Raw genomic sequence first — 112,420 nt, 5'->3', positions numbered from 1 at the left:
GCCAGGGCCTGGAACAGTTTCTGACCCTGCGCCAGGAACACGAGCTGCTAGCGTGGACGCGCCGCCACAGCAGTTGCCCCAACGCCATGGTGGACCGCATCACCCCGCGACCGCCGCCGGAACTGGCGGAACGGGTGGCCGTCGCCACCGGCTGGCGCGACCCTTGCGCGATCACCGCCGAATCCTTCACCCAGTGGGTGATAGAGGATCGCTTCGCCGCCGGCCGCCCGGCGCTGGAGCGCGTCGGCGCGCAGCTGGTGGCCGACGTCCAACCCTATGAGGAAGCCAAGATCCGCATCCTCAACGCCAGCCACAGCGGCATCGCCTGGGCCGGCAGCCTGCTTGGCCTGGACTTCATCCATCAGGGGGCGGCGGACCCGGACATCCGGCGGCTGGCTTACGACTACGTCAGCCAGGATGTAATCCCCTGCCTTAGCCCCAGCCCGCTGGATCTGGCCGGCTACCGCGACAGCGTACTGGAGCGCTTCGGCAATCCGGCGCTGTGCGACAGCAATCAGCGCGTGGCGGCGGACGGCTACGCCAAGCTGCCCGGCTTCATTGCGCCCACGCTGCGGGAATCCATCGCCGCCGGCCGCAGGCCGGACGCCTGCGCCATGCTGCCGGCGCTGTTCCTACGCTTTTTGCAACGCTGGCGCGCCGGCCGGCTGGCTTACGCCTACCAGGACGGCAGCATGGACATCGCCGCCTGCCATCGCATGTTGGCGGCCGCCGACCCGGTGGCCGCCTTCTGCGCGGACCCAGGGCTATGGGGCCCCTTGGCCGGCGCCCCGGCGTTGGCCGCGCCCTTGCGCGCAGCGCTGGCGCGGGTGGACAGCTGGCTGGAAAGCCGCGGACGGGGATAGACTGCGCGAGAGCGCCGCCACCCGGCCGTCCGCTACTCCATCCAAGGACAAAACCATGTATCTAGGCATTGATCTGGGCACGTCGGAAATCAAGGCCGTGCTGCTGGACGGCGACAACCGCCCGCTCGCCAGCGCCGGCGCGGCGCTGGACGTCTCGCGGCCGCGGCCGGGCTGGGCCGAACAAGACCCGGAAGATTGGTGGCGCGCCGCCTGCGCGGCGGTCGCCAAGCTGCGCGAACAGGCGCCGGCCGCGCTGGCCGCCACCCGCGCCGTGGGCCTGTCCGGCCAGATGCACGGCGCGGTGCTGCTAGACAACCGGGACCGGGTTCTGCGGCCGGCTATCTTGTGGAACGACCTGCGCAGCGTGGCCGAGTGCGCCGAGCTGACCGCCGCCGCGCCGAGGCTCCACGCCGTCGCCGGCAACCTGGCCATGCCGGGTTTCACCGCGCCCAAGTTGCGCTGGCTGGCGCGGCATGAACCGGACGCCTTCCGCGCCGTCGCCACCGTGCTACTGCCCAAGGACTATCTGCGCCTGCGCCTGTGCGGCGACAAGATCACCGACACCTCGGACGCCTCCGGCACCTTGTGGCTGGACGTGGGCCGCCGCGACTGGTCCGACGAGTTGCTGGAGGCCGGCGGACTTTCGCGTCGTCAGATGCCGCGGCTGGTGGAAGGACTGGCTTCGGCCGGGAGGCTGAGCCAGGCAGCCGCGACCGCCTGGGGCATCGCTCAGCCGCCTCTGATCGCCGGCGGCGCCGGGGATGGCGCGGCCAGCGCCGTCGGCATCGGCGCGATCGCCCCGGGCGACGGCTTCCTGTCTCTGGGCACCTCTGGGGTGATCTTCGTCGTCGACGATCGTTTCCGCCCCAACCCGGCGCAGGCGCTGCACGCCTTCTGCCACGCGCTGCCCCTTCGCTGGAGCCTGATGAGCGTGATGCTGTCCGCCGCCAGCTGCCTGCGCTGGTTCTGCCGCCTGGCCAGCGTGGACGAGGCCACTCTGCTGACGGAAATAGAGCGGCTGAGCCCGGCGGAGCAAGCCGCCGCGCCGGTATTCCTGCCCTATTTGTCCGGCGAGCGCACACCGCACAACGACCCCTTCGCCCCCGGCGCCTTTTGGGGCCTGAGCCAGGCACACTGCCGCGCCGCGCTGGGCTACGCGGTGCTGGAGGGCGTCGCCTTCGGCATGGCGGACGGGCTGGACGCGCTGCGCGCCGCCGGCGCCGCTCCGCGAGCCTTGTCCCTGGTGGGCGGCGGCGCGCGCAGCCCGTTCTGGGCGCAATTGCTGGCCGACGCGCTGAACACCGAGATTCTCACCCATCAGGGCGGCGAAGCCTGTGCTGCGCTGGGCGCGGCTCGCCTGGGCTGGCTGGCGGACGGCGGCGACCTCGGCGCCGTCTGCGTCAAACCGTCGCCGCGAGCGCTCCACGCCCCGGACCCCGCCCGGCTTCAGGCCTTGCAAGCTCGTCTGCGTCACTTTCGCGCGCTCTACCAGGCGCGCCCCCCCTCACTTGCGGAGACCCCCATATGATTCTGTGCTGCGGCGAAGCCCTGTACGATTTTTTCCTGGAACCCGGCGCGGCGGAATGGCCGCAACTGAACTACCGCGCCGTGCCCGGCGGTTCGCCGTTCAATGTGGCTCGGGGCCTGGCGCGGCTGGGCCGGCACTCGGCCCTGCTGACGCCCTTGTCAAACGATTATCTGGGCGCACAGCTGCGGCGGCTGTTGGAACAGGAGGGAGTGGACAGCCGCTATCTGCTGCCGCGCGATCTGCCCACCACGCTGGCGATGGTGGGCGTGGACGAAGGCGGCCAGCCGCAGTACGGCTTTTATGGCGAGCGCGCGCCGGAGGCCAGCCTACGTCCTGAAGAACTGCCGACGCTGGAAGACGAAATCGCCGCCGTGCACTTCGGCTCCTACGCCTTGGTGAGCCGCCCCGGCAGCGAGGCGTTGCAAGCGCTGGCGGCACGCGAAAGCGGCCGGCGTCTGATCTCGCTGGACCCCAATCTGCGGCTGAACGTGGAGCCGGAACGAGCGCGCTGGCGGCAATGCCTGGACATCCATCGCCGCCACGCCCATCTGATCAAGGTGAGCGTCGAGGATCTGACCCTGCTGTATCCGGGGCAGGAGGTCGAAGCCTGCGCCCGCCGCTGGCTCGCCCCGCCATGCCAGTTGCTGCTGCTCACCCGCGGCGAACAAGGCGTTCGCGTCTTCAGCCGCCGTCACGGCGAATGGGAACATCCAGCCGCCGCCGTTCAGGTTGTGGACACCGTGGGCGCCGGCGATAGCTTCCAGGCCGCGCTGCTGTGCCGGCTGGCCGAGCTGGACCGGCTGAGCCCGGACGGGCTGGCGGCGCTGAGCCGGGCGGAAACCGAGGATCTGGTCCGCTTCGCAACGCGCGCAGCAGCCCTGACCTGCGCGCGGCGAGGGCCGGACCTGCCGCGACGGGAACAACTGACGGACTAAGAACCTGTTTACGATCTCGAGAGCAAGGGCGAGACAAGGCGAAAACGGCTGAAAAAGCAAAGTGCACACACGGGGCATGAGCATTTCGAGGACGTTTTCAACGCCGTACCGCCAACGCTCAGCAGATTTTGAGCAGGCTCTGAGGCGCCGCCTACTCGCAGCCGCCCTCTTTCCGCAACCAATCGAACATACGCGCCATCGCCTCGCTGCGCAGAGCGTCCCGCGGCCGGGACAACCACCATTGCGCGCCCGGCTGGCGCGGGTAGCCGGCCAGTTCGCGCAGCCGGCCTTCTGCCAGCGCTTCTTCCAAGGCCATCGACGGCAGGCAGGCGATGCCGTGGCCGCGCAAGGCCGCGTCCAGCGCCAACTGCGGCGCGTCGTAGGCGGCGGCGATGCCGAAGCGCGGCAGCATGGACTGCATCGCGGCGGCGGCCGCCTCCGGCATGCTGGCTTTTTCCAGGCAGATCAAGCGCGTCAGTTGCGGATGACGCTCGGCCGGCAGCGCCGCCAGCCGTTCCGCCAAGGCCGGCGCGGCGACAAAACGCCAGTCCTCGCGCAGCCAGGCCGCGTCTTCCCAGCCGGCCATCGCCAGCGGCTGCCGGCCGATGACGATGTCGACGTCGATCTCATCGGCCTGACCCGGTTCTTCATCCGTGGACAGCAGCGGCACGATGTCGGGGTGGGCTGCGCGCAGGCGGTCCAGGCGCCCCTGCAGCCAGCCGTGCAGCAAAAAAGCCGGCCCCACCAGCACCACCAGGCCCGGATCGGTGTACACCGCGATGCGGTCCAGCCCGCGCCGCAGCGTGTCCAGCGCGCGTCGCACGCTCTGCTGCAGCATTTCGCCGGCAAAGGTGAGTTCGATGCCGCGGCCCACGCGCTGGAACAAGGGCTGACCGACAAAGGCTTCCAACTGTTGAATCTGGTGACTGACCGCGGACTGCGACAGGTGCAGCGCCTCGGCGGCGCGGGAGACGCTGCCCAGGCGCGCGGCGGCTTCGAAACCGGTCAGCAGCCGCAGCGACGGCAGGCGGCCAAGCTCGCCGGTTGCCTGGTCTTCCCACTCGCCCGCCTTAGGCCCGCCGCTGTTACTGCCTCTATCCATCCGGATATGTCCTCTTGGTTTCCGGCCTGGGCCGGCGTGGCGGCGATATTGCCTTCTACGCCGCCCGATTAGAACATGTTTACGATCCCGCGAGCTGAGAACCTGCTCAACATCCCACAAGCAAGAAGAAGGCGCAGCGGCTGAGAAAGCGGAATGTACAGGCGGTGCATGAGCATTGTGAGCTCGTTTTCAACGCCGTATCGCCAACGCGCGCCAGCGTGTAAACGGGTTCTCAGGCCGGCTGCTGCTGGGTGGCGCAATGAATGCCGCCGCCGCCGGCTGCGATGCCGTCGATGTTCAACTGCACCACTTCGCGCTGCGGAAACAACTCGCGCAGCGCCGCCCGCGCGTTGCGGTCCGCCTTGGCGTCGCCGAACTCCGGCGCAATCACCGCGCCGTTGCAGACATAGAAATTGATGTAGCCGGCCGCCATCTCATGCCCCTCGTACTCGGGCCGCACCCGCTCGGGCCCCGGCAAGACCACCACCTCCAGCTTACGGCCGCGCGCGTCCCGCGCCTGACGCAGCAAGGCCAGGTGGCGACGGGTCACAGCGTAATCGTAGGACTGCGGATCCGTGTCCAAGCCGGCCACCACCACGCCGGGGCGGACGAAACGGGCGTAGAAATCGGTATGACCGTCGGTGATGTCGCGGCCGGCGATGCCGGGCAGCCAGATTACCTTGTCCACGCCCAGCAGCCGGCGCAGTTCGCGCTCGCACCGCGCCTTGTTCCAGCCGGGGTTGCGGTTGGGGTTGAGCACGCAGCTTTCCGTGATGATGGCGGTTCCCTCGCCGTCCACTTCAATGCCGCCGCCCTCCAGCACCAACGAGGTCCTCACGGCCGGCGCCCCGCTCTTGGCCGCCACCGCGGCGGCCACTTTGGCGTCCCGACGGTGCGCCTGCTTGCCGCCCCAGCCGTTGAAGTTGAAATCCACCGCCGCCGGCGCCCCGCCTTCGCCCTTGACGAAGACCGGGCCGCTGTCGCGTATCCACAAATCGTCCAGCGGTTGCTCCAGCAGCTCCACCTTGGGGCCGCACAGCTTGGCCGCCAGTTCCATGTCCTCGGCGCGCGCCAGCATGCGCACCGGCTCGTGGGCGGCGATGGCCTGAGCCACCCGCGCCAGATCGCGCCGCACCACCGGCAGCAAGTCATCGCCCCACACCTCCAGGCTGGGACCAAAGGCCATCCAGGTGGCCGCGTGGCGTTCGCCCTCGTCCGGCATGCGGTAGCCGGGCGCGCTCGGCGCGCCGCTCCAGCCGCGGGCGGCCAGCAGGCTCCCCGCCGTCAACAGGCTAGCGCCCAGGAAGTGTCGTCTCGTACTCATCGCCGCGTCTCCAAGACCGGTTTCCAGCCACATGGCTGCGGTCAGCATTGTGCAAGTGGACATACATTTGAAAAAGCGATGAATTTTGCGGAAACCTATCTATTTCTATCATGTATTTGTCTCCGCCGCGCGCTGGCGACGGGAATGACATAAGCTGAAAACGAACGACCGGAGGGACCGTCATGCGTCTCGCGCTTTGCCTTCTCATCACCGCCATTGCGGCCCAGGCCTTCCCCGCTTGGGCGCAAGACCCCGAGCTGGTGATGGGCTACCGCACCAATGAGCGGCGTCCCTATATCGAGGACGAGAGCGACGACGGCATCTATAAAACCCTGTACAGCCGCGCCTGCCAGCGCATCGGCTGCACGCTGAAAGTGGTGCGTCTGCCAAAGAAGCGGGTGTTGCAAGCGCTGGCGCAGGGCGAGGTGGACTTCTACCCCGGCTACACCTACAACGCGGAGCGCGAACCAATCGTCCTGTTTGTGGCCAACGGCCTGCGTGAGCGCCATGTCATCATTACCCGCGCCAAACACGCGCCCGTACGCGGCTACGCCGATCTGGACAATAATGTTGAGTTGCGCAGCCTGGGCAACCCGGACCTGCTTCCCCCTCCCTGGCAAGCGCGCACCAAGGTGCTGCAAGTGCCGGAGCTGGATGTCGAACGCGCCTTCCGCCTGATCAGCGCCGGCAAGGCGGATTTCTACATCTATGACGAACTCACGCTGCGCTTCTACTGGGAACGGCTGCGGCCGGCCGGGCTGACGCTGCACCCGTCGCTGGAGCCCTGGCAGGCAATGCATATGGGCTTTTCCAAGCATTCGCGCTTTTACCGGGCGCTGCCCAACCCGGATTACCGCGCCGACCAGCCGCTAAGCCCGGATAACTACCCGCAACGGCTGGACCCGGCCTCTCTGGCCGGCAAGCTGAGCACGGCCTTGCAGGCGATGAAGCAGTCCGGCGAAACCGAACGCATCGTCGAGCATTTTCTCCAGACGCCGGCCCGTTGAATAGAGGCCGCCGGCTCCCGCCCGCATAAACAAAACCCCTGAAGCCGCCATGCGGCGCGTCAGGGGTCCATTAAGGCGTTTTCAATGCCGATCGCCAAGAGCCTGTTCAAGTCTCGCGAGCAAGGGCGAGACAAGGCGAAAACGGCTGAGAAAGCGGAATGTACATAGGGTACATGAGCATTTCGAAGCGGTACTCACCGTGTCACGCCTCACGCAGCGCAGCAGATCGTAAACAGGTTCTAGGGCGTAACCCGCATATACGGCGTAGTGTTCAACGTCGCGGTAATGGAACAGCCGCCGGACAACTTGGCCGCATCCAGGCCGATCACGGTTTCGCTGCCGTTGTCGGCCACGCTGCCCACAATCTTGGTGGGACCGCACAGGCCGCCGGCGATCGGCGATTTCACATTCACCGACACATTATCCAAAGTCAGTTGAGTCGCGGTGTCCACGTGACCGGTCCACGGCGAGGCGACCGAGGCGGTGGGCTTGATCAGCTTGCACAGCGCGCCGCCGCTGAACGAGGCGCTGGTGATGGCCACATTGCCGTAACCGTCCACGGTGCCGCTGAACACCGCCTTGCAATCCAGATCAATGCCCAGCTTGCCCACCTTGGCCGGCCCCACCGCGGAAAACGGCATGGCCGCGCCGCCGGGGCCCGGCGGGGTGATGGTGACGGCGAAGGCGGAAACGGCGACCAGGCTGAGTGCAGCGGCGGCGAGACAATGGGAAAAGCTCATGACGGCTCCTTGCTTGAGAAGGTTGATTCATGCCAATTGGCAAGAAGCCCATAAATTAAAATGCCATTTAAATTAATCGTTTGATTTTCATCAAGCCGCCGTCCGTCGGCTGCCTGACCTATAGGCTGATGAACAAGCGCCAGCTGTCGGCGCCAAAATCCGGTCGCTCAAAGGCAAACAGGCTTCCAGAGCGGAACCTGTTCAAAGTCTCGCAGCAAGAGCGAGACAAGGCGAAAACAGCTGAAAAGGCGGAGTGTACACTCGGTACATGAGCATTTTGAAGGTGTACTCACCGAGCCACGTTTCACGACGCGTAGCAGATCGTAAACAGGTTCTCAGAGCCTGTTCACGATCTCGCGAGCAAAAGCGAGACAAGGCGAAAACGAGCGAAAAAGCGGAATGTACACGTGGTACATGAGCATTTTGAGCTTGTTTTTAACGCCGTATCGCCGCAGCGCAGCAGATCGTGAACAGGTTCTCAGGGAATCATCACCGTGAACTGACCAGGCGAGTTGATCTTGATCACCCCGCCCCAGTTGCACATCAGCATGCTGTTGCTGTCCAGCGCCGGCATATTGCCAATCAGCACCGTGGGCGCACCCGGCGTCCACGGCGCGGCGGTGACCGGGATGCAGGGCATGGGCGTCAGCACGCCCATGGCGGCGGCGGTGGCGGCCGCCACCATTGGGTTGGCCGGGCTTTGACACATGCCGAAGGGCATGACGTTGAGCATGGGCACATGGTCCATGATATTGGCGGCCGGCACGCCGCCGGCCATCACCCGGTTGGCGGGCAACACCATCAGGCTGTTGGGGGCGACGCCGAAGCTGCATTGCAGCATCGCGCCCATGCACACTTGCGGACATCCCATGCGCGTTTCCTCACTCCGGCGGGCCAATACATGACATCGTCACGCCAAAGCGAGCCATCGTCAAGCGCGGCCGCGCCAGCCCTGGCCGCGCCGGGTCAAGACTCGCTCCAGCCCCAGCAACAACAACGACACCCCGGCCGAGCTCAGCGCGATCAGCGTGGCCATCGCCGCCGCCGCCGCGGTGTCGCCGGCGTCGTCCATGGTGACGATGGCCACCGCGGCCAGGCTATTGTCCGGACTGGCGATGAAGATCAGCGCCGACAACGTGGTCATCGCGGACACGAACAGATAGCGCATCACGTCCAGCAGCGCCGGCAGGCACACCGGCAGCGTCACCCGCCGCAACGTCACCCAGAACGGCACTTTGAGCGAGGCGGCCACCGCTTCGAACTCGCCGTCCAGTTGCTTGAGCGCGGTGCTCATGGTCAGGTGGCCGGTGGTGTAGAAGTGGGCGATAGTGCAGGCGGCCATCAAGGTCATGCCGCCGTAGAGCCCATGCAGCGGATTGTCCGGATGGTTGAAGAAGAACACATAGCCCAGACCCAGCACCAGGCCGGGCACCGCCATCGGCAGCATGGCGAAAAAGCGCAACAGCGCGCGGCCCAGCGGCGCGGCCGGCAGCTTCTCGCAGGCGTAGGCGCCGGCGAACACCAGCAGGCTGCCCGCGCCGGCGGTGATGCAAGCCAGCTTCAAACTATTGAAATAAGCGCTCCAGCCGCCGCCGTCCACACTGTCGAACTGGTAGTGCGCCAGCGTCAGGCTTAAGTCGTAAGGCCAGTATTTGATGAAGGAAGCCACGACGCCCACGCCCAGCAAGGCCAACAGCGGCACCGAGATCATCGCCAACAACAGCCCGGCGGCCGCGTCGCGCCATGGCCCGCGCCCCGGCGAAAACGGCACCGCGCGCGCCCCCAGCGCCGCCTGCTGGCGGCGCGCCATGCGCCGCTCGATAAAGAAGGAAAACACCGCCGGCAGCAGCAGCATCAGCCCCACCACCGCGCCGCGCGGGAAGTGTTGCTGGCCCACCACCTGTTTGAAGGCTTCCACCGCCAGCACGTTGTAGTCGCCGCCCACCACCTTGGGTACGCCGAAATCGGTGATCACCAGGGTGAATACCACCAGGCCCGCCGAGGCCAGGCCATAGCGCGCGCCCGGCAGGGTGATGGTGAGGAAACGACGCAGCGCGCCCGCGCCCAGCGCGCGGCCGGCCTCGTACAAACGCGCGTCCGAGGCCGACAACGCGGTCAGCAGGATCAGCAGCGCATGCGGAAAGGTATAGAAAGCCTCGCCCAGCACCACGCCCCAAAAGCCGTAGACGCTGCCGCCGTCCAGCCAGGATTTGAGCAGGCCCTGGTTGCCGAACAAATACACCAGCGAGATGGCCGGCATCAGCGACGGCGCCAAGAGCGGCGACAAGGCGATCTGGCGGAACACCCCGCGGCCCCAAACGCGGCTGCGGCTCAGCCCCCAGGCAAAGGCGAAGGCCAGCGGCAACACCAGCGCGGTGACGGTCAGCGCCAGCCACAGGCTGTGCCGCGCGGCGCGCATCAGGCCGGGGCTGTCCAATACCTGAGCGAAATTGGCCAGGCCGACAAAGCCGCCGTCCATGTCCAATACCGATTTGCCGAAGATGAACAGCAGCGGCAGGCCAAGCGCCAAAGCCAGCAGCGCCGTCAGCGTCCACACCAGCGCGGCGGCGGCCCGGCGCTCGCCGCAGGCCGGCGCGGCGCGCCAGCCGTTCAGCGCGCGGCTCAGCATGCGCCCTCCCCGGCATAGGCGCGCAGCAGCGCGGCCGGCAACTCCACCGGCACCACCTCGCCCGGCGTCAGCGGCTGGCGCTGCAGCATGGACGGACAGATTTCCGCTTGCAACGCCAGGCCGGGCATGGCTTCCGGCTGCAGCCGCAGCCGGGTCATCGCGCCGCCGAAGCTGATGTCGGCCACCCGCGCCAGCAAGGTGTTGGGCGCGCCGTCCCAGCGAGCCTTGACGATGATGTCTTCCGGCCGCAGGAACAGGGTCAGCGCCTCGCTCTGCGGCAAGGGCGCGTCCAAGCGCAGCAGGCAGTTGCCGACGGCGGCCTCGTGGCCGTCCAGCCGCCGCGCCGGCAGCCAGTTGGCGGCGCCGACGAATTCCGCGACGAAGCGGCTGGCGGGACGGCGGTAGATCTCGGCCGGCGTGCCGATCTGCTCGATGCCGCCTGCGTTCATCACCACCACCCGGTCCGCGATGGCCAGCGCCTCGGCCTGGTCGTGGGTCACCATCAGCGTGGTGACGCCCAAGCGTTTTTGCAGGCCCTTGAGTTCGTCGCGCAGCTTGTCGCGCACCCGCGCGTCCAGCGCGGACAGCGGCTCGTCCAGCAGCAGCAGGCCGGGCGAGGTGGCCAGCGCGCGCGCCAGCGCCACGCGTTGCTGCTGGCCGCCGGACAGCTGGGCGGGGTATTTTTCCTCGGCGCCGGGCAAGCCCACCAGGTCGAGCAGCTCCCGCACGCGGCGGGCGTGGCGCGCGCCGCCGCCGCGCGGCTTGAGGCCGTAAGCGATGTTGTCCGCGACATTGAGATTGGGGAACAAGGCGTAGCTCTGGAACACGATGCCGTAGTCGCGGCGGGCCGGCGGTTCGCGAGTGATGTCGCGCTCCAGCAAATGGACGCTGCCGGCGTCCGGCTGGTCCAGCCCGGCGATCAGGCGCAACAAGGTGGTCTTGCCGCAGCCGGACGGGCCCAGCAGGCAGACAAATTCACCCTTGCGGATGGACAAGGACACCTCGTCCAAGGCGGTGAAGCCGCCAAAACGGCGGCTGAGGCCGCGGACGGACAGGTGTTCGGACAAGCCGTCCAAACTATCGGCCGGTTTCATGCGCAACTCCAGGGTGTCTTGAAATGAAACGACGCCGCCCGGCGGGCGGCGTAATGGCGGGAACCGGCTCAGCTCTTGGGCTCGGCCTTGCTTTCATAGCGGCGCGACCATTCGCGCAGGATGGCCTCGCGCTGTTTGGCGGCCCAGGCGAAGTTGTTCTTGCTCAGGCGCTGGGCGTGGTCGGCGGGGATGAAGGGGTTGGGTTTGGCCACGCCGGGCATGGCCAGCACCGCATAGTTCTTTTCATACAAACGCATCGCCGGCAGGCTGACCGAGAAGTCCGCCAGCTTCTGCGCGGCGGCCAGCTTCTTGCTGCCCTTGATGATGGCGGTGGCCTCCAGATCCCAACCCAGGCCTTCCTTCGGGTAAATCAGGTCGATGGGCGCGCCCTTCTCTTTCAGCTGGGCGCCTCGGTATTCGAAGGAGATGCCTATCGGATACTCGCCGGCGGCGGCCATCTTGCACGGTTTGGAGCCGGAGTGGACGTACTGCGCCATATTGACGTGCAGCTTGTCCATATAATCCCAGCCCTTTTTTTCGCCCATCATCTGCAACCAGGCGGACACGTCCAGATAGCCGGTGCCGGAGGACGCCGGGTGCGGCATCACGATCTGGCCCTTGTAAACCGGCTTGGCGAGGTCGGCCCAGCTCTCGGGTTTGGGCAGGTTTTTCTTGGCCGCTTCCACGGTGTTGAAACAGATGGTGGCGGCCCACACATTCATGCCGGTCCATTTGGGCGGCTTGGCCTTGTCGACGAATTGCGGGCTCAGCTTGTCCACGCCCTTGGGCGCGTAAGGCTGCAGCATGCCCTGCTGGTCCAGAACCATCAGGCTGGTGGCGGCCAGGCCCCATACCGCGTCGGCTTGGGGATTGTTTTTCTCGGACAGCAGTTTGGCGGTGATGATGCCGGTGGATTCGCGCACGAAGCGGATTTCGATGTCCGGGTTGGCCTTTTCGAAAGCCTCCTTGTACTCCTTGACCTGATCCGCCTCCAGCGCGGTGTACACGGTCAGGGTGGTGGCGGCCTGCGCCAGAGGGGCCGTCAGGCCGGACAGGGCCAGGCCGGCGGCCAAGGCAATCAGCTGTTTCATCGACATCGCTCCAATGGGTTTAGACGTATAGACCTCATGGCCCATGCGCCGTCCTTCAATCAGCCGCCACCTTACGACGCGCCGATGACAGCGCGGTGACGGCCGGGTGAAGCTTGTCTTGCGCGGCTGGATGTCTTCCCGCCGGAGAGCGGCCTACCAGGCCAGCGGCCCTTTCTCGCCGTTGGCGTGCTCACCGTAATACAGCGAGGGCAATAGCCGCGCCAGGCAGCTGAACTCGTTGTAGCAGTGGCGCATCAATTCCAGGCCCAGGCGTTCCGGCACCGGTTCGCCGACGCCGTCGGCCGCGCCCAGCAGAAAGCGGCTGCGCAGCACCGCGCCATGGGCGGTGTCCCGCGTCAGGTGCACCATCTCGCCGTCCAGCGGGTCGCCGTCGGCGCTGAGGCGAGGCTCCTCTCCAAAGGCAATGCGCGCGCACACCGCGGCCGAGACGTCGCCGCGCGCCAGCGCTGCGCTGAGCCGGCCGGCCCCGAAGAAGGTTTCCGGCGGGTGAAATTTCAACACCGCCGGCACCGGCGGGACCTCGCCCAACGCCTCCACCGCGCGCACGGTGGCGCCCACATAGCCGCGGCCGGTGGAGCGGCGTCCATCCCAACTCCGCAGTTCCACATGGTCGTGCGGATGCCACCAGCGGATGTGCTGGGTGGAATCAAAGAAAGTAAACCACCAATCGAACATGCGGCCTGCGCAGCCGGGCAACTCGGTTCGCGCGGCCACCAGCAGCCGGCCATCGTCCAGGCGGCGCACGCCGGTTTCCAGCATGAGCGGGCCGGGCTGCAACAGCTCGTCGTAAGATGTTTCATAGAGAGAATTCACAGTACACTCCTTGGCGTGAAGAATGACAGGGCGGGATGCGCGGCTTCCATTAATTTGGAAACGCATCACGTTTCCATAATGAGGAAGCCATATCCAGATGTCAAGCCAGGATCAAGAGCCGCGCGCACGCGGCCGCCCCGCCATGCCGGAACGGGAGTTGCGTCAACAGGTGCTGGACGCCGCCACCGAACTCTTGCTGAGCCAGGGTTATCAGGCCGCCACCATGGCGGCGGTGGCGCAGCGGGCGGGCGTGGCCAAGAAAACGGTGTACCGCTTCGCCGACAACAGCGAGCAATTGCTGGGCGCGGTCATTCACGGCTGGACCGACGCCTTCGTCGCGCCGATGAGCGAGCCGCTGACGGCCTCCGCCCACCTGCCCCAGGCGCTGGAGGCCTTGCTGAACACAGTGGCGGCCAAGGTGCTGACGCGTGAGGCGGTGGGGCTGTTCCGCCTGCTGATAGGGGACTTTCCCGGCCGCGAACAGGCGCTGGCGCAATACGCGGAACACGGCGTGCAACGCTGCGCCGCGCTCTTGGCCGGCTGGTTGGAACGCCAGGCGGAACAAGGCCTGATCCACTGCCCGCAACCGGCGCAAACCGCCGAACTGCTGCTGGCGATGACGATAGCCGAGCCGCTGCGCCAAATGGCCTTGGGCCTGATCCCGCCGCTGCCGGACCACGATCCCGGCGAACGCATCCACGCCGCGGTGGCGCTGTGCTGCGCCGGGCTGCTGCCGCGCTGAGCCGTCCCGCCGGGCCTTGGGCATACAAGGCACAAAACCTTGACTAAACTATCTGGAAGACAACTCTGTTTGCCGCCATGAGCCTGCGCCGCGTCCTTGATAGCATCGTTACCCGCTTGCTGCTGCTGGCGCTGGGCATCGTGGTCACCGGCACGGTGGCGCGCTACTACGCGGTCAGCCAGTTTCTGCGCGAAGACTTGAGCAAGGTGGTGCAAAACCAGCAGATGGCGCTGGCCAGCTATGTCGCTCGCGACGTGGACTTCAAGATTCAGCAGCGTCAGGCGTTGCTGCGCCGGCTGGCCGCCGAACTTCCCCTGGATCTGCTGCAACGCCCGGCCGAACTGCAAGCCTGGCTGCGCCTGCATTGCGACTTCCAATGTCCGTTCTCGCAAGGCCTCTACGTAGTGACGCCGGATGGCCGCGCCGTTGCCGACTACCCGCAGATGCCGGGCCGCGCCGGCCGAAACTTTTCCGACCGCGACTACATCCGCATCGCGCTGTCCAGCCCGCCCAATCTTGACCGCACCGCCATCGGCCGGCCCATCGTCGGCCGCGTCAGCAAAAAACCGGTGCTGCCGATGGCCGCGGCCCTGCCCTGGCGCCACGGACAGCCGCAAGGCGCGCTGGCCGGCGTCACCGCGCTGGCCGCGCCGGGCTTTCTGGACTTGCTGCTGGCCTCACGCATCGGCGGGCCGAACAGCGGCTTCTTGCTGATCTCTCCGCAAGACCAGATGTTCATCGCCTCCTCCCAGCCTGACATGGTGCTCAAGCCCACGCCGCCGACAGGCATCAACCCCCTGCACGACCGGGCGATGGCCGGCTTTCGTGGCGTCGGCATCACCGTCAACGCCCAAGGGGACGAGGAAGTGTCCGCCATCGCCTCCGTGCCCAGCACCGGCTGGTTCGTGGTGGCCCGGCTGCCCAGCAGCGAGGCCTTCGCCACCGTGGACCGGGTGCAAACCTTTTTACTGAAAAACGCGGCGCTCGCCATTCTGGTGTTCGCCCTGGCCGCGGGCGCGGGCCTGTACCTGCTGTTCCGCCCGCTGTTCCGCGCCGCCAGCCACGCGGACCGCATGACCCGCGGCGAGTTGCCGCTGGAGCCGCTGCCGGTCAAGCGCAACGATGAAGTGGGACATTTGCTGGCCGCCTTCAACCGGCTCTTGAGCAAACTGAACCAACACCAGGCGGAGTTGGCCCGCATGGCCCACCACGACGCCCTGACCGGCCTGCCCAATCGCGCGCTGCTGGCGGACCGCCTGAACATGGCGCTGGCCCGCGCCCAGCGCAAGAAAGGCAAGCTGGGCCTGCTGTTTCTGGACCTGGACGGCTTCAAGCAGATCAACGACAACTACGGCCACAAGGCCGGCGACAAGGTGCTGTGGCAGGCGGCGCAGCGCCTGAGCGGCATCGTGCGCCAGACCGACACCCTGGCGCGCATCGGCGGCGACGAGTTCGTGCTGTTGATCGGCGATCTGGGCGAGGACGCCGAGGAGGTGGCGCGCATCGTAGCGACCAAGTGCATAGAGACGATGCAGACGCCGTTCGACATCGGCGGCGAACAGCGCCTGCTGGGCATTTCCGTCGGCATCGCGCTGGGCAACGGCGAGAGCAGCCCGGACAGCCTGTTGCAGGCGGCCGACCAAGCCATGTACCGGGCCAAGAAATCCGGCCTTAGCGGCTGCGAAAGCATCACGCTGTAAGAGCCTGTTTACGATCTGCCGCGCTTCGTGATGCGCCCCACGGTGAGTACCGCTTCGAAATGCTCACCACGCGCACATTCCGCTTTCACAGCCGTTTTCGCCTTGTCTCGCTCTTGCTCGCGAGACTTTGAACAGGCTCTAAGCATGCGGCGGCCCTGCCAGGCCGCCGCCGCTGTCTACACTATCTCGGGAATAGGCTCGATATAAGCCACCCGCTCGTTATTGTGCAGCACTTCCACCGCCGTATACTTGGGCGCGCCCGGCGGCAACACCCGGTCGTAGCGGGCGTTCGCCACCGCCAGCACCTGCGGCCACATGCCGGGCTTCTGCACCAGGTGCAAATCCAGCATCAGGATGGCCGGGTTGATGCCCTGCGGCTCGCGCATGGTCAGCACCGCTTCCACGCCGGGGTTGGCCACCACCACATCGCCCGCCACATGCAAACTCTTGGGGTGGCCCGGCATCGCGTTCAGCCAGGCATGCCAGTTTCTCGATTGCAAAGCCATGTCCATTACTCCTGCCAATGGCGGGACGACCATTGCATGCGCACCGCTCAGAACCTATTTACGATCTGCTTCGCGTCGGCGATACAGCGTTGAAAACCACTTCGAAATGCTCATGTACCACCTGTACATTCCGCTTTCTCAGCGGTTTTCGCCTTGTCTCGCCTTAGCTCGCGAAATCGTAAACACGTTCTCCGGCGTCCCGCCAGCCGGAAGCGGCGCGCGGCTCGCCGCCACGCTGCCGGCGAGCTGCCCCGGTTATAGCAAGCGGCCGCGGCCTCGCCAGCCCGGTTTTCCAGACATTAAGGACAGTACCGGTCCAAATCCTTGCTCAGCAAACGCAGCAGCCGTTCTCCGGCCTCGGCCAGTTCGCCATCGTTGCGCAACACCGCCGCGCCCGGCGGCGGCGTCAGCGCGGCGGCCTCTTCCAGCCGCTGAGCCACGCGTTCGGCGGACTCGCGGCCGCGTCCGGCCAGCCGAGCTGCCAGCGCCTCCGAACTGGCGACGATCCATACCGGCCTCAGGCCGGGAAAACGCCGCGCCGCCAGCGGCAAGGCCGAACGCGAACCGTTAACCACCACGTCCAGGCCCTGATCCAGCCACAGCGCCACCTCCATCCCCAGGCCGTAAGCCAGGCCGTGCCGCCGCCAGCTCAAGGCGAAACAGCCGCTGCGCTCGCGCTGTTCGAACTCCTCCAGGCTCAAGGCCACGTGGTTCTCGCCGCCGGCGTCCGCCGGCCGTGTGATGTAGCGGTGAGCGAACACCAGCCGGCCAGAAGGCGGCAGCCGCGCCCGCGCGTAGGCCAGCAGGCTGTCCTTGCCGGCGCCGGATGGGCCAATCACATACCACAGCGCGCCGGGTTCAGGCTTCATAACGCGCCGCCTGGCCGTCAAAGCCGCAATGCGCCAGGTAGCGGAAGGGCTCCCCCGCCGCCGCTTCGACGAATACCGCCACGCCATCCACCCTTGCGCGGGCGAAAGCGGCGAAGTGCCGGCGCGCCGCCTGCTCCAGCGCCCGCCCCTCCGCGCTGTCCGGCGTCAGCCGGCCGCTCAGCGTCAGGTGAAAGCGGTATTGTTCGAACACATAGGGATAGCCCCAGCGCCGCTGCAGCTGTTCTTGACGCGCGTCCAGGCCGCCGCGCGTCTTCCACGGCGATTCGCGATCAGCCAGCGCTTCCAGCTCAATCACGCAAGCGGCGGCCAGTTCGGCCAGATCCGGCGGCGGCGCCATCGGCCGCAGCGCCAAAAAATCCGCCAGCCAGGCCACTTCCAAACTCAGCTCAAAGGGCTGGAAACGGCGCGCCAAAGCGGCTGTCCGCGCCAACAGCGCCGCTTGGTCCACCCCGGCGCGCAGGGAAAACGGCGCTTTCAAAGTGGCATGCCAGCCGTAACGAGCCGGGACCGCGGTCAGCTCCGCCCAGGCTTCGGCGTCCAGGCCCGGCGCGTGCGGCGGCAACACTTGCAGGCCGCTGTGCGCATCCTGTCCCAGCCAGCCGCTGCCGGCGCGCCAGAAGGCGCTGTCCGGCCTCGGGGCATAATACAGCGCGTAACGCATCAAAGATCCTCCATCACCAACTGCACCAAATCACCGTTGAAACAGGTGATCCCGTACTGCACCGGCCGCCCCTGGGTGTCCACGTTCAAGGACTTCACGTGCAATACCGGGCGGTTTTTGGGCAGGCCCAGGTAGTCCACCGTCTCGCTGTCCGGCAGCCGCGCGCTGACGCGGGTGAAGCGCCGGGTGTAATCGTCCACGCCGAAATGCGCCAGCGCGCGCGTCACGGAGCGCTCTCTTCGGTAGATCTCCGGCAAGCCGGGGAAGCGCGCCGCCGGGAAGAACAGCGTCGCCCAATCCACCACCCGCAGCTCCACCCGGCTCAGGGTTTTGATGCGCAACAGCGGCTCGCCCACCGCCACTTGCAGCAGCTCGGCCAGCTCCGCGTTGGCCGGCACCGTGTCGCTGGCCAGGACGTCGATATCCGAACTCAAATTCTGGCTGGCCATGTTTTGGGAAAAGCGGGTGCGCTTGCTGATCGCGTAATCAATCGCGTTGTCCTGAACGAAGGTGCCGCGGCCCTGCTCCACCCGCAGCAAGCCGCGCTCCACCAAGGTGGCCACCGCTCGCCGTATGGTGTGGCGGTTGACGCGAAAGCGCTGAGCCAATTGCAACTCGGTGGCCAATTGCTCGCCGGCGCGGATCGCCCCGCTGGCGATCTCCTCCGCCAGGCTGTTTTCTATCTGCCGCCAAACGGCGACGCCGGAACCGCGTTCAATCATCGTTCAAATCCTTTCTCCCCCCGAGGCGGCCTAGGTCTAGCCCCGCCACCAAACCGTCACAAAACCTTCATCGCCGCATGCTGTTTGCGCTTTGTCGCCGGCCATTATCATGGATACGTCTATACGTTTATATGAATTTTTATTGAAACCGCACAGGGGAATACCCGATATGGAAACCTCGACCAGACAAAACTGGCTCAGCGTGCTGGCCCACACTCCGCCGCCGCGGCTGCGCCGGCTGCTAAGCCCGCAACTGCCGCCGGCGCCGCAAGTGGAATGGCTGCGCCGCGCTGAAACCGGGCTCGTCATGCTACAGGCCCGCGCCGGCGGCGGCGGCGCCCGCTTCAATCTGGGCGAAGCCAGCGTCAGCCGCGCCAGTTGCCGGATAGCAGGCTGCCTGGGCCACGGTTGGGCGCTGGGCAGCAACGGCGAACACGCCGAGTTGATCGCCCAGGCCGACGCCTTGCTGCAGGATCCGGCGCGCCAAGACCAGCTGCTGGCGTTATGGATCGCGCCCTTGCGCGCCGAACGCGCCGCGCGCCGCGACCACGCCGCGCGCGAAGCCGCCGCCAGCAAGGTGGAGTTTTTCACCCTGGTCAGGGGGAAATGAGATGCGCGCCGCCTTCGCCGATCCGGTCCACGACAGCCAGCGCTGCTTCCGCGCCGCGCTGGCCGCGCTGGCCGAACCCTTGCTGCCGCAAACGCTGCCGGCCTTGCCGCCGGAGCTGCCCGGCCTGATGCCGGCCACCGCCGCCCTGCTCTACACCCTGCTGGACCAGGATGTCGGCGTCTGGCTGCCGCCGCTGCCGGCTGACACCCTGGCCAGCCTGCGCTTCCATACCGGCCTGCGCCTGGCCGCCGCGCCGGAACAAGCCGACTTTGTGGTGCTGCCGCTGGGCGCGCCGCTGCCGCCGCTGGCCGCGCTCAAGGCCGGCGAGCCCGAATACCCGGACCGGTCCGCCACCGTGCTGCTGGAAACCGCCGGCTTCAACGCCGAGCAAGTGGAAGCCGGCGGACCGGGCTTCGCCGCGCCGCGCCGTTTCGGCATAGACGGCGCGCCGGACGGTTTCTGGCGGCAATGGCGGGACAATCACGCCCGCTTCCCGCTGGGCGTGGACATCTTGCTGATCAGCGGCGAGCGCGTGGCCGGCCTGCCGCGCAGCACCCGCGTCAAGGAGGGTTGATATGTACGTAGCCGTCAAAGGCGGAGAAACCGCCATCGCCCGCTCCTGGGACCTGCTGGCCGCCAAGCGCCGCGGCGACGCGGCGACGCCGGAGCTGAGCCTGGCCCAGATCCGCGGCCAATTGCGGCTGGCGCTGGCCAGAGTCATGCAGGAAGGCTCACTGTACGACGAGGAGCTGGCGGCGCTGGCGCTGAAACAAGCGGCCGGCGACTGCGTGGAAGCCGTGTTCCTGCTGCGCGCCTTCCGCACCACCCTGCCGCGCTTCGCCGCCAGCCGTCCACTGGACACCGCGGCGATGCGGGTGCGCCGCCGCGTGTCCGGCACCTTCAAAGACGTGCCCGGCGGCCAGGTGCTGGGCCCCACCGCCGATTACACTCAGCGGCTGCTGGACTTCGATCTGGCCCAGGCCAGCGAACCGCCCGCTCCTGCTCTGTCTGACTTGCCGCTGCCGGAACGGCTGCCCTGCGTGCTGGACGCCCTGGCGCAAGAAGGCTTGATAGAGCCGGAAACGCCGCCGCCGGGCGACCCGGAGCCCGTCGACCTGACCCGAGAGCCCTTGCTGTTCCCCGCCGGCCGCGCCGCCCGGCTGCAAAACCTGGCGCGCGGCGACGAAGGCTGGCTGCTGGGCCTGGCTTACTCCACCCAGCGCGGCTACGCCGAAAGCCATCCCTTCGCCGGCGAAATCCGCATGGGCGAAGTCAGCGTCTTGGTCTGCCCGGAGGAACTGGGCTTCGACATCGACATCGGCGAAATCACTCTGACCGAATGCCAGATGATCAACCAGTTCGCCGGCAGCCGCAGCGCGCCGCCGCAATTCACCCGCGGCTACGGTCTGAGCTTCGGCGAAGCCGAGCGCAAGGCGATGGCGATGGCGCTGGTGGACCGCAGCCTGCGTGCCGCCGAGCTGGGCGAGCCCGCGCACGCGCCGGCTCAGCAGCCGGAATTCGCGCTGTGCCACAGCGACAACGTCGAAGCGTCCGGCTTCGTCCAGCACCTCAAGCTGCCGCATTACGTCGACTTCCAGGCCGAGCTGTCGCTGATCCGCCAACTTCGCAGCGAACACGCCGCCAAGGAGCAACAAGCATGAACACCGCCGCGCCATGGGCGTACAACTTCGGCTTCCTCGATGAAAACACCAAGCGCATGCTGCGCCGGGCCCTGCTCAAAGCCGTGGCCGTGCCCGGCTGCCAAGTGCCCTTCGGCGGCCGCGAAATGCCGCTGCCCTACGGCTGGGGCACCGGCGGCATTCAAGTGACCGCCTGCGTGATCGGCCGCGACGACGTGCTCAAGGTCATAGACCAGGGCGCCGACGACACCACGAACGCGGTCAACATCCGCCGCTTCTTCGCCCGCGTCGCCGGCGTGGCCACCACCACCCGCACCGCCGAGGCCAGCCTGATCCAGACCCGTCACCGCATTCCGGAAACCCCGCTGCGCGCCGGCCAGATCATGGTGTTCCAAGTGCCGGAACCGGAACCGCTGCGCACGCTGGAGGCCAGCGAACAGGAAACCCGAAAGCTGCACGCCCATCAGGATTACGGCCTGATGCACGTCAAGCTGTACGAGGACATCGCCCGCTACGGCCACATCGCCGCCAGCTACGACTACCCGGTCATGGTCAACGGCCGCTACCTGGCCTCGCCATCGCCGATCCCCAAGTTCGACAACCCCAAGCTGGACAAAAGCCCGGCCCTGATGCTGTTTGGCGCCGGCCGTGAAAAACGGCTGTACGCGATCCCGCCTCACACCCAAGTGGAAAGCTTGGCTTTCGACGATCACCCCTTCCAGACGCAAAGCTGGGAACAAGCCTGCGCGCTGTGCGGCGCACGCGACAGCTACCTGGACGAAATCATCACCGACGACGCCGGCGCGCGCCAATACGTCTGCTCCGACAGCGATCACTGCCGGCAACGCCGCGACACACAGGACAATCCGCAATGACCCCGCCCCTCCTCAGCGTCCGCGGCCTCGGCAAGGACTACGGCAACGGCAACGGCTGCTTCAACGTGGACTTCGACCTCTACGCCGGCGAAGTGCTCTGCGTGGTCGGAGAATCCGGCTCCGGCAAATCCACGCTGCTGGCCGCGCTGGCCGGCAAGCTGGCCGCCGACGCCGGCAGCGCGCGCTTTCGCGAACGCGACGGCCGCGAACACGAACTCACCGCCATCGCCGAATCCGAGCGCCGCCGGCTGGCGCGCAGCGAATGGGGCTTCGTGTCCCAACACGCCCGCGACGGCCTGCGCATGAACGTCTCCGCCGGCGCCAATATCGGCGAGCGGCTAATGGCCCTGGGCCAGCGCCACTACGGCCAACTGCGCCAAACCGCCGGCGACTGGCTGGAGCGGGTGGAAATCGGCCGCGCGCGCTTGGACGACCCGCCCAGCGCCTTCTCCGGCGGCATGCAGCAGCGGCTGCAGATCGCCCGCAGCCTGGCCACCCATCCGCGGCTGGTGTTCATGGACGAACCCACCGGCGGCCTGGACGTCTCGGTGCAAGCCCGTTTCCTGGACCTGACCCGAAGACTGGTGCGCGACAGCGGCATCGCCGTCATCATGGTCACCCACGACCTGGCAGTGGCCCGGCTGCTGGCGCAGCGCACGCTGGTGATGCAAGGCGGCCGCGTAGTGGAAGCCGGCCTCACCGATCAAATTCTGGACGACCCGCAGCATCCGTACACCCAGCTGCTGGTATCCTCCATCCTGCAGGCCTGAAGCCATGAACGTATTGATAGACGCAAGGCAAATCAGCAAAACTTTCACCCTGCACCAGCAAGGCGGCCTGACGCTGCCGGTGCTCGACCAAGTCTCGCTGCAAGCGGCCGCCGGCGAATGCGTGGCGCTGGCCGGCCCTTCCGGCGCCGGCAAGAGCACGCTGCTCAAGGCGCTGTACGCCAATTATCTGGTTGAGCGCGGCAGCATCCGCATCCGCCATCGCGGAAACTGGCTGGACATGGCCGCCGCGCTGCCGCACGAGATCGCCGACGCCCGCCGCCACACCCTGGGCTACGTCAGCCAGTTCCTGCGCGCCATTCCGCGGGTGCCGGCGCTGGACATCGTCGCCGAACCGTTGTGCGAATGGGGCGTGGACGCCAACGAGGCGCGGCGCGAGGCAGGCGCTTTGCTGGCGCGGCTAAACATCCCGGAGCGGCTGTGGCGGTTGCCGCCGGCCACCTTCTCCGGCGGCGAACAACAGCGGGTCAATATCGCGCGCGGCATGATCGCGCCGCGGCCCATCCTGCTGCTGGACGAGCCCACCGCCTCTCTGGACGCGGCCAATCGCGCGGTGGTCGTCGACTTGATGCGCGAAGCGCTGGCGCGCGGCGCGGCGCTGGTGGGCATCTTCCACGACGAGGCCACCCGCGACGCCGTCGCCCACCGCGTGTTTGAAGTACCGCTGGCAAACAAACCGGAAGCCTTAGCATGAAACGGATCTTGAACAACGCCAGGCTGATCCTGGCCGACGACATTCTTGAGCGCGGCGCGCTGGAGATCGACAACGGCGTCATCGTCGCCATCCACTCGCGGCCGCTGAGCGCGCCGCCGCCGCATAGCGAGGACCTGAACGGCGACGACCTGTTGCCGGGTTTGGTGGAAGTGCATACCGACAATCTGGAGAAACACCTGATGCCGCGCAACGGCGTGCTGTGGCCCACCCTGCCGGCCGTGGTCGCCCACGACGCGCAATGCGTGGCCGCCGGCATCACCACAGTGCTGGACGCCCTGTCGGTGGGCGATCTGGAAGGCGACAGCGTACGGCTGGACACCCTGCAAAGCGCCTTCGAGGCGATAGACGCCGGCATGCGCCAGCGCGTATTCCGCGCCGAGCATCTGTTCCACTTGCGCTGCGAACTGGCCTATCCCCAATTGCTGGACGCTCTGTCGCCCTTGATCGGCCACCCGGCGGTGCGCCTGGTGTCCTTGATGGACCATACCCCCGGCCAGCGCCAATACCGCGACTTGGCGCAATACAAGAAGTACTACGCCAAGAAAAACGTCAGCTGGAACGACGACACCTTCCTCGCCGCGGTGGAACAGCGCAAACTCAAGCAGCGGCAATACGCCGGCCGTCACCGCCAGGCGGTGGTGGAGCTGGCCCGCGCCCGCGGCGTCGCGCTGGCCAGCCACGACGACACCGAACTCAGTCATATCGACGAGGCGGTGCGCGACGGCGTGGCCATGTCCGAATTTCCCACCACCTTGGCCGCCGCCCGCGCCGCGCGCGACCAAGGACTGATGACGGTGATGGGAGCGCCCAATATCGTCCGCGGCGGCTCCCACTCCGGCAACGTCGCCGCCTTGGAGCTGGCCGGCCACGGCCTGCTGGACATCCTGTCCTCCGACTACGTGCCCGCCAGCCTGCTGCACGCCGCCTATCTGCTGGGCCGCCAGCCGGGCTGGAATCTGCACCGCGCAATAGCCACCATCACGCGCAACCCGGCGCGAGCGGTGGGCCTGGCGGACCGCGGCGCCGTCGCCGTAGGCCAGCGCGCGGATCTGGTTCAGGCGCGCGAACGGGACGGCATCCCGCTGGTGCGCCAGGTATGGAGCGCCGGCCAACGCGTATTCTGAGAACCTGTTCAAAGTCTGCTGCGCTTCGGCGATACGGCGTTGAAAACACCCTCAAAATGCTCATGTACCCTCTGTACACTCCGCTTTTTCGGCCGTTTTCGCCTTGTCTCGCTCTTGCTCGCGAGACGTTGAATAGGCTCTGAGAATCTTCAAAGTCTGCCGTGCGTCGGAGATACGGCGTTGAACAGGCTCTGAGAACCGGTTTACGATCCGCTGCGCTAGGCGACGCCGCCTTGCTCTGGCCGGATTCTCCTCACGCCAAAAGGGCCGCGTTATCACAACGCGGCCCTATTTCATTTCAATCCGAAAATGTCTACTTACACCCGCTCCGGCAAGGCGAGAAGAAACCCGCGCCTGACTTTGCTGCCACAAACCAGGCGCAGGCGCTCACTCGCGCCGCAACGGCGCATTCAACGCTTTCTCCTTGCCAATATGCAAGAGCAGCATCAACACGCCAATGCCCAGCGCTTTCATTCCGCACCAGAACAAAGCAATGCTAAATACCCGATAACATACAAAGCCGATCAGCGACACTGTTGATTTCCCAATCCAAAAATACACGCCACTACTGACCAAAAATCAAATTGAAAAGGATTCTGATTTTACCGCCCAATAAATATCTAATCGCTCTTTACGCGTCAGATACACTTTACCGCCCACACCGCCGCCTTTGTAATGCGAAGCTGCATATTCTCAAGGCGCGATATAGACCTGGCACCACCGCGCCCATGGCGCTGGTTTTTCTGATCAGGTTTTCTATATACACCGTCAAGCTCTCCAGATCTTGCCGCCAAATCATCTGCCGCTCTCGGGCCAACCCCTCCAATACCTTTTCATTTCTCGCTATTAACATGGCTACTTGCCTCCCAAAAACATGAGCGGCCAGCTTAACCCCATTGATACTAAATGTCTTTATCTTAATCAGTACAATTTATTATCAGCCATTAGAAATGATTATCGTTATAGCGGTCCTGAAAGAACCGGAAATGTCCAATACAGTCCCAAGCACAGGGCCGGAACAGCCTCAGCAATCATTATCATTCCTTACCACCCCTGGCAAAAAGCTTAATTCTCAAGCCTTGCGCCCCCACCCATCCAAACTGCATGCTATGATCTGCACTCTGTTCCGTGGGCACGAAATCCGATTTCGTCAGCCTAAATGTATTGAATAACGACACCACATTAATCAGCATGCAATATAAAAACAAAGACCACGACAACGCCGGCGCTCCGCTAATGGAGCAACTCGCCAACAGCGCGAAACTCTCCGCTCTGATCCTATGCCTGGACCAGGCCCAATTGCTGAGCGAGCAACTGTTAAACGAACTTAACAGCAGAGATAAAAGAATTAACGCGATAGAGCAAGAGCTGCTTCTGGCGCAACAAGAAATCAAACAGCTTAAATCCACTCATTAAAAAAAAGGCGGCGCTGGCTCAACAAGCCGGCTCCGCCATTTCACTGCCCCGTCTATTCCATCCAATCCTAGTTAGATAGCGCCCGCCTATCTTCATTGACGGTTTTCTGCCCCAGATTTTCAAACACTGCGCTCGCCGGATTGACCAATACGGACCTTTTCCGCCCCGCTACCGCGCCGGAGCGCTGTAATCGGGACGCTACAATTCCGTAGTCATCGCCCCCTACTCTGGCCTTTTGCCAAATTCATGGTTTTCGTTGCGAACAGGCCACGTCGAATACGCATGACTCCCCGGCGCCGCCATCCCGGCGGCAATGCCCAACAGGCCTGAGTTCCAGCAGATTTCGCCGCGCGCCCGCGCCTGCGCCCCATGCGGCGGCAGCGGCCATCCTCTTGAAAAGAAGCGGATTTTGTTGGAAAATATTTCACGTCAAACCAAGAGCGCCCCTGGCGCTCTTGTCATTTCCGCTTACCTTTCGGCTCCCCCGCAGCACCACTTGGCAAGGCCAGCTTGGCAGTTGGGTATTGCTATCTATAATCGATTTAGAGCAAATTACCTATGGGGTAATTTAAAATATCGCCGACCCCGCATTGGCCGTAATATCAAATTTTCCAATACCGGCCTTCGCGTGGACAGAAAGATTATAAAAATGAGATTCCATATTGAAGACAAAGTCGTCTTCGACCCTGATGAAGGCAGCCTGCTGCCCTGGGATCAAGACAAGATCATCTTGAAGTACAACGAAGCGTTGCTGCTCAAGCTCTTGCTCTCCGGGCTGTTCGAAAAAAACGAGCTGATTGAAAACGTATGGGGGAAAACCATCGTCACAGACTCCAGCTACCACAAGCTGGTGTTCGATCTGCGCGCACAACTTGAGAAAAGCGGGCTGGACCCCAAGATCATCAAGACCATTCCAAGACGCGGCTGCCAATTCGTCGGCGCCTTCGTCCTGCTGGAACCGCAGGCGGACGCCGATAGCCCATCGCCGGCGACGGAAGCCGGCCCGCAGGAGACCCGCCCCGCGCCCGCGCCACAACGACGCAAAGCCCGCTGGCGTTTGCCGGCCCGCATTGATCGCCGCCAGGCGCTGGCCGCGCTGGCCATCATCGCCCTAGGCCTGCTGCTGGGCTGGCATGCCTCTTGGTGGATTCCGCAAATGAATATTCATAAAATGCGCGACGGCGCGCGCAGCCTGTTCGTGGTGGGCAATGTCTACCGCGACGCGCCCAAGCTGCCGGAAAGCGGCGGCGACGCCTTCTACATCAAAAGCGGCAAGTGCACGGCGAGCTATCTGTGCGACAAGAAATACGGGAGCGATCTCAATTGCAAAAACAAAATCGTTTTCTGATCGCTCTCGGATTGTTTCTGGTCGCGCTCTACCTGGGCTATGCCAGCCGCAACTACATCATGGACAGCCGCACCATCTGCACCGCTCGCATCTCCGAGCTGCGCTTCCCGCGCCACAGCGGCGAAGTCGCCACCACCAGCGGCTTCATCGACCTGGACATGAAGAACGAGACCATCCACTTCTTCCTGCATTCGCCCACCGGCGATTACATCAACCGCCTGCTGCAGTTCAAAACCAGCTACGGGTGGAACGGAGAAGCCAACGCGGTCACCATCGTTAAAAAGACCAAGTCGCCGTCCGAATACGGCAGCCTAGCCAGCGAGTACCACATTTTCGACATCGGCACCCGCCACCTGATCAATATGGTGCCGGTCACCAACCATGTCACCCAAGTCAATTTCGACTCGATCAGCTTTTTCTGCGAAAACCAGGAAATTCTCTAAAGAGCCTGTTTACGACCTCGCGAGCGAGGGCGAGACAAGGCGAAAACCACGGAGAAAGCGGAATGGTCATGTGGTACATGAGCATTTCGAAACGGTACTCACCGTGTCACGTCTCACGAAGCGCAGCGGATCGTAAACAGGCTCTCACGGCAAACCAGGCCTCAACCCGGCGGGGTCGGCACCACCGGCCCGCCGGGTCTTGAGCCTGTCTGTCAGAAATAGGCCATCGCGTAAGTCATCGCCCCCACCAGGCTGCAGAAGATCAGGCTGTGCTTGAGGGTAAAGCGGAACAGGTCCGCCTCCTTGCCCACCAAGCCCACCGCCGCGCAGGCCACGGCGATGGATTGCGGCGAAATCATCTTGCCGGTGACGCCGCCAGTGGTGTTGGCCGCCACCAGCAGGATGTCGGACACGCCCAATTGATGCGCGGTGGAAGCCTGCAAGGCCGAGAACAAGGCATTGGACGAGGTGTCGGAGCCGGTCAGGAACACCCCCAGCCATCCAAGGAAAGGCGAGAAGAAAGGAAAGGCCTTTCCGGTATTGGCCAGGCACAGCGCCAACGTGCTGGACATGCCGGAATAATTGGCGACGAAAGCGAAGGCCAGCACCATGCCGATGGACAAGATGGGCCGCCTCAGTTCGGCCAGGGTTTCACCGAAGGCGGCGACAGCCTGCGCCGGCCGGAAACGCAGCAGCACAATGGACAGCAATGCCGCGACGAAGATAGCGGTGCCCACCGCCGACAGCAGGTCCAGCTTGTACAGCGCCTCGTAAGGCTTGTCCACGGCCACGATCGGCGCGGTCTTGATCACCAGATTATCCAGATGCGGCACGTGGAACTTCAACACCCAATGCTCCAGCGCGCCCCCCTTGGCGAACAGCGCCTTGAACGGCTTCAGGCTCCACAAGGTCACTAGCGCGGTCAGGATCAGGAACGGCCCCCAAGCGCGGGCGATCCGTCCCAGACTAAAGCCGGAAGCCTGGCGCGGGCTGGGCGCGCGGCGGCCGGCGAAGGTGAAGATCTCGCGCGGCTGCCATACTTTCAGGAACAGCGTCAGGCACACCAGGCTCACCAGCGCCGAAGTGATGTCCGGCAGTTCCGGCCCAATGTAATTGGAGGTGAAATACTGGGTGACGGCGAAAGAGCCCCCCGCCACCAGCACCGCCGGCCAGGTTTGGCGCACACCCTTGAGGCCGTCCATCATCATCACCAGCCAGAACGGCACCAGCACCGACAAGAAGGGCAACTGATGGCCGGCCTTGGCGCCGATGGCGAAAGGGTCCAGCCCGGTCACCTGGCCGGCCACGATAATGGGGATGCCCATCGCGCCGAAAGCCACTGGCGCGGTATTGGCGATCAGACACAGGCCAGCCGCGTACAAGGGATTAAAGCCCAGCCCCACCAGCAACGCGGCGGTAATGGCCACCGGCGCGCCAAAGCCGGCGGCGCCCTCCAGAAAGGCGCCGAAGGAAAAGCCCACCAGCAGCATCTGCAGACGCTGATCCTCGGTCACCGACAACACCGAGGCGCGGATGATGTCGAACTGCCCGGTCTTGACGGTGATCTTGTACAGAAACACCGCGGCGATGATGATCCAGGCGATGGGCCACAGGCCGTAGGCGAAGCCGAAACCGGCGGCGGCCAACGCCATGTCCGCCGGCATGCCGTAGAACAGCGTGGCCACCAGCAAGGCCAGCAGCACGGTCAGGCTGCCGGCGACATGGCCCTTGAGCCGGAACACCGCCAGCGCCAGGAAAAAGAAAATAATCGGCAGTGCCGCCATCAGCGCCGACAGCGCCATGCCGCCGGACGGAAAGTAGTTTTGGGTCCAGACCATGATGTCTCCTCTGTAGTCTCTCCTTCTCCTTGCGCGCACGGGACGCCGCGCGGCGGCGGGCTAGCCGCGGCCGTGTGGACGGAATGCGCTCAGGGAAGGATGTTTACGGGCGTTTCAACTCGGAGCCGGCCGTCCTCCCGGACGGCGGCGCCAACGATGCGGCCTTCATAGCGGGCCGCTTTTTGGGGTGGTGCAAAAATCCAGCAGCGCCTCGATACTGCGGTACTCGAAGCCGGCGTGTTCGCTCAGGCCGATCTGACAGGTTCGGCTCATCGACACGCCGTGGCGGCAGCCGGGGGGCAAGGCCGGCGGCAAGCGCCGCAAGCTGTGCGCGTTCAGTTCCGGCACGGTGAAGCCCTTGTCTCCGGCAAAGCCACAACAGGCGATGTCCGGCACCGTCAGCCGCTCGGCGCAAAGGCCGGCCAGCCGCGTGAGCGCCTCCGCCGCGCCCATCTCGGCGGCGCTGCAGGGAATGTGCAGCGCCAACTGCTCCAGCTTGCGCGTCACCGCCAGCCGCGGCGCGACGAAAGCCTCCAGAAATCGGGCCGCGTCGAACAGCCGAAGCCTAGCGTCCAGCCGGCCTTGACGTTGGGCGGACAGGATGCGCGCCGCGCACGGCCCGTTGTCCAGATACACCGGATGCCGGCCGTCTTCGCTGGCCGTCAGCAGCGCCCGGTTCAAGGCGTTCTGGCTGATGTCAAGCGCCTCGGCGGCATTGGACGAGGCGAAAGGCTGGCCGCAGCACAGGCCGTCGTGGCCGGGCGGATAGCGGGGGTTGAAGCCGGCGCGGCGCAACAGCGCCAAGGTGGGCGCGGCCGCGTTGCCGCCGGCGGCGTCGACGGCCAGCGTTCGGTTGACGCAGCTGAGAAAAAGCACCACCGGCTCGCCGTCGCCGCCAACGGCGGCGGGCAGACGGCCGGCCGGACGCGGCAAGTGCGCCGGAATCAGGGGAATCACCTTATGGCGGCGGCGCAGCCGCTGGCTGATGCGATGCAGCCGCTCCGGACCGAATAGATGCGCCAGCCTCAGGCCGGCGCGAACGGCGGCGGCGGCTCCGCCGATGTGGCGGGCTGCAAAGCGGGCGGCGCGGGGCCGCGGCGACGGGCCTTGCAGCCGTTTCATCAGTTCGCCGGTATTGATGCCCACCGGGCAGCGCGTGGCGCACATGCCGGTGGCGGCGCAGGTATCGATGGCGCGGTAGCGGAAATCGGCGCGCAGCGCGGCCAACTCTTCCCCCGCGTCGCCGTCGCGGTTCAACTGCTGGATGCGTCGCCAGGCGACGATGCGCTGGCGCGGGCTCAGCGTCAGCCCATGCGACGGGCAGGCCGCCTCGCAAAAGCCGCACTCGATGCAGCGGTCGACGATGGGATCGGCCGCCGGCAGGGGTTTGAGGTTTTCCAGGTGCAGCCGGTCGTTGTCGGTGATGATCACGCCGGGATTGAGCAGGCCGTCCGGATCGAACAAGGCCTTGATGCGGCACATGATGTTCCAGGCGGCGTCGCCCCATTCCTGACGCACAAAGGGCGCGACATTGCGGCCGGTGCCGTGCTCGGCTTTCAACGAGCCGTCGTATTCGCCGGCCACCAGCGCGCTCACGTCCTGCATGAAGGCGTCGTAGCGCGCCACCTCGCGCTCATTGTCGAAGCTGGGCGCGAACACGAAATGCAGATTGCCGTCCAGCGCGTGGCCGAACAACAGCGCCTCGTGATAGCCGTGGCGGTCGAACAAGGCGGTCAGCCTGGCCACGCCGTCGGCCAGCAGCGGAATCGGAAAAGCCACATCCTCGATCACCACGGTGCTGCCCAGCGGCCGCACCGCGCCCACCGCCGGGAACAAGCCCTTGCGCAAGGCCCAATAGCTGTCGCATACCGCGGCCTCGCGGCTGAAGCCGCTGGACAAGCGCGGCGCGAAACCGGCCAGCAAACCCTCTATCTCCGCGCAATGGCGCTCCAGTTCCGCCTCGGAACCGGCCCGCGCCTCAATCAACAGACAAGCCTCGTCCGGGCCAAACGGCCGCGCCAGAAAATCTGGCAGCCCCGGCTTGCCGTGCAAGGCGCGCAGGCTGCGGCTGTCTATCAGTTCCACCGCCGCCACGCCGTGGGCGGCCGCGGCCGCGCTCAGCGCCGACACCGCGCGGCAACAGGGCTCCAGCGCGTCGAATAGCAGCAAAGCCGAAGCTTTGTGCGGATGTTCCACCACGCTGTGGAAGGTGATTTCGCTGATAAAGCCCAGCGTGCCCTCGGAGCCGATCAACACATGGCTGAGCATGTCCACCGGGTCGTCGAAATCCAGCAAGGCGTTGATGCCGTAGCCGGTGGTGTTCTTCAGCCGGTATTTGCGGCGCACGCGCTCGGCCAGCGCCTCGTCGGCGCGCAGTTCGGCGGCCAGGCCGGACAAGCCGGCCAGCAGCGCGGCGTGGGACTGGCGAAAAGCCGCCACGCTGGCGGCGTCGCCGGTGTCCAGCACGGCGCCGTCCAACAACAACAAACGCATCGCCGCCAAGGTGTGATAACTGTTGTCGCGGGTGCCGCAACACATGCCGCTGGAGTTGTTGGCGGCGATGCCGCCGATCTTGGCGCTGTTGATCGACGCCGGGTCCGGGCCGATCTTGCGGCCGTAAGGCGCCAGCAAGGCGTTGGCGTGGCTGCCTATCATCGCCGGCCCCAGCCGGATGCGCGCGCCCCCGTCCAGCACCTGGCCGTGGTTGAAGCCGTCGCCCAGCAAGACCAGCACCGAATCGCTGACCGCCTGGCCGGACAAGCTGGTGCCGGCGGCGCGGAAAGTCAGCGCCACCCGGTGGCGGCGCGCCAGCGCGAGGATGGCCGCCACTTCCGACTCGCAGTCGACGCGGGCGACGATTTGCGGCCGCAGCCGGTAGAAGCTGGCATCGGTGCCGTAAGCCAGCGTGGACAGCGGATCGGTGTGGATGCGCGCCGCCGGCATGATTTGAAGCAGATCCCGATGGAAAGCCTGATGCGCTGGACTCATGCTCATGGCCGCTCCCCGCCGCCGCGACGCGCTTCGCGTTCGCGCACCAGCTCGTGCAGGGTCTTGGGCGCCGGCGTCAGCGGCGCGTGGTTTTGGGTCCAGCCCAGTTGACCGCCAAGCGCGAGCTTGCGCAGCCGGGTGGCCCCCCAGCCAAACCAGCGGTATAGCCGCGGCGAGGCATGGACCTGCCGCCAGCCCTTCCAGGCCAGCCGCTCCGCCGCGCTCGCCGCCGCGCCCTGGCCGCGCAAGGGATGGCTGACCGCCTCGTCGGCCGGACGCTGGCTTTCTTCGCGCAGCCGCATCAGCATCTCGGGAATGGGAATCTTCACCGGGCAGACTTCGCCGCAAGCGCCGCACAGGCTGGAAGCCGTGGGCAGGTCTCGGGTGTTTTCCAGGCCCAGCAGGTGCGGCGAAATGATCTCGCCTATCGGCCCCGGATAAGTGGTGCCGTAAGCGTGGCCGCCGATGCGGGCGTAGACCGGGCAATGGTTCATGCAAGCGCCGCAGCGTATGCATTGCAGAGTCTTGCGCAACTGCGCGTCGGCGTAGGCCTGGCTGCGGCCGTTGTCCAGCAGCACCAGGTGCACCTCGCGCGGGCCGTCTTTTTCGCCGGCGCGGCGCGGCCCGCTGATCATATTGAAATAGGTGGTGATGGGCTGGCCGATGGCGGAACGGGTCAGCAGGCTGTACAAGGGCGGCACGTCGGCCAGCTTCTCCACTACTTTCTCTATGCCGGTGATGGCGATGTGCAAGTCCGGCACCGTGGTGCACATGCGGCCGTTGCCTTCGTTCTCCACCAGGCACAAGGTGCCGGTTTCCGCCACCGCGAAATTGACGCCGGACAGGCCCACGTCGGCGTCCAGATAATGCCGGCGCAGCGCGCCGCGGCCTATCTGGATCAACTCGTCCACGTCCTCGGTGTACGGCGTGTCCGGCAACTTGTCGTGGAATAAGCGCGCGATGTCGGCCTTGGTCTTGTGTATCGCCGGCATGATGATGTGGGTGGGCTTTTCTCCGGCCAGCTGCACGATGTACTCGCCCATATCGCTTTCCACCGCGGTAACGCCGCGCGCTCCCAGATAATGGTTGAGTTCAATCTCCTCGCTGACCATGGACTTGCCCTTGACCATCAAGCGGCCGGAACGCGCCTCTACCAAACCGTGGATGATGCGGTTGGCCTCGTCGGCGGTCTCGGCCCAGTGCACTTGCACGCCGTTGGCGCTCAGCCGCGCCTCCAGTTGCTCCAGCAAGTCCGGCAAGCGCGACAGGCAGCGCTGACGGATGGCCTCACCCAAGGCGCGCAAGGCGTCCAGCTCCGCCGGGTCGTCAAAGGCCGACAAGCGCTTGGCCATCAGAAAATCCATCGCCCCGCGCAGGCTGTGGCGCAGCTCGCCGTCGGCCAGCGCCGCGCGCGCCTGCTGCTTGAATTGGCGCGATGGATAGAGTTCGATCTTGTGCTCGCTCATGGCCGGGCCTCCTCCTGCTCCAGCTGCGCCGGATCGATGTGCTCGGGCAATTGCGCCAGCACCAGCAGTTCGCGCGGCCCATGCGCGCCGTAGGCCAGTGTCAGTTGGATGTCCGCGGTCTTGGACGGCCCGGAAATCAGCAAAGCGTTGGCGGGCATGCCGTCCTGCCAGTTTTCAACGCGCATCGCGCTGTAGAAGTCAGGGTAGAGCGTGGCGGTGTCGAACAAGACAATGTGCAGCGGCGGCACCAGGCTCATGGTCCGCGGCTCCTGCGCGTCCGGCCACAGCACCAGCGTGCCGGTGGCGGCGATGCCGCAACGCGCCGTGGTGAACGCGGCCTCGATCTCGAATAACTCGGCCTTCCAGCCATCCACCTCGCGGTCGAAGAAACGTAAAGCCGGCGGCGTCGGCAAGTGTTGCAGTGCCGCCTCGGCGCGGCGGCCGTGCGCGGTGTCGGACAGCAGCAAGGACGCCGGACGCCGCTGCGCGATCCATACCGCCAAGCGGGTGTGCCAATCGTCGGCGCGCACCCACAACACTTCGGTCTTCACCGCCCGCATCGCCTGCGCCCAGCCCCGCAAAGCGGCCAGGCTGTGCTGCGGCGGCGCAAAGCGCCGGAAATGCGCGTCCAGCTCCGGCCGCGGCAGTTCTTGGCGCGGCGCGGCGCGCAGCTTGGCCAGGATGGCGTCGCGGGCGCTCATGCCTTGCCTCCCACGCGCTCCAACAGAAAACTGGCCAGGTGCCGGCCTTGAAACGCCCTGCCCTCCTTGGCCAGCTTGCCGTTGATATTGAGCAGGCAGCCGCCGTCCGCGGTGATGAACTCCACCGCGCCGCTGTCCTGCAAGGCGGCGGCCTTGTCCGCCACCATCGCCCCGGCGATATCCGGGTGCTTGATCGAAAACGTGCCGCCAAAACCACAGCACTCGGACTCATGGTCGTGCGTCACCCTCTCGACATTGGCCAGACGCTCCAGCAAGGCCCAACAGGACAGGTGCACATTCATCTCGCGGCGGGCGGAACAGGAAGTATGCACCGCCACCTTCACCTTCGGCCCCAGATCCTCAGGCCGCCAGTCCAGGCGGTTGAGCAGGAAGTCGCTGAACTCCACCACCCGCGCGGCCACCGCGCAGGCCCGCGCCTCGTCCGGCTGGCCGGCGAACAGCTTGGGCCAATGGTGCTTGATCATGCCGCCGCAGGAACCGGAGGGCACCACGATGGGCCAATCCTCGGCAAAGCAGTCCAGCTGCGCCCTCGCCACCGCCAGCGCTTCCGCCGGGTGGCCGCTGGTATAAGCCGGCTGGCCGCAACAGCTCTGACGCTGGGGAAAGTGCACCCGCAAGCCCAGCCCTTCCAGCAGGGCGATGGCGTCCACGCCGGCCTGCGGCAAAAACAGGTCGAGCAGACAGGTGCCAAACAGATAGACGTTGGCAGGCTTCATCCGATTTCCTTTGTAAATTGGTAAGACCAATTATTTTTATTAAAATAACTCTAGAGTGATTGCTTGACTCCGTCAATATGACGATAGCGGATTCCCCATTCGGCTGTGGTAAGCTGCACTCACTCTGGTCTGACCACTTTCGCTGAACGAACAAGCCCGGCGCCATGGCCTATCCCAAACTGAACATCCCCAAACTCTCCGACGTCATCGTCGAACAACTGGAAAAACGCATCCTGGACGGCGTGCTCAAGCCGGGGGACCGCCTGCCGCCGGAACGGCAGCTGGCCGAGGAGTTCGGCGTGTCCCGCCCCTCGCTTCGCGAAGCGATACAGCAACTGGCGTCACGCGGCCTGCTCAGCAGCCGCCAGGGTGGCGGCACCTGGGTGACGGACCGGCTGGAAACCGCGTTTTCAGACCCTTGGGAAAAACTGCTGAACCAACATCAGGATTTGCACGGCGATTTGCTGGAATTCCGTCGGGTGCTGGAAGGCGCGGCGGCGCGCGGCGCGGCCAGCCGGGCCACGCCGGCGGACTTGCTGAGGCTGGAGCATTGCGTGAGCCAATTGCAGGACGCCTACGACGGAGGAGACCTGACTCAACAGGCCCAGGCCGACGTGCGCTTTCACCAAGCCGTGGCGGAAGCCTCGCACAATGTGCTGTTCGCGCATTTGAGCGGCAGCCTGCTTGCCATGCTGCACCGGCACGTCAAAGACAATATCGCGGATCTGTTCGCCGTGGGGGAGGTGGCGGACGCCTTGCGCGCACAGCATCTGGCCATCTGGGAAGCCATCCGCGACAAACGGCCGGACGCCGCGCAGCAAGCGGTGGAACAACATCTGGACTTTGTCGCCACCACGCTGCAAAGCCGGCGGCGGCAAGCGGAACGCGATGCGCGGGCGCGCATGCGTTTGGAGCATCTGGACCCTTAGCGCCAGGGCAAAATCTGCTGCGCTTAGAGCGGCTAACAATAGTCCTGATGCTGCGTTGCGCCAACTTGCCGTACTCAAGTACTGCCTGCGTCGGCGCGCCTTGCCTCAGCCGTAAAACTGATTTTTGTTAGCCGCTCTTAGAACCTGTTCATGGTCTGCTGCGCGGCGGCGGGATGGATGGATAAAGGGCGTTGAAACCGGCTTCGAAATGCTCATGCGCCACTTGACCATTCCGCGTTCTCAGCCGTTTTCACCTTGTCTCGCCGCAGCTGGCGAAACGCTGAACCGGCGCATGAGCCCGCCGGCGGGCGCCGGCATAGGCTCAGTGCGACAACGGCCGGCTCTCCGCCTTGCTAGACCTGCAACTTCTTCTGACTCTTAATCACAAAGCGCTCCCGGTTCTCCCCCCTCGCTTCAGCCTCCACCAACCACACTGGCGGCCGGCCTCGTCCGGACCATGTCTGGTGCGGCATCGCCGGGTTCTGGTACTTTGGCGTTACGCCGTTCTTGGCGTAGAGCTTGGGCAGAATCAAGCCGTAAGCCATCGCTAGCCGCTCAATTTCCTCTATCCCTTTTTGTTGGCGCAGTTGAATGCGGTCGGTAAGCGTATTCAACAGAAAAACCGCCGCGTCCTTCAGCGCCTGGTCCGAGCAGGAATCCAGCAACTCCTCGTTGATCAACACTTTTTTATGCATACACGCCTCCTAAAGCTTTGCCGGATTTTCGTTTCTGTTCCAAACGCCGGCCAACCGTTGTCGCTCAATTTTCATGTCTATGCCATCCATCATTAGCTGTCGATTTGCCCCAGGTTTTCATATCATCCGGTATTAACGCTTTACGCTAATGCGGCACACAAATTGTTTTTCTTTGAATATTCTATCGCCAGCACCCCAATGGCTTGGAATAGGAAAAAACTGATTTTTCCTAGGAAATCACGCCTTTGCCGCTCGCGGGCATGGCATCGTCAGCGCGCGCGCCGCCCCCATCCAAACCCATGGCACGAAAGACCGGCCCCCTCCCTCCTTTGACTTCTTTCACAGCCCACCGCCGTCTGGGAAAATATTTTTAGAAAAGCCTTGCGCAGCCTGAAAAGCCTAGGTATAGTTCGCTTCCTGTCGAGACCGACCGGGCGAATAGCCGGGAAGGAACAAGGCAATACGTGGGGGTATAGCTCAGCTGGGAGAGCGCTTGCATGGCATGCAAGAGGTCAGCGGTTCGATCCCGCTTATCTCCACCAAATATAAAAGCCGAAATCAACCGATTTCGGCTTTTATTCTTTCCGGCGGAAAATACTATTCAGCCGCCATCCTGAACTCGTTTTTCCCCGCTCGCTTGGCCTCGTACATCGCCCTGTCGGCCGCATGCAGCAAACCACCCAGATCGCCGCCGTTTTCCGGAAAAAACGCCACGCCAATGCTGGCCGACACCGAGCATTCGCCGCCATCCAGAGCCACCGGCTGCGCCAATACCGACAACAACCGCCTCACCATGACGCCGCACGCCTCCTCTCGATCCAGACCGGGCGCCACCACCAGAAACTCATCCCCACCCAGCCTCACCACCAAATCCTCCCCGCGCACATGCTGCCGCAGACGCTCGGCCATCGCCACCAGCAGCGCGTCGCCCGCCTCGTGCCCCCAGCCGTCGTTCACCGCCTTGAAACCATCCAGATCGATAAACAGCAACGCAATGCATTCATTACGGCGCTTGGCTCTGATGATCTCCTTCTCCAGCTCCACCTGTAGAAAGTGGCGATTGCCCAGGCCGGTCAACTGATCGTGATAGGCCAGAAAGTGAATATGCGCCTCCGCCGCGCGGATCGCCGAAATATCGGAGATCGCCAGCACATAGTGGCTCACCCTTCCCTCAACGTCCCTCACCACCGACGCATGCTGCCAACAGGGAAAGACCTCATTCCGGCGACGGCACATCACCTCGCCCTGCCAAAAATACCTCTCGCCTTCCAAACGGCGGTAAAAAGCCTCTCCGTGCGGCTCCACATGCAGGCAGACGTCCGGATCCTCCCCCAAGGCCTCCTCCGCGCTCAAATCCGTCAAACGGTAAAAGGACTCGTTCGCAGACACAATGCGGCGCGCGTGGTCCAACACGAGAATGCCTTCCGCGCTGGCCTGGAACACCACACTGGCCTGCCTCAGCCTGACTTCGCTCAGATACGCCTCCGTCACGTCCCGCGCCACGCCCACCCAACGCGCCGACTCCCCCTCCGCGGCAAAGTTGCGCCCGCACAACTCAACCCACCTTACCGCGCCCTCCGCGTTGATTTTCAACGTTTTCTGCAAGGCCCGCCCCGACCCCAGATCCCGAGCCAGCTCGGCGGCCTCGGCCTCCGCCATGCCCAGCAGGGCAGGCCGCCCGTTCTTCGCGACGGAGAATGGAAACGCGTCCAGAAACTCCTCCGCCCACACCATCTCGCCGCGCCGGCCACCCCATTCCCACACCCCCAAACGGGCCGCCTCCACCGCCCTGCGCCGCGCCAACCCCATACGCACCGAGGCATTCAGTTCGCGCAACTGATAAGGCTTCAGCAAATAGCCGTACGGCGCGCTGACTTCCGCGTTGCGCAGCATATCGTCCTCGGCGTAAGCCGTCAGAAAGATGGATGGAATCTGGAAGCGCTCGCGTATCACGCGCGCCGCCTCGGTTCCCGGCACATCGCCGTCCAGGTGAATATCCATCAACACCAGATCCGGCTGATCCGCCTCCGCCCGTCGCACCGCGTCATCCGCATTGGCGCACACGCCCAGCACCCGGTACCCCAAAGACTCCAGGCTGGTCTGCAAGTCCAGCGCCACCACTCCTTCGTCCTCTACAATCAACAAACCGTTGCCCATATTCATTCCGCGTTCTCCGACTCGTCGCTGAACACGATTTCCACACAAGCACCGCCCGCCTCGGGCCGCAATAGCCTGGCCACGCCTTTCAACTGCCCCACCAAAGTGGGAATCAGGCGAAAACCCAGCGAACTCACCTCCCCCAGCTTCACTGACTCGGGAATGCCAACCCCGTCGTCCGAGACCAGAATCCGGCAACGCCCATCTTCTTCCCGCTCCAGCGCCACCTCCACCGTGCCGCGCCCACCGGGAAAAGCGTGCTTGAGCGCATTGGTCACCAACTCGTTCACCAGCAGGCCACAGGGAATCGCCCGCTGCATACCCAGGTGCACCACGGCGTCCATGCCGCGACATCGCAAGCGCACCCCGGCATCCGATATGCTGCCGCCCAGCAACTGGGTCAACCTCTCCAGATAAACACCCACGTGGATACGAGAAAAATCGCCGTACTCGTACAGCAATTGATGGATCAACGCCATTGCGCGCACATGATTCTGACACTCGGTCAGCACCGCCACCGCCTCCGGCGGCGCCGAGCGCGTTTGCAGATTGAGCAGACTGGAAATGACTTGCAGATTGTTCTTGACCCGGTGGTGCACCTCGTTGAGCAGCGCGGTCTTCTCCTTCAGCGCCCGCTCCAGACTGGCCTGCGCCGCCTTGCGGGCGCTGATGTCGGTAATGGTGGCCAACACCTGCAACTCCCCGCCGTCGCGCACCGGGGTCAGACCGATTTCCGCCGGGAATTCGCCTCCATCGCGCCGCAGCCCGAAAATCTCCTGCTGGCGCGCCATCTCTCGCGCCTCCGGACGGCTCATGTAATTCTCGATCAGCCGCCCATGGCCATCGCGATACCGCACCGGCACCAGACTGGAAATCATGAGACCCTCCATGCCGACCCCCAGATAATCGAACATCGCCTCCGCCCGATGATTGGCCATCAAGATGCGCCCGCTCTGATTTATCATCACCAGCCCGTCCAAGGCGGAGTCCACCACCATGCGCAAGCGGGCCTCGCCCTCGCCGCGCAGACGCTCGGCACGCCGCTCCGCCGCCACATCCCGAACCACGGCCACCACCCCCACCACCTCGCCCGTCGATTCGCGATACGGCAAATAACTGACCTGCCACTCCCTCAGCACCTCTCCGTCGTCCAGCCCCACCTTGGAGTTGACGCAGAAATCGAGCACCGGCTCTCCGCTCTCAATCACCCGCCTCAGCAACGATTCCAAATATTCGCCGATCCGCGGCAACATTTCCGCCACGCGTCGCCCCAAATGAGCAGAACGCGGCAAGCCATTGGCTTCCGCCAAACGCTGGTTGAGCAGCCGATAGCGCATCTGGCCGTCAATCAGCGCCAGCCCCACCGGGACGGCCTCCAGCACATCGGACAATAGCCGTTCCGCGTCATCCAGCACACCGTCTTCACCCACCAGAGATTCCGTCACCCAGCCTCCTCGCGCCGCGCCGCTCAACGCCCCGCACAACCCCGAATGGCCGCGCTCAAGCGGCCAGCAAGACAGTCAAGCCGCCATTAGCTTGTGTTATATGACGTATGGAATGGGAAGCAAACTGTTAGAATTGCTTAGCGCAATCAATCGGGGAACGCGCCGGAGCGGCGAGAAACAGAGAAAAGGCCGCGACGAACGCGCGGAAATGGAAAAGGCCACGCAATGCGTGGCCTTTGAATTTTGGCTCCCCGAGCAGGGCTCGAACCTGCGACCTGCGGATTAACAGTCCGTCGCTCTACCAACTGAGCTATCAGGGAACATCTCTTGCGAGAGAGGGGTATATTAACCAAGCACCAAGGCAGCGTCAATACCCGGAGCGCAAAATGCCTGCGCCCCGGATCTCAAACCGCGCTCAAGGATTGCGGGTTTCCACCTGCACCAGCTCCGCCGGAGCAACCTCTTGCTGAGCCTGACGAGTCACGTCGCGACGACGCGGCCCAGCCGGCACCACCGGCTCTTGCGCAGCGGGCGCCTCGACCACCGACTTGGTGGACACCATCACCAAGCCGCCCAGGCTTACCGGTTCAGACGCGGCCACGGCGCGGGTTTCAATCACCACCGGCGCCTCGACTTCCGGCTCCGCCTGCTCCGGCTCGCTTTGCGCGGCCAGGGCAACCGGTTCCGGCGCAAGCGTCGGCTCCGCCGCGGCAAACGCTTCGACAGCCTCCACCACAACAGCCACTTCAACCGGAGCCGTCTCAACAACCGGAGCAGCCTCAGCCGCCGCGGCCGCTTCAACTACCGGCAATTCCGGTTCAGCCGCCGCAGCGGACTCAAGCACGGGGGCCGCAGCCACTGCTTCGAACGCTTCCCGCACCGGCTGCGCCGTTTCGACAACAACGGGCTCAACCACCGGCTCAAGCACAGGGGCTTCAGGCGCCGCGGCCGGAACCGTTTCCGCCACCGCGTCCACGGCGACTTCCGCCGCTACCGCGCCGACAACAACTGCGGCCACTGCCGCAACCGGCGCAGCTTCCGCCGCCGGCAGAGCAGCACCCTCTTCCTGCGGCGCAGCGGACGGATCGTCGCGACGACGATCACGACGACTGCGACGGCGGCGACGCTCATTGCGCTCCTGCTGCTCGGCGTCGCCCTCGGCGCGAACCTCGTCGGCCGCCGGCTTGTTCAGCTCCAAAGCCTGCTCTTCCGCCTGCGGCGCCTGACGACGGCGCGGCTCCTGCTGCGGACGCTCCTGCTTTTCCAACTTCTCAGGACGCTCTTGCGGCGCTTCTTCGCGCGCCGGCTGCTGACGCTGCGCGTCCTTCAGTTCGCGGGGCTCGCGGCTTTCACGACCACCTTCGCGGCCGTTTTCGCGCTCGCGGCGGCGACTGTTGCGCGGCTGCTCGCCGCGCTCCTGGCGCTCTTCGCGTTGCGGCTGCTCCTTGCGTTCCGGACGCTCCTGACGCTCGCCGTCCTGACGCTCGCCGCGTTCGGCGCGCTCCGGACGACGCGGCTTGGCCTCGTCGGCGCCCTGACGGCGCTGCTCGTGTTCACGACGCGCCTGGCCACCCGGGCGGCGTTCGGCGTTACGCTGGCGGTTGCCGCGCTGCTGCGGCTGCGCTGCCGGCTTTTTCTTCTCGGCCGGTTGAGCGGCCGCTTCCGGCTCGGCGAACAGGCTCTTGACCCAAGCGCCCAACTTGCCGAACAGCCCAGGCTCCGGCTCAGCCACCTTGGCCGCCACCGACGGCGCCGGCTGTTGCGGGGTAATGCCTTTGACCGCGGCTTCCTGGCGCTCCAGCTTCGGCTTTTCAAGGCCGAAGTTGGTGATCACGTCTTCTTCCTGCACTTCCACCCGCTTGTAGCTCGGCGCTTCGCCGGCTTCGGCCACATCGTCGTGGCGCACGCGCACGATCTTGTAATGCGGGGTTTCCAGATGAATGTTCGGGATCAGCACCACGTCCACGTCCAGACGCTCTTCGATCGAATGGATTTCGGAACGCTTTTCGTTGAGCAAGAAGGTGGCCACGTCCACCGGCACCTGCGCGTGAACCGCGCCGGTATTCTCCTTCATCGCCTCTTCCTGGATGATGCGCAGGATGTGCAGAGCGGAGGACTCGGTGCCGCGGATGAAGCCGATGCCGTGGCAGCGCGGGCAGGTTTCATGGCTGGTTTCGCCCAGGCTGGGCTGCAGACGCTGACGCGAGAGCTCCAGCAGGCCAAAGCGGGACAGCTTGCCCATCTGTACGCGAGCGCGGTCGTGCTTCAGCACGTCGCGCAAACGGTTTTCCACGTCGCGCTGGTTCTTGGCGCTTTCCATATCGATGAAGTCGATCACCACCAGGCCGCCCAGGTCGCGCAAGCGCAGCTGGCGGGCGATTTCCTCGGCCGCCTCCAGGTTGGTCTTGACCGCGGTGTCTTCGATGTCGGCGCCCTTGGTGGCGCGCGCGGAGTTGACGTCGATGGACACCAGCGCTTCGGTGTGATCGATCACGATGGCGCCGCCGGACGGCAGCTGCACGCTGCGCGAAAAGGCGGTTTCGATCTGGTGCTCGATCTGGAAACGGGAGAACAGCGGCACATGATCCTTGTACAGCTTCACACGCGACAGCATGTTGGGCATCACATGGCTCATGAACTGACGGGCCTGATCGTAGATTTCCTCGGTGTCGATCAGCACTTCACCGATGTCCGGATGGAAATAGTCGCGGATCGCGCGGATCACCAGGCTGCCTTCCTGCAGAATCAGGAACGGCCCGTTCTGAGCGCCGGCCGCGCCTTCAATCGCGCGCCACAGCTGCATCAGGTAACCCAGGTCCCACTGCAGTTCTTCCAGGTTGCGGCCAATGCCGGCGGTGCGGGCGATCAGGCTCATGCCATGCGGCACTTCCAGCTGCGACAGCAGGTCCTTCAGTTCCTGACGCTCCTCGCCCTCGATGCGGCGCGATACGCCGCCGCCGCGCGGGTTGTTGGGCATCAGCACCAGGTAACGGCCGGCCAGGCTGATATAGGTGGTCAGCGCCGCGCCCTTGTTGCCGCGTTCGTCCTTCTCCACCTGCACGATGACTTCCATGCCTTCGCGCAGCACGTCCTGAATGCGCGGACGGCCGCCGTCATAGCCCTGGAAATAGGAACGGGACACCTCTTTGAACGGCAGGAAGCCGTGGCGTTCGGTGCCGTAATCGACAAAACAAGCCTCAAGGGAGGGCTCGATACGGGTAATCACACCCTTATAGATATTCCCCTTGCGCTGCTCTTTGCCTACAGTCTCGATATCGAGGTCGACGAGCTTCTGCCCGTCGACAATGGCAACGCGCAGCTCTTCAGCCTGCGTTGCGTTGAACAACATGCGTTTCATTTACATTCCTTGCGCGGCACTCACGCAAGGGATGCAGCCAGTATTTGACGGCCCAGTGACTATTGATGGGCGCTTTCCGAAAGAAGTGTCGATGTAAAGATCGAAAAAAACAGTTTTGACAAGCCTACTTCCTGAAAATCGATCACACGCAGACCTGACTCATGTGCGCAATTGGCGCTCCGGGATCGCCGGCCTGCCTCAAAGGGCAGGACATACAGTGCAGGGGGGCTAGCATGCCGGGTCAAACTTCGCTGCAAAATTTCCTGACTGGCTTAGCATCAGGAAATGGAATACTCGTGAGTGCGTTATGCGTACAAATGCATTACCATCGCTGCTTTTCGGTGAGCGAGTTAACCTTGGCTGCAAACGTCGCGAGCGGCATCAGGTCAGGGTCTGTAAACCCCTGCCGGCCGTCTCTAACCTCTTGCAGCAGCGCCACGCAACATGCCGTGACCTTGGCTTGACATTTCGCCGTCATCTTGGTGCAACACACCTTGGGACAGCGCCAGAAGTATAAGCAATATGACAGACATTCGCAAAGATTCCGTCTCCTTCGTCCAAGTGGACGACGGCGACGCCGGCCAACGCATCGACAACTATCTGGTGCGTTTGCTCAAGGGCGTGCCCAAAAGCCATATCTACCGCATCCTGCGCTCCGGCGAGGTGAGGGTGAACAAGGGCCGCATCGACGCCGCCTACCGCGTGCAGGCCGGCGACGAGTTGCGCATTCCGCCCATCCGCGTGGCCGAACGCGCGGAAAAGAACGTGCCGGCCGCCACCTTTCCGGTGGTCTACGAAGACAACGCGCTGCTGGTGATAGACAAACCGGCCGGCGTGGCGGTGCACGGTGGCAGCGGCGTGTCCTTCGGCGTGATCGAGCAGCTGCGCCAGGCCCACCCGGACTGGCGCTACCTGGAGCTGGTGCACCGGCTGGACCGCGAAACTTCCGGCCTCTTGATGCTGGCCAAAAAGCGCTCCGCGCTGACCAAGCTGCACGACATGATGCGCGCCAACGTGCCGGACAAACGCTACCTGGCGCTGGGCATAGGCCAGTGGCCGGAGGACGCCCGCCAGGTCAAGCTGCCCCTGTTCAAGTTCCACACCCCGGACGGCGAACGCCGCGTGCGGGTCAGCGACGCCGAAAACGGCCAGTACGCGCACACTAATTTCGCGATCAAGGAACGCTTTGCGGAATTCACGCTGGTGGAAGCGCACCTGCGCACCGGCCGCACCCACCAGATCCGCGTGCACATGCAGGCCAACGGCTGCGCGATCGCCGGCGACGAGAAATACGGCGACTTCGCGCTCAACAAGGAACTGGCCAAGCGCGGCCTGAAACGCATGTTCCTGCACGCGCGCAGCCTGTCCCTGCCCCACCCGCTGACCGGCGAACCCTTGAAACTGGAAGCGCCGCTGCCGCCGGAACTGGAGCGCTTCCTGAAAATCTTGAGGTCATGAGATGAACACTCGCTTCGATCTGGTCGTCTTCGACTGGGACGGCACCTTGATGGACTCCACCGCCCACATCAGCCAGTCCATCCAGCAGGCTTGCGCCGACCTGTCCCTGCCCGTTCCCAGCCGCGAACAGGCCAGCCATGTCATCGGCCTGCGGCTGGCCGAGGCGCTGCAACAAGCCTGCCCGGCCGCCACCGCCGAGCAGTTGCCGCGCCTGACCGAAGCCTTCCGCCATCATTACCACGCCAACCAGCATCAAGTGACCTTGTTCGACGGCGCTGTGGAGTGCCTGAACGCCGTCGCGGACAGCGGCGTTTTTCTGGCGGTGGCCACCGGCAACAGCCGCGCCGGCCTCAACCGCCTGCTGGAGCAAACCGGACTCGGCCCGCTGTTCCACGCCACCCGCACGGTGGACGAATGCCATTCCAAGCCGCACCCGGACATGCTGCTGTCGCTGACCGAGATGCTGGGCGCGGACCCTCGCCGCACGCTGATGATAGGCGACACCAGCCACGACTTGCTGATGGCCGGCAACGCCGGCTGCCATAGCGTGGGGGTCAGCTTCGGCGCCCACGACAGCGAACACCTGGAAAGCTGCGGACCGCTGGCGCTGTTCCATTCCTACCCCGAGCTGCAGACATGGCTGCTGCCGAAACTCGGGTAATCTGCGCCGCGGCCGAGCTTCAGGACGGCGGCCGCGCCTGGCGCTTCGAGATCGAACAGGCGGACGGCGCGCCCCCGCTGTCCGCCTTCGCCGTGCGCTACCGCGGCAAGGTCTACGCTTACGTCAACGCCTGCCGCCACATCCCGGTGGAGCTGGATTTGCGCGACGGCGAAGTCTTCGACCTCAGCGGCCGTTATCTGGTATGCAGCATGCACGGCGCCTGCTACGAAGCGCACACCGGCTATTGCGTGTCCGGCCCTTGCCGCGGCCAGCGGCTGATCGCCGTGCCCGTCTTCGAGCAGGACGGCAATATCTGCATCAATGTCATGCCGTCGTGAACTTTGCTAGACTCCTGGAATTATTCAGGGAGCACCACACATGAGCGACACCTCCAACCATTGGGAACGCCAATTGCTGGAAAAACTGGCCAGCGCCGCGCTGGTGGAACAACGCCGCGCCCGCCAATGGAAGATTTTCTTCCGCATGATCTGGCTGATCATCATCGGCTTCGTGCTGTTCAGCCTGTTCATGCGCAACGAGGACAAGGCCGCGGCCGGCCTCTCCGGCGCCGGACACACCGCCGTCATCACGCTGGAAGGCGTGATCGACAGCCAGAGCGACACCGCCAACAAGCTGAGCCAGGCGCTGACGGACGCCTACGGCGACAAGAGCACCAAGGGCATCATTATCGACGCCAACAGCCCCGGCGGCAGTCCGGTGCTGTCCGGCATGGCTTATGACGAGATCCGCCGCCAGAAGAAGCTGCATCCGGCGGTCCCGGTCTACGTGGTGGTCAGCGAGGTCTGCGCGTCCGGCTGCTATTACATCGCCTCCGCCGCCGACAAGATCTTCGTCGACAAAGCCAGCATCGTAGGCTCCATCGGCGTGCTGTCCGACGGCTTCGGCTTCACCGGCGCCATGGAAAAACTGGGCGTGGACCGCCGCCTGCGCACCTCCGGCGAGAATAAGGCGATGGGCGACCCCTTCTCCCCGGTCAACCCCAAGCAAGAAGCCATCCGTCAACAATTGCTGGACGACATCCATCAGCAATTCATCGCGGCGGTCAAAACCGGACGCGGGCAGCGCCTGGCCAACGATCTGCAGCTGTTCTCCGGCATGGTGTGGCTGGGAGAGAAAAGCATTCCGCTGGGCCTGGCCGACGGCTTGGGCACGGTGCGCTCGGTGGCGCGCGACGTGATCAAGGCGGAGAAAACCGTCGACTATACTCAGCAAGACGACCTGTCCAGCCGCGTGGCGCGCAAGATTGGCGTGGAGTTCGCCGGCGGCGTGAAGAGTCTGTTCGACACCAAGCTGTTCTGATCAATCGGCAAGGCACACCATGGCGCGCAGAAGAAAACGGCAAGAAGAAGAACACGAGAACCATGAACGTTGGCTGGTTTCCTATGCTGACTTCATCACCCTGCTGTTCGCCTTCTTCGTGGTGATGTACGCGATCTCCTCGGTCAACGAGGGCAAATACCGCGTGCTCTCCTCCGCCATCGTGGACGCCTTCCGTTCAGGCTCCACCATCAGCGTCAACACCACCCCGCCCAGCGGCGGGGCCAACACCATGATAGAAATCCCCGAGACCAAGCCAATAGCCAAGGCGGTCAAGGGAGAACATCAGGCCGAGAAAAAAGCCAATACCGGCTCGGCCCAGGGCGATGAAAAAACCCGGCTCGCCAACCTGACACAGGATCTGGCCAAAGTCATGGACCCGCTGGTGAAGAGCGGCCAGGTCACCATCACGCACAGCAGCAAGGGCGTCACCATCGACATCCGCGACACCGCGCTCTTTCCCACGGGACAGGCGCAGCCCAACGAACAGTCCCGCCAACTGATGGCCAATATGGCGCTGCAACTGGCCAAGGTGGACAACCCGATCCGGGTGGAAGGCTTCACGGACACCGTGCCCATCCGCAACTCCTATTTCCCATCCAACTGGGAGCTGTCCGCCTCGCGAGCCGGCAGCGTGGTGCGCCTGTTCCAGGAAAACGGCATCAAGCCGGAACGATTGGTGGCGGTGGGCCGCGGAGCCAACCTCCCGGTGGGCGACAACGCCACCGCCGACGGCCGCGCCAGCAACCGCCGCGTCGCCATCACCGTATTGGCGAGCGGGCTGAGCGACGCCGAAGTGTTGTCGCCGCAAGACGCATCCATGGCCAATGGCCGCTAACACCCCTGTTTCTCAAGAGGAGCACGATATGAGCACCCCGATTCATCATTCCGCGCTGGAACAGCTGTTCCTCAACGCCCGCACCCACAGCCACTGGCAAGACCGTCCGGTCAGCGCCGAAACGCTGCACCAGCTGTTCGACCTGCTGAAAATGGCGCCCACCAGCGCCAACTGCTCGCCGGCTCGCTTCATCTTTGTGCAAAGCGACGCCGCCAAGGCCAAGCTCAAGCCCTGCCTGGCCGAAGGCAACGTCGAAAAAACCATGGCCGCGCCGGTATGCGTGATCGTGGCCCAGGACATGCGCTTCTACGAACACCTGCCCAAACTCTACCCGCACGCCGACGCCAGAAGCTGGTTTGAAGGCAACGACGCGGCGATCCAGGCCACCGCCGCGCGCAACAGCAGCCTGCAAGGCGGCTACCTGCTGCTGGCCGCTCGCTCCTTGGGGCTGGACTGCGGCCCGATGTCCGGCTTCGACAACGCCGCGGTGGACCAGGCCTTCTTCCCGGACGGACGCTTCAAGTCCAACTTCCTGGTCAACCTGGGCTACGGCGCCGCCGACAAGCTCTACCCGCGTTCGCCGCGCTTCGAGTTCGACGAAGCCTGCCAGATTCTTTAATCCCCCCTCACGCATGCCCGGTTATAATGCCGGGCATTTTGCTGCCTGGAGAATCAAGATGCTCTATTCGCTTCTGCGCCCGCTGCTGTTCCGCTTTGACGCAGAGACCGCCCATGAACAGACGCTGGCCATGCTGGACCAGGCGCACAAGCTGCGCCTGAGCGCGCTGACCTGCCAAAGCGCCGCTCGCAAACCGGTGCAAGCCATGGGCCTGACCTTCCCCAACGCGGTGGGGCTCGCCGCCGGGCTGGACAAGAATGGAGCGCATATCGACGCTTTGGCCGCGCGGGGCTTCGGCTTCATCGAAATCGGCACCGTCACCCCAAGGCCCCAGCCGGGCAACCCCAAGCCGCGGCTGTTCCGTCTGCCGGAACACCAAGCCATCATCAACCGCATGGGCTTCAACAACCTGGGCGTGGACACCCTGCTGGACAATGTGCGCCGCTGCAAATTCCAAGGCGTGCTCGGCATCAATATCGGCAAGAACGCCGCCACCCCGATAGAAAACGCCGCTGACGACTACCTGGCTTGTCTCGACAAAGTCTACGCTTACGCCAGCTATGTCGCCGTCAACATCTCCTCGCCCAATACCAAGAACCTGCGCCAATTGCAGGAGGGCGACGAACTGGGCCGGCTGCTGGCGCAATTGAAGCAACGCCAGCAAGCGCTGGCCGACAAACACGGCCGCCACGTGCCGCTGGCGCTGAAAATCGCCCCGGATCTGGACGACGATCAAGTCATTGCCATCGCCCGCCTGTTGACCGAACATCGCATCGACGGCGTCATCGCCACCAACACCACGCTGTCGCGCGAGGCGGTGGCCGGCCATCCGCTGGCGGATCAAGCCGGCGGCCTGTCCGGCGCGCCGGTCAAAGACCGTTCGACAACAGTTATTCGCAAATTAGCCAAGGAACTTGACGGCGCTCTGCCTATCATAGGAGTTGGCGGCATCCTGTCCGGGCGGGACGCCGTGGAAAAACTGGATGCCGGCGCCAGTCTGGTTCAAGTCTACAGCGGCCTGATCTACCGAGGCCCGGCGCTGGTGGCCGAATGCGCGAATGCGATCGCAGCGCGCGCCAAACCCTAAACAACAGCATGCGCGGCCGCGCACGGGCGCTCCGACACCGGAAACCCGGCGACAGGCCCGCGGCGACAATCCCGGGGCAAACCGGCTCGCTTATATAAACATGGGACTCACTCTTATGAACGCCAAAAAACTGATTCGTCTTTCCGCCATCGCGCTGCTGAGCGCCGGCGTGCTCACCGGCTGCGCCACCTCCGACTCCGCGGCCGTCTATTCCAAGGGCCAGATGCGCCAGGCTCAGACCGTGCAGCTGGGCACCGTGGTGTCGGTTCAGAACGTGAAAATGGAAGGCAGCAACAATGAGCTGCTGACCCTGGGCGGCGCCGCGCTGGGCGGCCTGGCCGGCAGCAATATCGGCGGCGGCAAAGGCCAGATCGCCGGCGGCATCGTAGGCGCGCTGGCCGGCGGCTTCGGCGCCCAGGCCGCTCAACGCGGCCTGAGCAAGAACGCGCTGGAAATCACCGTCAAGCTGGACGGTTCCGGCCGCATGATCTCCATCGTTCAGGAAGCCGACATTCCGTTCACCGCCAACCAGCGCGTGCGCGTGCTGACCGGCGGCGGCAACGACCGCGTGGTGCCGTTCTAAGCAACGGCACGAGAACCCGATGCGCGCCTGCGACACGGCGCCGAACGGGCTCTAAGGCGGACGGTGTCCGCAATAAAAAAGCCGGCGTTCGCGCCGGCTTTTTTCACATAGCTTCTCTCAGAACGTGTTTACGATCTCGCGAGCAAGGGCGAGACAAGGCGAAAACGAACGAAAAGCGGAATGGCCGAGCGATGCATGAGCATTTTGAGCTCGTTTTCAAGACCGCATCGCTGAAGCGCAGCAGACCTTGAACAGGTCTCACTCGTCCCGCGGCCTGGGCAGCTCCACCCAGCGCCCATCCATCAAAGCCTGCAAGGGCTGATACATCGCCTTGTAGGACATCTTCTGGCATTCGCGTATCCAATAGCCCAGATACAAGTGCGGCAGCCCCAGCCGCTGCGTCAGCTCCGCCTGCCACAGCACGTTGAACACGCCCAGGCTGGACTTGGCGTCGTCCGGATCGTAGAAGGTGTACACTGCGGACAGCCCGTCGGACAGACGATCGATCAGGCTGACCATCTTCAATTCCCCGTCCAGGCGAAACTCCGCCAGCATGCTGTCCACCCCGCTTTTAAGAATGAACTCCGAGTACTGTTGCGGATCGTCGTCCGACATGCCGCCGCCAGCGTGCCGCGACTGCTGATACCAGCGGTACAAGGCGTAGTGCTCGGCGTTGAACTCCAACGGCAGCAAACGCACCTGCATCGCCTCCAGCCTGCGCGCCACCTTGCGCTGAGTACGGCTGGGCGCGAAGCGCTCCACCGGAATCCTCACCGGCACGCACGCCTGGCAGCTGTCGCAATAAGGACGGTAGGTATACAGGCCGCTGCGGCGAAACCCCAGCTTCACCAGTTGGCTGTAAACCTCGCCATCGATCGCCTCCGCCGGGATCGCCACTTGCGAGCGCGCCTGACGCCCCGCCAGATAGCTGCACGGATAGGGCGCGGTGGCGTAAAAATGGATGGCCACTGTCGGGCCGGGATCACGATGGCTCATTGGTATACCGGTAGTTCCACATCGCGGCGGGCTGCGCCCGTCGGGCATTCTCTTTCAGAGTAGCAAGAAATGTCTGACGCGAAACCAGCTTGGCGCCCAAGCTCTGCAAATGACGGGTGTGCATCTGACAATCTATCATTGTCACCCCCTGCTCGCGCAAATGACGCACCATGTGGATGAAGGCCAGTTTGGACGCGTTGCTGCGACGGGAAAACATGGATTCGCCATAGAACATCAAGCCCAGACCAATGCCGTACAGGCCGCCGGCCAGTTCGCCGTCTATCCAGGTCTCGAAGGAATGCGCGTAGCCCAAGCGGTGCAAACGGCAATACGCGTCCACCATCTCCGGCACGATCCAGGTGCCCTGCTGCTGGGTTCTAGGTTCGGCGCAGGCCGACATCACCTCGCGAAACGCGGTGTCCACGCGGATTTCATAACGCTGGTTGCGCAGCACTTTATCCATGGACCGGCTGACTTTCAGTTCGTCCGGGCACAGCACCATGCGCGGCGCCGGAGACCACCACAAGATAGGCTCGCCTTCGGAAAACCAGGGAAAGATGCCTTGGGAGTAAGCAGCCAGGATGCGCTGCGGGGATAAATCGCCTCCAGCGGCCAGCAAACCGTTGGGTTCGCGCAGAGCCAGCCGCACCGGAGGGAAAACCGGCTCAGGACCGAGCCAGGGAATCATGCCTTTTTGGCGTTGAGGCAGTCCGGGCACTCGCCGTACATGTACAGCGCGTGATCGACGATGCGGAAGCCGTGCTGCTCCGCGATGCGGTCTTGCAGCGCTTCAATCTCCGGATCGAAGAACTCGACCACCTTGCCGCAGCTGACGCACACCATATGATCATGATGGCCGCCCTGGTTCAGCTCGTACACGGCTTTGCCGGTTTCAAAATGGTGGCGCACCAAAATGCCCGCTTGCTCGAACTGCGTCAGCACGCGGTAAATGGTGGCAAGGCCGATGTCGATATTTTCCGCAAGCAGCTTGCGATAGACATCTTCCGCCGACATGTGGCCAGCGTGCTCTTCCTCAAACAGATCGAGGATTTTCAAACGCGGGCCGGTGGCCTTGAGGCCGATATCTTTAAGGTGACTGGCTTTGCTCATCGTGATATAAAGTGGGTCGATTTCAGATCATGATAAAGCCTTTTCACGGCTTTGCCTAATTACCGCCTCATAACTTTTCGGTCACGGAGTATCATGCGCGCCCTGATTTTTGCCGCCGTCATTGCCCTCTCCGGCTGCAGTTCGATGAACCCCCTGAACTGGCTCAGCCCGCACAAGATGGAAATCCAGCAGGGCAATTATGTCACAGAGGATGCCGTAGCCAAACTTAAACCGGGCATGACCCGCTCGCAGGTGCGTTTCCTGTTGGGTTCTCCGCTACTGGCCGACGCGTTTCACGCCAACCGCTGGGACTACACCTACAGCGACATCAAGCAGGGCAAGCTGGACAAAAGCAGCAACCGCCTGCTGACCGTCTACTTCAACGGCGACATGCTGGAGCGCGTGGAAGGCCAGGCGCAGCCGGCCGAACGCCCGCCGCTGACCGCCTCCGCTCCCGCCCAGGAAGCCAAGCCATGAGCGCCAACCCGCTGAAACTGGTGATCGTCGGCGCCGGCGGTCGCATGGGCAAGACCCTGATAGAAGCGACGCTGGCCGCGCCGGGCGTGGCGCTGCACGCCGCGGTGGACCGCCCCGGTTCGGAATTCATCGGCCAGGACGCCGGCCTGTTCATCGGCCGGCACACCGGCGTCAAGATCAGCGGCGACTTCCTCCAGGCGCTGGAAGGGGCCGACGCCGTCATCGACTTCACCCGACCGGAAGGCACGCTGGAACACCTGGCGGCCTGCGCCGAGCGCGGCGTGCGGATGATCATCGGCACCACCGGCTTCGACGAGGCCGGCAAGGCGGCTATCCGCGCCGCCGGCGACAAGATCGGCATTGTATTCGCCGCTAATTTCAGCGTGGGCGTCAACCTCACCTTCAAGCTGCTGGACATGGCTGCGCGGGTGCTGAACGACGGCTACGACATCGAAATCATCGAAGCCCACCACCGCCATAAAGTGGACGCGCCGTCCGGCACCGCCCTGCGCATGGGCGAGGTGATCGCCGACGCGCTGGGCCGCGATTTGAACGAGTGCGCCGTCTACGGCCGCGAAGGCGTGACCGGCGAACGCGACCCGCAAACCATAGGCTTCGCCACCGTGCGCGGCGGCGACGTGGTCGGCGACCACACCGCCTTGTTCGCCGCCATCGGCGAGCGCGTCGAAATCAGCCACAAGGCTTCCAGCCGCGCCACCTTCGCCAACGGCGCGGTGCGCGCCGCACGCTGGCTGGCCGACAAACCGCACGGCCTGTTCGATATGCAGGACGTGCTGGGCCTGCGCTGAGCGCCGGCGGGGAGCCCGCTCCCCGCCCCCTTCCCATGCGCCTCCTTCCGCTGACCCTGGGCCTCTCCGTCGGCCTGATCCTGCTCTCCTTGGTTTCACTGCTGCACGGCAGCGGCATGGACGCCTCCCTTTTGCTGGCCGGCCATCCGCCGCCGGAACTGGAATGGCAGCTGCTGCTGGAATTGCGCCTGCCTCGCCTGCTGGCCAGCGCCAGCGCCGGCGCCTTGCTAGCCAGCGCCGGCGCGGCGGTGCAAGCGCGTTTCCGCAATCCGCTGGCCGAGCCCGGCCTGATCGGCATCAACAGCGGCGCGGCGCTGGCCGCCGCCGCGGCGCTGAGCCTGGGCGCCGGCCTCTACGCGGTGTCCGCGTCCGCCTTTGTCGGCGGCCTGTCTTCCTTATTGCTGATCCGCCTGCTGGGCCAGACTCAACAAGGCGGCAGCCGGCTGATCCTCAGCGGCCTGGCCATCAGTTCCTTGCTGGGCAGCTTGCTGACCTTGCTGATCACCACCCTGCCCGACGGCTCCTTGCGCGTGGTGATTTTCTGGCTGATGGGCAGCTTCGCCAGCGTGGACTGGCCGCAAACCCTCTTGCTGTGCGCAGCCGCGCCGCTGGTCTGGCTGGCGCTGCACCGGCAATGGCGTTTTCTCAACGCGCTGCAATTGGGCGAAACCGCCGCCTTTCACCTGGGCTTCGAAGTCCGCCGCCGCGAATGGCAGGTGGTGGTTCTCGCCGCCCTGGCCGCCGGCTTGGTGGTGTCCGCCTGCGGCATGATAGGCTTCATCGGCTTGATGGGCCCTCACCTGGCTCGCCAATTGGTGGGCGGCAACGCGCGCCGGTTGCTGTGGATAGCGCCCATGCTGGGCGCGCTGCTGGCCATCGCCTCGGACTGGCTGGCGCGCAGCCTGCTGGCGCCCAGCGAGCTGCCGGTGGGCGTGATCACCAGCCTGATAGGCGCGCCGTTCTTCCTGTGGCTGCTGCGGCAAAGCGCGGAAAAGGACAGCCATGCTTGAAGCGCGCGCCGTCAGCCTCTCCCGCCAGGGCCGCCTCTTGGTGGAGTCGGTTTCCCTGCGCGTGGCGCCGGGCGAACTCAATATAGTGCTAGGCCCCAACGGGGCCGGCAAAAGCAGCTTGCTGGGCATGCTGGCCGGCTTGTACGCCCCCAGCGCCGGCGAGGTGTGGATGGCCGGGCGGGCGCTGCGCGGCCAATCCGCAGCGGAACTGGCGCGCCAACGCGCGGTGGTGGAGCAAAACCCGTTGACGCCGGCGGGCTGGAGCACGCTGGAGCTGATTCAGTCCGGCGCCTACCTGCTAGGCGATGCCGCCGACGCCTGCCGCCGGGCTATGGAACTGAGCTGTACAGAGGAACTGGCGCAACGCCAGGCGCGCACGCTGTCCGGCGGCGAACAGCAACGCGCTCACCTGGCGCGCGCGCTGTGCCAGCTGTTGGCTTCTACGGACGCGGAACGCTATCTCCTGCTGGACGAACCCACCGCCGCGCTGGACTTCGCGATGGCGGACGCGCTGCTGGCGCAAGTGGCCCGCATCTGCCGCGAACTGAATATCGGCGCGCTGGCGGTGGTGCACGATCTGAACCTGGCGCTGCGCCATGCCGACAATGTGCTGCTATTGAACGAAGGACGCGCCGCAGGCTTCGGGCCCACGGCGCAGATCATGCGGCGGGAAACACTGGAAGCGGTTTACGGCGTGCGGCTGGCGGAGCTGAGCAGCCAAGAGCATGCCTTGCGGGCTTTCGTGCCCTTGCCCCACCCGCACCCAGACTAAACGCTCAGCGGTGCGGGGCCTGCTTGCACTCGCTGAGAAAACGCGCGCGGTCGGCCTCGCTCACTTCTCCGGCAAAGCCCTGAGTGATCACCGCCTCCGCGCCGCGCCGGTTTTCCCCCAGCTGCAAGCACATCTGCTTGGCCTGGATCACGCAGGCCGCGCCCTTGGCCATGCCGTGCCGCACCAAGGCGTCCGCCACCTCCTGGCAAATCCATTCCTGATAATTCAAACGGTGCGAGATCACGTCGATCAAGCGCGCGATGCGGCCGAAACCGTGCAGCCGCCCGCCGGGAATGTAGGCCACGTGGGCAATGCCCTCGAACGGCACCAGGTGATGCGGACACAGGCTGTGGATGGAGATATTGCTGATGATGACCATCTCGCGGGAGTTGTCTTCAAAGCCGCAGCCCAGCACCTCGCTGGGATCAGCGGCGTAGCCGTCCAGCAAGCGGTCCCGCCAGAACGCGCTGACCCGCTCCGCGGTCCTGCCCAGATGCGGATCGCCTTGCGGCTGAAAGCCGCACGCGGTCAGCAAATCGGTCACCGCGCGCTCAAACGCCTCCTTGTCGAACGGCCGTAACCGCTCCACGCCCACTTTGGGTTCGCGCTCCGGCGCTGGATGATCGCAATGCTGATGGTCCATATCGTCTCCCTTGTGACCGCTGATTCAACGTCCGCTGCGCGCCGGCGGCGCATGGCGCAACGAAAACCGGCCCGCAAATTTGAGCCGGCTCTTGGGCGGCGGCTTCAATCGAAATAGGAATTCGAGGGCGGCCCGGCGGGAAAGTTGCATCCGCCGGCGGCATGAAAAACCCGGGGCGGCGACGCCGGCCCCGGGTTTGCGACTATATCACAGGCCGCCGCCGCTACACGCGCGCGCCTTCCAGATTGGATTTCATCTCATAGCTCTGCTTGACATCGCCATTGCCGTCCACGCTCTCCAGCCTCACATCGAAGCCCCACAACCGGCACACGTGCTTGAGCACTTCGTTGGCGCTGTTGTCGTCCAGCGGGCGCCGGTTGTGCATGGTGTGGCGCAGCACCAGGCTGCGGTCGCCGCGCACATTGACCGACCACACCTGAATATTGGGCTCGCGCGAACCCAGGTTGTACTGCTCGGCCAGCTTGCCGCGAATGTCGCGGTAGCCCATATCGTCGTGGATGGCGGACACTTCCAGCTTGTCGTCGTGGTCGTCGTCGCGGATGGAGAACAGGCGGAAATCGCGAATCAGCTTGGGCGACAGATACTGCGAAATGAAGCTCTCGTCCTTGAAGTTCTTCATCGCGAACTCCAGGGACTCGCGCCACGGCGTGCCGGCCAGGTCTGGAAACCAGGCGCGGTCTTCATCGGTGGGGGCTTCACAGATGCGCTTGATGTCCTGATACATGGAAAAGCCCAGCGCATACGGGTTGATGCCGTTGTACCAACGCGCCGTCACCGGCGGCTGATACACCACATTGGTGTGGCTCTGCAAAAACTCCATCATGAAACCATCGGTGACCATGCCTTTATCGTACAGACGATTGAGGATGGTGTAGTGCCAGAACGTGGCCCAGCCCTCGTTCATCACCTGAGTCTGACGCTGCGGGTAGAAATACTGCGCCACCTTGCGCACGATCCGCACCACCTCGCGCTGCCAGGGCTCTAGCAGCGGCGCGGATTTTTCGATGAAGTAGAGCAGGTTTTCCTGCGGCTCCGGCGGAAAGCGCGGCGGCGCCTTGTCGCTGCCGTCCTTGTCGCGCTTGGGAATGGTGCGCCACAGGTCGTTGACCTGCATTTGCAGATACTGCTCGCGTTCTTCCTGGCGCGCCTGCTCCTTGGCCAAAGACAGCTTCTGCGGACGCTTGTAGCGGTCCACGCCGTAGTTCATCAGCGCGTGGCAGCTATCCAGCAACTCTTCCACCGCGTCTATGCCGTAGCGCTCCTCGCACTTGGTGATGTAGCTCTTGGCGAACACCAGGTAATCGATGATGGCCGAGGCGTCGGTCCAGGCTCGGAACAGGTAGTTGCCCTTGAAAAAGCTGTTGTGGCCGTAGGCGGCGTGGGCGATCACCAGCGCCTGCATCGTCATGGAGTTTTCTTCCATCAGATAAGCGATGCAGGGGTTGGAATTGATCACGATTTCATAAGCCAGCCCCATCTGGCCGCGCTTATAGCTTTTCTCGGTGGCGACGAAATGCTTGCCGTAGCTCCAGTGGTGATAATTGACCGGCATGCCCACCGAAGCGTAGGCGTCCATCATCTGCTCAGCGGTGATGACCTCCAGCTGATTGGGATAGACATCCAGCTTGAATTCATCCACCGCGATGGCGCGTATCTGCCGGTCATACTCGTTGACCAGGTCAAAGGTCCATTCGGACCCGGTAGAAATGGGTGTCATGTTGCTGCCCCCTTGGCAAGACCGCTCAGAACCTGTTTACGATCTGCTGCGCATCGGCGAAACGGCGTTGAAACCAAGCTCAAAATGCTCATGTACCATGTGTACATTCCGCTTTTTCGCTCGTTTCCGCCTTGTCTCGCCTTAGCTTGCGAGATCATAAACACGTTCTCAGGCGGTGGCGGCACGGCTATTGGCCGGCTGACGCTTGAACAGTTCCCGGAAAACCGGGTAGATGTCGGAAGCCGAACGAATTTTCTGCATTGCGAACTGGCGGTTGCGTTCCTGTACCTTCAGGTATTCGTACCAGAGGTTTTGCGGCTCCCCTTCGGTGATCTCAATGTAGGCGAAGTACTGGCAGTAAGGCAGCAAATCCTCCTCCATGATGCGGCCGCAGTTGGCGGAATCGCTGTCCCAGTTGTCGCCGTCGGACGCCTGGGCGGCGTAGATGTTCCATTCGCTGCCGGCGTAGCGCTTCTTGACGATCTCCGCCATCAGGTTGAGCGCCGAAGACACCACGGTGCCGCCGGATTCGCGCGAGTGGAAGAAATCCTCCTCGCTCACCTCCACCGCGCTGGTATGGTGGCGGATGAACACCACCTCTATCTTCTCGTAATTGCGCTGCAGGAACAGGTAAAGCAGGATGAAGAAGCGCTTGGCCATGTCCTTCTTCTGCTCGTCCATGGAGCCGGACACGTCCATGATGCAGAACATCACCGCCTGGCTGGTGGGTTTGGGCTGCTTGACCCGGTTGTTGTAGCGCAGGTCGAACGGGTCTATCCACGGGATGCTGGCAATGCGCTCGCGCAGCCGATGGATGCTCTGCCGTTTTTCGCGGATTTCCAGCGTGTTGTCCTCGTCATCCTCCATCAGGGTGTCGAGTTCCTCCTCCGCGTCGCCCAGCGTGGCCATCGTCGGCGCGGCCATCGCCACTCGCCGCGCCAGCGCGCCGCGCAGCGAGCGCACGATATTGATGTTGGCCGGCGTGCCGTCGTTGGTGTAGCCGGCGCGCACCGTCTTCATCTCCTCAATGCCCATTAGTTGGGTCTTGATCAGATTGGGCAGCGCCAGGTCGTCGAAGAACACGTTCATGAACTCTTCGCGCGACAGCTGAAACACAAAATCGTCCTCGCCCTCGCCGTCCTGGCTGGCCTTGCTGCCGCCGCCTCCCCCGCCGCCTTGCGGCCGCGGCAAGCGGTCGCCTTTGACGAACTCCTCATTGCCGGGATGCACGTTTTCCGTCATGCCGCCCTTGCCATGATGGAAAACAGGTTCGGAAATATCCTTTACCGGAATCGAGACCTTCTCTCCGCTCTCGATGTCGGTAATGCTGCGCCCCTTGACCGCCTTGGCGACGGCTTCCTTGATTTGGGCCTTGAAACGGCGCAGAAACCGTTCGCGGTTGACCGCGGACTTGTTCTTGCCGTTGAGGCGCCGATCGATGATGTGGGACATAAGCACCTCGCTTTGCCTGTGCCGGCGGCGGCCGCGCGCTGGCGGCCGCCGCCTGACTTGCTGTTGTTATATTATTCACCGCCCGGCGGCGACAGCGGCCGCTTGGGCGATTGCCGGCGCCGCCTGGACGGCGCCGGATCAGCGATGGCTTACGAGGACTTGCGCACTCGCAGATACCATTCGCACAACAGACGCACTTGCTTGGCGGTGTAGCCTTTTTCCACCATGCGGTTGACGAAGTCCTCGTGCTTCTTCGCATCCTCGGCGCTGGCCTTGGCGTTGAAGGAGATCACCGGCAACAGCTCCTCGGTGTTGGAGAACATCTTCTTCTCGATGACCGTGCGCAGCTTCTCGTAGCTGGTCCAGGTGGGGTTCTTGCCGCCGTTGTTGGCCCGCGCCCGCAACACGAAGTTGACGATCTCGTTGCGGAAGTCTTTCGGGTTGGAAATCCCGGCCGGCTTCTCGATTTTCTCCAGCTCCGCGTTCAAGGAAGTGCGGTCGAAGATCTCGCCGGTGTCCTGATCGCGATACTCCTGATCCTGAATCCAGAAGTCCGCGAAGCTGACGTAGCGGTCGAAGATGTTCTGGCCGTACTCGGAGTAGCTTTCGAGGTAAGCGGTTTGAATCTCCTTGCCGATGAATTCCACGTACTTGGGCGCCAGGTACTCCTTCAGGAAGGTCAGATACTTCTGCTCCGTTTCCGCCGGGAACTGCTCGCGCTCAACCTGTTGCTCGATCACGTACAGGAGATGCACCGGGTTGGCGGCCACTTCGCTGTGATCGAAGTTGAACACCTTGGACAGGATCTTGTAGGCGAAGCGCGTGGACAAGCCGCTCATGCCCTCGTCCACCCCCGCGTAATCGCGGTATTCCTGGATGGATTTGGCCTTGGGATCCGTGTCTTTCAGGTTGTCCCCGTCGTACACCTGCATCTTGCTGAACAGGCTGGAGTTTTCCGGCTCTTTCAGCCGCGACAGAACCGCGAACTGCGCCATCATCTTCAGCGTGCCCGGCGCGCACGGCGCGCGGCCCAGCGAAGAGTTGCGGATCAGCTTGTCGTAGATCTTGATCTCGTCCGACACGCGCAGGCAATACGGCACCTTGACGATGTAAATCCGGTCGAGGAAGGCCTCGTTGTTCTTGTTGTTGCGGAACTGCTTCCACTCGGACTCGTTGGAGTGAGCCAGGATCACGCCTTCAAACGGAATCGCGCCAAAGCCCTCGGTGCCCTTGAAGTTGCCTTCCTGGGTAGCCGTCAGCAGCGGGTGCAAGACCTTGATCGGCGCCTTGAACATCTCCACGAACTCCAGCAAGCCCTGGTTGGCCAGGCACAAGCCGCCGGAGTAGCTGTAAGCGTCCGGGTCGTCCTGCGCGTATTTCTCCAGCTTGCGGATATCCACCTTGCCCACCAGGGACGAGATGTCCTGATTGTTCTCGTCGCCCGGCTCGGTCTTGGCCACCGCGATCTGCTTGAGCACGGACGGATAGCGCTTGACCACGCGGAACTGGCCGATATCGCCGTTGAACTCATGCAGCCGCTTCACCGCCCACGGGCTGGGGATGCTCTTCAGATAACGGCGCGGAATGCCGTATTCCTCTTCCAGCAGCGCCCCGTCCTCGTCGTAGTTGAACAGCGCCAGCGGAGACTCGTTGACCGGGCTGCCTTTCAGGCAATAGAACGGCACCAGCTCCATCAGCTCTTTCAGCTTCTCGGCAATGGACGATTTGCCGCCGCCCACCGGGCCCAGCAAATAGAGGATCTGCTTCTTCTCTTCCAGGCCTTGCGCGGCGTGGCGGAAGTAGGACACCACCTGTTCGATCACCTCCTCGGTGCCGTAGAAATCACGGAACGCGGGATAGACCTTGATGACTTTGTTGGAAAAAATGCGGGACAGACGCGAATCATGTCGAGTGTCCACCAGCTCCGGCTCGCCAATGGCGGCCAGCATGCGCTCTGCGGCGGTGGCGTAAGCGCCGGGGTCTTTCTTGCAGAGCTCCAGGTACTCCTGGATGGTGTACTCCTCCTCACGAGTCTTGTCGTAACGAGCAGCGTAGTGACTGAAGATATCCGGGTGCATGGCTCTCTCCTGGCAGGTAGCAGAGGCGCAAACGACATGCACGCGGCATCCGCTGCTCCCCTTGCTGAATTAGAGTATTCACATTGTTTCCGGCTTTCTTTTTCTGGGTATAGCATAACGCACAGCTTGGCAGGGCAAAACCGCGCCTGCACACAAAATATGAGATCGTGAGCCAGATTCAATACAAGTATTTGAAATGGATGGTGAATTCCGCCAGCTTTTTTTTGTAACGGAAGACGAGCGGCGTGTAAGCGGGGGTAAACGGAAATCGGCCCTAAAAAAAGGCCTTGGTAATCAATCGTTTCCTGCGGGGCCATCGGAAGATTTAGACCAAACCGCCTGACGAATAAAAGAGAAGGGAATATAAAACGTGCCGGAGCCCCGGCGCGGACGGCGGCGATCAGCCTTTGCGCTGCACGATGCGCACGCCGATTTCATAGATGCGGCCGCGCTGTACCTCGTTGCAGCGCTTCACCTCCACCACCGCCTCCAGCGGCTTGCCCGGCATGCCGCCCACGCCCGGCGCCAGCACAATCACGGACAAGCGCTCGCCAAACTGCGGCACAAAGGAGGAGCGCAGCGCCATGCCGTCCACCGACAGATCCACGCACTCGCCGTAATGGGTTTCGCCGCTGATCAAAGAACGGATGCGGGCCTTGCAGCCCATGCTGATGCGGCGCCCGCGCCGTCGATCCCGGTAAGGATCAAACGGCGACACCCGGCATCCTCCCGGCCTGATGCGCCGCCAACCAGTGCAGCCCCACGATGGACTTGCTGTCGCAGATCTCCCCGCTCAGCGTCATCTCCATCGCCTGCGCCACCGGCACTGCCAGCACCTCCAGGAATTCGCCCTCGTCCAGCCGGCTGCCCTGCTGGCTCAGCCCCTCCGCCAGGTAATAACTGATGCGCTCGTTGGAATAGCCAATGCACGGATACGCGGTGCCCAGATACGTCCAGCGCTCCGCCGTGTAGCCGGTTTCCTCCAGCAGCTCCCGCCTTGCCGTGGCCGCCGGCACCTCGTCCGGGTCGATCTTGCCGGCGGGAATCTCCACGAACTCGCGGCCGGCCGGGTAACGGTACTGGCGCTCCAGCACCAGCTTGCCGTCCGGGGTCAGCGCTAGCACCGCCACCGCGCCGGGGTGCAGAATGTATTCGCGCGTGGACGCCGCGCCGTCCGGCAGCGCCACCTCGTCTTTATGCACCTTGAGAAAACCGCCCTGATACACCAGCTCCGTCGACAACTGCTTTTCAACCAGATCCACAATGACCCCTTAAAGTGTTCTGCAATGCCTGCTTTTCCAGGCGCTGATCACCGCCCAGCGCCACAGCAGCCGCGTCAACGCGTAGCCGATCACGGCAAAGGTCAGGCCCAGCGCCGGCAACCCCACCAGCAAGGGCCAGCCCAGCTCCGCCAGCCAATTCAGGCAGGCGTGCCACCAATCCGGCAAGCTCATCCGGTCCCAATTGGGCGGCGGCGTCATTGTACCCGCAGCCGGATTGCCCAGTAAAAGCTTGCCATAAGCATAAGCCAGAAAATACAGCGGCAATACGGTCAAAGGGTTAGTGTACAGCGTGAACAACACCGCCACCGGCAGATTCACCCGCATCAACAACGCCAGCGCCACCGCCGTCACCTTTTGCGTGGGGCCGGGCATCAGGCCGGCGAACAAACCCACCCCCACCCCCATCGCCACCTTGCGGCGGTTCAACGACCAATACGCCGGCCGGTCCAGGTAAGGCGCCAGCCGGCGCAGGCCCGGCTTTTGAAACCAATGGTGCCGGTAGGCAACCCATTTGCGTACCTTGCGTCTAAACCAAGTCATCTGGAATTTTTTGATCCTTGTGCGCGCTCGTTGCCGTTAAACCACACTCGGCGGCGGGGAAAACGCGAAAAGCTTGTCAAAGCCACGTCGATAATTTAAACAAGCGTTTGAATTGTTCGCCCAAGCGCAGGGCGCACCCAAACACGACAGACCTGGCCGGATAGACCAGGCCGCGCAAAACCAACAGGAGAGACCCATGCCTGCATACCAAGCCCCGCTGCGGGATTTCGATTTCGTGCTCCACGAGCTGATCAAGGTACAGGACATCATCCCCACCCTGCCCGGCTACGAAGAAGCCACCCAGGACATCTTCCGCTCCTACCTGGAAGCCGCCGCCCAGTTCTGTGAAAGCGAACTGGCGCCCCTGAACCGCCAGGGCGACGAAGAAGGCTGTCACTACGACAGCTCCACCAAATCCGTCACCACCCCGCCCGGCTTCAAGGAAGCCTACCAACAATACTGTGAACTGGGTTTCCCCACGCTGGACTGCGACCCGGCCTACGGCGGCCAGGGCATGCCCAAGGCGCTGAGCTTCCCCATCATGGAAATGCAGTGCTCCAGCAACGTGGCCTGGTCCATGTACCCCGGCCTGTCCCACGGCGCGTATTCTGCCATTCATGCCCACGGAACCGAAGCGCAAAAAGCGGCCTACCTGCCCAAACTGGTGGACGGCAGCTGGACCGGCACCATGTGCCTGACCGAACCGCACTGCGGCACCGACCTGGGCCTGCTCAAAACCCGCGCCGAACCCAACGGCGACGGCAGCTACAGCATCACCGGCACCAAGATTTTCATCTCCGCCGGTGAACATGATATGTCCGACAACATCATTCACCTGGTGCTGGCCCGCCTGCCGGACTCGCCCAAGGACGTGAAGGGCATCTCTCTGTTCATCGTGCCCAAATTTCATGACGACGGCAGCCGCAACGCCGTGGCCTGCGGCAGCCTGGAACACAAAATGGGCATCAAGGCCAACGCCACCGCGGTGATCAACCTGGACGGCGCCAAGGGCTATCTGATTGGCGAACCCAACAAGGGCCTGTCCTGCATGTTCACCATGATGAACGCCGCCCGCCTGGGCTGCGGCATGCAAGGCCTGGGCATAGGCGAAGCCTCCTTCCAGGGCGCGCTGGCCTATGCGCGCGAACGCCTGCAAATGCGCTCGCTGACCGGCGACAAATGCCCGGACAAGCCGGCGGACCCCATCATCGTCCACCCGGACGTGCGCCGCATGCTGCTCACCCAGAAAGCCTACACCGAAGCCGGCCGCGCGCTGACCACCCTGCTGGCGCTGCAACTGGACATCGAAGACAAACACCCGGACGCCGACGCCCGCCAGGACGCCGCCGACCTCGTGGCCCTGCTCACCCCGGTGGCCAAGGCCTTCATGACCGACAACGGCTACGAAGCCGCCAACCTGGGCATGCAAGTGTTCGGCGGCCACGGCTACATCCGCGAATGGGGCATGGAACAACTGGTGCGCGATTGCCGCATCTCCCAGATCTACGAAGGCACCAACGGCATCCAGGCCATCGACCTCTTGGGCCGCAAAGTGCTGATGGATCAAGGCCAGAAGCTGCGCAAGTTCACCAAGCAAATCCATAAGTTCTGTCAGGCCAATGAAGGCAACGACAAACTGGCCGACTACGTGGCCCCGCTGTCCAAGCTGCTGAAAGACGTGGGCGAAGTGACCATGGGCATCGGCATGGCCGGCATGCAGAACCGCGACGAAGCCGGCGCGGCCGCCACCGACTACCTACGCCTGATCGGCCACCTCAGCTACGCCTGGCTGTGGGCGCAAATGGCGGAAGTGGCTCATTCCAAGCTGGGCGGCGGCGAAGACGGCTTCTACCAGGCCAAGATCCTGACCGGCCGCTTCTATATGGCTAAGCTGTTCCCGGAAGTGCACAGCCTGCTGGCCAAGCTCAAGGCCGGCGCCAAGCCCTTGATGGAGCTGCAGGACGAGCACTTCGCGTTTTAAGCCACCTAGAACGTGTTTACGATCTCGCTAGCTAGGGCGAGACAAGGCGAAAACCGCTGAGAAAGAGGAATGTACAAGCGGTACATGAGCATTTCGAAACGGTTTTCAACGCCGTATCGCCGACGCGCAGCAGATCGTAAACAGGTTCTTAGAACATGAAACGAAAACGGCCCCTATGGGCCGTTCCTCATGGGCGACTCCGCCGCGCTAGCGGCCCCGGCCTCGCTTGCGGTAACGCTTCTGCGTTTGCGCGATGCGCATTACGGCTTGCTCAAGCTGGCTTTCTCAATGGTCTGTCTACGATTTATCGACAGGTTTTGTTAGCCGCTCGAAGCGATACCCGGCACATCATGGCTTACCATACCCGTACTTACTCCAAATTTTCTGCGACCCCGGATCGAACAGTTGCTCGTACAGTTTTCTGGCCGCTGGATGGTTGGCCGCAGGTGTCAGCAACGCGGCGGTCTGTTTGATCGGAGGGTAGGTCTCTGCCGTGATTTCCACCCAGTGCCCCTTGCCCAGATTGGAATACTTCAGCACTTGGGATTTTGAGACAAAACCGCCCGAGGCCTTGCCGGATGCAACCCACTCCGCTGCGTGCGCCACATCCGGTACTCGGACGAAGCGCGGCCGCAGCCGTTCGGCCAATTGATAGTGGTTCAAACTATACAAGACGGTCTGGCCATAAATACTAGCCTCCGGATCAGGTAACACGATTGTGCCATGACCATCTCGCAGCCACTCCAGCCAATGGTCGCTGTGAAAATCCGCATCCAATGACCACAGCACCAACGATCCCAAAGCATAAATGCGCGGCTCGCTCAAACAACGGCCCAGCGCCCTCAGCCGCCGCGTGTATTCCTCGCTCGACGACAGATAAATCTCAAATTCCGCGCCATTGGCGATTTGCGAGGCCAGCGCCACCGACGGGCCATATGTGACATCGACACCGACGCCCGTTTCCGCGGAGAAGCGCCTGATGATCTCGCCCAAAGCCGGTTCCGTATTGCTGGCAGCGGCCACCCTCACCTGCTCGGCATAGGCGATGGCAGACATGCAAACCAACAGCCACATCGCCAATATCTTCGACATCTCATGCTCCCAAGCACCAACAATTCAGCATAGGACATGTGCTGTAGACAATATGAACCGGCGACAAAACCTAGTAGACCATGTGAAGCCAGACGGCGCGACACTGGGCTGCCCCTGGCCTAAGAATCTGTTTACGATCTGCTGCGCGTCGTGAAGCGTTGCACGGTGAGTACCAACTCAAAATGCTCATGTACCACCTGTACATTCCGCTTTTTCGCTCGTTTTCGCCTTGTCTCGCCTTAGCTCGCGAGATCGTAAACAGGTTCTAAGGACAGTTAGATCAGACGGCTTATTCACAAGCAGCCATCGATGCCAACGTACTTTTCATGTGACTGCTCCGGCCAAGAAACGTAACTAACCTTCCAAATCATCATCCAGCCTGCGGGCTCTCCATCCCCTCAAAAAACCCAAGCGCCCGCGCATCGCCGGCATAAGCCACATTGATCCGCAGCCAATCGTTATCCTCGCCGCCGGGCATGAAGCCGCTGCCCGGCGACAACAGGATTCCGCGCTTGGCGGCTTCCGCCTGCATTTCCTTAAAGCTGTGGCGGCCGGTGCGCGCCCAGACGAACATGCCGCCCTGCGGCTCCGCGAACACTTGCCAGCCGTTGGCTTCCAGCGTTTGCAGCGTGGCGGCCATTTGCCGGTTCAGCCGCAGCCGCAGCCTTTGCGTCAGCTTGCGGTAAGCGCCGCTGGACAAGAGCTGGGCCACCACGCATTCCGCAAAGCGCTGGGTGCCGATGCCGGTGTACATCTTGATATTGGCTAGCTGGCGGATCAGTTGCGGCTGGGCCAGCACATAGCCGACGCGCAGCGAGCAGCTGAGGGTTTTGGAGAAGCTGGACACGTAGATCACCCGCCGCAGCGAATCCAGCGCCGCCAGGCGCACGCCGGGGTGGTTCTGGAAATCCGCGTAGATATCGTCTTCCACAATCAGGAAATCGTGGGCCTCCGCCAGTTGCAGCAGGCGGTGCGCCACCGCCGGCGTCAAACAGGTGCCGGTGGGGTTGTGGAACAGGCTGTTGATGAACAGGCATTTGGGCCGGTGCCGGGCCAGGATGGCCTCCAGCGCCGCCAGGTCCGGTCCGTTGCCGGCGCGCGGCACCGCCAGCATTTCTACGCCGTGGAATTTCAGCAGGTTGAACAGATTGTAGTAGCCGGGGCTTTCCACTAGCACGGTGTCGCCGGGCTTGAGCAGCGCGCGCGCCAGCAGGTCCAGCGCGTGGCTGCCGCCGTTGGTGGTGAGGATTTGCTCCTGCTCCACATGGATGTCGATCTGGCGCAGCCGCTGCTGTAGTTGCCGGCGCAAGGCCGGCAGGCCCAGCGGGGTGCTGTAGTCGAACAGGTCCGCCGGCTGGCAGCGGGTGATGTGGCGTATGGCGTAGCCCAGTTCTTCCTGGTCGCCCCAGCTGTCCGGCACCCAGCCGCAGCCCAGTTTCAGTTGCTCGCCGCTGTCGCTGAACTGGCCCCAGGCCGGCTCCATGGTTTCCCGCCATTCGCTTTCTTCGCGGCCCGGCGGCGCGGCCACGAAGAAGCCGGCGCCGTGGCGCGATTCCAGCAGGCCCAGCGCCACCAGCCGGTCGTAGGCGTCGATCACGCAGGACTGGCTAAGCTGTTGCTCCTTGGCCAGCTGGCGGATGGAGGGTAGCCGGGTGCCGGGACGGACGCGGCTTCGCCGTATCCAGGCGCGCAGTTGATCGGCGATTTGCTGCGCTAGCGGCTGCCGGCTGGCGCGGTCGGGTTCTAGCCGCATGGCGGGCTCACTGTTTGCTGATAATGAGCAAACAGTTAAGCGCAAATGGCCGCCGCTGTCACTTGTTGTCGTCATGGGTGGGCCGGATAGTGGCGTGTCGCACCCTTTTCATCGCCAGGCCATAGCTTATGACTGTTCCACTGTTCGCCCACACTGATTGTCCCCCCGTGTCTTTTTTATTCCCGGAGGCGATATGAACACGCGCCACCCTGCCCGGCTGGCCTTCGGCCTGTGCCTGATCACGTGCGCGGTGAACCTGCAAGCGCCGCTGTACACCGCTTACGCGCAGCTAGCCGGCCAGGGCGCGGCGGCCACCGCCACCGCGTTTTCCGCCTACGTGCTGGGGGTGTTGCCGGTGCTGCTGGCGCTGGGCGGCCTGCCGGACCGGCTGGGGCGCAAACCTTTGATCCTGGCTGCGCTAACGCTGGCGATGCTAGCCACCGCCGTCATGGCGCTGTGGCCGCGGCTGGAAGCCTTGGCCGTGGCGCGCTTTCTGCTGGGCTGCGGCACCGCGCTGGCTTCCGCCGCCGGCGCCGCTTATATGGGGGAATTGATGGCGGAGCCGGACGGCCGCCGCGCCACGCTGTGGGTGACGGCCAGCACGTCGCTGGGCTTTGGCTTGGGCGCGGCGCTGACCAGCTTGTGCCTGCTGTGGCAGAGCACGCTGACGCCGGCCAGCTTCTGGCTGCACTTGGCGTTGGCCGGAACGGCCCTGCTGGCGGTGGCCGGGCTGCCGGACCCGGCGCCGCGCGGCCGCCATACGCCCATGCTGCGCCCGCCCTATTTCCCGGCCGGCAGCCTGCCTTTCGGCTGCGCCATCCTGTTGGCCTGGGCCGCGGTGGGGCTGGTGATCGCCTTATTGCCGTCGGTATTGGCCGCGCATGGGCTGGCGCGCTGGTCCGGTTTTTCCACCTTCACCGTGATCAGCTGCGGCTTGTTGTTCCAGCCGCTGGCCCGCACGATGCCCCCCTGCCGGGCCGCCCGCCTGGGCATGTTGGTGCTGCCGCCCAGCTACGCCTTGCTGGCGTGGGGCGCGACTCAGGGTTCGCTGGCGGCGGTGCTCTTGGGCGCGCTGGGCGCGAGCAGCTCCTGCTATGGCTTCACTTATCTGGGCGGCTGGTCCGCGGTAAACGCGCTGGCCGGCGCGGAAAAACCACGCGCCAGCGCCGGTTTCTTCCTGCTGGCTTATATAGGCTTCAGCCTGCCGGTGATCTTCACCGGCTTGCTAGTGGACCGCCTGGGCGCACCCATGGCCTTGCTGCTGTTCGGCCTGGCGCTGGCCGCCGGCGCGGCCCTGGTTGCCCGGGCGATTGGACGGAGCGCGGCGGCAAGCGCCGCTTTCCCCGCCTTGGCGGCGGCCAGCCGGCGCGATTAGAGCGGCTAACAAAAATCAGTGTTACGGCTGAGGCAAGACGCGCCGGCGCAGGCAGTACTTGAGTATGGCAAGTCGGCGCAACGCAGCATCAGGAATTTGTTAGCCACTCTTAGCAGACTAGCCCAGCCAGACTGCTCAGTTCACCGGATAGGCCGTCAGCAAAACCCAGCTGCCCTTCACCACCTCAAAATCCAGCTGCACGCTGGAGAACTGCGAGCGGGTCTGCGCGGTGCACCTGCCCGCCGCGTCCGCCGCGGTGCAGCTATAGCCGCCTATCTTGTCCTTCTTCAGCACGCTGTAGACGGTGACGCTCTGGCGGGCGTGGTTGCCGGAACACTGTACCGCGGCGCCGGTGTACTTCTTGGGATCCACGTAGTTGTTCCAGAAGCCGGTGTATTCCTCCACGCTGGTGAACAGAGTCTTGCCCACCTGGCTGGTGCCGGCCGGCGGGGTGGCGCCGTAGATGTGCTGGTTGAGGTGGCCGCCCGCGGCGTTGTTGTTGGCGGACACACCGCTGGTCTTGACGCTGGGGATGGCCCGACATTCTACGGCGTGGGCCAGACTGGGCAGGCCGGCGGCGATTAGCAAGGCTGCGGCGGCGGACAAGCGGACCAGGGGTTTGCTAGTGATTTGGCGCATGGGGTTTCTCCTGTTGATGGATGAAGCGGCTTGAAGCCCGGACCGCCAGACAAGTAGGTCAGGCAAACTGCCGATGTGCATTCGAAAGCACAAAATAAATGCCTTATGCATTTTTATAGATCATCAAAAAACAATGTCAAACCATGCAGCACCAATTAATGTCAATGGAATTTAACCTTACGCTCTAGCCTCATTAGGAGTGCGCCGCAGGGTGAAGCATTAAGACCCGCTAACAAAACCCCTGATCCTGCGTTGCACCTCCTTGTCGTACGACTCGTACTGTAGCTTCGCAGAAACTTCGTTTTCTGTGTCGGCGCGCCTTGGCTCAGGTTCTCTGCGAGCTTTTGTTAGCGGCTCTTAGCCCCCAGGCAGCATCCTTCCTACCTTCCCTCCCCCCAAAATCCATCCCTCTCATCTCACAAAACCCACCCACCTCAATCATTGCAGCAAGCCCTATTCCGTGAAAAGTCACTTCCAAAAAAAATCTAAGCAACTAAATCGCAGCTGCTTTTCGAAATACCAAGCACAAAATAAAACTGAAACAGTTCACCGCGTCAATTAACAGCGGTTTGTTTAAAATCATTCTGTCTTGGCCAAGATAACAATTTCCAAACAGCAATTTCGAAAAGAGAAAAATGCAAGACGATTTTATCACCCCACCCATATTGCTTTTAGACTCTGTAGATTTCAGAGAAGCCGCCCCTGCTTCTTCATATGGCTACACCATTCCAGCATGCTTCGCGGACTATGTCCGTGACTATCAGGATAATCAAGGCGTTTGCCCGGAGTGCGGCAAAATACGGTGCGTGATATTCAGCAACACCGCCAAGCATCTCAATCAAGGCCGAGATGAAAGAAAATTATTGGCCTTGAGCGGGCCAAATTTTCCTAAAATCGCAAAATCCAATTACGATAGTTTTGATCAATTTTCCAAGCTTCTTTTAAAAAACTACGAAATAAATGGCGATCAAATCACCCGTGGCTTGATCTCAAAAGTCTACCGGGATGATCTAGCCATCAATAGACAGCTCATAGACCCAACCCCCAACCGTACCTCGCGACAACCGCCTCCTCAAGACATCAATGTCACGAACAAACTTGAGCACGACTTAAGAATGTGCCTGCACGCACTAAATGCGGACAAATCTTCAAAAGGCCTGAAGAGCAACCCCGACATTGCAACGCACTGCAAGCACAAACGCTATGACCTTGCCGCACTGGCGTTTGCAAAACAGATGGACCTCTCCGAGCGGGACCTGAAAATATTTAACACCTTTTACGCCGCACAATCTCGAATCGGTCAAGTATCGCCGGATGCGCAAGAGCTCAAGGCCTCATTGCAATACATTGCCACCGCCGGCGACATTACTTCCAGAGAATTTGGAAAGCACTTCAACAGCCTATCAAAAATCTTGCGTAGCAATATTAAAAATGCAAACGCAATTCCATTTGACCAAGCGATGAAAACGCTGGGTAAAATGCAAAACTACCCGCAAATGAAAATTGCGCCTCATGAACTCGATGCCATCAAGAAGGCGGTACGTTCCATTGACTACAAGGATATTGGCGATAGAATGCAAAAAATGTCCAAAGGTTTTGGCTACGCTGGCAAAGCATTGCAAATAGATTCCATTCATGACAAAATTCTTAGCGGCATTGATACCGGCGACTGGAAGCCGCTGCTATTGGAATTTGAAAGCATGGCCGCTAGCGCCGCCGCCGCGTACGCACTCTCATTTGCTTACTCTCTGGCAGCAGGAGCCTTTGCCCTTTCAGGCGCCGGCACCATCACCCTTATTGCCGCTTATCTGGCTGCCGCCACTTACTTTACTCCGGAGAGGATGGACAACATCAATAATGTTGTTTTCAATTGACAACAATCAGGAGCAGATTTAAAAATACTAGTTGATTTTGACAAAAAGGAGGGCTTGCCCTCCTTTTTTTACCACCCCATACCATCAATCATACCGTACTCAAGCAAGCACAATAACGATTAAGCAAAATACCATTCACTCCTGTAGCGGACCCTTCTTTTAACCTTACGGTTCAACCCTCAAGACCATCATGCAAGACTTGGAAAAAAAAGCCCAATACACTCACACTTTTCACCCTTTAATTATTTTCAGCTTAACCCCCATATTACTTATCGGCATCATCTCCCAACAAATGGGTGATGCTTTCTTGGCTCCGGCTCGAGCTTGGCTATCTGATATCGGCTTAGTCAGCCAGGGTGGCATGCAATCCAAAACACTCACCAATACCGCCACGGTCATTTTTTCTTACATCAGGTTTAGCACGCCATTCTATTTTCTTGGTTTTATTTATGCATTCAAAAAAGACTTCCACTTATATATAAAAAACTTAAACACCCCCAATTGGAAACGATTTTTTCTTTCTCTGGCGCTCATCGGTGGAATGCTCGCCTTCATGGTGTACATCACTTATTTTGACGGATCCAACCTTGAGTCCGGCAGTCATATCATTCCAGCAGCAGCTAGCAACGCGATACTTTATTCACTTCTGGCGTCTTGCCATGCCATGATGTTCTATTTCATTGCACATTTGACTTTCATCAGCCTCATTGTTCAGCCAATTTACTTGATAAAAACCCGCTAATTTTTCAATGGCGGGGTGATTCAAAAACCTCCGCCAACACCATTCACTTGGCATGACACCGCCGCCCACTCGCCCTCTTCGACCTCCCCCATTCTTCCCCAGCAAAAAATTGATAAGCGCGATAAGCATGGTTTGATCTAGCCCATTCCGGCAACTATGTTTCATCAAGAGGCCGCGGCTCTGGCAGGGCGCGTCGCGGCACTATTAGGCACAATATCTGTCCGGGGGAGCGCTCCATGCTGCACCAGTTGACCGTCAAGCAAAAACTGCTGGCCGGCTTCGGCCTGTTGATCGTCCTGATCGCCATCATCGTGGCGGTGGCGATAATGAAGTTCAACACTATCGGGGACAAGATCCGCGATGTGACCGAGGACCGCTACCCCAAGATCATGCTGGCCAACAAGATCAGCGTCACCACGCTGGACGTGGGCCGCTCCATCCGCAACGCCATCATCGTGCAAACGCCGGAAGAGACAGAGACCCATCTCAAGAAGGTGGAGGAGCTCCGCGCCGCCAACGCATCCAATCTGGACCAGATGGAAAAACTGCTGTCCACGCCCAAGGGGAAGGAGCTGTTTGATAAGCTCAAGGCCGCCAGCACTCATCTGGGCGCTCAGTTTGAACCCTTGTACGCCTTGGCGCGCGCCAATAAGAATGAGGAAGCCAAAACCTTTCTGATGAAAACCTTTGCGCCGGCCAACAACGCGTTTTTGAAGTCGCTGAAAGAGATGTCGGACTTTCAGGAAGACTTGATGCAAAAGTCGATTGAGGCCAGCAAAACCGCTCAAAGCGAGGCGGTGACGGTGCTGCTTACCGTGGCGGTGATCGCCTTGATCGCCGCGATGTCGATTGCGATGTTCATTGCCAACCTGGTGACGGTGCCGCTGAAGAAATCCGCGCAGTTGGTGCGCAATATCAAGCAGGGCGATCTGTCCGGCCACGATGAGCGGATTCCCGACGCGCGCGACGAAGCCATTGCCATGGCCAAGGATATCCAGGAGATGCGCCAGGGCTTGCGCGAGGTGGTGGCCAGCATCCAGAAAAACGCCAACGAGGTGTCGGACTCCGCTCACGAGCTGGCCAGCATGTCCGAGCAAGTGGCCCACGGCGCTCAGCGCCAATCCGAGGCCACGTCCGAAGCCGCCGCCACCATCGAGGAACTGACGGTCAGCATCAACCATGTGGCGGACAACTCCAACGAAGCTTCCCGTCAGGCGGCGATGGCCGGCGATCTGGCCAGCCGCGGCGGCCATGCGGTGAAGGCGTCGGTGGGCAATATCGAATCGGTGTCGTCCTCGGTGGCGGCCACTTCGGACCAGATGAAGGGCCTGACTCAGGAAGTGCAGAAGATAGGCAATATCGTCACGGTGATCCGCGACGTGGCGGACCAGACCAACTTGCTGGCCTTGAACGCGGCGATCGAGGCGGCGCGCGCCGGCGAGATGGGGCGCGGCTTCGCGGTGGTGGCGGACGAGGTGCGCAAGCTGGCGGAACGCACCGCCAGTTCCGCCCAGGAAATCACTCAGATGATCGGCTCCATCCAAGGCAGCGCCAACCGGGTGGTGGGCAGCATGGAGCAGAGCCTGTCCAGCGTGGGCACGGTGTCCGACGGCGCCAGCCAGGCCACCGACTCCATGCAGGAGATTGAAGGCAGCACTCACTCCATCGTGCACTCCATCGGCAACATCACCAGCGCGCTGAGCGAACAGCGCACCGCCAGCCTGAACCTGGCGCAGAGCATGGAGCGGGTATCTCAGATGGCGGAGGAAAACAGCGCCACGGTGGAAGAACTGGCCACCACCTCCAGCCAGCTCAACGCGCTGGCGCAAAACCTGCAGGGCGTGACCGCGCGCTTCCGTCTCTAAAAAGCGGTTTCAAACGAGGGGGGCCCGGCAAGCTCGAGCCCGCCCTTCTCCACGCTCAGTCGTACTGGGTGCCCTTCTGGATCAATTCCACCTTGTAACCATCCGGGTCCTGCAAAAAGGCGATCACGGTGCGGCCGTGCTTCATCCGCTCCGCCTCGCGCGCCACCCCGTCACCCAGGACTGGGGCCGCGGCTTCGCGCTGCCGGACCTGGCGATCAGCGATATTCACTTCATCTGGCGCAAGCAGCAGGAGTCGGCCCTGGTCGACGGTTTCATCCAGTCCGTCGCCACGGATTAAAAGCCTGTTCAATGCCTGCCACGCTAGCGCCTGCGCCCGCTTTCCCCGCCATACGCCTAGTCTCGTTCTTGCCCGCGAGACTGCGCACCGGCGCAAAAAAACCACACAAGGCCGGGCAAGCGGGGAAACGGCATGGGCGCAATGAGCAAAAATCGCAATCGGCATAACATGATCTCGTCGTAAGGTCGGCCAGCCGGCATCCGTACGCCGGCCCTTCCTTTCACTTGGGACCCGATCATGAAAACTCTTTTCGCCGCGCTTTCGCTCAGCCTGGCCGCAAGCAGTCCGGCCGTCCTCGCCCATGCCCATTCGGCGTATTCCCACGACAGCAACTTCAGCTACCGCCATCCCAAGTGGATGGGCCTGCTGGACGATGGCCTCACGGTCAGCCAGCTGTCGCTGCCCGGCACTCACGACACCATGAGCCGCTACGGCGGCGACAGCGTCGCCACCCAAACCCTGCCCTTGCGCACCCAGCTGGACGCCGGCGTGCGCGCTTTCGATATCCGCCTGCGTTCCATAGCCAACAGCTTCGCCATCCATCACGGCCCGGTATTCCAGCAGGCGATGTTCGGCGATGTGCTCAACGACATGAGCGCCTTCCTGCGCGCCAACCCCAGCGAGACCCTCTTCGTCCGGGTCAAGGAAGAACACACGCCGGAAAACAGCTCAATGTCCTTCCAGCAGATTTTCGAGTCCTACTACAATCGCTACAGCGGCTACATCGCCATTCCCGCCAGCAACAATCCCAGCTTGCGCGAGGTGCGCGGCAAAATCGTGTTCTTGCAGAACTTCTCCAGCAGCAAGCGTTACGGCATTTCCTACGGCGCCTACAACATCCAGGACCAGTACAGCGTTTCCACCAACTGGGACTTGTACGGCAAATGGGAGAAGATCAAGGCCCACCTGAACCAGGCCAATACGGGTCCACGCGGCAACGGCTACATCAATTATCTGACAGCCTCCGGCGGCTCCTTTCCCTATTTCATCGCCAGCGGCCATTCCAACCCGGCCACCGGCGCGCCGCGGCTGGCCACCGGCCTGACAACCCCGGGCTGGAAAAACAGCTATCCTGATTTCCCTCGCGTCAATTGCTTCATCGGCATCTGCACCATCGCCTTTGAAGGCAGCAATGTGCTGACCCAGGAATACATCCAGCGCCAGCGTCCGGCTTACGCGGGGATGGTGATGGCCGATTTTCCGGGGCCGGGGCTGATCGACACGCTGATCCAGCTCAATCTGAAAACCTGCAAACGCTGGAGCGCGGGTGACCGCGCCACTCTGGGCGACATCTACCGCTACGACAACCCCTACTCCAAGACGGTGGACTATTTCCGCAGCCGCAAGAGCGGCGGCTATTGGTATTTCCCCACCAATCAGTCCAGCAACGGGGACTGGGAATACCTGGGCCATGCCAGTGCCTGCCGCGATTGACCGCGCTCAGCCGGGGCAAAGGGTTTCCTGCAAATGCCGCCAGCGCGGCGCCCCGGCCTCATCGTGTTCAAACACCGCGGTGGCAAGCCGCAGGCTGCTTAACCAGCCGCCCTGATATTGCGCTTCGCGATAAGCCACCGTCGCGCCGCCGGCGTGCCAGTCCAGCAGCGCCAGTTGATCCACCACGATATCCAGGCCGGGCTTGCCGCCGCCGGCTGCGGCGAACAGCCGCCTCAGCGCGTCCAGGTCCAATGACGCGCCGCTGGGCGCCACCATGGTGAAGCGCGGCGAGAAACGCGCCATCAAGGCCGCCAGCGCGGCGGCGTCCGCCGGGCCGGCAAACCATTGCCGGATAGCGATATGCGCGGCAATCACTTCGTCGAAATAAGGATTTTGGTCGGTCATGACGTTCTCTCTGAGTGGGGGCGCCGCAGCAGGGCCAGCACCGCCGGGGTGTGGATGCGCAGCACGAACACCGCCGGCGCCAGGGTCAGGCCGGCGGCAATGAAGAAACAGGCTTGGTAGGCCTGGACGACGGCCACGGAGGCGCCGCCGCCCAAGGCGTTCAACAGCATGCTGATTGCGGCCACGCCCAGGCCGAAGCTGAATTGGCGGTTGATGTTCCACAGCGCGCTGGCCTGCCGCAGTTCGGTCTCAGCCACATCCAGAAAGGCGGCGCTTTGCGCGGCGCTGCTGCACAAGCTGCCGCCGAAACCCATCAGGCCGTAAGCGGCCATCAGCCCGCCATAGCGGCTGGCGCCCACTGCCAACAGCAGAATGCCGGCGCTCTGCACCGCCATGCCCAGCAGCAGCAAGGGCTTGGGGCCGTGACGGTTGAAAGCGAGACGGGTCAGGCTAATGGCCAGCGCCGAGGCCAGCGCCCAGGGCAACATCAGCGCGCCGGTCCGCGCCGCGCCCAGCTTGAGCACCTCCTGCAGATACAACATCGCCGCCAGGCTGACGCCCATGAACACGCCGGGCACGAACAGATACACCAGCATGGCGGTGCGCAGCAAACGCCCGCGCAGCAGCGCCAGCTTCAGCACCGGCTCGGCCTTGCCGGCGGCTCCGCGCGCATAGGCCGCCAGGGCCAGCGCCGCCAATGCCAACGCGACGACGCCGCGCGGCCCATGGCCGCCTTCGCCCAACCAGCCTAAGGCCAGCAGCAGCGCGCTCATGCCAAGCGCCACCAGCATCAGGCCGGAGCCGTCCAAGGCGCCGCTCCGCGCCGCCACGTCCCCGCGCGGCAGCCAGGCGGCCGCCAACAGCAAAGTCAGCAAGGCCAGCGGCAGGCTGGCCAGCAGTGCCCAGCGCCAGGACAGCATGTCCACCAGCAGGCCGCCCAGCGCTGGCGACAACGCCGGCACGATCAGCGCCACGCTCATGATCCAGGCGGTGAGCCGAGCGCGCTGCGCCGGCGGGTAGTGCCGGTAAACCATGGCCTGGCCGATAGGAATCAGCAGGCCGCCGCCCAGGCCCTGCAGCGCGCGCCAGCCTATCAAGGCCTCGATCGACCCGGCACTGCCCGCCAGCGCGCTGGCCGTCATGAACAGCGCCAGGGACAGCAGCATCACCCGCCGTTCGCCATACGCGCCGGCCAGCCAGACGCTGAGCGGAATCACCAGGGTCAGGCCCAGCATATAGGCGTTGCCCACCCAGGCCAGTTGCGCCAGCGAGGCCTGCAAATCGCGGCCGATGTCGGGATAGGCGACGCTGACGATGAACATATTGATCAGGTCCAGCGCAAAGCCGAGCAGGTACACCAGGGTCAGTTTCAAACGGAGCGGCATCGGCGGCCTCCACGGTAAAGCGGCCGAGTATAGTCAGCGCCAGCACATGGAAAAACCCGCCAATCCCGCCTAAACTGTCAAACTATTTTTGACAATAACAGGCAATGCCATGGTCAGTCTGGACCGTTTCGAAACCTTCAAGGCCGTGGTGGACGCCGGCTCCTTCACCGCCGCCGCCGCGGCGCTGGGCCAGAGCCGCGCCGTGGTCAGCTTCAATATCAAGCGCCTGGAGCAGGAAGTCGGCGTCGCGCTATTGATCCGCAACACCCGCAGCCTGGCCTTGACCGACGCCGGCGCGCGCTTTTACCAGCGCTGCGCCGATATGCTGGAGCAGGCGCGGCTGGCGATAGACGACGCCCGCGCCGAACATGGAGAGCTCAGCGGCGCGCTGCGCGTCACCGCCACGCTGGAATACGGCCTGGCCAAGATCGCGCCGGCGATTCAGGCCTTCGCCCAGCTGCACCCGGCGCTACAGGTGCAGCTGTCCACGTCCTCGCTGCATGCAGATCTGATCGCCGAGCGCTTCGACATTGCCATCCGCCTGGGCAGCTTGCCCGAGGCCGAGCTGCACGCGGTGCCCTTGGCCCGCTTCGATATTTTCCCGGTGGCGGCGCCGGCCTTGCTGACACAAGAACAGCCCGGCGACCTGGCCGCGCTGGGCCGGCTGCCCTGGCTGGGACACAGCCGGCTCAAGCACGCCCCGCCCTGGCTGGTGGACACGCCGGACGGGAGCCAGACATCCTGGCTCCCGCCGCACCCGGCGCGGCTGAGCTCGGACAGCGCGTCCATCCTGCGCGCCTACGCATTGGCCGGCCTCGGCGTCGCCCTGCTGCCGGACTGGCTGGTCAACGCCGATCTGCGGGCCGGCCGGCTATGCCGCTTGTTGCCCGATCACACATTCCCGCAGCAAGGCATTCACGCGCTCTACCCGCGTACCCGCCACCTGCCGGCCAAGGTACGGGCCTTTATCGATTTTTTGCGCGAGCGCGAGGTGGCGGGCTAGCGGACGTCCCGGTCATTGCTCCGGCACTGGGCACCGCGTTCATGCCGGCACGCGCGGAACGGTGGGCAAAATGGCGACCTTGATGCAAAATGCCCGCGTCACCCCCAAGAAGCCACTCGAATGTCCTACCTCCGCGCTGCCTCGCTCCTGCCCGCCCTTTTGCTCTTGTCCGAATTCTGTCTGGCCGATATGGGCAGCATGGGCGCCTTCATGGTCAATCTGGCACTGTTCGCCATCGCATTCTGGCTGGCGCTGACTTGCTTGGTGTTCTGGCTGCTGCGCCGGCGCACGGCCGGAGCCCAGTTCGGGCTCACGCTGTTGTTTTTGCTGTTTCCCCTGTTCTGGATGCTCTTGATCTCGGTGCGCTAACTCCCACCCCAGGCATGGGCGACACCGCCAAGCGCCTCCCTGCCAAGGTGGTTTCAACTCAAAACAATGAGAGCTCAGAACCCCACCGCCAACAACAACCCCGCCGCCGCCAGCGTGCCCAGCGCCGCCACCCCATAGGTGCAGGCCTTGGCCAACGGTCCGCCGTGGACGCCGACATCGTGCAGGCTGTGGTAGATGCGGTGCGCCGCGTGCCACAGCAGCAGAGCGATCAGGCCAAACAGCACCGCCTTGCCGATCAGGCTTTGCGCCAACGCGCGCAGGGTATCGTAATCAGCGGCGCCGTCAGGCAGCCAGCCCAACGGCGCGGCGATGCCGGTGATGAATACCAGCATCGGCCCGAACAAGGCGGCCAGCATGCCGCCGGCGCCAAACAAGCCCCAGAAGATGGGCGCGTGAGAGCGTTTCAGTCCCGGTTTCATGCCGTCATCCCCCATACCAGCATCAACAAAGCGGCACAGCACACCACGGCGGCGGCCAGGCCGCCGGCGGTGATGGCCAGCGCGGATACCCGCCGCCCGGCCAGCATCAACGGCGGCAGCGTGCGCGGCATGATCTTGAACCAGGTGTAGCTGTGGTAGGCGATCATCAGCAGCGCCGCCGCGTGCAGCAGCAGGGCCGGCGCGCTTTGCAGCGCGGCGACAAAGCCGTTCCAGGCCGCCTCCCCCTGGCTCAGCCGCCACAGCCCGCACAGCAGGGTCAGCGCGTAGCCGGCGACGAAGAGCGCCGTGCCTTCATGCACCATGTACTCGATGAAGTAAGGGTTCTTGCGCCACCAGCCTTCCATTGGCCGGACATACGGTTTTCGCTTGTTCATTTACAAGCTCCTTTGGGCCGGGCGAAGCGCAGGAAGTAATCCCTGGCTACCGCTGTCTTGTTGAGGTTCACCGCATTGGCCGGGTCCACCATCTTGGGGCAGACCTCGGAGCAATAGCCCACCGCGGTGCAGTTGAACACGCCCTCCTGCGCGGCCAACAGTTCCATCCGCTCTTCGGCCGCGCCGTCGCGGCTGTCCATGTTGTAGCGGTGCAGCAGCGCGATGGCGCCAGGCCCCAGAAACTTGTCGTCCAAGCCGTATTGCGGGCAGGCGGCATAGCACAGCAGGCAGTTGATGCAGCTGCTGAACTGGGCGTACCAATCCATCTGCGCCGGGGTTTGCAGGTATTCGCCGTCGGACAGCGGCTTGTCTTCCTTGGGCACGATATAGGGCTGGATGCTTTCCAGCTTGGCGATGAAGTCGTCCAGCACCACCACCAGATCGCGCTCTATCGGGAAGTGGTTCAGCGCCTCAATGCGCACCACGCCCGGGTAGTCGCGCAGAAAGGTCTTGCAGGCCAGCTTGGGCACGCCGTTCACCATCATGCCGCAGCTGCCGCAAATCGCCTGGCGACAGGACCAGCGGAAGGCCAGGCCGCCGTCCAGGTAATCGCGGATGTATTGCAGCGCCTGCAGCACGGACATGTCGTCGCGGTACGGCACTTCAAAGTGTTGCAGCCACGGCTCGCTGTCCTGCTCCGGCCGGTAGCGCATCACCGCGATGGTCTTGGTCTGAGCGGTCATCGTGTGTCTGGTCATGGTGTGTTCGCTCATGCCTTGCCCTCCTTGGCCGCGGCTTCCGCCGCCAGGCCGGCTGCGCCGTAGGCGCGCACCGCCGGCTGCGATTTGGTGATCTTCACCGCGCCGTAGTCTATGCGCGGCGCGTCCGCGCCCTGGTAGACGGCGAGGCTGTGCTTGAGGAAGTTGAGGTCGTCGCGCTGTTCGCAGCCGTCCAGCCGCTGATGGGCGCCGCGCGATTCGCGGCGTTGCAGCGCGGAATGCGCCATCGCCTCGGCCACGTCCAGCTGATAGCCCAGCTCGATGGCCAGCAGCCAGTCGCTGTTCCAGACGCTGGATTTGTCTTCCACGTGCACATTGCGGAAGCGCTGTTTCAGCTCCGCCAGCTTGTCGCAGGTGGCCTGCATCGAGGCTTCCAAACGGTAGATGCCGCAGCCGGCTTCCATGGTTTCCGCCATTTCGCGGCGCAGTTCGGCGATGCGTTCGCCCCCTTCGCGCGCGCGCAGCGCGTGAAGGCGCGCCTCGGCGGCCTCGGCCTGCTTTTGCAGCGCTTCGCGCCGCGCGGGACGGCGCGATCGCGCGCAGCGAGCGGCTTCTTCGCCGGCCACTTTGCCGAACACCGACAGCTCCGCCAGCGAGTTGGAGCCCAGGCGGTTGGCGCCGTGGATGCCCACGCTGGAGCATTCGCCGGCGGCGAACAGGCCGGGCATGGGCGCGGCGCAGCGGCCGTCCACCAGGATGCCGCCCATGGTGTAGTGCACCGCCGGGCGCACCGGAATCGGCGCCTTGGCCGGGTCTATGCCCAGGAATTCCTCCGCCAGCTCGCAGATTTGCGGCAGCCGTTCGCGCAGCTTGGCGTGGCCCAGGTGGCGCAGGTCCAGATACACCGCGGAGCCCCATGGGCCTTCCACGGTACGGCCCTGTTGCTGCTCGTACCAGAAGGCCTGGCTCAGGCGGTCGCGCGGGCCCAGCTCCATGAATTTGTTGCGCGGCTTGTCCTCCGCCGGCCCCAGGCCGTAATCCTGCAGATAGCGGTAGCCGTCCTTGTTGACCAGCAGGCCGCCTTCGCCGCGGCAGGCCTCGGTGAACAACAGGCCGGTGCCGGGCATGCAGGTGGGGTGGTATTGGACGAATTCCATATCGCGCAGCGGCACGCCGTGGCGGTAGGCCAGCGCCATGCCGTCGCCGGTGACGATGCCGCCGTTGGTGTTCTCGCGGAACACCCGGCCGGCGCCGCCGGTGGCCATCACCACCGCGCCGGCTTCGATCAGCAGACTGTCGCCGCTGGCGATGTCGATGGCCAGCACGCCACGCGCCTCGCCGTCCTCCACGATCAGATCCGCGCAGAAGTATTCGTCGAAGCGGCGGATGGACGGGAAGCGGATGGAGGTCTGGAACAGGGTGTGCAGCATGTGGAAGCCGGTTTTGTCGGCGGCGAACCAGGTGCGCTCTATCTTCATGCCGCCAAAGGCGCGCACATTGACGCTGCCGTCCTCCTTGCGGCTCCACGGGCAGCCCCAGTGTTCCAGCTGCACCATTTCCTCAGGGCATTGAGCCACGAAGTATTCCACCACGTCCTGCTCGCACAGCCAGTCGCCGCCGGACACGGTGTCGTTGAAATGGGCATCGAAGCTGTCGTGTGCCTGCTTGACCCCGGCGGAGCCGCCTTCGGCCGCCACGGTGTGGCTCCGCATCGGATAGACCTTGGACACCAGCGCGATGCGCAGCTCCGGGTCCGCCTGGGCGGCGGCGATGGCGGCGCGCAAGCCCGCGCCTCCCGCTCCCACGATCACAATGTCTGCTTGGTAAGTTTCCACAAGCTTTCCTCACTTAGAAGTACAAATGCGTCAATCCGTACGCCGCCAGCGTGGACACCCCCACTCCTATCAGCCCCGGCATCATGAAGCTGTGGTTGAGCAGATACTTGCCGATGCGGGTGGTGCCGCTGCGGTCCATATTGATGGCCGCCAGGTCGCTGGGATAAAAGGCGAAGAAGAAATAGGCGTAGCAGGAGGGCATGATGGCCAGCAGCTGGTGCGGGCTCAGGCCCAGCGCCAGACCGAAGGGCACCATGATGGTGAGCGTGGCGGCCTGGCTTTTGACGAAGGCGGACACCGCGAACATCGCCAGCGCGAAGGTCCACGGCGCGTAGGCCACCATGGCCTTGATATTGGCCACCAGCAGCGGCTCGTTGGCCTTGACGAAGGTATCGCTCATCCAGGCGATGCCGAAGATGGACACCACGGCGATCATGCCGGCGGTGAAGACCTCGGAGCGGGCGATGACCGCCGCCTTGGCGTTGGAACGGAATAGGATAAAGGCGCCGAAGGCCAGCATCACGAACTGCACCACCGTGGTCATGGGCACCGGCTTGCCCTGGCTCACCGGCAGCCATTGCGGAAACAACGCCAGCAGCACGATGACGAAGATGCCGGCGAAGAACAGCGCCACCGATTGCCGCGCCGCCGCCGGCAGCGTCTTGTCCAGGGTAGTGACGGATTGTTCCACCGAGGCGCGGAAGTTCGGATCTTGCATCCGAGCCAGGAATTCCGGATCGCGGTCCAGCTCCACGCCGCGGCGCAGGCTCCAGCATGCGGCTGCCAACACGCCCAGTAGGCCGGCCGGCGCGGTCACCATCAGGATTTGCCACAGGGTCAGCGGCTGGCCGCTATGGGCGGTCATCGCCAGCAGCGAGGTCACCGCCGCCGCCGCCGGGCTGGCGGTGATGCCCATTTGCGAGGCCACGCTGGCCATGGCCATCGGCCGTTCCGGGCGGATGCGGGTTTTGAGAGAAACGTCGGCGATCACCGGCAGCAGCGAATACACCGCGTGACCGGTGCCCACGCACATGGTGAGCAGGAAGGTGGACAGCGGCGCCAGAAAGGTGATTTGCTGCGGATGGCGGCGCATCAGCCGCTCCGCCTGCTGCACCAGGAAATCCAGGCCGCCGGCCACTTGCAACGTGGCCGAGGCGGTGACCACCGCCAGAATGATCAGCATCACGGTGATGGGCGGCTCCGCCGGCGCCACGCGGAACACGAAACACAGCACCGCCACGCCCAGCCCGCCTATCATGCCCAAGGCCACGCCGCCTCGGCGTATGCCCATCAGTATCGCCGTCAGCAGCAGCGCGAATTGTATCCAGAAAACCCACATGATCTTGTCCCTATTAGCCATTGTTTTCCGCTGTTATAGGGGATTAACAGCATCGGCTAATAGACCTTGATCAAGTCCGGCCCACAACGATTCCAAAACAGACCATTGGCATTGAGCGCAGCCTGTGCTCCAAGGCTTCCCGCCTGCTCTACCAACCTTGATAACGGCTAAGCAAGATAGCCCTTGAACAGATTCTTAAAGTGTTTTCTGTCCCTGCACCGCCGAAAAATGACTTACCACCTCGCTCAACTGGGCGGTGCTGCTGCGAATCTGATCAATGGAGGTACTGGCCACGCCGGCGTGCTCCTCGCCCATCCGCGCCTTGACCTGCATTTCATGGATGCTCTCGCTGGCGGACGAGGTGCCGTTGCGGATGTCGTCTATCATGCCGGCCACTTCCTTGGTGGAGGCGTTGGTGCGCTCGGCCAGCTTGCGCACCTCGTCCGCCACCACCGCGAAGCCGCGGCCCTGCTCCCCGGCACGCGCCGCCTCGATCGCCGCGTTCAAGGCCAGCAGATTGGTCTGGTCGGCAATCTCGTGAATGGTGTTGACGATGGAGGTAATGCGCAAAGTCTTGGAGTCAAGATCCTCGATGATCTTGACCGAGCGCTCTGCGCTGTTGGCGATCAGACTCATCTCGCCTATGGTGTCCTTGATCACCGCCAAGCCGTCGGACGAGGCCGCGTCCGACGCGGCGGACAAGCGGTGCGCCTCTTTCACCAGGTGCTGGTCGCGCTGCGCGGCCTCTTCTTCCTCAGTGATGTCCAGCGCGAACTTGATCACTTTGTAGACTTGCCCCTCGTCGTTGACGATGGGGTTGTAGCTGGCCTCCAGCCAGATGGGCCGGCCCTGCTTGTCGCGGCGTTCAAACTTGCCGGCGATGAAGATGCCCTGGTTCAGCCGCTGCCACAACTCGGCATAGGCAGGACTGTGCACGTATTCAGGCGGACAGAAAGCCCGGTGATGCTGACCTATGATTTCCTGCTCGCTATAGCCCACCGTGTTCAGGAAATTGCTGTTGGCGCGCAGCACAATGCCGTCGACGGAGAACTCGATCACCGCCATCGAACGGCTAACCGCCTTCATCGTATTGCGCGCTTCCAGTTCCGCCTGCACCGACTTGGTCACGTCCAGCGCGAACTTGACCACCGCCGTCACCTGGCCGGCTTCGTCGCGAACCGGGTTGTAGCTGGCCTCCAACCACACGATATCCCCGTTCTTGGTCACGCGCTTGAAGCGGTCGCTGACGAAATGCCCCTGCCGCAGCCGGCTCCAAAAGTTGCCGTACTCAGGGCTGCTCACAAACTCCGCCGGACAAAACAGCCGGTGATGCTGGCCTATCACCTCGCTGGCGCGGTAGCCCATCACCGCTTCGAAATTGGCGTTGGCGGAGCGCACCACGCCGTCCGGAGAAAACTCTATCACCGCCATTGAACGGTCAATCGCCTGCAACACGCCTTGCTGCTTATGCAGCTCCGCCACCGTGTCCTGCAATTTGCGTTTCAAGGCCATATTGAACATGCAGCAACCCTTCCGCTCGAGTCTTAGTTCTTACCGTCAGCGCTCGTCCCCCACACTTTTATTTACAAAACCACCCATGCCAATGTCAAACCGTAAAAACACTTACCACGCCTCGGTAGCCAAAATGCCGGGGCTTCACAAAAAAACAAGCCGCCTTTCGGCGGCGGCAGGAGGAAAAACCAGGCTAGTCGCTCAGCCCTGCGCATCCGGATCGGTGGCCAGCCGCGAGAACATCCTGAAATCGCACGGCTCGCCTCGTACCTGACGATATGCGCGCAGCAGCCCCTCGTACTGGAAACCACAGCCGCGCAGCAATTGCTCGGCGCGCCGGTTGCCGTCGCGCGACACCGCCTGCACCCGGTACAAGCGACAACCGCCAAACGCCCAAGCCGTAACCGCCTTGCAGGCCGCCAGGCCCAGCCCGCGCCCCCAATAGGCCGGCGCCAGATCGAAATCGATTTCCGCGCTGCGGTCCGCCGGCCAGACGGCGTCAAAACCAATGGAGCCGGCCAAGCATCCCAGATCATCGTCCACAATGGCCAGCCGCAACGGCGCGCCCGGTTCATCGGAACGATAGGCCTGCACCAAGGGCGCCAGATCCGCCGCCGACTGCAGCACCCAGCGCAGATGCTGCGCCACCTCCGGCAGGCGCAGATAATCGTACCAGTCAGGAATATCCAGCATTTCCATTGGACGCAGGCTGAAGCCCTGCATATCGATAGACGGCGGGGGTATCACATTCATCACGAGCACCAGAAATGAGGGGACCGGCCCCACGCCTGCAAGCGAGTGGACCGGGTCGCGCTTTATTGTGTAGAGCGGAAGACCGCACTCCATTCTAGAAGATAGCTCGCCAATAGAAAGTCGATATGCGGGCGGAGCCCCGGGACGGGCCCAGATATTCATGCCGGCAGGCGAAGGCTAAAAGCCGCCGGGATGTGCGGGCTATCGCCGGAGAAGAAGCCCTGCATTGCCTTGCGCGCATCATCCGAGAGCGGTGGCGGGAGGGAGTGAAAACGGTGTTGAAACTAGCCTTTCGGCCGGCGCCTTATCAGCCAGGCTTCGTCATAATGCGACAGGACAAATATTCAGCCGCCGCGCCTGCGCGCCGAGCGGCACAGGCTCGCTCTTTGATCGACCCCAACTTGCGAAGGAGCCTCGCCATGAATCTAGACCAAGCCGTACTGGAAGATCCTGTCGTCGAAAACATCGACGCTCAGATCGAAAAAGTGCTGGCCATGATGTCCACCCAGGAGTTGCAACGGCTGCAAGCCAAGTTGCAACAGCGGTATCAGTTGGAGTATTCCGAAACCGACGCTCATCCGTTCAATATCAAAACCATCATCAAGGGACGCGAGATCCGCTTTTCGCGCGGGGTGTCGCCGGCCTCGCGCGCCTTCATGATCCTGCACAGCCTGGGGCATTATATTTTCATCTGCGCGGCCAAGCGCAAGAACATCAAGCGCTACGACTATATTTACGATCTGCGCGGGGTGCAGACGGCGCTGCACTATTACGAAACCGCAGGACAGGGCAGCGGCCTGGATCAGCCGCCGCCGATGACGGCGCAGAAACGCAAGGACCGGGTGTCCTTCGAGGTGGGGGCCAACCGCTTTGCCGCCGACCTGCTGGCCGACATCGGCTTTAGCCAGGCGGAGGCCCTGATTCAGCGTTATCAGGTGGGCGACATCAACTATATTCTCGACGTGTCGAGCGGCGGCAAGGCCGCCATCGTGCCCAGCGACCACGACTATCTGCGCCGCTACATTTGCGCCGGCTTGTCCATTGATCCCAACGACGCTTACGATGACGGCGTCTATGATCCGGACGCCTACCGCCGGTACGGCATAGATTGGCAATATATCGAGGATATCCGGCTTGAGATTCATTTCTTCTGATTCTTCCGGGCGCGCATGGTCAGCATAAGCCGCCCCCAACTGGGCGCCTTGTTCTGCTGCATGTTCATCATCGGCTCGGCCGAAGTAGCGGCCGGCCCGATGATGGCCTTGATGGGCCGCCATTTCGGCGTGCCTTCCAGCGCCATAGCCTATCTGCCCGCCGCTTACGGACTGTGCTACGGCGTGTTCGCGCTGGTGGCCGGCCCGCTGTCCGACCGCGTCGGCCGCAAACCCCCGTTGCAACTGGGCCTGCTCGGCTTCGCCTTGTGCTGCGCGCTGCTGCCCGTCGCGCCCAACCTGAACGCGGCCGTCGCGCTGTCCGCGCTGAGCGGCCTGTGCGCGGCGGTGATCCAGCCCAACGCGCTGGCGCTGGTGGCGGACCTGGCCCCTCGCGCCCAGCTTGGCCAAAGGCTGGGCCAAGTCTTCATCGGCTTGATGCTGGCCTTCGTGCTGACCCCGGCGCTGGCCGGAAGGCTGGCGGATACCGCGGGTTGGCAGGCAAGCTATTACGCGCTGGCCACGGCCGGTTTGCTGGCATGGGCCGCGGTGCGGCGGCTGTTCCGCGCCGACGGCGGCCGCCTGACGGCGGACAGCGGCTTTCTGTCCACCTTGGCCGGCGCCTGGCGCACACCCGGCGCGCGGCGGCGGCTGTGCGTCAGCTATCTGTGGCTGGGCTGGGTGGCCGGCTTCGGCGCCGTAGTGGCCGAGGTGGCCGCGCGCAAACTCACCCTCAGCTCCACCGGCGGCGGTCTGCTCGCCGGCGGCTTCGGCCTGGTGGTTGTGCTGGGGAATCTGTGCGGCCCCCCGCTGCAACGGCGGCTGGGCGAGGCGGCCTTGCCGGCGGCGGCGCTGGCGGCCGCGCTGGGCATCTTGTCCTTCCTGCTGCCCCTCGCCGCTTTGTGGCAGTTGGCGCTGGCCGGCAGTCTTTGGGCCTTCGGCTACGGCTGCGCCGGGCCCTTGCACCACGCGCGCCTCAGCACGCTGTCCGAACGCTATCGCGGCACCCTCAATTCTTATCACGCCAGCTTGCTGAACCTGGGCATTTTTTCAGCTTCCCTGCTGCTGGGCCTGAGCAGCGAGCCGAGACCCATCGCCTGGTTCTGCGCCGCCACCGGGCTTTTGACCCTGGCCGGCGCGCTGTTGTTGCTGCCCTTCGGACCGGGCTTGCGGCCGGCAAGCGCCAACCCTTCCTGAAGGCGGCTCAAAACCCAACCTCACACGGTAAGTGCGCCCCATCCTGCCCGGACTCTCAAGGCTTTGAACAGGTTTCAAACCTATCGCCGGCATTGAGAAATACAATTTCGGCATCGGCTTGCAAATTCGCCGGCCGGACAAATCATGACAAATACAAAACAAAATGCCGTTTAACTAAGGAATTGTCATGATCGTCATTCGGGAAATTGATCATATCGTGCTGCGGGTCAGCAACTTGGCGAAGATGGAACGCTTTTACGGCGAGGTGCTGGGCTGCACCGTGGAACGTCGGCGCGAGGACTTGGGGCTGGTGCAACTGCGCGCCGGCCATTCGCTGCTGGACCTGGTGCCGGTGGATGGGCCTCTGGGACGGGCAGGCGGCCGCGCGCCTTCCGCGGAAGGCCGTAACCTGGATCACTTCTGCTTCCGCGTGGACCCCTTCGATGAGGATGCGATACGCGCCCACTTGGCCCGGCACGGCCTGAGCGCAGGGGAAACCGCTCAGCGCTACGGCGCCGAAGGCGAGAGCCCCTCGCTATACCTGCAGGATCCGGAAGGCAATGTGGTGGAGCTGAAAGGCCCGTCCTGCCCTTAGAACCTGTGCAAAGTCTGCTGCGCTTCAGCGATACGGCGTTAAAAACAAGCTCAAAATGCTCATGTACCACTGTGTACATTCCGCTTTTTCGCTCGTTTTCGCCTTGTCTCGTCCTTGCTCGCGAGACTTTGAACAGGCTCTTAGACCCGCTAACAAAACCCCTGATCCTGCGTTGCGCCTCCTTGCCCGCCGGAGGCTGATAGTTCTAGTGGAATCCATCTCTGCTTGGTCTCTCCTCCAGCATGGGCGGCGGTTTTAAATATTACTGGTTTTGATTTTTTTATTTAGACATAAATACTCTAGTCTAGACCGCTTTGTTAATAGGGCATTTAATCCACCACCCCTGGCCGACTTAATTCAAACAATCGTTTGGAGTAAATACCGAAATTCAAACTGGCATTGAATTGGTATTAAACATCGTCAGTGGTCTTTATTCGCCGCACAACCGGCCGCGCGCGGCAAATATAAAAAACCCCTGAAGCATGCTGCGCGTTCAGGGGTTTCTGTTGCGTGAGTCCGCGTTCAGGGCTATTTGCGCGCCTGAATGCCCGCCGCCACTTTCCGCAGCTTGTCCGCATAGCCCGGATCCGTGGCGTAACCGCCTTGAGCCAGCGCCTGGGCAAAAGCCTGGGCGTTGCCGCCCACGCCCAACGCGCCGCGGTAACGCGGGTTGCCGGCCAGCAACTGCGCGTAATCGGCGAATGCGTCCTGCAAGCCGGAATACGCGCGGAAGCTTTCGGTCCGCTTCACATCACGGCCATCCACATGCTCGGTGGTCAAGGCGCGGGTGACTTCGCCCTGCCAGCCCTTGCCGGCCTTGATGCCAAACAGATTGTGATTGCTGCCGCCGTCGGCGCGGAGCAGCGGATGCTGACCCCAGCCGGACTCCAGCGCCGCGTGCGCGGACACCAACTCCGGCGCCACGCCCAGCTTGGCGGCGGCTTGCTGCGCGTAAGGCGCGATGCTGTCGAGAAAGGCTTCCCGATCCGCACCGTAGGGCATGCTGCCGCCCAGCGTGGCGTCCTGGACGCGCTGACGCGCCCAAGCGCCTTCCGGCGACAGGCTGGCCCAGCTGTCCGAACCGTTTTCGATGAAGTCGCGCACCTCGCCGTGCAGCTGGCTGCTCCATTGGTCGGCGAAACGCTCGCCGCCCCCGCCGCCCTGGCCCATCAGCGGCAAGGCGACGGTATCGGCGCCGAAGTCCGGCCCGGCGCTGATGTCATTGCGCACAGTAAACATCGCTGTCTCCATTCAGCACGCGGTTCATCAGGTCCTGCTGCTGTTGCAGCAGTTGGCCATTGCGCAGATTCAGGGTCTGGCACAGGCGGATCTGCTCCACCAGCGCATTCCAGCGCTGACGGCAGGCTTGCTCCGCGGCGGCGGGCAAGAGCTTGAGCACCGCGTCCATCGAGGCGGCACGACCCGCGCCCAGCAATTGGCCGGCCAGTTGCAGCCGCTGATCGCGGCTGGCCTGCAGGGCGTCGCACTGGGCGACGATGTCCGAGCCCAGTTGTCGCAGCGCTTCGGCCTGGTGCTCCAGCGCCGCGGCGAACTGCTGTTCCAGCAGTTGTTCCAAGCGGCCGTAGCCTTGCAGGTCCTGCCCCACAGTGGCCAGCAGTTGTTTGAAGGCTTGCTCGCGATTCATTCAGCGGCTCCGGTGATATTGCTCCACCAGGTCGGCCAGCCGGGCGGCGTCGAAGCGCACTTCGCCGCGCGCCAGCGCGGCGCGCACTTCTTCCACCCGTTTCATGTCGATGTCCGGCAGCGCGCGCAGCTCCGCCACCGCCGGCGCCATGTCCTGGCTCGCGGCGGGCGTGGCGGCGGCCGCGGGCGCGCGGGCCGGCGTTTCCGCGGCGGCGCTCTGGCCGCCGACCGCCAGTTCGCGGCGTTGCGACGAGGTCGAGTTGATTTGCATAGTTTGAAATCCGTCTGGGTTGGCTGTGCGAGCGGCTGGGGCGCTTGATGCCGCGTTGCGCGGCCGCTCGGGGCGGGCTTTGCGGCCCGCCCTCACCCCTTCAAGGCGACAGTCTGGAAAAAAACTTAAAAATTTACCGGTAACATTTTCAGAACGACAATGCGGCGGTTTTCCAGACGGATATATCGGCCAAACACCAGTTCCTTCAGGATGCGCGCCACCATCTCGCGGGAAGAGCCGATCTGGTCGGCGATTTCCTGCTGGGTCAGCTGCTTTTTCAGCACCATCTCGTCGCCGTCCTGCTCTTCCAGCATTTGATTGATCAGGATGCGCACGCGGCCGTACACGTCCATCAGTGCCAGGTTCTTGGCCTTGTTGGACATACGGCGCACCACTTGCACCAGATGGCACATGATGCGGGTGCGGGCCTCCGGGCTGTGCGGCAGGCCGTCTTCGGTGTCGAAAAGCTGCATCAGGCTCTCGCGGCTGAACACCAGCAGGTGGCTGTCCTCGTCCGCCGCGCAATTAGAGCTGCGCTCGCCGCTGTCGATGAAGCCGACCATGCCGATCAGCTCTCCGGAGGCGCAGATTTGCAGAATATATTTTTTGCTGAGCCCATCCGAAACAAAGACTTGCATGCAGCCGCTGGCCAGCAGGTAGACCTCGTTGGCGCTGTCGCCTTCGTTGTACAGCACCTCGCCCTTGCTCAAGCGGCGGCTTTCGGCCAGCTCCAGCGCTTTGTCCAGCTTGTCATTGTCCAGATGTCCGAACAAATGTGTGCCTCTTAACAAGGCTTTGATATTGTGGTTTTCATTCATGACCACGTCGTCCCCGATAGTCTTGCGATTGAATCGACTTTCCCGCAGATGTTTGCCGCCTTTTGGCGTCTTTTTTTGTCAACATCATCCGAGTCTTTCGCTCGAATTTTTATTAATCAGGTGCGGATTATAATATTAGCGGTTAACAAAAGTGTGAAAAAACACACATAAAAAAAGCCTGAAACGAATCAGGCTTTTGTTTCGAACCCAAAAAAATAAAAGTTCATCGGGTAGTTAGGCTATCTTGCAGCGCGCTATCCAGATCGGATTTCTGTAGTGGCGAACTTACAACACTGGCCTCGCGATTGCCGCTCTGCCCCGGCGGCCCGAACATGGCCACCACCGCCTGCGCTTGCTTGCTGGTCATCACCAAGAGCTCGATGCGGCGGTTGTAAGCGGCCAAGGGATGCGTGGCGTCCAGCGGCGCCCGGTCCGCCATGCCCACCACTTGCAGGATGCCCGCGGCGTTCATGCCGCCTTCCAGCAAGTGCAGCCGCGCCGCCATCGCGCGGTTGCTGGACAAGCCCCAGTTCGAAAACGAACCGAAGCCGGCGGTACGGTATTGCGCGGCGTCCGTATGTCCGACAATCAGCAATTGATTGTCGATATGGCTGAACATATCGCCCATTTCATGCAGCAGCCGCTTGAAGCGCGGCTCTACGATGGCGCTGCCGCGCTCGAACATGCCCTGATTGTCGGTATCGTGCAGCATCACCCGTAAACCATAAGGCGTGACCACGGTCTGCAGATTGCTTGCCAAGCCGGCGTCCTGGCTCATTTTGGCCAGCAAGCCGGCCAGCTTTTCCAGGTCCGCCACGCTGTCCAGGCTGCGCTGACCTTGGCCGTCGAAGGTCTTTTTGGCCACCTTGTTGCTCTCCTGCAGCATGGAGTCCGCCTTGGTGGTGGTGGTGGGCTGGCCCGGAATCGGATCGCGCGGGATCAGGCTGCCCGGCGGGGTGCCGGTGTGTTCGATGCTGCGCGAGCCGCCTGCCTTCAGCGGGCTGCCACCGCCCGCGGTCAGCAATTGCTGCAGGTTTTCCTGATCGCGCGCGGCCAGCACCCACAACACCAGGAACAAGCACATCAGCGCCAGCACGAAGTCAGCGAACGCCACTTTCCAGGCGCCGCCGTGCCCTTCGGAATCCTGGCGGCGCGACACCTTCTTGATCACCGCGGCTTCATGCTCACGATTGGGTTTATTCGCCATGCCCGCCATCCGATTAGTTCACGCCTTCCAGCGCGTTGATCCAGGTTTCCAGCTGAGAGAAGCTGGGCTTGGTGTTCAGTTGCACCAGGCGGCGGCCGGCGTCGATGGCCAGCAGCGGCGGCTTGCCGGATACGTGGGTGGTCAACACCACTTTCACCGATTCGTAGTTGGACAGCTCCTGTTTGACCAGCTGGTGCATCATGTTGGACAGCGGGTCCAGCACGCCGTAGCAGAAGAAGATGCCGATGAAGGTGCCCACCATGGCGGCGGCCACTTTCTCGCTGATCTCGCCCGCGGTGGCGCCCTGGCTGACGCTGTTCATCGCCATCACGATGCCTAGCACCGCGGCCAGGATGCCGAAGCCCGGCATCGCCTCGGCGATCTTGTGCAGCGACTTGGATGGCTGGTTCAGTTCTTCATGAATCGCGTCCAGTTCCTGATCCAGCACGCTTTCCAGTTCGTGGGCGTTGATCTTGCCCATCGCCATCAGCCGGAAGTTGTCCACGATGAAGGCCAGCAGCTTGGGTTCCTCCAGCACCAGCGGGTAGCGATTGAACAAGGGGCTTTGACGCGGGGCCTCCACGTGTTCGTCCAGCGCTTTCAGGCCCTGGCTGGCGGTAATCAGCAATTCGTACATCAGCAGCAGCAGCTGGCGCTGGAATTCCGCGTCGTATTTCTTGCGCATGCCGACGCGTTTGATCTGGCCGCCCATTTCCGTGAGCACGTGCTGCGGGTTGCCCAGCACGATGGCGCCGACGGCGGCGCCGCAAATGATCAGCAGCTCCACCGGCTGCCAGATCACCGACATGATGCCGCCATGCAGCATGAAGCCGCCAAAGACACAAACCAGCACGATCAGAATGCCGAATAATTGCTGCATGTTTTCTTTCCTCGGACTCAGGCCGCTTGTAGGCGAGCCTGCATTTTTTTGAGAGCGCTCTTGTTGATCTGGCAGACGCGGGCTTCGGTCAGCGCCAGCACCGCCGCGATCTCCTTGAGACTCAGTTCAAATTCGTAATACAGCTGGATCACTTGCTGCTCGCGCGGGGTCAGCGCCTGCAAGGCCACGGTCAACGCGTTTTTCAGCGCCAGCCGCCGCTCCGGATTGTCTTCCGCCGCCGGCTCCAGCCCCTGGGCCATCAGTTCGTCGAAGCTGGACAGCGCTTCGGCGTTGTCCGCCAGCAGCGCTTCCTGATAGGCCTCGGCGCTGAGTCCCAACAGCTGCATCGCCTCCGCCTCGCTGGGTTCGCGCCCCAGCTTGCGGCTGAGCAGGCGCAGGCCGTCGCGCACGCGGTGCGCTTCCTGCCGCACCGAGCGCGGCCGCCAGTCCAGCCGGCGCAGTTCGTCGAGAATGGCGCCGCGGATGCGCAAAATGGCGAAGCCGGCGAACTTGTCGTCCGGCTCGCCATAGCGGCGCAGGCTCTCCAGCAAGGCCATCAGCCCCACCTGCTCCATATCTTCGCGATCAAACACGCCGCCGGCCTGGGACGACAGCTGACGCGCCACCCGCTTGACCAGGTGGGCGTACTGGCGCAGCGCCTCGGCTTCGCCGCCGGCGCTGACCGGGGCCTCGTCGTAACAGGCGTACATAGCGGCTTACTCGATGATCAACTTGCTAACCATCACCTCGCTGAACGGCGCGTCGCGGCGCTCGCGCAGGAAGCCGCCGGCATAGGCCTTGGCCAGCAAGCGCTGGTAGTCGTCTATGCTCATCGCCAGCGCCTTGTCCGCCGGCAGCTCCGAGAGCGCGCGCACAGCGATGCTTTTCAGGAAGGGCAGTTGGGCTTTGACTTCGGACTCCTGCTTTTCATTGCTGCGGAACACCAGGTCCACCGCCATGAAGCGGGTGGCGGATTCGCCGCCGCGCAGCATTACGATCACCTTGTCCATGCTGACGAAGCGCGCATCCGGCGCCGCCGCCGGCTTGGGCGCCGCCGCGGCCTGCGGCGCGCGGGCGCTCAGCCACCACCAAGCGCCGCCGCCGGCGGCCAAAGCCGCCGCGATGGCCACGATCAAAATCACTACGATGTTTCTGTTCATGCTTGTGCTTCCGCTGCTCAGCTCTGGCCCAGCCAGAAGCCTTGTCCATCACCCTGCCCCGCTTCCGCCAGCGCCCGGCCCGGCGCGCGTTGCGGCTGCTGTTGCCCCTGGCGTTCCTGACGCTGCTGGCCGTGGCCGCCCTGCCCCGGCGCGCCTTCGCGCACGTCCACCGCCACCTGCGTGTATTGGCGGTTGGACAGATCCTGGCGCAGCGCGTCGCCGATGGCTTGCAGCTGCCGCACCACTTCACCGTGCGAGGCGGTCAACTGCACTTGCAGCGCGCCGGCTTCGTGACGGATGGAAATTTCCAGGGAGCCCAGCGACGGCGGGTCCAGGCGGATCAGGGCGCGGTCCATGCCGTGGCTGCTTTGCACTTGCAGACGTTCGCCCAGCGCGGCGCTGAGTTTGTCGCCCCACTTGGCCGGCTGCTCCGTCGGCAGCTTGATCGGCGCCCATTCCGGCAGCGGCGCGCCGGCCTTGTCCTGCGGCTGCGGCGCAATGGCGGCCAATAGCGGCGAAGCGGGTTGCGCCGGCGTCGGGAGTTCGCGGCCGGCCTGGGGCTCGCCGGCCGGCTTGGCCGGCAGCGGCGCCAGGGTATTGATCGCGGCGGACAAGGCGTCCGACGGCATCGCCGCCTCTGCGGTTTGACGCGACGTCGCCGCCGTGGCGACGCGCGCGGCCGCATCCACGCCGGCTTGCGCCGGCGCTCCGGCCTGAGGCGCAAGGGCCGGCGGCTGCGGCGCAGCCGGCATCAGCGGCAGAGGCTGGGCGACGAGGACGCCGGGCTGCGCGGCCGGCTTCTCCGCCTTGGCTTCGTCGCCCGCGGGGGCCTCGGCGTCGGCGTCGACCGCCTGCGCGGCGCTTTGCCCGTCCATCAGGCTGGCCAGCAAGGCGCTGGCGAAATCGCCGCCGGAATCCGGCGCCGCCGCGTTCGGGTCCAGCAAGGGATCGGCCGGCGCGGCGTCGGCGGACGTTGACGCGCCGCCGGCAAGAAGATTGGGGGGCAAGGATACGTTCATGCTTGATTCCAGTCACTGACTTCGGCGTAGGCGATTTGCGCTTCGCGCTGATGGCTCAGCGCGGCGATTTTTTCTTGCAGTTCCGCGGAGTCTGCGCGGCAGACCTCCAGCGCGTCGCGGTAGGCGGCGCGCAAGGCGGCGCGCGCGGCCGCGTCCAGCGCCTGAGGCTGGGTGCGCAGCAGTTCCGCCAATAGTTGGTCCAGCGCGGCCAGGCGCTCCCAGTCGCGCTCGGCGCAGGCGCGGCGGATGGCGGCTTCCAGCGCGGCCGGCTCAGGCGGCTTCATGCTGGTCCCGCACGCCTATCCAACCGCCCTTGAGCTTGATCAGCAGCTGCTCGGCCTCGTCCAGCGCCGCCACGTCCAAGTTCACGCTGGCGTGGTAGAGCCGGTAGGCGCAGTAGTCGTAAAGCCGCGCCAGATTGGTGACCACCTCGCCGCCGGAGTCGAAGTCCAGCGCGCTGGACAGGCCGTTGAGGATGTTGATGCACTTGCTGATGCTCTCGCCCTTTTGCTCGTAGCGCTGGTTTTCCAGATGGCCGCGCGCGCGCGCCATTTCTTCCAGAAGGCCGTCGAACAGCACCAGCACCAACTGCACCGGCGAGGCGGAGTGGGTCTGCGCTTCCAGATTGACCGCGTGATAGCTGCGGTAGGCGTCGTAATCCACGTTGTCGTGCTCCTGTTCTAAATCAATAGGCGGGAGGTTGTCCCTCCCGCCGAATTCAATGCGGCCAAGCCAATCCGGCGACGGATTCAGAGCCTATTCACAATCTCGCGCATGCTTAGAAAGACAGCATGTCCACCGTCTTCTGCATGTCTTCCTGCATCTTCTGCAGCTGGGTGAACTGCGTCAGGTATCGCTTGTAGCTCTGGTCGTACTGGGCTTTCAGCCGCGTCTGGCGGCTGTCCAGGTCTTTCTGGATGCGCGCCTCGGAGTCCTTGCGCAGCTTGAGCAGGCCGCTGCTGCCGTTCAGCCATTTGTCCAGGTAGTCGCTGCTTTGCTTGACCACGCCGTTCTTGTTGTCGCCGTTGACGAAACGGTCCAGCGCGTCCGGCTTATCCTTCAGCGTTTCGTTCAGTTTCTTGCTGTCCAGGCTCAAGCTGCCGTCGCGGTTGGCCTTGATGCCCAGCTGGTTCAAAGTGATGCCGTCGTAGGGCTGACGCAGCAGGCTGTTGATGCCGTCTTTCAAACTGCGGATGCCGGAGTCGCTGGCGAAGGGACCGCCGGCCTTGCCTTCCTTGCCCGGCGCGGACAGGTCGGCGATGGCGCTGGCCAGCTTGTTGTAGCTGTCGACAAAGCCTTGCACATTGCTCACGGTGTCGGCGTCGTTGCGCGATACCGATAGCTGCAACGGGGTGTCGCCAGGCTTCATCGCCTTGCTGATGGTCAGGCTGACGCCGTCTATGCTTTCGAAGGTGTTGGACGCCTGCTTCATTTGCACGCCGGTGTCCTTATTGCCCAGCCAGACGATGGCGTCCTGACCCTTGGTCAGTTCCTTGGGATTGGCCAGGCCGGTCTTGAGGCCGGCGTCGCTGACTTGGCTCAGGTCCAGCGTGATGGCGCCGCTCTCGCCGGTCTTGCCGGAGGACATCACCAGCTGGCTGGTGCCGCCGTTGTTCAACACCATGGCGTTGACCTTGCCGCTGTTGCCGCTGGCGCGGTTGATGGCCAAGGCCAGTTCCGACGGGGACAGATTGCCGTCGCCGTCGCGGTCCGCGCTGCTGAGGTCCACTTCAAAGCTGTCGCTGCCCTGGCGGATGGTGATCTTGTCGCCGGCTTGAGCCTTGGCGCCGGACAGGCTGCCAAAAGACATCTGGTGAGCGGTGGCCACTTGTTCGATGAACAGCGAGTAGTTGCCCGGCTGGGCATTGCCCTTGGCGCTGACGCTGCCGAAGCCTTCCTGACTGATGCTGGCGTTCATCGCCACCAGGCTTTTCTTGCTGGTGATGCCGGACAGCGCGCTGCGATAGTCCTGCAAGGCTTTTTGCAGCTTGTTCAGCGCGTCGCCGCGCGCCTGCGCCGCCTTGTTCTGGGTGTCCAGCTGGTTCTGGGCGTCTTGCAGGTACAGGCTGGCGGCGTTTTGAGCCAGCGCCGAGGGCGGGGTCTTGCTGAAATCGATAGCCATTTGGAATCCTTTCGCTGTGCGCGGGCCGGATCGGCGTCCGGGCGGAAGATGGATGGTAGTGACTGTTCAGTGCGACCGCCGTCCGGCTTTTCTTGAGCCGCCGTGAATAATCACGCTCCCCGCAGCCAGGCTTGCCCGGCCAGTTCATCGGTTTGTTTCTGTTCTTTCTTCAGCCGCAGACGCAGCAGGCTTTCCGCCGCCTGATCGCGCACCTGGACCATCACTTCCCGGCGCAGGCTGGCTTGCAGCAGCGCGCGCTGACTGACGGCGGCGTCCGCCTCGGCCAGTTGCAGATCCTGCTGCTGCGAGGCCATCAGCCCCAGCAGCGCGCCCTTGTAGTCGGCGCAATTGCGCGCCAAAGCCGGATGGCCGGCGTCGGCGCTGGCGCCGCTCTGCCCGCACAGCTCGCCCATGCGCAAAATGTTGCGGCGGTAGCGCTCCTGCAACTGGCGCTTCCCTTCCACCTCGCTTTGCAGGCGGTCCACATCCTGTTGCCGCAATTGGACCATCAGGCCCAGGCGGCGCACGTCTTCGGGCTGGTTCATGTCGCTATCATCTCCATCAAACCGTTCCGGCTGTCTTCATAGCTCGCGGCCTCGGCCGCGCCCTGGCGCAGGAAAGCCTCCAGCCGGGGCATCAGCCGCACCGCGCGGTCGGTTTCGGCGTCTGCGCCGGCCACATAGCCGCCCAAGGGAATCAGGCTGCGCACTTCCTGGTAGCGGGACCAGGCGCCGCGCGCGCCGCGCGCCGCCTCCGCGTGTTCCGCCTCGGTGAGCTGGCTCATGCAGCGGCTGACCGAGCGGCCGATGTCGATGGCCGGATAGTGGCCGCGCTCGGCCAGTTCGCGCGACAGCACGATGTGGCCGTCCAGAATGGCCCGCGCGGTGTCCACCACCGGGTCTTGCTGGTCGTCGCCCTCGGCCAGCACGGTGTAGATGGCGCTCATGCTGCCTGCCCCGCCCTCGCCGTTGCCGGCGCTCTCCGCCAGCGAGGGCAAGAGGCCGAACACCGAGGGCGGATAGCCTCGGGTGGCCGGCGGCTCGCCCAGCGCCAGCGCCACTTCGCGCTGCGCCATCGCATAGCGGGTCAGCGAATCCACCAGCAGCAGCACATTGCGGCCCTGGTCGCGGAAGTGGGCGGCGATGGTGTGGGTCAGTTCGGTGGCCTTGAGCCGCATCAGCGGCGATTCGTCGGCCGGCGCCACCACCAGCACCGCCTTGGCCAGGCCGGCTTCGCCCAGCGAGTGCTCGACGAACTCCCGCACTTCGCGGCCGCGCTCGCCGATCAGGCCCACCACCACCACGTCGGCCTCGGTATGGCGGGTGATCATGCCCAGCAAGACGCTCTTGCCGACGCCGGAGCCGGCGAACAGGCCGACGCGCTGGCCGCGCCCAATGGTGAGCAGGCTGTTGATCGCGCGCACGCCCACGTCCAGCGGCGCGGACACCGGTTGTTTCTTCAAAGGATTGACCTGCGGCGGATGGGCGGCCAGCGGCTGTTCGCCGCCCAGGCGGCCCAGGCCGTCCAGCGGCTCGCCCAGACCGTTGACGATGCGGCCCAGCCAGGACGGGCCTATCATCAGGCCGCCGCCGTCTGCGGCCGGCAACACCCGCGCGCCGGTGGTCAGGCCCACCGGTTTCTTGAACGGCATCAGATAGGAGACTTCGCGCTTGAAGCCCACCACCTGGGCTTGCAGCCAACCGCCGCCGGTGGTTTCAATCACGCAGCGCTGGCCGGTTTCCAACGGGCAGCCTACGCTTTCCAGCAGCAGGCCGGACGCGCCCACCAGGCGGCCGCTGACGGTGGCCACCGGCACCTCCGGCAATTCCAGTCGTCCCAGCGCCTGACGCAACATGGCTTAAGCCTCCGCCTGTTCCGCCGCCGGCTCGACGGCGTCGCTTTGCAATTGTTCGCGCACGGTGGCGATGCAGGCTTCCAGCCGCTGCTGGCAGCCGGCGTCGGCCTCGGACTCCGGCGTGCGGATCCGGCACTCGCCGTGCGGCAGCTGCGCGTCGGCCACCAAACGCCAGCGCGCGGCGCGCTCCGGCGCCAGTTCGCGGATGCGCTGGCACTCCTCGGCGTTGAGCAGGATTTCCACCTCGTCCTGCTGGTATTGGCCAGGCGGCAAGGCGGCCAGGGTTTCGTCCACCAGGTCGAGGATCTGCACCGGCTTGAGCGCCAACTCGCAGCGGATGACCTGGCGCGCCACTTTGGCCACCAGTTCCACCACTTCGTCGCGCATCGCCGCCTGGTACTCCTCGCTGACGCGGCGCAGCTCGGCCAGCGCGGCTTCCAGCGGCCGGCCCAGATCGGCCAGTTCCGCCCGGGCTTCGCGGCGCGCCGCCGCCAGCCCTTCCTGGCGGCCCTGTTCCAGGCCCGCGGCATAGCCGGCCTCTCGGCCGGCGGCTTCGCCGCTGGCCAGGCCTTCGTTGTAACCGGCGTCCATGCCCTGACGGAAACCATCGGCGGCGGAGGCCTGGATCTGGGCGGAATCCTGCGCGTCCAGCGGCAGGTCCAGCGCGCTGTGGATCAGCGGCGGGAAGCGGAAGGGGCGCCAGGCCTTCACTCGACCACTTCCTCGGGGAATAGCTGCAGGTCGATTTCGCCGGCCTGGGCCAGCTGTTTGACCTGGGCCATGATGTCCGCGCGCACTTCTTCCACGCGGCTGAGCGGTACCGGGCCGGAACGGCGCATCATGGCGTCGAAGTTCTGCGCCTGACGGCGCGGCATGGTCTGGACGATGGCTTCGCGCACCGCCGGCTCCGCGCCCTTGAGCGCGATGGCCCATTGCTCCAGCGGAATGTCTTCGCTGATGCGCATCAGCACGGCTTCGGTCTGGCGCGACAGGATGAAGAAGTCGTACATGCGGGTTTCGATTTCCTCGACGATGTCCGGATCGTGGGCGCGCAGCAGTTCCATCATGCGCTGGCGGTCGCCCGGCAGGCGGTTGAGGATGTCGGCGGTCTGCTGCATGCCTTCCACCGCGGTGCTCTGGGTGTGCAGGCTTTCCAGACAGCGGTTGACCAGTTCTTCCAGTTCTTCCAAGAGTTCGCGGTCCACGTCCTTGAGCCGGGCCACGTTGACCAGCACGCTGTCGCGGCTGTCCGCCGGCAGCGCGTCCACCACCTGGCCGGCCAGCGCCGGCGGCAGGAAGGCGAGGAACACCGCCTGCATGCGCACGTGTTCGCCGGCGATGCGGTCCGCCAGCCATTGCGGCGACACCCATTGCAGCCGCGCCATCTTGGGCCGGATGGCGTCGCCGTAGATGGTGTCCAGCACGCTGTTGGCGATGTCGCTGCCCAGCGCCAGGTCCAGCGAGCGCTTGAGGAAGGCGCGGCTGGCGCCGTGCACCCCGCTCTGCTCGCGGTATTCGTCGAAGAATTTCTGAATCGTGGTCTTGACCGCGTCCACCTTGATGCCGCTCATGCCGGACATCGCCTGGGTCACTTGCAGCAGTTCTTCGCGGCTCAGACAGCGCAGCACGGCGGCGGCGGGCTCTTCGCCCATGCACAACAGCAGCACGGCGGCCTGCTCGATGGTGTTCATCGCATCTGCGGCGGGCGCGGCGGCGGCCGGCGGCAGGGCCGGCGCTACGGCGTTATTGGTTTCGTCCATTTTTCTGCACCCATTGTTTGACGACTTCGGCGACGCGTTCCGGCTCTTTGGCGGCCAAGCCCTTCAGATGGTCCACCAACACATCAACGCTGGAGCCGGCCGGCGGCAGATCGTAGTTTTCCAGCAGCGGCACCACCGGGCTTCCGCCTGCGCCGGCCGCGGCGGCCAAGGCTGCCGGTTGCGGCGCGGAGGACAGCTGAGCCTGACGCGCGGCGCGCAGATCGGCGCCGTCCATCAACGGATCGGATTTCAATTCCAGCGCTTCCGGCTGCTGGTATTCGCGCAGTTGGCGGTCGGTCAGCTGGCGCAGCATCTTCAGCAGCGGACGCGCCAGCAACAGGTAGGCCAGCAGCACGCCGAAGGCGTAGACGGCCCAGCGCGCGGCTTCGAACCAGGTGTCTTGCTGCATCCAGATCGGCTCCGGCTCGGACAGCGCGGAGAAGTTGAGCGTGGACACCGCCAGGGTGTCGCCGCGCTCGGCGTGGATGCCCAGGCCGTTGCGCAGCACCTTGTCCACATTGGCCAGCTCGGCCGGCTTCCAGCCGCCCTTGGCCGGCGCGGCGGCCTGGTTCAACACCACGGCCACGCTCAGGCGGCGCAGCGTGCCGCGCGCCTTCTTGATCTGGGTGACGCTGCGGTCGTAAGCGTATTGGCGGGTGACGGCGTTCTTGCTGTTGCCGGCTTTTTCCGAGGCGGAGCCGGAGGCGTCGGTGTTGACCGGACGGTTGCTCAGCGAGCCGGGCACGCCCAAGGCCATTTTCTCGGTGGAGGTTTCCTCGCGGGAGGCCTCGTTGGTGACCTTGGGCGCTTCGCCGTATTTCTCGCGGGTTTCCTCTACGCGGTCGTTGTCCACGTCGGCGGTGACGCTCACCTTGAAATTGTCCTTGCCCAACACCGGGGTCAGCAGGTCGCGAACGTTTTGCAGCGCTTCCTCGCGGAAGCGTCGCGCGGCGTCGCTCTCATTGCCCCCCAGCATGCCGTCGTCGCTCAAGTCCACGCGGGAAGACAGCAGATTGCCTGCCTGGTCCACCAGAGTGACCTGAGACGGCGACAGCGTGGACACGCTGCCGGCCACCAGCTTGATCACCGCGGCCACTTGCTCGTTGTTCAGTTGCTGGCCGGGCTTGAGGGTCACCACCACCGAGGCGGAGCCCTTGTCGTTGGCGGCGCCGACGAAGGACGTGGCGCGCGGCAGCGACAGATGCACGCGCGCCGCGGACACCGGCTCCAGCGCCAGAATGCTTTGCACCAGTTCGCCTTCCAGTCCGCGGCGGAAACGCACGTCCTGCACAAACTGGCTGACGCCCAGCGGGTCGTTCTTGTCCAACAGCTCCAGGCCGGACGGCAGCTGCGCCACCACGCCCTTGGCCGCCAGCTGCATGCGCACGCGGCCCAGTTGGCTGTCCGGCACCAACACCTGGCCGGTTTGCGGATGGATGCGATAAGGAATTTTTTCGGCGTCGAGCACCGCCATCATGTCGGCGGCCACCACTTTTTCCTGTGCGCCGAACACCGGCTTGTAGCTGGCGTCGTCGCGCCACAGCCACAGGCTGATCATGACGGTGACGCCTATGGCCAGCGCGACGATGGGCAGCGCCAGGCGCAAGGAGTCTCCGGAAACGGGCCAACGGCCGCCCAGACGGGTTTGCACGGCCGCGACGCCGCTGCGAAAACGATTCAACACGGGCATGGTCCTCGCGGCTTACAGCTGCATCTTGATCAAGTCGTCCACGGCGCCCACTACCTTATTGCGCACTTGCATCAGCATGGAGAACGACAGGCTGGCTTCCTGGCTCATCAGCATGGCGCCGACCAGGTCGTCGCTTTTGCCACTGTCCACGTCGGCCATTTTTTCGGAAGCCGCGCGGTTCTGCGCGTCCACGTCGCGGATGGCCGCGCCCATGGCGTCGGAGAAGCTGGCTGTGGTGGCGGGTTCTTCGCTGTGCTGCGGCGGCGCAATCGGCGCGCTGCGCGCCATCCCGGCCATTTCGCCGAGCATCTGCTTGCGGTCGGCATGAATCATCAAACCCAGGTTGGTCGCCATCGGAAATCCTTGTCGGGCGGAGCCCGTTATTATTGACTGGCCAATCAAGGCCGGTTTCACGTCTGCGGCCCGCCGCCCTGCGGCGGCGAGCGTATCGAAGCGGCAGCCCCGAGATGAGGACTTGTAACCATGCCATCATCCTGACGCCAGGATACGAGCGGCGATTTTAAACTTTATGCTTAAACCAACAGCCGTGAATTTTCACAAAGTGTGACGTGAATTTTCCCCCTTTACCCAGCGGCGGCAGCCAGTAAGATGCACACTCCATAAGGTTTAGCCTGCCGTTTGCCTCCGTCCGCGAGCCGCGAATTTAGTACCTTCTAGTACATTTCGCATCCGGCGTCGCAGAAGGCCGGCCTTGATGTACACCAGGCCGCCGCGGCTTAAGAACCGCGCCCTTTCCGTCGCCCGCGCGCGCCGGCCGGGCGCGCAGACGCCGGCGGCGCCACGCCCACGCCTTCACCGAGAATCGAGATGCCAAGAGCCAGAATCATTTCGCAGCATGACGGCGCCCAGTTGCCGGCTCTCGACCTGCGCACGCTGGGACGGCCGTTCCATCTGCTGCCCGTCTTCGGCAAAGCGCTGCAAGAAGAGCTGGCGGATTTCCTGCAGCAAGAGCTGAACCGCCGCTACCACGCGCGCTTCCATATCCGCGCGCTTGAGCAGGCGCAGCCGGCCGCCGACGAGCGCCGCTGGCTGTGGCACGCGCTGGACGGCTGCCAGCTGGGCAGCCATATCGAACGGCCGCTGTTGCTGCGCTTGCTGGATTACCGCTTCGGCGCGCCGGCAACGCAGCCGGACGCCGACGCCGGCGCGCCGGCGGAAACCGAAACCGAGCGCCGCTTGGCGCGCAGCTTGGCCGAGCGCTTGCTGCCCCGCCTGCTGCAATGCGTATTGCGGCTGGACCGTCAGGCCGGCGGCCTGCCGCCCGGCCCCGCCGACTGCGCGCTGCTGCCTTTCGTGCCGCCCGGCACCGGGGTCTGGGAAATCCGCCTGGACATCGGCGACGGCGAACACGCCGTCGGCGCGCTGCGTCTGCAATTGGACGCCGCCTGCTTCGAACGTCTGCTGAAAAACCTGTCCGGCCGCCGCGACAGCGCCGACGCCCAAGCCGCGCCGGCGGAGACCTTCCGCGACCGGCTGCGGGTGCGCTTGCAAGCGCGCTTGCTGGACCGCGAAATGGCGCTGGGCGACATCATGGACCTGCGCCCCGGCAGCGTGCTGCCGGTGACGCTGCAGGCCAGAAGCGAAGTGCTGGTCGGCGCTTCGCGGCTGTTCGAGGCCGAGGTGGCCGAGCAGCACGGCAAGCTGTGCCTGACCGGCTTTGTCGTCAGCGAATAACTCTACAAACACAGAACAAGCAAGGATGAGCATGGACTTGAACGACGATTTCGATCTGGGCGGCGTGCTGGACGGCCTGGACGGCCAAAACGACGCGGACGCCAAGCCGGCAGACGACGGCGCGGCGCGCCGGCCGCAGCGCGACATGACCCAGTTCCTGCGCAAGATCCCGGTCCGGCTGACGCTGGAAGTGGGCGGCGCCGACATCTCGCTGGCCGATCTGGTCAATATCGAGAACGGTTCGGTGGTGGAGCTGGACAAGCTGGCCGGCGAACCGCTGGACATCAAGGTCAACGGCACTGTGATCGGCCGCGGCGAGGTGGTGGTGGCCGGCGAGAACTACGGCCTGCGGGTGGTGGAGCTCAACGATCTGGAACTGGACAGCCTGACCTGATGGAAGCCTTGAAGAAGCTGCGCCCGCTGCTGCAACCCAGCCTCATCGCTGCGGGGCTTTGGGCGCTGGCCGCCGCCTGTCAGGCCGAACCGCTGAAACTGCTGTCGGCCAACGCTGGCGGCACGCCGGTGGATTTCACCATCAAGACCCAGATCCTGATCCTGATGACCCTGCTCGGGCTCTTGCCCGTTCTGGTGCTGATGATGACCAGCTTCACCCGCTTCATCATCGTGCTCTCGCTGCTGCGCCAGGCGCTGGGCCTGCAACAGGGCCTGCCCAACCGCATCGTCACCGGCGTGTCCTTGATCCTGACCCTGCTGGTGATGCGGCCGGTGGGGCTGGAGGTGTGGAACCAGGCCTTGCAGCCCTTCGATCAGGACAAGATCACCATGCAGCAGGCGCTGGAGATCGCGCAGAAGCCCATCAGCCGCTTCATGCTGGCGCAAACCAGCAAAACCGCGCTGGCGCAGATCGCCAGGCTGTCCGGCGAGGAAAAGATCAGCAATCCGCAGGATCACGCCTTCGCGGTCAAGCTCGCGGCTTTCGTGCTGTCGGAATTGAAAACCGCGTTCCAGATCGGCTGCATGCTGTTCATCCCCTTCCTGGTGATAGACCTGGTGGTGTCCAGCGTGCTGATGGCGATGGGCATGATGATGCTGTCGCCGCTGGTGATTTCGCTGCCGCTCAAGCTGCTGCTGTTCGTGCTGGTGGACGGCTGGTCGCTGACGGTGAACACCCTGGTCACCTCGATACAGGCTTATTGAGCGCGCTTTTGAGAATGGACTTGCCATGCTGACCCCCGACATCGCCGTCGACATCGTCAACGACAGCTTGCGCGTCGTCGTCACCCTGGTGGTGCTGCTGATCCTGCCCAGCCTGATCGTCGGCGTCATCGTCAGCCTGATTCAGGCCGCCACCCAGATCAACGAGCAGACGCTGTCCTTCCTGCCGCGGCTGCTGGTGACCCTGCTGACCATCGCCATCGCCGGCCACTGGATCACCGGTTTTCTGATGGATTTCTGCGTGGCGATGTTCCAGCGCGCCGCCGGTTTGGTCGGATAGCCGTGACCGGCCTCTACGCCCAACTGCTGGAGTTGATTCCGGCCTTCTGGTGGCCGTTTTGCCGGCTGATGGCCGCCTTCAGCGTCGCGCCCTTCATCGGCGAGGGCATGGTGCCGGTGCGGGTGCGCATCGGCCTGGCGCTGGCGCTGTCCGCCGCCACGCTGCCGGCCACCCTGCCGCTGCCCAAGCTGGACCTGTTCTCGCTGGCCGGCGTCGCCGCCAGCATCGAGCAGGCGGTGATCGGCCTCGTCTTCGGCCTCGCCTTTCAGCTGGTGCTGGCCGTGCTGGCCGTGCTCGGCTTCCTGGTGTCCTCGCAGATGGCGCTGTCCATGGCGGTGATGAACGACCCCGGCAACGGCAACTCCTCCGACGTGGTGTCCAGCCTGCTCTACCTGCTGGGCGCCATGATCTTCTTCTCGCTGGACGGCCATTTGCTGCTGATCCAGGTGGTTTACGCCAGCTTCCAGGCCTGGCCGGTGGGCGGCGGCGTGCCGGCGGCCTCGCTGTCCATGCTGGCCGGCGGCGTGGCCTGGGTGCTGTCCGCCGCCATGCTGCTGGCGCTGCCGGCGGTGTTCGCCACCTTTGTGGTGCAAGCCGGCGTCGGCATGATCAACCGGGTGGCACCGTCGCTGAACCTGTTTTCGCTGGGCTTCCCGCTGATTACTCTGTTCGGCCTGGGCACGCTGGGCCTGGTGGCGCGCTTCATCCCGCAGCAATACCTGAACCTGAACGAACAGATGCTGCGCCTGCTGGGCGGCATGCTGAGGGCCGGTCATGGCTGAGGGGCGCGGCGGCGATAAAACCGAAAAGGCCACGCCGCACAAGCTGCGGCAGGCGCGCAAGCAAGGCCAGGTGCCGCGCTCGCGCGATCTGGCCGCCGCGCTGGGCCTGCTGTTGGCGCTGAAACTGGCTTTCTGGATGATGCCGCAGTGGCTGGACGAGTTCCGGCAGCTGTTCGCCCTGGCCTTCGCCCCGCTCTCCGGCAGCGGCGCGCTGGACAACAGCTGGTCCAAGCTGTTTGCCGGCACCTTGCTGCTGCTGGTCAAGATGGTGCTGCCGCTGGCGGTGATTCCGCTGTGCATGATCGTGGTTTCGCTCTACCCCGGCGGCTGGGTCTTCAGCTTCAACCATCTGCAGCCCAAGCTGGAGCGCTTCAACCCGCTGGCCCATTTCGGCCGCATCGCCTCGGCGCGCCACGCCAGCGAAATCGGCAAATCCATCGCCAAGGCGCTGCTGCTGGGCTGGGTGCTGTACCGGCTGAGCCAGAGCGCGCTGGAGGATTTTTTCGCCTTGCAGGGCGCGCCCTTCGCCACCGCGCTGGCCGGCAGCGCGGAGCTGCTGATCAACGCCTTGCTGACGCTGACCGCGGTGTTCATGTTGTTCGCGCTGATCGACCTGCCGCTGCAAATCCTGCTGTTCATGAAGCAGCAGAAGATGAGCAAGCAGGAGATCAAGGAAGAGTACAAAAGCACCGAGGGCCGGCCGGAGATCAAGCAGCGCATCCGGCAGATCCAGATGCAGATGGCCCAGCGCGGCGTGCGCAAGGCCGTGCCCACCGCGGACGTGGTCATCGTCAACCCGGAGCACTACGCGGTGGCGTTGAAATACGATGAGGAACGCGCGGAAGCGCCGTTCATCATCGCCAAGGGCTTGGACGAGATGGCGCTCTACATCCGTCAGGTGGCTCAGGAGCACCAGGTGGACATCGTGCCGCTGCCGCCGCTGGCGCGCGCCGTCTACCACACCACTCAGGTCAACCAGCAAATTCCCGCGCCCCTGTACCGAGCGGTGGCGCAAGTCCTGACCTATGTCATGCAACTCAAGGCCTTCCGCAACGGATCGCGCCGCAGCCAGCCGCGGCTGCCGGACGATTTGCCGATCCCGCGCGACATGGCCGATCCCAGAACCGCACCATGAACGCTTTCACCCGACTGCTGGCCGACATCGGCCGCCACAAGATCGCCGCCCCGCTGTTTTTGCTGGCCATACTGGCCATGGTGATGCTGCCGCTGCCGCCGATGGCGCTGGACATGCTGTTCACCTTCAACATCGTGCTGGCCATCATCGTCATCCTGGTCAGCGTCTCCGCCAAGCGGCCGCTGGACTTCTCCGCCTTCCCCACCATCATTCTGGCCACCACCCTGCTCAGGCTGTCGCTGAACGTGGCCTCCACCCGGGTGGTGCTGCTGCACGGCCATGAAGGCACCCACGCCGCCGGCCGGGTGATCGAGGCCTTCGGCCAGGTGGTGATAGGCGGCAACTTCGTTGTCGGCATGGTGGTGTTCGTCATCCTGATGATCATCAACTTCATGGTGGTGACCAAGGGCGCGGAACGGATCTCGGAAGTCTCCGCCCGCTTCACCCTGGACGCGCTGCCCGGCAAACAGATGGCCATCGACGCCGACCTCAACGCCGGCCTGATCAACCAAGAGCAGGCGCAGCAGCGCCGCCGCGACATCGCCACCGAGGCCGATTTCTACGGCGCGATGGACGGCGCCTCCAAGTTCGTGCGCGGAGACGCCATCGCCGGCATCCTGATCCTGATCATCAATCTGTTCGGCGGCGTGGCCATCGGCGCGCTGATGCACGGCCTGTCCGCCGGCGACGCTTTCCGCCAGTACGCGCTGATGACCATAGGCGACGGCCTGGTGGCGCAGATTCCGGCGCTGCTGCTGTCCTCCGCCGCCGCCATCATCGTCACCCGCATCAGCGACGGCGGCGACATGCAGGAACAAGTGGGCAAGCAGATGCTGGCTTCTCCCACCGTGCTGATGAGCGCCGCCGGCATGATGTTGGTGCTGGCAGCCATCCCCGGCATGCCCTGGCCCACCTTCCTCGGCTTCGCGCTGCTGCTGGGCTTCGTCGCCTGGCGGCTGCACCAGCGCCAGCAGGTGCTGCCCAACCTGCCGGACCCGGCGCTGGCGAAAAGCGCGCTGGCCGGCGACGCCGACATCGAACTGGAATGGGCCGCCCTGCCCTATGTGGACACCCTGGGCGTCAACCTGGGCTACAAACTGGTGTCGCTGCTGGACAAGAGCCAGGGCGCGCCGCTGGCCAAGCGCGTGCGCGGCGTGCGTCAAAGCCTGAGCGAGAGCATGGGCGTACTGATGCCGCAAGTGAATCTGCGCGACGATCTGCGCCTCAAGCCCTCGCAGTACGCCATCCTGCTCAGCGGCAACACCGTGGCCGAAGGCGAGGTCTACGCCGACCGGCTGATGGCCATACCCTCGCCGGAACTGTACGGCGAAGTGGACGGCATGCCCGGCGTGGACCCGGCCTACGCCATGCCGGTGACCTGGATCCTGCCGGACGACAAGAGCAAGGCGCTGGGCCTGGGCTACCAAGTCGTGGACTGCGCCAGCGTGGTGGCCACCCATCTGAACAAGGTGATGCGCGAGCACTTGTCCGAGCTGTTCCGCCACGACGACGTGGCCGCCATCAACGAGCGGCTGTCCGCGCTGGCGCCCAAGCTCGCTTCCGCGCTGAACCAGGCGTTGCCTGCGCCCTTGCAGCTCAAGGCCTACCGCCAACTGCTGACCGACAATGTGTCGCTGAAAGACATCGCCCCCATCGCCAACGCCCTGCTGGACGCCAGCGAAAGCAGCAAGGACCCCATCATGCTGGCGGCTGAAGTGCGTTGCGCGCTGAAGCGCCAGATCGTGCAGTCCATCCTGGGTCCGCGCGGCGAGATGAAGGCCTTCAACCTGTCCGCGGATCTGGAAAACCTGCTGCTGGGCGCGCTGAGCCAGGCGCAGCAAACCGGCAAGCCGCAGCTGGACAGCTTCCCCATCGACCCCAATGTGCTGCAGCAGCTGCAGGCCAATATGCCGGTGGTGCGCGATCAGATGAAGCAACTGGGCCACGCGCCCATCCTGCTGGTGATGCCGCAGATCCGCCCGCTGCTGGCGCGCTACGCGCGCTTGTTCGCGCCCGGCCTGCACGTGCTGTCCTACAACGAAGTGCCGGAAACCCGAGAGGTCAGCCTCACCGGCACCCTGGGCTGATCCGCCGCCCCAAGGCCGCGGGGCGTGTGGGCGCGCGTCGCCGCGCCCGCGCGCCCTTCGCATGATATGCGAAATTACAACACTCCACCCCCTGCGCCCGCCGTCGTCCTCATTTCCCGAATACCCAAAAACAATCAATTATTTAGCCAAAAAATTTCAAACCCAACACGATAACGCAAAGGCATAATCCAGCCCCAATCTGTACCAAGGAACAGGTTTCAATCTGTATGACTACTTTTAAAATGAAAACTTTTTTGCACTTTTAGCGAAATTTTTCGCAAATTTTGCAAAAACTGACTAATATCGGCTAAAACATAAACCAAAGCGTCGACATGCCCACCCCTGCCCGGAAGGCCATCCGCCTTCCGCTCGCCGCCGCCGATAATGAACAAAGACAGCAGCCCTCCGCCCACGCCGACGGCAAGCTGCGGACCAGAACGACCCGATAGTCGCCCTACTCCAAAGATATGCAAATGACACAGAACAAGCCAACCACGGAAATCATCAACGCCAATATCCGCACGCACCTGGAACAGCGCGGCCTGGCGGAGTCTCAACAGGTCAGCCTGATCGAAGAAGTGCTGGGCCTGAGCGCGTCGCAAACCTACCGCAAGCTCAACGGCAGCAGCCAGTGGCAGTTGGGTCAATTGGAGAAGCTGGCCCAATATCTGGGCCTGCCCACGTCCGAACTGCTGGTGTCTCAGGACAACCGCCGGCCGGTACGGGTGCCGGACGCCGACCTGATCCCCGCCATCCTCCACCTGACCGACCACACCGAGGAAGCTCATTGCTGGATACAGCTGGGCGACGTGGTGCAGGACGATTCCATCTCGCCGCTGCTGCTGGCGCGTCGTCAGGGCGACAGCTGGCACGTGTATCCAGGCAGCCACGACCGCTGCATCAACGGCCACGAAGTCACCTATCTGGCGGTGCAGCCGCCCAAGCGCGCCAACAACAAGCGCTTGCTGGTGGCGGTGCTGGACGATATGGACGCCGACATCCTAGCCGCGGTGCTGGTGCGCCAGGGCCTGTTCGCCCTGCCCTACGAATCCCCGTCCGAACTGCTGGCCGCGCTGCCGCACGAAGAGTTCGACGCTTTCGTGCTGGACTGGGTGCTGGGCGACGAGGACTGCATGAAGGTCATCGAGACCATACGCCAGCGCTCGTCCACCGTGCCCATCATCGTGCTGACCGGCCACGCCGAGGAATACGAATCCGCGCTGCAGCAGGCCTTGCGCATCCAGGGCGTCTACTACATCGGCAAGCCGACCCCGGGCTCCATCCTGGCGCTGCAGATCACCAATGTGGTCACCGCCGCCCACGACCTGGAAGTCTGAGAACCTGTTTAAAGTTTGCTGCGCGTCGTGAAGCGTTGCGCGGTGAGTACAAGCTCAAAATGCTCATGTACCACTCGACCATTCCGCTTTTTCGCTCGTTTTCGCCTTGTCTCGCTCTTGCTCGCGAGATCGTGAACAGGCTCTAAGAACTAGTTCAAAGTTTGCTGCGCGTCGTGAAGCGTTGCGCGGTGAGTACAAGCTCAAAATGCTCATGTACC

Annotated in this window: 111 protein-coding genes, 2 tRNA genes and 1 pseudogene (1 of these 114 running past the window's edge); 50 read left to right on the top strand and 64 right to left on the bottom strand. The window is 63.9% G+C overall.

Annotated features, from left to right (window positions below):
- The 3 genes in view from dalD to BR71_RS05055 are tightly spaced (at most 55 nt apart) and all read left to right on the top strand, a layout consistent with a single transcriptional unit that may run on beyond the window.
- Positions 1-863, top strand: partial view of a D-arabinitol 4-dehydrogenase gene (gene dalD / locus BR71_RS05065; RefSeq protein WP_043633466.1) — the 3' portion only. It extends 529 nt beyond the left edge of the window; the window shows 863 of its 1,392 coding nt (coding positions 530-1,392); the start codon falls outside the window, past its left edge; its stop codon occupies positions 861-863.
- 55 nt (positions 864-918) lie between these two features.
- Positions 919-2,391, top strand: coding sequence for a xylulokinase (gene xylB / locus BR71_RS05060; protein WP_043633462.1), 1,473 nt, complete (start codon positions 919-921; stop codon positions 2,389-2,391).
- Positions 2,388-3,326, top strand: coding sequence for a carbohydrate kinase family protein (locus tag BR71_RS05055; protein WP_043633459.1), 939 nt, complete (start codon positions 2,388-2,390; stop codon positions 3,324-3,326). The genes xylB and BR71_RS05055 overlap by 4 nt, the downstream gene beginning before the upstream one ends.
- Before the next feature lie 151 nt (positions 3,327-3,477).
- Here the strand turns inward: BR71_RS05055 and BR71_RS05050 are convergent, their stop codons facing one another.
- Entirely contained in the window at positions 3,478-4,428 is a 951-nt protein-coding gene (locus BR71_RS05050; protein ID WP_081555262.1) for a LysR family transcriptional regulator, read from the bottom strand.
- 232 nt (positions 4,429-4,660) lie between these two features.
- The gene (locus BR71_RS05045; RefSeq protein WP_043633654.1) at positions 4,661-5,752 is read right to left on the bottom strand and encodes an agmatine deiminase family protein; all 1,092 of its coding nucleotides are present in this window, start codon (positions 5,750-5,752) and stop codon (positions 4,661-4,663) included.
- Positions 5,753-5,934: 182 nt separating this feature from the next.
- Between BR71_RS05045 and BR71_RS05040 the strand changes: the two genes are divergently transcribed.
- Positions 5,935-6,759: a substrate-binding periplasmic protein gene (locus BR71_RS05040; RefSeq protein ID WP_043633456.1), complete on the top strand. Its 825-nt coding sequence runs from the start codon at positions 5,935-5,937 to the stop codon at positions 6,757-6,759.
- Positions 6,760-6,998: 239 nt separating this feature from the next.
- Here the strand turns inward: BR71_RS05040 and BR71_RS05035 are convergent, their stop codons facing one another.
- The 6 genes from BR71_RS05035 to BR71_RS05010 form a co-directional block, all read right to left on the bottom strand.
- A complete protein-coding gene (locus tag BR71_RS05035; protein ID WP_043633452.1) occupies positions 6,999-7,499 on the bottom strand; it encodes a hypothetical protein in 501 nt (166 codons plus the stop codon).
- Positions 7,500-7,977: 478 nt separating this feature from the next.
- Positions 7,978-8,370: a DUF4280 domain-containing protein gene (locus tag BR71_RS05030; RefSeq protein ID WP_043633449.1), complete on the bottom strand. Its 393-nt coding sequence runs from the start codon at positions 8,368-8,370 to the stop codon at positions 7,978-7,980.
- Positions 8,371-8,430: 60 nt separating this feature from the next.
- The gene (locus BR71_RS05025; RefSeq protein ID WP_043633446.1) at positions 8,431-10,128 is read right to left on the bottom strand and encodes a putative 2-aminoethylphosphonate ABC transporter permease subunit; all 1,698 of its coding nucleotides are present in this window, start codon (positions 10,126-10,128) and stop codon (positions 8,431-8,433) included.
- Positions 10,122-11,222, bottom strand: coding sequence for a putative 2-aminoethylphosphonate ABC transporter ATP-binding protein (locus tag BR71_RS05020; RefSeq protein ID WP_052370342.1), 1,101 nt, complete (start codon positions 11,220-11,222; stop codon positions 10,122-10,124). Before BR71_RS05020 ends, BR71_RS05025 begins: the two co-directional genes overlap by 7 nt.
- 68 nt (positions 11,223-11,290) lie before the next feature.
- Positions 11,291-12,313 (bottom strand): putative 2-aminoethylphosphonate ABC transporter substrate-binding protein, encoded by a 1,023-nt coding sequence (locus BR71_RS05015; RefSeq protein WP_156038823.1) that lies wholly within the window; start codon positions 12,311-12,313, stop codon positions 11,291-11,293.
- A gap of 153 nt (positions 12,314-12,466) precedes the next feature.
- Positions 12,467-13,147: a DAPG hydrolase family protein gene (locus BR71_RS05010; protein WP_156038821.1), complete on the bottom strand. Its 681-nt coding sequence runs from the start codon at positions 13,145-13,147 to the stop codon at positions 12,467-12,469.
- Positions 13,148-13,244: 97 nt separating this feature from the next.
- Between BR71_RS05010 and BR71_RS05005 the strand changes: the two genes are divergently transcribed.
- Both BR71_RS05005 and BR71_RS05000 read left to right on the top strand, forming a co-directional pair.
- On the top strand, positions 13,245-13,889 hold the full coding sequence (locus tag BR71_RS05005; RefSeq protein ID WP_043633440.1) for a TetR/AcrR family transcriptional regulator: 645 nt from the start codon (positions 13,245-13,247) through the stop codon (positions 13,887-13,889).
- A 77-nt stretch (positions 13,890-13,966) separates the two neighbouring features.
- Positions 13,967-15,589 (top strand): diguanylate cyclase domain-containing protein, encoded by a 1,623-nt coding sequence (locus tag BR71_RS05000; RefSeq protein WP_043633437.1) that lies wholly within the window; start codon positions 13,967-13,969, stop codon positions 15,587-15,589.
- Positions 15,590-15,765: 176 nt separating this feature from the next.
- Here the strand turns inward: BR71_RS05000 and BR71_RS04995 are convergent, their stop codons facing one another.
- The 4 genes from BR71_RS04995 to phnF form a co-directional block, all read right to left on the bottom strand.
- Complete coding sequence (locus BR71_RS04995; RefSeq protein WP_043633645.1) at positions 15,766-16,095, bottom strand: hypothetical protein; 330 nt, start codon at positions 16,093-16,095, stop codon at positions 15,766-15,768.
- Between the two features lie 299 nt (positions 16,096-16,394).
- On the bottom strand, positions 16,395-16,964 hold the full coding sequence (gene phnN, locus BR71_RS04990; RefSeq protein ID WP_043633434.1) for a phosphonate metabolism protein/1,5-bisphosphokinase (PRPP-forming) PhnN: 570 nt from the start codon (positions 16,962-16,964) through the stop codon (positions 16,395-16,397).
- Complete coding sequence (locus tag BR71_RS04985; protein WP_052370340.1) at positions 16,954-17,646, bottom strand: DUF1045 domain-containing protein; 693 nt, start codon at positions 17,644-17,646, stop codon at positions 16,954-16,956. Before BR71_RS04985 ends, phnN begins: the two co-directional genes overlap by 11 nt.
- Positions 17,646-18,368, bottom strand: a complete 723-nt coding sequence (gene phnF / locus BR71_RS04980; protein ID WP_019103506.1) for a phosphonate metabolism transcriptional regulator PhnF — start codon at positions 18,366-18,368, stop codon at positions 17,646-17,648. Before phnF ends, BR71_RS04985 begins: the two co-directional genes overlap by 1 nt.
- Before the next feature lie 169 nt (positions 18,369-18,537).
- Between phnF and phnG the strand changes: the two genes are divergently transcribed.
- The 7 genes from phnG to BR71_RS04945 are packed head-to-tail and all read left to right on the top strand — an operon-like array spanning position 18,538 to position 24,120.
- On the top strand, positions 18,538-18,978 hold the full coding sequence (phnG, locus tag BR71_RS04975) for a phosphonate C-P lyase system protein PhnG (protein ID WP_043633431.1): 441 nt from the start codon (positions 18,538-18,540) through the stop codon (positions 18,976-18,978).
- A gap of 1 nt (position 18,979) precedes the next feature.
- Positions 18,980-19,552: a phosphonate C-P lyase system protein PhnH gene (phnH, locus tag BR71_RS04970; protein WP_043590162.1), complete on the top strand. Its 573-nt coding sequence runs from the start codon at positions 18,980-18,982 to the stop codon at positions 19,550-19,552.
- A gap of 1 nt (position 19,553) precedes the next feature.
- The gene (locus BR71_RS04965; RefSeq protein ID WP_043633428.1) at positions 19,554-20,639 is read left to right on the top strand and encodes a carbon-phosphorus lyase complex subunit; all 1,086 of its coding nucleotides are present in this window, start codon (positions 19,554-19,556) and stop codon (positions 20,637-20,639) included.
- On the top strand, positions 20,636-21,493 hold the full coding sequence (locus BR71_RS04960) for an alpha-D-ribose 1-methylphosphonate 5-phosphate C-P-lyase PhnJ (protein ID WP_043633426.1): 858 nt from the start codon (positions 20,636-20,638) through the stop codon (positions 21,491-21,493). The genes BR71_RS04965 and BR71_RS04960 overlap by 4 nt, the downstream gene beginning before the upstream one ends.
- The gene (gene phnK, locus BR71_RS04955; protein ID WP_019103501.1) at positions 21,490-22,263 is read left to right on the top strand and encodes a phosphonate C-P lyase system protein PhnK; all 774 of its coding nucleotides are present in this window, start codon (positions 21,490-21,492) and stop codon (positions 22,261-22,263) included. The genes BR71_RS04960 and phnK overlap by 4 nt, the downstream gene beginning before the upstream one ends.
- Positions 22,264-22,267: 4 nt before the next feature.
- Positions 22,268-22,975 (top strand): phosphonate C-P lyase system protein PhnL, encoded by a 708-nt coding sequence (phnL, locus tag BR71_RS04950; protein WP_043633422.1) that lies wholly within the window; start codon positions 22,268-22,270, stop codon positions 22,973-22,975.
- A complete protein-coding gene (locus BR71_RS04945; protein WP_043633418.1) occupies positions 22,972-24,120 on the top strand; it encodes an alpha-D-ribose 1-methylphosphonate 5-triphosphate diphosphatase in 1,149 nt (382 codons plus the stop codon). Before phnL ends, BR71_RS04945 begins: the two co-directional genes overlap by 4 nt.
- A 387-nt stretch (positions 24,121-24,507) precedes the next feature.
- Here the strand turns inward: BR71_RS04945 and BR71_RS24035 are convergent, their stop codons facing one another.
- Positions 24,508-24,654 (bottom strand): hypothetical protein, encoded by a 147-nt coding sequence (locus BR71_RS24035; protein WP_156038819.1) that lies wholly within the window; start codon positions 24,652-24,654, stop codon positions 24,508-24,510.
- A 594-nt stretch (positions 24,655-25,248) separates the two neighbouring features.
- Here BR71_RS24035 and BR71_RS04935 point away from each other — a divergent pair.
- The 3 genes from BR71_RS04935 (at position 25,249) to BR71_RS04925 (ending at position 27,327) form a co-directional block, all read left to right on the top strand.
- Positions 25,249-25,536, top strand: a complete 288-nt coding sequence (locus BR71_RS04935) for a hypothetical protein (protein WP_156038817.1) — start codon at positions 25,249-25,251, stop codon at positions 25,534-25,536.
- 313 nt (positions 25,537-25,849) lie between these two features.
- Positions 25,850-26,884: a winged helix-turn-helix domain-containing protein gene (locus tag BR71_RS22760; RefSeq protein WP_081862553.1), complete on the top strand. Its 1,035-nt coding sequence runs from the start codon at positions 25,850-25,852 to the stop codon at positions 26,882-26,884.
- Positions 26,860-27,327: a hypothetical protein gene (locus BR71_RS04925; RefSeq protein WP_019103496.1), complete on the top strand. Its 468-nt coding sequence runs from the start codon at positions 26,860-26,862 to the stop codon at positions 27,325-27,327. Before BR71_RS22760 ends, BR71_RS04925 begins: the two co-directional genes overlap by 25 nt.
- Before the next feature lie 212 nt (positions 27,328-27,539).
- Here BR71_RS04925 and BR71_RS04920 read toward each other — a convergent pair whose 3' ends face one another.
- From BR71_RS04920 to BR71_RS04900, 5 genes are all read right to left on the bottom strand, one after another.
- Positions 27,540-29,168, bottom strand: a complete 1,629-nt coding sequence (locus tag BR71_RS04920; RefSeq protein WP_107733068.1) for a lactate permease LctP family transporter — start codon at positions 29,166-29,168, stop codon at positions 27,540-27,542.
- A 162-nt stretch (positions 29,169-29,330) separates the two neighbouring features.
- Positions 29,331-32,159 carry an FAD-binding and (Fe-S)-binding domain-containing protein gene (locus tag BR71_RS04915; protein WP_043633401.1) on the bottom strand — a complete coding sequence of 943 codons (2,829 nt, stop codon included), beginning with the start codon at positions 32,157-32,159 and terminating at the stop codon, positions 29,331-29,333.
- Positions 32,156-33,619 carry a LutB/LldF family L-lactate oxidation iron-sulfur protein gene (locus tag BR71_RS04910; protein WP_043633398.1) on the bottom strand — a complete coding sequence of 488 codons (1,464 nt, stop codon included), beginning with the start codon at positions 33,617-33,619 and terminating at the stop codon, positions 32,156-32,158. The genes BR71_RS04915 and BR71_RS04910 overlap by 4 nt, the downstream gene beginning before the upstream one ends.
- On the bottom strand, positions 33,616-34,320 hold the full coding sequence (locus BR71_RS04905) for a LutC/YkgG family protein (protein ID WP_043633395.1): 705 nt from the start codon (positions 34,318-34,320) through the stop codon (positions 33,616-33,618). The genes BR71_RS04910 and BR71_RS04905 overlap by 4 nt, the downstream gene beginning before the upstream one ends.
- Positions 34,317-35,057: a (Fe-S)-binding protein gene (locus tag BR71_RS04900; RefSeq protein WP_052370338.1), complete on the bottom strand. Its 741-nt coding sequence runs from the start codon at positions 35,055-35,057 to the stop codon at positions 34,317-34,319. The genes BR71_RS04905 and BR71_RS04900 overlap by 4 nt, the downstream gene beginning before the upstream one ends.
- Positions 35,058-35,221: 164 nt before the next feature.
- On the opposite strand from BR71_RS04900, the gene BR71_RS04895 reads away from it, so the two are divergent.
- Complete coding sequence (locus tag BR71_RS04895; protein WP_043633390.1) at positions 35,222-35,986, top strand: FCD domain-containing protein; 765 nt, start codon at positions 35,222-35,224, stop codon at positions 35,984-35,986.
- 353 nt (positions 35,987-36,339) lie between these two features.
- Here BR71_RS04895 and BR71_RS22755 read toward each other — a convergent pair whose 3' ends face one another.
- Entirely contained in the window at positions 36,340-36,681 is a 342-nt protein-coding gene (locus tag BR71_RS22755; protein WP_052370337.1) for an H-NS histone family protein, read from the bottom strand.
- A 466-nt stretch (positions 36,682-37,147) separates the two neighbouring features.
- On the opposite strand from BR71_RS22755, the gene BR71_RS04885 reads away from it, so the two are divergent.
- A tRNA-Ala gene (locus BR71_RS04885) sits at positions 37,148-37,223 on the top strand.
- A 55-nt stretch (positions 37,224-37,278) separates the two neighbouring features.
- Here the strand turns inward: BR71_RS04885 and BR71_RS04880 are convergent.
- The 4 genes from BR71_RS04880 to BR71_RS04865 all read right to left on the bottom strand — a co-directional run bounded on the left by BR71_RS04880 (position 37,279) and on the right by BR71_RS04865 (position 43,641).
- Positions 37,279-38,844 carry a diguanylate cyclase domain-containing protein gene (locus BR71_RS04880; protein WP_052370336.1) on the bottom strand — a complete coding sequence of 522 codons (1,566 nt, stop codon included), beginning with the start codon at positions 38,842-38,844 and terminating at the stop codon, positions 37,279-37,281.
- On the bottom strand, positions 38,841-40,283 hold the full coding sequence (locus BR71_RS22750) for a sensor histidine kinase (protein ID WP_156038815.1): 1,443 nt from the start codon (positions 40,281-40,283) through the stop codon (positions 38,841-38,843). The genes BR71_RS04880 and BR71_RS22750 overlap by 4 nt, the downstream gene beginning before the upstream one ends.
- Positions 40,284-40,527: 244 nt before the next feature.
- Positions 40,528-40,603, bottom strand: a tRNA-Asn gene (locus BR71_RS04870).
- Positions 40,604-40,698: 95 nt separating this feature from the next.
- On the bottom strand, positions 40,699-43,641 hold the full coding sequence (locus BR71_RS04865) for an Rne/Rng family ribonuclease (RefSeq protein ID WP_043633387.1): 2,943 nt from the start codon (positions 43,639-43,641) through the stop codon (positions 40,699-40,701).
- 522 nt (positions 43,642-44,163) lie between these two features.
- Between BR71_RS04865 and BR71_RS04860 the strand changes: the two genes are divergently transcribed.
- The 8 genes from BR71_RS04860 (at position 44,164) to BR71_RS04825 (ending at position 50,225) form a co-directional block, all read left to right on the top strand.
- Positions 44,164-45,099: an RluA family pseudouridine synthase gene (locus BR71_RS04860; RefSeq protein WP_019101520.1), complete on the top strand. Its 936-nt coding sequence runs from the start codon at positions 44,164-44,166 to the stop codon at positions 45,097-45,099.
- Position 45,100: 1 nt separating this feature from the next.
- On the top strand, positions 45,101-45,760 hold the full coding sequence (locus BR71_RS04855; protein WP_043633384.1) for an HAD-IA family hydrolase: 660 nt from the start codon (positions 45,101-45,103) through the stop codon (positions 45,758-45,760).
- Positions 45,736-46,098: a Rieske (2Fe-2S) protein gene (locus BR71_RS04850; RefSeq protein WP_043633381.1), complete on the top strand. Its 363-nt coding sequence runs from the start codon at positions 45,736-45,738 to the stop codon at positions 46,096-46,098. Before BR71_RS04855 ends, BR71_RS04850 begins: the two co-directional genes overlap by 25 nt.
- A 40-nt stretch (positions 46,099-46,138) precedes the next feature.
- Positions 46,139-47,080 carry a S49 family peptidase gene (locus BR71_RS04845; protein WP_043633378.1) on the top strand — a complete coding sequence of 314 codons (942 nt, stop codon included), beginning with the start codon at positions 46,139-46,141 and terminating at the stop codon, positions 47,078-47,080.
- 19 nt (positions 47,081-47,099) lie between these two features.
- Entirely contained in the window at positions 47,100-47,936 is an 837-nt protein-coding gene (gene motD, locus BR71_RS04840; RefSeq protein WP_019101524.1) for a flagellar motor protein MotD, read from the top strand.
- A gap of 28 nt (positions 47,937-47,964) precedes the next feature.
- A complete protein-coding gene (locus BR71_RS04835) occupies positions 47,965-48,555 on the top strand; it encodes a malonic semialdehyde reductase (RefSeq protein ID WP_019101525.1) in 591 nt (196 codons plus the stop codon).
- Positions 48,556-48,613: 58 nt separating this feature from the next.
- Positions 48,614-49,642, top strand: a complete 1,029-nt coding sequence (locus BR71_RS04830; RefSeq protein ID WP_043633374.1) for a quinone-dependent dihydroorotate dehydrogenase — start codon at positions 48,614-48,616, stop codon at positions 49,640-49,642.
- A 115-nt stretch (positions 49,643-49,757) separates the two neighbouring features.
- A complete protein-coding gene (locus BR71_RS04825; protein ID WP_043633371.1) occupies positions 49,758-50,225 on the top strand; it encodes an outer membrane lipoprotein in 468 nt (155 codons plus the stop codon).
- Between the two features lie 258 nt (positions 50,226-50,483).
- Here the strand turns inward: BR71_RS04825 and BR71_RS04820 are convergent, their stop codons facing one another.
- From BR71_RS04820 to fur, 3 genes are read right to left on the bottom strand one after another with little or no spacing between them, the layout of a single operon-like run.
- A complete protein-coding gene (locus BR71_RS04820) occupies positions 50,484-51,221 on the bottom strand; it encodes an arginyltransferase (RefSeq protein WP_039754930.1) in 738 nt (245 codons plus the stop codon).
- Positions 51,208-51,909: a leucyl/phenylalanyl-tRNA--protein transferase gene (gene aat, locus BR71_RS04815; protein ID WP_019101529.1), complete on the bottom strand. Its 702-nt coding sequence runs from the start codon at positions 51,907-51,909 to the stop codon at positions 51,208-51,210. The genes BR71_RS04820 and aat overlap by 14 nt, the downstream gene beginning before the upstream one ends.
- The gene (fur, locus tag BR71_RS04810; protein ID WP_019101530.1) at positions 51,906-52,331 is read right to left on the bottom strand and encodes a ferric iron uptake transcriptional regulator; all 426 of its coding nucleotides are present in this window, start codon (positions 52,329-52,331) and stop codon (positions 51,906-51,908) included. The genes aat and fur overlap by 4 nt, the downstream gene beginning before the upstream one ends.
- Before the next feature lie 93 nt (positions 52,332-52,424).
- On the opposite strand from fur, the gene BR71_RS04805 reads away from it, so the two are divergent.
- From BR71_RS04805 to BR71_RS04790, 4 genes are read left to right on the top strand one after another with little or no spacing between them, the layout of a single operon-like run.
- Positions 52,425-52,808, top strand: coding sequence for an outer membrane protein assembly factor BamE (locus BR71_RS04805; RefSeq protein ID WP_043633368.1), 384 nt, complete (start codon positions 52,425-52,427; stop codon positions 52,806-52,808).
- Positions 52,805-53,617 carry a 4-hydroxy-tetrahydrodipicolinate reductase gene (dapB, locus tag BR71_RS04800; RefSeq protein ID WP_043590230.1) on the top strand — a complete coding sequence of 271 codons (813 nt, stop codon included), beginning with the start codon at positions 52,805-52,807 and terminating at the stop codon, positions 53,615-53,617. The genes BR71_RS04805 and dapB overlap by 4 nt, the downstream gene beginning before the upstream one ends.
- A gap of 35 nt (positions 53,618-53,652) precedes the next feature.
- On the top strand, positions 53,653-54,627 hold the full coding sequence (locus BR71_RS04795) for a FecCD family ABC transporter permease (protein WP_052370334.1): 975 nt from the start codon (positions 53,653-53,655) through the stop codon (positions 54,625-54,627).
- Positions 54,620-55,399 carry an ATP-binding cassette domain-containing protein gene (locus BR71_RS04790; RefSeq protein WP_043633363.1) on the top strand — a complete coding sequence of 260 codons (780 nt, stop codon included), beginning with the start codon at positions 54,620-54,622 and terminating at the stop codon, positions 55,397-55,399. The genes BR71_RS04795 and BR71_RS04790 overlap by 8 nt, the downstream gene beginning before the upstream one ends.
- A 4-nt stretch (positions 55,400-55,403) precedes the next feature.
- On the opposite strand, the gene folE is transcribed toward BR71_RS04790, so the two are convergent.
- From folE to BR71_RS04755, 7 genes are all read right to left on the bottom strand, one after another.
- Positions 55,404-56,042, bottom strand: coding sequence for a GTP cyclohydrolase I FolE (gene folE, locus BR71_RS04785; protein WP_043633360.1), 639 nt, complete (start codon positions 56,040-56,042; stop codon positions 55,404-55,406).
- Between the two features lie 223 nt (positions 56,043-56,265).
- Positions 56,266-57,780 (bottom strand): SpoVR family protein, encoded by a 1,515-nt coding sequence (locus BR71_RS04780; protein ID WP_043633356.1) that lies wholly within the window; start codon positions 57,778-57,780, stop codon positions 56,266-56,268.
- Between the two features lie 168 nt (positions 57,781-57,948).
- Positions 57,949-59,232: a YeaH/YhbH family protein gene (locus tag BR71_RS04775; RefSeq protein WP_043633352.1), complete on the bottom strand. Its 1,284-nt coding sequence runs from the start codon at positions 59,230-59,232 to the stop codon at positions 57,949-57,951.
- A gap of 149 nt (positions 59,233-59,381) precedes the next feature.
- The gene (locus tag BR71_RS04770; RefSeq protein WP_043633347.1) at positions 59,382-61,310 is read right to left on the bottom strand and encodes a PrkA family serine protein kinase; all 1,929 of its coding nucleotides are present in this window, start codon (positions 61,308-61,310) and stop codon (positions 59,382-59,384) included.
- 400 nt (positions 61,311-61,710) lie between these two features.
- Positions 61,711-62,028: a PilZ domain-containing protein gene (locus BR71_RS04765; protein WP_081545720.1), complete on the bottom strand. Its 318-nt coding sequence runs from the start codon at positions 62,026-62,028 to the stop codon at positions 61,711-61,713.
- Positions 62,015-62,572 (bottom strand): NUDIX domain-containing protein, encoded by a 558-nt coding sequence (locus tag BR71_RS04760; protein WP_043633343.1) that lies wholly within the window; start codon positions 62,570-62,572, stop codon positions 62,015-62,017. Before BR71_RS04760 ends, BR71_RS04765 begins: the two co-directional genes overlap by 14 nt.
- 9 nt (positions 62,573-62,581) lie before the next feature.
- The gene (locus BR71_RS04755; protein ID WP_019100393.1) at positions 62,582-63,133 is read right to left on the bottom strand and encodes a DUF2062 domain-containing protein; all 552 of its coding nucleotides are present in this window, start codon (positions 63,131-63,133) and stop codon (positions 62,582-62,584) included.
- A gap of 196 nt (positions 63,134-63,329) precedes the next feature.
- On the opposite strand from BR71_RS04755, the gene BR71_RS04750 reads away from it, so the two are divergent.
- Complete coding sequence (locus BR71_RS04750; protein WP_043633338.1) at positions 63,330-65,114, top strand: acyl-CoA dehydrogenase C-terminal domain-containing protein; 1,785 nt, start codon at positions 63,330-63,332, stop codon at positions 65,112-65,114.
- 348 nt (positions 65,115-65,462) lie between these two features.
- Here BR71_RS04750 and modA read toward each other — a convergent pair whose 3' ends face one another.
- Positions 65,463-66,206 (bottom strand): molybdate ABC transporter substrate-binding protein, encoded by a 744-nt coding sequence (modA, locus tag BR71_RS04745; protein ID WP_043633336.1) that lies wholly within the window; start codon positions 66,204-66,206, stop codon positions 65,463-65,465.
- A gap of 370 nt (positions 66,207-66,576) precedes the next feature.
- On the bottom strand, positions 66,577-67,959 hold the full coding sequence (locus BR71_RS04740; RefSeq protein WP_043633332.1) for an aminotransferase-like domain-containing protein: 1,383 nt from the start codon (positions 67,957-67,959) through the stop codon (positions 66,577-66,579).
- Between the two features lie 193 nt (positions 67,960-68,152).
- Here BR71_RS04740 and BR71_RS04735 point away from each other — a divergent pair, with 193 nt between their 5' ends.
- Positions 68,153-69,334: an MFS transporter gene (locus tag BR71_RS04735; RefSeq protein WP_043633327.1), complete on the top strand. Its 1,182-nt coding sequence runs from the start codon at positions 68,153-68,155 to the stop codon at positions 69,332-69,334.
- A 135-nt stretch (positions 69,335-69,469) separates the two neighbouring features.
- Here BR71_RS04735 and BR71_RS04730 read toward each other — a convergent pair whose 3' ends face one another.
- A complete protein-coding gene (locus BR71_RS04730; protein ID WP_052370333.1) occupies positions 69,470-69,973 on the bottom strand; it encodes a hypothetical protein in 504 nt (167 codons plus the stop codon).
- Between the two features lie 635 nt (positions 69,974-70,608).
- Here BR71_RS04730 and BR71_RS04725 point away from each other — a divergent pair.
- The 3 genes from BR71_RS04725 (at position 70,609) to BR71_RS04715 (ending at position 74,454) form a co-directional block, all read left to right on the top strand.
- Complete coding sequence (locus BR71_RS04725; RefSeq protein ID WP_081862548.1) at positions 70,609-71,847, top strand: colicin-like pore-forming protein; 1,239 nt, start codon at positions 70,609-70,611, stop codon at positions 71,845-71,847.
- A 190-nt stretch (positions 71,848-72,037) separates the two neighbouring features.
- The gene (locus BR71_RS04720) at positions 72,038-72,589 is read left to right on the top strand and encodes a hypothetical protein (protein WP_043633319.1); all 552 of its coding nucleotides are present in this window, start codon (positions 72,038-72,040) and stop codon (positions 72,587-72,589) included.
- Positions 72,590-72,825: 236 nt separating this feature from the next.
- Complete coding sequence (locus BR71_RS04715; protein ID WP_043633316.1) at positions 72,826-74,454, top strand: methyl-accepting chemotaxis protein; 1,629 nt, start codon at positions 72,826-72,828, stop codon at positions 74,452-74,454.
- Positions 74,455-74,509: 55 nt separating this feature from the next.
- On the opposite strand, the pseudogene BR71_RS23320 reads toward BR71_RS04715, so the two are convergent.
- A pseudogene (locus BR71_RS23320) lies at positions 74,510-74,623 on the bottom strand (lactoylglutathione lyase); the annotation flags it as partial.
- On the opposite strand from BR71_RS23320, the gene BR71_RS24455 reads away from it, so the two are divergent.
- The gene (locus tag BR71_RS24455) at positions 74,591-74,752 is read left to right on the top strand and encodes a hypothetical protein (RefSeq protein WP_162179187.1); all 162 of its coding nucleotides are present in this window, start codon (positions 74,591-74,593) and stop codon (positions 74,750-74,752) included. The pseudogene BR71_RS23320 and the gene BR71_RS24455 sit on opposite strands and share 33 nt — an antisense overlap.
- A gap of 237 nt (positions 74,753-74,989) precedes the next feature.
- Positions 74,990-76,186 carry a phosphatidylinositol-specific phospholipase C gene (locus tag BR71_RS04705; protein WP_081545755.1) on the top strand — a complete coding sequence of 399 codons (1,197 nt, stop codon included), beginning with the start codon at positions 74,990-74,992 and terminating at the stop codon, positions 76,184-76,186.
- 6 nt (positions 76,187-76,192) lie between these two features.
- Here the strand turns inward: BR71_RS04705 and BR71_RS04700 are convergent, their stop codons facing one another.
- Both BR71_RS04700 and BR71_RS04695 read right to left on the bottom strand, forming a co-directional pair.
- Positions 76,193-76,591: a hypothetical protein gene (locus tag BR71_RS04700; protein ID WP_043633309.1), complete on the bottom strand. Its 399-nt coding sequence runs from the start codon at positions 76,589-76,591 to the stop codon at positions 76,193-76,195.
- Positions 76,588-77,976, bottom strand: a complete 1,389-nt coding sequence (locus BR71_RS04695; RefSeq protein WP_043633306.1) for an MFS transporter — start codon at positions 77,974-77,976, stop codon at positions 76,588-76,590. The genes BR71_RS04700 and BR71_RS04695 overlap by 4 nt, the downstream gene beginning before the upstream one ends.
- 109 nt (positions 77,977-78,085) lie before the next feature.
- Here BR71_RS04695 and BR71_RS04690 point away from each other — a divergent pair, with 109 nt between their 5' ends.
- Entirely contained in the window at positions 78,086-78,979 is an 894-nt protein-coding gene (locus BR71_RS04690) for a LysR family transcriptional regulator (RefSeq protein ID WP_043633304.1), read from the top strand.
- Between the two features lie 120 nt (positions 78,980-79,099).
- Positions 79,100-79,348, top strand: a complete 249-nt coding sequence (locus tag BR71_RS04685) for a hypothetical protein (protein WP_043633299.1) — start codon at positions 79,100-79,102, stop codon at positions 79,346-79,348.
- A 74-nt stretch (positions 79,349-79,422) separates the two neighbouring features.
- Here BR71_RS04685 and frdD read toward each other — a convergent pair whose 3' ends face one another.
- The 7 genes from frdD to BR71_RS04650 all read right to left on the bottom strand — a co-directional run bounded on the left by frdD (position 79,423) and on the right by BR71_RS04650 (position 86,341).
- Positions 79,423-79,788, bottom strand: a complete 366-nt coding sequence (gene frdD, locus BR71_RS04680) for a fumarate reductase subunit FrdD (RefSeq protein WP_081575903.1) — start codon at positions 79,786-79,788, stop codon at positions 79,423-79,425.
- Entirely contained in the window at positions 79,785-80,183 is a 399-nt protein-coding gene (locus BR71_RS04675) for a fumarate reductase subunit C (protein WP_043633295.1), read from the bottom strand. Before BR71_RS04675 ends, frdD begins: the two co-directional genes overlap by 4 nt.
- Entirely contained in the window at positions 80,180-80,956 is a 777-nt protein-coding gene (locus BR71_RS04670; RefSeq protein WP_341860346.1) for a succinate dehydrogenase/fumarate reductase iron-sulfur subunit, read from the bottom strand. Before BR71_RS04670 ends, BR71_RS04675 begins: the two co-directional genes overlap by 4 nt.
- On the bottom strand, positions 80,953-82,737 hold the full coding sequence (gene frdA, locus BR71_RS04665; RefSeq protein ID WP_043633292.1) for a fumarate reductase (quinol) flavoprotein subunit: 1,785 nt from the start codon (positions 82,735-82,737) through the stop codon (positions 80,953-80,955). The genes BR71_RS04670 and frdA overlap by 4 nt, the downstream gene beginning before the upstream one ends.
- A 13-nt stretch (positions 82,738-82,750) precedes the next feature.
- Positions 82,751-84,076, bottom strand: coding sequence for an anaerobic C4-dicarboxylate transporter (locus BR71_RS04660; protein ID WP_043633291.1), 1,326 nt, complete (start codon positions 84,074-84,076; stop codon positions 82,751-82,753).
- A gap of 195 nt (positions 84,077-84,271) precedes the next feature.
- The gene (locus tag BR71_RS04655; protein ID WP_043633289.1) at positions 84,272-85,597 is read right to left on the bottom strand and encodes a methyl-accepting chemotaxis protein; all 1,326 of its coding nucleotides are present in this window, start codon (positions 85,595-85,597) and stop codon (positions 84,272-84,274) included.
- 192 nt (positions 85,598-85,789) lie between these two features.
- Complete coding sequence (locus tag BR71_RS04650) at positions 85,790-86,341, bottom strand: GNAT family N-acetyltransferase (RefSeq protein WP_043633286.1); 552 nt, start codon at positions 86,339-86,341, stop codon at positions 85,790-85,792.
- Between the two features lie 419 nt (positions 86,342-86,760).
- Between BR71_RS04650 and BR71_RS04645 the strand changes: the two genes are divergently transcribed.
- The 3 genes from BR71_RS04645 to BR71_RS04635 all read left to right on the top strand — a co-directional run bounded on the left by BR71_RS04645 (position 86,761) and on the right by BR71_RS04635 (position 89,284).
- Positions 86,761-87,495: a hypothetical protein gene (locus tag BR71_RS04645; RefSeq protein ID WP_043633285.1), complete on the top strand. Its 735-nt coding sequence runs from the start codon at positions 86,761-86,763 to the stop codon at positions 87,493-87,495.
- Between the two features lie 15 nt (positions 87,496-87,510).
- A complete protein-coding gene (locus BR71_RS04640; RefSeq protein WP_043633283.1) occupies positions 87,511-88,689 on the top strand; it encodes an MFS transporter in 1,179 nt (392 codons plus the stop codon).
- A 187-nt stretch (positions 88,690-88,876) separates the two neighbouring features.
- Positions 88,877-89,284, top strand: coding sequence for a VOC family protein (locus BR71_RS04635; protein ID WP_043633281.1), 408 nt, complete (start codon positions 88,877-88,879; stop codon positions 89,282-89,284).
- Between the two features lie 528 nt (positions 89,285-89,812).
- Here BR71_RS04635 and BR71_RS04630 read toward each other — a convergent pair.
- The 18 genes from BR71_RS04630 to fliE all read right to left on the bottom strand — a co-directional run bounded on the left by BR71_RS04630 (position 89,813) and on the right by fliE (position 104,064).
- Positions 89,813-90,523 (bottom strand): glucosaminidase domain-containing protein, encoded by a 711-nt coding sequence (locus BR71_RS04630; RefSeq protein WP_043633280.1) that lies wholly within the window; start codon positions 90,521-90,523, stop codon positions 89,813-89,815.
- A complete protein-coding gene (gene flgN, locus BR71_RS04625; protein ID WP_043633278.1) occupies positions 90,504-90,929 on the bottom strand; it encodes a flagellar export chaperone FlgN in 426 nt (141 codons plus the stop codon). The genes BR71_RS04630 and flgN overlap by 20 nt, the downstream gene beginning before the upstream one ends.
- Positions 90,930-91,199 carry a flagellar biosynthesis anti-sigma factor FlgM gene (gene flgM, locus BR71_RS04620; protein WP_043633276.1) on the bottom strand — a complete coding sequence of 90 codons (270 nt, stop codon included), beginning with the start codon at positions 91,197-91,199 and terminating at the stop codon, positions 90,930-90,932.
- Positions 91,200-91,324: 125 nt separating this feature from the next.
- A complete protein-coding gene (locus tag BR71_RS04615) occupies positions 91,325-92,017 on the bottom strand; it encodes a Crp/Fnr family transcriptional regulator (protein ID WP_043633274.1) in 693 nt (230 codons plus the stop codon).
- 223 nt (positions 92,018-92,240) lie between these two features.
- Positions 92,241-93,224 carry a flagellar motor protein MotB gene (locus tag BR71_RS04610; RefSeq protein ID WP_043633605.1) on the bottom strand — a complete coding sequence of 328 codons (984 nt, stop codon included), beginning with the start codon at positions 93,222-93,224 and terminating at the stop codon, positions 92,241-92,243.
- 13 nt (positions 93,225-93,237) lie between these two features.
- Positions 93,238-94,104: a flagellar motor stator protein MotA gene (gene motA / locus BR71_RS04605; RefSeq protein WP_043633272.1), complete on the bottom strand. Its 867-nt coding sequence runs from the start codon at positions 94,102-94,104 to the stop codon at positions 93,238-93,240.
- A gap of 17 nt (positions 94,105-94,121) precedes the next feature.
- Positions 94,122-94,814 carry an RNA polymerase sigma factor FliA gene (locus tag BR71_RS04600; RefSeq protein ID WP_043633271.1) on the bottom strand — a complete coding sequence of 231 codons (693 nt, stop codon included), beginning with the start codon at positions 94,812-94,814 and terminating at the stop codon, positions 94,122-94,124.
- 6 nt (positions 94,815-94,820) lie between these two features.
- Entirely contained in the window at positions 94,821-95,264 is a 444-nt protein-coding gene (locus BR71_RS04595) for a hypothetical protein (RefSeq protein WP_043633268.1), read from the bottom strand.
- A gap of 17 nt (positions 95,265-95,281) precedes the next feature.
- Entirely contained in the window at positions 95,282-96,283 is a 1,002-nt protein-coding gene (locus BR71_RS04590; protein ID WP_052370331.1) for a flagellar hook-length control protein FliK, read from the bottom strand.
- Positions 96,280-96,567, bottom strand: coding sequence for a hypothetical protein (locus BR71_RS04585; protein ID WP_019103738.1), 288 nt, complete (start codon positions 96,565-96,567; stop codon positions 96,280-96,282). The genes BR71_RS04590 and BR71_RS04585 overlap by 4 nt, the downstream gene beginning before the upstream one ends.
- Positions 96,554-96,946, bottom strand: coding sequence for a flagellar export chaperone FliS (fliS, locus tag BR71_RS04580; RefSeq protein WP_019103737.1), 393 nt, complete (start codon positions 96,944-96,946; stop codon positions 96,554-96,556). Before fliS ends, BR71_RS04585 begins: the two co-directional genes overlap by 14 nt.
- 115 nt (positions 96,947-97,061) lie before the next feature.
- Positions 97,062-98,405 (bottom strand): flagellar filament capping protein FliD, encoded by a 1,344-nt coding sequence (gene fliD, locus BR71_RS04575; RefSeq protein WP_043633265.1) that lies wholly within the window; start codon positions 98,403-98,405, stop codon positions 97,062-97,064.
- Between the two features lie 110 nt (positions 98,406-98,515).
- Positions 98,516-98,950 carry a flagellar export protein FliJ gene (gene fliJ, locus BR71_RS04570; RefSeq protein WP_043590291.1) on the bottom strand — a complete coding sequence of 145 codons (435 nt, stop codon included), beginning with the start codon at positions 98,948-98,950 and terminating at the stop codon, positions 98,516-98,518.
- Positions 98,947-100,260: a flagellar protein export ATPase FliI gene (fliI, locus tag BR71_RS04565; protein ID WP_043633264.1), complete on the bottom strand. Its 1,314-nt coding sequence runs from the start codon at positions 100,258-100,260 to the stop codon at positions 98,947-98,949. The genes fliJ and fliI overlap by 4 nt, the downstream gene beginning before the upstream one ends.
- Before the next feature lie 3 nt (positions 100,261-100,263).
- The gene (fliH, locus tag BR71_RS04560; RefSeq protein ID WP_043633262.1) at positions 100,264-100,971 is read right to left on the bottom strand and encodes a flagellar assembly protein FliH; all 708 of its coding nucleotides are present in this window, start codon (positions 100,969-100,971) and stop codon (positions 100,264-100,266) included.
- Positions 100,968-102,020, bottom strand: a complete 1,053-nt coding sequence (locus BR71_RS04555; RefSeq protein ID WP_019103733.1) for a flagellar motor switch protein FliG — start codon at positions 102,018-102,020, stop codon at positions 100,968-100,970. The genes fliH and BR71_RS04555 overlap by 4 nt, the downstream gene beginning before the upstream one ends.
- On the bottom strand, positions 102,004-103,704 hold the full coding sequence (fliF, locus tag BR71_RS04550) for a flagellar basal-body MS-ring/collar protein FliF (RefSeq protein ID WP_240314890.1): 1,701 nt from the start codon (positions 103,702-103,704) through the stop codon (positions 102,004-102,006). Before fliF ends, BR71_RS04555 begins: the two co-directional genes overlap by 17 nt.
- 18 nt (positions 103,705-103,722) lie before the next feature.
- A complete protein-coding gene (gene fliE, locus BR71_RS04545) occupies positions 103,723-104,064 on the bottom strand; it encodes a flagellar hook-basal body complex protein FliE (protein WP_043590300.1) in 342 nt (113 codons plus the stop codon).
- Positions 104,065-104,538: 474 nt separating this feature from the next.
- On the opposite strand from fliE, the gene BR71_RS04540 reads away from it, so the two are divergent.
- From BR71_RS04540 to BR71_RS04505, 8 genes are all read left to right on the top strand, one after another.
- The gene (locus BR71_RS04540; protein ID WP_043590303.1) at positions 104,539-105,405 is read left to right on the top strand and encodes a FliM/FliN family flagellar motor switch protein; all 867 of its coding nucleotides are present in this window, start codon (positions 104,539-104,541) and stop codon (positions 105,403-105,405) included.
- Between the two features lie 25 nt (positions 105,406-105,430).
- Positions 105,431-105,799 carry a flagellar motor switch protein FliN gene (gene fliN / locus BR71_RS04535; RefSeq protein WP_244269587.1) on the top strand — a complete coding sequence of 123 codons (369 nt, stop codon included), beginning with the start codon at positions 105,431-105,433 and terminating at the stop codon, positions 105,797-105,799.
- Complete coding sequence (fliP, locus tag BR71_RS04530) at positions 105,799-106,563, top strand: flagellar type III secretion system pore protein FliP (RefSeq protein WP_043633252.1); 765 nt, start codon at positions 105,799-105,801, stop codon at positions 106,561-106,563. Before fliN ends, fliP begins: the two co-directional genes overlap by 1 nt.
- Positions 106,564-106,588: 25 nt before the next feature.
- A complete protein-coding gene (fliQ, locus tag BR71_RS04525; RefSeq protein ID WP_043590304.1) occupies positions 106,589-106,861 on the top strand; it encodes a flagellar biosynthesis protein FliQ in 273 nt (90 codons plus the stop codon).
- A 2-nt stretch (positions 106,862-106,863) separates the two neighbouring features.
- Complete coding sequence (fliR, locus tag BR71_RS04520) at positions 106,864-107,643, top strand: flagellar biosynthetic protein FliR (protein WP_043633249.1); 780 nt, start codon at positions 106,864-106,866, stop codon at positions 107,641-107,643.
- On the top strand, positions 107,636-108,778 hold the full coding sequence (gene flhB, locus BR71_RS04515; protein WP_043633245.1) for a flagellar type III secretion system protein FlhB: 1,143 nt from the start codon (positions 107,636-107,638) through the stop codon (positions 108,776-108,778). Before fliR ends, flhB begins: the two co-directional genes overlap by 8 nt.
- On the top strand, positions 108,775-110,865 hold the full coding sequence (locus BR71_RS04510; RefSeq protein WP_043633243.1) for a flagellar biosynthesis protein FlhA: 2,091 nt from the start codon (positions 108,775-108,777) through the stop codon (positions 110,863-110,865). Before flhB ends, BR71_RS04510 begins: the two co-directional genes overlap by 4 nt.
- A gap of 473 nt (positions 110,866-111,338) precedes the next feature.
- Positions 111,339-112,202, top strand: coding sequence for a helix-turn-helix domain-containing protein (locus tag BR71_RS04505; protein WP_019101843.1), 864 nt, complete (start codon positions 111,339-111,341; stop codon positions 112,200-112,202).
- Positions 112,203-112,420: the final 218 nt, after the last annotated feature.

It is taken from the genome of Chromobacterium haemolyticum DSM 19808 (genome assembly GCF_000711885.1).
GTDB lineage: Bacteria > Pseudomonadota > Gammaproteobacteria > Burkholderiales > Chromobacteriaceae > Chromobacterium > Chromobacterium haemolyticum.
The sequence above is the reverse complement of the archived record's forward strand: the minus strand, read 5'-3'. Positions and strand labels throughout refer to the sequence as shown.

Coding starts and splice junctions, on each gene's coding strand:
- BR71_RS04735 (WP_043633327.1), top strand. CDS start 68,153: ATGAACACGCGCCACCCTGCCCGGCTGGCCTTCGGCCTGTGCCTGATC.
- dapB (WP_043590230.1), top strand. CDS start 52,805: ATGAGCGCCAACCCGCTGAAACTGGTGATCGTCGGCGCCGGCGGTCGC.
- BR71_RS04740 (WP_043633332.1), bottom strand. CDS start 67,959: ATGCGGCTAGAACCCGACCGCGCCAGCCGGCAGCCGCTAGCGCAGCAA.
- motA (WP_043633272.1), bottom strand. CDS start 94,104: ATGCAGCAATTATTCGGCATTCTGATCGTGCTGGTTTGTGTCTTTGGC.
- phnL (WP_043633422.1), top strand. CDS start 22,268: ATGAACGTATTGATAGACGCAAGGCAAATCAGCAAAACTTTCACCCTG.
- fliP (WP_043633252.1), top strand. CDS start 105,799: ATGGAAGCCTTGAAGAAGCTGCGCCCGCTGCTGCAACCCAGCCTCATC.
- BR71_RS04725 (WP_081862548.1), top strand. CDS start 70,609: ATGCAAGACGATTTTATCACCCCACCCATATTGCTTTTAGACTCTGTA.
- BR71_RS05020 (WP_052370342.1), bottom strand. CDS start 11,222: ATGAAACCGGCCGATAGTTTGGACGGCTTGTCCGAACACCTGTCCGTC.
- BR71_RS04820 (WP_039754930.1), bottom strand. CDS start 51,221: ATGAGCCATCGTGATCCCGGCCCGACAGTGGCCATCCATTTTTACGCC.
- BR71_RS04915 (WP_043633401.1), bottom strand. CDS start 32,159: ATGAGCATGAGTCCAGCGCATCAGGCTTTCCATCGGGATCTGCTTCAA.
- BR71_RS04900 (WP_052370338.1), bottom strand. CDS start 35,057: ATGAAGCCTGCCAACGTCTATCTGTTTGGCACCTGTCTGCTCGACCTG.
- flgN (WP_043633278.1), bottom strand. CDS start 90,929: ATGAATCGCGAGCAAGCCTTCAAACAACTGCTGGCCACTGTGGGGCAG.
- xylB (WP_043633462.1), top strand. CDS start 919: ATGTATCTAGGCATTGATCTGGGCACGTCGGAAATCAAGGCCGTGCTG.
- BR71_RS05045 (WP_043633654.1), bottom strand. CDS start 5,752: ATGAGTACGAGACGACACTTCCTGGGCGCTAGCCTGTTGACGGCGGGG.
- BR71_RS04615 (WP_043633274.1), bottom strand. CDS start 92,017: ATGAATGAAAACCACAATATCAAAGCCTTGTTAAGAGGCACACATTTG.
- BR71_RS05005 (WP_043633440.1), top strand. CDS start 13,245: ATGTCAAGCCAGGATCAAGAGCCGCGCGCACGCGGCCGCCCCGCCATG.
- modA (WP_043633336.1), bottom strand. CDS start 66,206: ATGTCGAAGATATTGGCGATGTGGCTGTTGGTTTGCATGTCTGCCATC.
- BR71_RS04610 (WP_043633605.1), bottom strand. CDS start 93,224: ATGGCGAATAAACCCAATCGTGAGCATGAAGCCGCGGTGATCAAGAAG.
- BR71_RS04770 (WP_043633347.1), bottom strand. CDS start 61,310: ATGCACCCGGATATCTTCAGTCACTACGCTGCTCGTTACGACAAGACT.
- BR71_RS05030 (WP_043633449.1), bottom strand. CDS start 8,370: ATGGGATGTCCGCAAGTGTGCATGGGCGCGATGCTGCAATGCAGCTTC.
- fliD (WP_043633265.1), bottom strand. CDS start 98,405: ATGGCTATCGATTTCAGCAAGACCCCGCCCTCGGCGCTGGCTCAAAAC.
- BR71_RS04985 (WP_052370340.1), bottom strand. CDS start 17,646: ATGCGTTACGCGCTGTATTATGCCCCGAGGCCGGACAGCGCCTTCTGG.
- BR71_RS04750 (WP_043633338.1), top strand. CDS start 63,330: ATGCCTGCATACCAAGCCCCGCTGCGGGATTTCGATTTCGTGCTCCAC.
- BR71_RS04720 (WP_043633319.1), top strand. CDS start 72,038: ATGCAAGACTTGGAAAAAAAAGCCCAATACACTCACACTTTTCACCCT.
- phnH (WP_043590162.1), top strand. CDS start 18,980: ATGCGCGCCGCCTTCGCCGATCCGGTCCACGACAGCCAGCGCTGCTTC.
- BR71_RS04905 (WP_043633395.1), bottom strand. CDS start 34,320: ATGAGCGCCCGCGACGCCATCCTGGCCAAGCTGCGCGCCGCGCCGCGC.
- fliJ (WP_043590291.1), bottom strand. CDS start 98,950: ATGAACCAGCCCGAAGACGTGCGCCGCCTGGGCCTGATGGTCCAATTG.
- BR71_RS04845 (WP_043633378.1), top strand. CDS start 46,139: ATGAGCGACACCTCCAACCATTGGGAACGCCAATTGCTGGAAAAACTG.
- BR71_RS04795 (WP_052370334.1), top strand. CDS start 53,653: ATGCGCCTCCTTCCGCTGACCCTGGGCCTCTCCGTCGGCCTGATCCTG.
- BR71_RS22760 (WP_081862553.1), top strand. CDS start 25,850: ATGCCCAACAGGCCTGAGTTCCAGCAGATTTCGCCGCGCGCCCGCGCC.
- BR71_RS04635 (WP_043633281.1), top strand. CDS start 88,877: ATGATCGTCATTCGGGAAATTGATCATATCGTGCTGCGGGTCAGCAAC.
- fliI (WP_043633264.1), bottom strand. CDS start 100,260: ATGTTGCGTCAGGCGCTGGGACGACTGGAATTGCCGGAGGTGCCGGTG.
- BR71_RS04830 (WP_043633374.1), top strand. CDS start 48,614: ATGCTCTATTCGCTTCTGCGCCCGCTGCTGTTCCGCTTTGACGCAGAG.
- BR71_RS04510 (WP_043633243.1), top strand. CDS start 108,775: ATGAACGCTTTCACCCGACTGCTGGCCGACATCGGCCGCCACAAGATC.
- BR71_RS04855 (WP_043633384.1), top strand. CDS start 45,101: ATGAACACTCGCTTCGATCTGGTCGTCTTCGACTGGGACGGCACCTTG.
- BR71_RS04585 (WP_019103738.1), bottom strand. CDS start 96,567: ATGAAGCCGCCTGAGCCGGCCGCGCTGGAAGCCGCCATCCGCCGCGCC.
- phnF (WP_019103506.1), bottom strand. CDS start 18,368: ATGATTGAACGCGGTTCCGGCGTCGCCGTTTGGCGGCAGATAGAAAAC.
- BR71_RS04600 (WP_043633271.1), bottom strand. CDS start 94,814: ATGTACGCCTGTTACGACGAGGCCCCGGTCAGCGCCGGCGGCGAAGCC.
- BR71_RS04555 (WP_019103733.1), bottom strand. CDS start 102,020: ATGGACGAAACCAATAACGCCGTAGCGCCGGCCCTGCCGCCGGCCGCC.
- BR71_RS04775 (WP_043633352.1), bottom strand. CDS start 59,232: ATGTCCCACATCATCGATCGGCGCCTCAACGGCAAGAACAAGTCCGCG.
- aat (WP_019101529.1), bottom strand. CDS start 51,909: ATGATTCCCTGGCTCGGTCCTGAGCCGGTTTTCCCTCCGGTGCGGCTG.
- fliN (WP_244269587.1), top strand. CDS start 105,431: ATGAGCATGGACTTGAACGACGATTTCGATCTGGGCGGCGTGCTGGAC.
- fliQ (WP_043590304.1), top strand. CDS start 106,589: ATGCTGACCCCCGACATCGCCGTCGACATCGTCAACGACAGCTTGCGC.
- BR71_RS04595 (WP_043633268.1), bottom strand. CDS start 95,264: ATGAACAGAAACATCGTAGTGATTTTGATCGTGGCCATCGCGGCGGCT.
- BR71_RS04685 (WP_043633299.1), top strand. CDS start 79,100: ATGTCCTACCTCCGCGCTGCCTCGCTCCTGCCCGCCCTTTTGCTCTTG.
- BR71_RS04630 (WP_043633280.1), bottom strand. CDS start 90,523: ATGTTTACTGTGCGCAATGACATCAGCGCCGGGCCGGACTTCGGCGCC.
- BR71_RS05025 (WP_043633446.1), bottom strand. CDS start 10,128: ATGCTGAGCCGCGCGCTGAACGGCTGGCGCGCCGCGCCGGCCTGCGGC.
- BR71_RS05055 (WP_043633459.1), top strand. CDS start 2,388: ATGATTCTGTGCTGCGGCGAAGCCCTGTACGATTTTTTCCTGGAACCC.
- BR71_RS04650 (WP_043633286.1), bottom strand. CDS start 86,341: ATGAATGTGATACCCCCGCCGTCTATCGATATGCAGGGCTTCAGCCTG.
- fur (WP_019101530.1), bottom strand. CDS start 52,331: ATGAGCAAAGCCAGTCACCTTAAAGATATCGGCCTCAAGGCCACCGGC.
- BR71_RS04660 (WP_043633291.1), bottom strand. CDS start 84,076: ATGTGGGTTTTCTGGATACAATTCGCGCTGCTGCTGACGGCGATACTG.
- BR71_RS04690 (WP_043633304.1), top strand. CDS start 78,086: ATGGTCAGTCTGGACCGTTTCGAAACCTTCAAGGCCGTGGTGGACGCC.
- flgM (WP_043633276.1), bottom strand. CDS start 91,199: ATGCAAATCAACTCGACCTCGTCGCAACGCCGCGAACTGGCGGTCGGC.
- BR71_RS04590 (WP_052370331.1), bottom strand. CDS start 96,283: ATGAACGTATCCTTGCCCCCCAATCTTCTTGCCGGCGGCGCGTCAACG.
- phnG (WP_043633431.1), top strand. CDS start 18,538: ATGGAAACCTCGACCAGACAAAACTGGCTCAGCGTGCTGGCCCACACT.
- BR71_RS22755 (WP_052370337.1), bottom strand. CDS start 36,681: ATGCATAAAAAAGTGTTGATCAACGAGGAGTTGCTGGATTCCTGCTCG.
- flhB (WP_043633245.1), top strand. CDS start 107,636: ATGGCTGAGGGGCGCGGCGGCGATAAAACCGAAAAGGCCACGCCGCAC.
- BR71_RS04675 (WP_043633295.1), bottom strand. CDS start 80,183: ATGAACAAGCGAAAACCGTATGTCCGGCCAATGGAAGGCTGGTGGCGC.
- BR71_RS04705 (WP_081545755.1), top strand. CDS start 74,990: ATGAAAACTCTTTTCGCCGCGCTTTCGCTCAGCCTGGCCGCAAGCAGT.
- BR71_RS04695 (WP_043633306.1), bottom strand. CDS start 77,976: ATGCCGCTCCGTTTGAAACTGACCCTGGTGTACCTGCTCGGCTTTGCG.
- BR71_RS04965 (WP_043633428.1), top strand. CDS start 19,554: ATGTACGTAGCCGTCAAAGGCGGAGAAACCGCCATCGCCCGCTCCTGG.
- BR71_RS04670 (WP_341860346.1), bottom strand. CDS start 80,956: ATGAGCGAACACACCATGACCAGACACACGATGACCGCTCAGACCAAG.
- BR71_RS04825 (WP_043633371.1), top strand. CDS start 49,758: ATGAACGCCAAAAAACTGATTCGTCTTTCCGCCATCGCGCTGCTGAGC.
- BR71_RS04945 (WP_043633418.1), top strand. CDS start 22,972: ATGAAACGGATCTTGAACAACGCCAGGCTGATCCTGGCCGACGACATT.
- BR71_RS04780 (WP_043633356.1), bottom strand. CDS start 57,780: ATGACACCCATTTCTACCGGGTCCGAATGGACCTTTGACCTGGTCAAC.
- BR71_RS04700 (WP_043633309.1), bottom strand. CDS start 76,591: ATGACCGACCAAAATCCTTATTTCGACGAAGTGATTGCCGCGCATATC.
- BR71_RS04860 (WP_019101520.1), top strand. CDS start 44,164: ATGACAGACATTCGCAAAGATTCCGTCTCCTTCGTCCAAGTGGACGAC.
- phnN (WP_043633434.1), bottom strand. CDS start 16,964: ATGAAGCCTGAACCCGGCGCGCTGTGGTATGTGATTGGCCCATCCGGC.
- fliE (WP_043590300.1), bottom strand. CDS start 104,064: ATGGCGACCAACCTGGGTTTGATGATTCATGCCGACCGCAAGCAGATG.
- BR71_RS04715 (WP_043633316.1), top strand. CDS start 72,826: ATGCTGCACCAGTTGACCGTCAAGCAAAAACTGCTGGCCGGCTTCGGC.
- BR71_RS04805 (WP_043633368.1), top strand. CDS start 52,425: ATGCGCGCCCTGATTTTTGCCGCCGTCATTGCCCTCTCCGGCTGCAGT.
- BR71_RS04730 (WP_052370333.1), bottom strand. CDS start 69,973: ATGCGCCAAATCACTAGCAAACCCCTGGTCCGCTTGTCCGCCGCCGCA.
- BR71_RS04995 (WP_043633645.1), bottom strand. CDS start 16,095: ATGGCTTTGCAATCGAGAAACTGGCATGCCTGGCTGAACGCGATGCCG.
- BR71_RS04645 (WP_043633285.1), top strand. CDS start 86,761: ATGAATCTAGACCAAGCCGTACTGGAAGATCCTGTCGTCGAAAACATC.
- BR71_RS04540 (WP_043590303.1), top strand. CDS start 104,539: ATGCCAAGAGCCAGAATCATTTCGCAGCATGACGGCGCCCAGTTGCCG.
- BR71_RS04755 (WP_019100393.1), bottom strand. CDS start 63,133: ATGACTTGGTTTAGACGCAAGGTACGCAAATGGGTTGCCTACCGGCAC.
- BR71_RS04960 (WP_043633426.1), top strand. CDS start 20,636: ATGAACACCGCCGCGCCATGGGCGTACAACTTCGGCTTCCTCGATGAA.
- folE (WP_043633360.1), bottom strand. CDS start 56,042: ATGGACCATCAGCATTGCGATCATCCAGCGCCGGAGCGCGAACCCAAA.
- BR71_RS05040 (WP_043633456.1), top strand. CDS start 5,935: ATGCGTCTCGCGCTTTGCCTTCTCATCACCGCCATTGCGGCCCAGGCC.
- BR71_RS04640 (WP_043633283.1), top strand. CDS start 87,511: ATGGTCAGCATAAGCCGCCCCCAACTGGGCGCCTTGTTCTGCTGCATG.
- motD (WP_019101524.1), top strand. CDS start 47,100: ATGGCGCGCAGAAGAAAACGGCAAGAAGAAGAACACGAGAACCATGAA.
- BR71_RS04655 (WP_043633289.1), bottom strand. CDS start 85,597: ATGTTCAATATGGCCTTGAAACGCAAATTGCAGGACACGGTGGCGGAG.
- BR71_RS04895 (WP_043633390.1), top strand. CDS start 35,222: ATGGCCTATCCCAAACTGAACATCCCCAAACTCTCCGACGTCATCGTC.
- phnK (WP_019103501.1), top strand. CDS start 21,490: ATGACCCCGCCCCTCCTCAGCGTCCGCGGCCTCGGCAAGGACTACGGC.
- BR71_RS04865 (WP_043633387.1), bottom strand. CDS start 43,641: ATGAAACGCATGTTGTTCAACGCAACGCAGGCTGAAGAGCTGCGCGTT.
- BR71_RS04850 (WP_043633381.1), top strand. CDS start 45,736: ATGGCTGCTGCCGAAACTCGGGTAATCTGCGCCGCGGCCGAGCTTCAG.
- BR71_RS04880 (WP_052370336.1), bottom strand. CDS start 38,844: ATGAATATGGGCAACGGTTTGTTGATTGTAGAGGACGAAGGAGTGGTG.
- BR71_RS04505 (WP_019101843.1), top strand. CDS start 111,339: ATGACACAGAACAAGCCAACCACGGAAATCATCAACGCCAATATCCGC.
- frdD (WP_081575903.1), bottom strand. CDS start 79,788: ATGAAACCGGGACTGAAACGCTCTCACGCGCCCATCTTCTGGGGCTTG.
- BR71_RS05000 (WP_043633437.1), top strand. CDS start 13,967: ATGAGCCTGCGCCGCGTCCTTGATAGCATCGTTACCCGCTTGCTGCTG.
- BR71_RS04835 (WP_019101525.1), top strand. CDS start 47,965: ATGAGCACCCCGATTCATCATTCCGCGCTGGAACAGCTGTTCCTCAAC.
- BR71_RS04910 (WP_043633398.1), bottom strand. CDS start 33,619: ATGAGCGAGCACAAGATCGAACTCTATCCATCGCGCCAATTCAAGCAG.
- BR71_RS05015 (WP_156038823.1), bottom strand. CDS start 12,313: ATGAAACAGCTGATTGCCTTGGCCGCCGGCCTGGCCCTGTCCGGCCTG.
- BR71_RS05050 (WP_081555262.1), bottom strand. CDS start 4,428: ATGGATAGAGGCAGTAACAGCGGCGGGCCTAAGGCGGGCGAGTGGGAA.
- BR71_RS05035 (WP_043633452.1), bottom strand. CDS start 7,499: ATGAGCTTTTCCCATTGTCTCGCCGCCGCTGCACTCAGCCTGGTCGCC.
- BR71_RS04790 (WP_043633363.1), top strand. CDS start 54,620: ATGCTTGAAGCGCGCGCCGTCAGCCTCTCCCGCCAGGGCCGCCTCTTG.